The organism is Micromonospora sp. NPDC023956 (genome assembly GCF_040639195.1).
Lineage (GTDB): Bacteria > Actinomycetota > Actinomycetes > Mycobacteriales > Micromonosporaceae > Micromonospora.
This window is the reverse complement of the sequence record NZ_JBEZZN010000001.1, coordinates 576716-692058: the sequence shown is the minus strand read 5'-3', so window position 1 is coordinate 692058 and position 115343 is coordinate 576716. Positions and strand designations below refer to the sequence as shown.

78 protein-coding genes, 1 tRNA gene and 2 pseudogenes (2 of these 81 running past the window's edge) are annotated in these 115343 nt (G+C 70.3%); 51 read left to right on the top strand and 30 right to left on the bottom strand.

The features are described 5' to 3' along the window. From AB0F58_RS01895 to AB0F58_RS01875, 5 genes are all read left to right on the top strand, one after another. A protein-coding gene (locus tag AB0F58_RS01895; RefSeq protein ID WP_357136518.1) for an electron transfer flavoprotein subunit alpha/FixB family protein crosses the window boundary here: on the top strand, positions 1 to 542 show its 3' portion. The gene continues 418 nt to the left of window position 1, outside the view; the window shows 542 of its 960 coding nt (coding positions 419-960); its start codon lies beyond the left edge, outside the window; it ends in the stop codon at positions 540 to 542. Between the two features lie 857 nt (positions 543 to 1399). Then, on the top strand, positions 1400 to 4135 hold the full coding sequence (locus AB0F58_RS01890; protein ID WP_357136514.1) for a beta-L-arabinofuranosidase domain-containing protein: 2736 nt from the start codon (positions 1400 to 1402) through the stop codon (positions 4133 to 4135). A gap of 228 nt (positions 4136 to 4363) precedes the next feature. Then, positions 4364 to 4867 carry a hypothetical protein gene (locus AB0F58_RS01885; protein WP_357136511.1) on the top strand — a complete coding sequence of 168 codons (504 nt, stop codon included), beginning with the start codon at positions 4364 to 4366 and terminating at the stop codon, positions 4865 to 4867. Between the two features lie 298 nt (positions 4868 to 5165). Next, positions 5166 to 6602: a hypothetical protein gene (locus AB0F58_RS01880; RefSeq protein ID WP_357136509.1), complete on the top strand. Its 1437-nt coding sequence runs from the start codon at positions 5166 to 5168 to the stop codon at positions 6600 to 6602. Next, positions 6599 to 7807: a hypothetical protein gene (locus AB0F58_RS01875; RefSeq protein ID WP_357136506.1), complete on the top strand. Its 1209-nt coding sequence runs from the start codon at positions 6599 to 6601 to the stop codon at positions 7805 to 7807. Before AB0F58_RS01880 ends, AB0F58_RS01875 begins: the two co-directional genes overlap by 4 nt. Here AB0F58_RS01875 and AB0F58_RS01870 read toward each other — a convergent pair. From AB0F58_RS01870 to AB0F58_RS01860, 3 genes are all read right to left on the bottom strand, one after another. Further along, entirely contained in the window at positions 7758 to 8648 is an 891-nt protein-coding gene (locus AB0F58_RS01870) for a bile acid:sodium symporter family protein (RefSeq protein ID WP_357136503.1), read from the bottom strand. The genes AB0F58_RS01875 and AB0F58_RS01870 overlap by 50 nt on opposite strands. A 267-nt stretch (positions 8649 to 8915) precedes the next feature. Then, positions 8916 to 9992, bottom strand: coding sequence for a glycoside hydrolase family 19 protein (locus tag AB0F58_RS01865; protein ID WP_357136500.1), 1077 nt, complete (start codon positions 9990 to 9992; stop codon positions 8916 to 8918). A 125-nt stretch (positions 9993 to 10117) separates the two neighbouring features. Further along, on the bottom strand, positions 10118 to 12130 hold the full coding sequence (locus AB0F58_RS01860) for an acyl-CoA dehydrogenase (RefSeq protein ID WP_357136805.1): 2013 nt from the start codon (positions 12128 to 12130) through the stop codon (positions 10118 to 10120). Positions 12131 to 12818: 688 nt separating this feature from the next. Between AB0F58_RS01860 and rph the strand changes: the two genes are divergently transcribed. Further along, entirely contained in the window at positions 12819 to 15416 is a 2598-nt protein-coding gene (rph, locus tag AB0F58_RS01855) for a rifamycin-inactivating phosphotransferase (RefSeq protein WP_357136802.1), read from the top strand. A gap of 101 nt (positions 15417 to 15517) precedes the next feature. On the opposite strand, the gene AB0F58_RS01850 is transcribed toward rph, so the two are convergent. From AB0F58_RS01850 to AB0F58_RS01820, 7 genes are all read right to left on the bottom strand, one after another. After that, on the bottom strand, positions 15518 to 16999 hold the full coding sequence (locus AB0F58_RS01850) for a family 43 glycosylhydrolase (protein WP_357136497.1): 1482 nt from the start codon (positions 16997 to 16999) through the stop codon (positions 15518 to 15520). A gap of 139 nt (positions 17000 to 17138) precedes the next feature. Then, positions 17139 to 18536: a glycoside hydrolase family 43 protein gene (locus tag AB0F58_RS01845; RefSeq protein WP_357136495.1), complete on the bottom strand. Its 1398-nt coding sequence runs from the start codon at positions 18534 to 18536 to the stop codon at positions 17139 to 17141. A gap of 79 nt (positions 18537 to 18615) precedes the next feature. Next, complete coding sequence (locus AB0F58_RS01840) at positions 18616 to 20040, bottom strand: family 43 glycosylhydrolase (RefSeq protein ID WP_357136799.1); 1425 nt, start codon at positions 20038 to 20040, stop codon at positions 18616 to 18618. A 550-nt stretch (positions 20041 to 20590) separates the two neighbouring features. Next, positions 20591 to 22111 (bottom strand): alpha-L-arabinofuranosidase C-terminal domain-containing protein, encoded by a 1521-nt coding sequence (locus AB0F58_RS01835; protein ID WP_357136493.1) that lies wholly within the window; start codon positions 22109 to 22111, stop codon positions 20591 to 20593. A gap of 57 nt (positions 22112 to 22168) precedes the next feature. Next, positions 22169 to 23047 carry a carbohydrate ABC transporter permease gene (locus AB0F58_RS01830; RefSeq protein WP_357136491.1) on the bottom strand — a complete coding sequence of 293 codons (879 nt, stop codon included), beginning with the start codon at positions 23045 to 23047 and terminating at the stop codon, positions 22169 to 22171. Then, positions 23044 to 23994 carry a sugar ABC transporter permease gene (locus tag AB0F58_RS01825; RefSeq protein ID WP_357136488.1) on the bottom strand — a complete coding sequence of 317 codons (951 nt, stop codon included), beginning with the start codon at positions 23992 to 23994 and terminating at the stop codon, positions 23044 to 23046. Before AB0F58_RS01825 ends, AB0F58_RS01830 begins: the two co-directional genes overlap by 4 nt. Then, on the bottom strand, positions 23991 to 25316 hold the full coding sequence (locus tag AB0F58_RS01820) for an extracellular solute-binding protein (protein ID WP_357136486.1): 1326 nt from the start codon (positions 25314 to 25316) through the stop codon (positions 23991 to 23993). The genes AB0F58_RS01825 and AB0F58_RS01820 overlap by 4 nt, the downstream gene beginning before the upstream one ends. A gap of 252 nt (positions 25317 to 25568) precedes the next feature. On the opposite strand from AB0F58_RS01820, the gene AB0F58_RS01815 reads away from it, so the two are divergent. From AB0F58_RS01815 to AB0F58_RS01805, 3 genes are all read left to right on the top strand, one after another. Further along, positions 25569 to 26609 (top strand): LacI family DNA-binding transcriptional regulator, encoded by a 1041-nt coding sequence (locus tag AB0F58_RS01815; protein ID WP_357136483.1) that lies wholly within the window; start codon positions 25569 to 25571, stop codon positions 26607 to 26609. A gap of 207 nt (positions 26610 to 26816) precedes the next feature. Next, positions 26817 to 28169, top strand: coding sequence for a hemolysin family protein (locus AB0F58_RS01810; RefSeq protein WP_357136481.1), 1353 nt, complete (start codon positions 26817 to 26819; stop codon positions 28167 to 28169). Beyond that, positions 28166 to 29200, top strand: a complete 1035-nt coding sequence (locus AB0F58_RS01805; protein ID WP_357136479.1) for a hemolysin family protein — start codon at positions 28166 to 28168, stop codon at positions 29198 to 29200. The genes AB0F58_RS01810 and AB0F58_RS01805 overlap by 4 nt, the downstream gene beginning before the upstream one ends. 113 nt (positions 29201 to 29313) lie before the next feature. Here the strand turns inward: AB0F58_RS01805 and AB0F58_RS01800 are convergent, their stop codons facing one another. Continuing rightward, positions 29314 to 30831, bottom strand: coding sequence for a cellulase family glycosylhydrolase (locus AB0F58_RS01800; protein WP_357136477.1), 1518 nt, complete (start codon positions 30829 to 30831; stop codon positions 29314 to 29316). A gap of 291 nt (positions 30832 to 31122) precedes the next feature. On the opposite strand from AB0F58_RS01800, the gene AB0F58_RS01795 reads away from it, so the two are divergent. From AB0F58_RS01795 to AB0F58_RS01775, 5 genes are all read left to right on the top strand, one after another. Continuing rightward, the gene (locus tag AB0F58_RS01795; RefSeq protein WP_357136474.1) at positions 31123 to 32397 is read left to right on the top strand and encodes an ROK family transcriptional regulator; all 1275 of its coding nucleotides are present in this window, start codon (positions 31123 to 31125) and stop codon (positions 32395 to 32397) included. A 145-nt stretch (positions 32398 to 32542) separates the two neighbouring features. Beyond that, complete coding sequence (locus AB0F58_RS01790) at positions 32543 to 33268, top strand: GNAT family N-acetyltransferase (RefSeq protein ID WP_357136471.1); 726 nt, start codon at positions 32543 to 32545, stop codon at positions 33266 to 33268. A 567-nt stretch (positions 33269 to 33835) separates the two neighbouring features. Further along, a complete protein-coding gene (locus tag AB0F58_RS01785; protein WP_357136468.1) occupies positions 33836 to 34735 on the top strand; it encodes an iron-containing redox enzyme family protein in 900 nt (299 codons plus the stop codon). Further along, positions 34735 to 35799 carry an iron-containing redox enzyme family protein gene (locus AB0F58_RS01780; RefSeq protein ID WP_357136465.1) on the top strand — a complete coding sequence of 355 codons (1065 nt, stop codon included), beginning with the start codon at positions 34735 to 34737 and terminating at the stop codon, positions 35797 to 35799. The genes AB0F58_RS01785 and AB0F58_RS01780 overlap by 1 nt, the downstream gene beginning before the upstream one ends. After that, positions 35772 to 36755 carry a DMT family transporter gene (locus tag AB0F58_RS01775; RefSeq protein ID WP_357136462.1) on the top strand — a complete coding sequence of 328 codons (984 nt, stop codon included), beginning with the start codon at positions 35772 to 35774 and terminating at the stop codon, positions 36753 to 36755. The genes AB0F58_RS01780 and AB0F58_RS01775 overlap by 28 nt, the downstream gene beginning before the upstream one ends. A gap of 124 nt (positions 36756 to 36879) precedes the next feature. Here AB0F58_RS01775 and AB0F58_RS01770 read toward each other — a convergent pair whose 3' ends face one another. Further along, positions 36880 to 38076 (bottom strand): GNAT family N-acetyltransferase, encoded by a 1197-nt coding sequence (locus tag AB0F58_RS01770; RefSeq protein WP_357136459.1) that lies wholly within the window; start codon positions 38074 to 38076, stop codon positions 36880 to 36882. A 188-nt stretch (positions 38077 to 38264) separates the two neighbouring features. After that, complete coding sequence (locus tag AB0F58_RS01765) at positions 38265 to 40076, bottom strand: family 43 glycosylhydrolase (RefSeq protein ID WP_357136456.1); 1812 nt, start codon at positions 40074 to 40076, stop codon at positions 38265 to 38267. A 780-nt stretch (positions 40077 to 40856) separates the two neighbouring features. On the opposite strand from AB0F58_RS01765, the gene chvE reads away from it, so the two are divergent. The 3 genes from chvE to mmsB all read left to right on the top strand — a co-directional run bounded on the left by chvE (position 40857) and on the right by mmsB (position 44903). Then, the gene (gene chvE / locus AB0F58_RS01760; RefSeq protein ID WP_357136453.1) at positions 40857 to 42032 is read left to right on the top strand and encodes a multiple monosaccharide ABC transporter substrate-binding protein; all 1176 of its coding nucleotides are present in this window, start codon (positions 40857 to 40859) and stop codon (positions 42030 to 42032) included. 85 nt (positions 42033 to 42117) lie between these two features. Beyond that, positions 42118 to 43656, top strand: coding sequence for a multiple monosaccharide ABC transporter ATP-binding protein (gene mmsA, locus AB0F58_RS01755; RefSeq protein ID WP_357136450.1), 1539 nt, complete (start codon positions 42118 to 42120; stop codon positions 43654 to 43656). Further along, the gene (gene mmsB, locus AB0F58_RS01750) at positions 43653 to 44903 is read left to right on the top strand and encodes a multiple monosaccharide ABC transporter permease (protein WP_357136448.1); all 1251 of its coding nucleotides are present in this window, start codon (positions 43653 to 43655) and stop codon (positions 44901 to 44903) included. Before mmsA ends, mmsB begins: the two co-directional genes overlap by 4 nt. Positions 44904 to 44971: 68 nt before the next feature. Here the strand turns inward: mmsB and AB0F58_RS01745 are convergent, their stop codons facing one another. Then, on the bottom strand, positions 44972 to 46489 hold the full coding sequence (locus tag AB0F58_RS01745; RefSeq protein ID WP_357136797.1) for a ricin-type beta-trefoil lectin domain protein: 1518 nt from the start codon (positions 46487 to 46489) through the stop codon (positions 44972 to 44974). Positions 46490 to 47328: 839 nt separating this feature from the next. On the opposite strand from AB0F58_RS01745, the gene araB reads away from it, so the two are divergent. The 10 genes from araB (at position 47329) to AB0F58_RS01695 (ending at position 60907) form a co-directional block, all read left to right on the top strand. Further along, complete coding sequence (araB, locus tag AB0F58_RS01740) at positions 47329 to 49014, top strand: ribulokinase (protein WP_357136445.1); 1686 nt, start codon at positions 47329 to 47331, stop codon at positions 49012 to 49014. Then, positions 49011 to 49715: an L-ribulose-5-phosphate 4-epimerase gene (locus tag AB0F58_RS01735; protein ID WP_357136442.1), complete on the top strand. Its 705-nt coding sequence runs from the start codon at positions 49011 to 49013 to the stop codon at positions 49713 to 49715. The genes araB and AB0F58_RS01735 overlap by 4 nt, the downstream gene beginning before the upstream one ends. Before the next feature lie 110 nt (positions 49716 to 49825). Further along, positions 49826 to 50824, top strand: coding sequence for an ABC transporter substrate-binding protein (locus AB0F58_RS01730; protein WP_357136439.1), 999 nt, complete (start codon positions 49826 to 49828; stop codon positions 50822 to 50824). An 87-nt stretch (positions 50825 to 50911) separates the two neighbouring features. Next, a complete protein-coding gene (locus tag AB0F58_RS01725; protein WP_357136437.1) occupies positions 50912 to 52450 on the top strand; it encodes a sugar ABC transporter ATP-binding protein in 1539 nt (512 codons plus the stop codon). Beyond that, positions 52447 to 53517 carry an ABC transporter permease gene (locus tag AB0F58_RS01720; protein WP_357136434.1) on the top strand — a complete coding sequence of 357 codons (1071 nt, stop codon included), beginning with the start codon at positions 52447 to 52449 and terminating at the stop codon, positions 53515 to 53517. Before AB0F58_RS01725 ends, AB0F58_RS01720 begins: the two co-directional genes overlap by 4 nt. Next, positions 53514 to 54506: a galactofuranose ABC transporter, permease protein YjfF gene (yjfF, locus tag AB0F58_RS01715; protein ID WP_357136431.1), complete on the top strand. Its 993-nt coding sequence runs from the start codon at positions 53514 to 53516 to the stop codon at positions 54504 to 54506. The genes AB0F58_RS01720 and yjfF overlap by 4 nt, the downstream gene beginning before the upstream one ends. A 26-nt stretch (positions 54507 to 54532) precedes the next feature. After that, entirely contained in the window at positions 54533 to 56035 is a 1503-nt protein-coding gene (gene araA / locus AB0F58_RS01710; protein ID WP_357136428.1) for an L-arabinose isomerase, read from the top strand. A 311-nt stretch (positions 56036 to 56346) separates the two neighbouring features. Then, complete coding sequence (locus AB0F58_RS01705; RefSeq protein WP_357136425.1) at positions 56347 to 58431, top strand: RICIN domain-containing protein; 2085 nt, start codon at positions 56347 to 56349, stop codon at positions 58429 to 58431. A gap of 450 nt (positions 58432 to 58881) precedes the next feature. Beyond that, a complete protein-coding gene (locus AB0F58_RS01700; RefSeq protein ID WP_357136422.1) occupies positions 58882 to 59871 on the top strand; it encodes a LacI family DNA-binding transcriptional regulator in 990 nt (329 codons plus the stop codon). A 166-nt stretch (positions 59872 to 60037) separates the two neighbouring features. Then, positions 60038 to 60907 carry an AraC family transcriptional regulator gene (locus tag AB0F58_RS01695; RefSeq protein ID WP_357136419.1) on the top strand — a complete coding sequence of 290 codons (870 nt, stop codon included), beginning with the start codon at positions 60038 to 60040 and terminating at the stop codon, positions 60905 to 60907. A 166-nt stretch (positions 60908 to 61073) separates the two neighbouring features. Here the strand turns inward: AB0F58_RS01695 and AB0F58_RS01690 are convergent, their stop codons facing one another. Next, positions 61074 to 61487: a VOC family protein gene (locus AB0F58_RS01690; RefSeq protein ID WP_357136416.1), complete on the bottom strand. Its 414-nt coding sequence runs from the start codon at positions 61485 to 61487 to the stop codon at positions 61074 to 61076. Between the two features lie 234 nt (positions 61488 to 61721). Here AB0F58_RS01690 and AB0F58_RS01685 point away from each other — a divergent pair, with 234 nt between their 5' ends. From AB0F58_RS01685 to AB0F58_RS01670, 4 genes are all read left to right on the top strand, one after another. Beyond that, entirely contained in the window at positions 61722 to 62150 is a 429-nt protein-coding gene (locus tag AB0F58_RS01685; protein WP_357136414.1) for a Fur family transcriptional regulator, read from the top strand. Positions 62151 to 62172: 22 nt separating this feature from the next. Further along, a complete protein-coding gene (katG, locus tag AB0F58_RS01680; protein WP_357136411.1) occupies positions 62173 to 64449 on the top strand; it encodes a catalase/peroxidase HPI in 2277 nt (758 codons plus the stop codon). A gap of 75 nt (positions 64450 to 64524) precedes the next feature. Further along, entirely contained in the window at positions 64525 to 65514 is a 990-nt protein-coding gene (locus AB0F58_RS01675; protein WP_357136409.1) for a BtrH N-terminal domain-containing protein, read from the top strand. A 256-nt stretch (positions 65515 to 65770) separates the two neighbouring features. Continuing rightward, positions 65771 to 66520: a PP2C family serine/threonine-protein phosphatase gene (locus AB0F58_RS01670; protein ID WP_357136406.1), complete on the top strand. Its 750-nt coding sequence runs from the start codon at positions 65771 to 65773 to the stop codon at positions 66518 to 66520. Between the two features lie 109 nt (positions 66521 to 66629). On the opposite strand, the gene AB0F58_RS01665 is transcribed toward AB0F58_RS01670, so the two are convergent. From AB0F58_RS01665 to AB0F58_RS01645, 5 genes are all read right to left on the bottom strand, one after another. Next, on the bottom strand, positions 66630 to 68252 hold the full coding sequence (locus tag AB0F58_RS01665) for an amidohydrolase (RefSeq protein ID WP_357136404.1): 1623 nt from the start codon (positions 68250 to 68252) through the stop codon (positions 66630 to 66632). A 77-nt stretch (positions 68253 to 68329) separates the two neighbouring features. Then, positions 68330 to 69772 (bottom strand): aldehyde dehydrogenase family protein, encoded by a 1443-nt coding sequence (locus AB0F58_RS01660; RefSeq protein ID WP_357136401.1) that lies wholly within the window; start codon positions 69770 to 69772, stop codon positions 68330 to 68332. 32 nt (positions 69773 to 69804) lie between these two features. Beyond that, complete coding sequence (locus tag AB0F58_RS01655; RefSeq protein WP_357136398.1) at positions 69805 to 70203, bottom strand: cupin domain-containing protein; 399 nt, start codon at positions 70201 to 70203, stop codon at positions 69805 to 69807. Between the two features lie 27 nt (positions 70204 to 70230). Continuing rightward, positions 70231 to 71832, bottom strand: coding sequence for an NAD(P)/FAD-dependent oxidoreductase (locus AB0F58_RS01650; protein WP_357136396.1), 1602 nt, complete (start codon positions 71830 to 71832; stop codon positions 70231 to 70233). A gap of 32 nt (positions 71833 to 71864) precedes the next feature. After that, the gene (locus AB0F58_RS01645) at positions 71865 to 72236 is read right to left on the bottom strand and encodes a nuclear transport factor 2 family protein (RefSeq protein ID WP_357136394.1); all 372 of its coding nucleotides are present in this window, start codon (positions 72234 to 72236) and stop codon (positions 71865 to 71867) included. Positions 72237 to 72385: 149 nt separating this feature from the next. Here AB0F58_RS01645 and AB0F58_RS01640 point away from each other — a divergent pair, with 149 nt between their 5' ends. The 7 genes from AB0F58_RS01640 (at position 72386) to AB0F58_RS01610 (ending at position 80133) form a co-directional block, all read left to right on the top strand. Then, entirely contained in the window at positions 72386 to 73504 is a 1119-nt protein-coding gene (locus AB0F58_RS01640; RefSeq protein ID WP_357136392.1) for a PLP-dependent cysteine synthase family protein, read from the top strand. Between the two features lie 117 nt (positions 73505 to 73621). Then, positions 73622 to 74680, top strand: coding sequence for an extracellular solute-binding protein (locus AB0F58_RS01635; protein WP_357136389.1), 1059 nt, complete (start codon positions 73622 to 73624; stop codon positions 74678 to 74680). Beyond that, the gene (locus AB0F58_RS01630) at positions 74677 to 76455 is read left to right on the top strand and encodes an ABC transporter permease subunit (RefSeq protein ID WP_357136386.1); all 1779 of its coding nucleotides are present in this window, start codon (positions 74677 to 74679) and stop codon (positions 76453 to 76455) included. The genes AB0F58_RS01635 and AB0F58_RS01630 overlap by 4 nt, the downstream gene beginning before the upstream one ends. Further along, positions 76452 to 77543, top strand: a complete 1092-nt coding sequence (locus AB0F58_RS01625) for an ABC transporter ATP-binding protein (protein ID WP_357136383.1) — start codon at positions 76452 to 76454, stop codon at positions 77541 to 77543. Before AB0F58_RS01630 ends, AB0F58_RS01625 begins: the two co-directional genes overlap by 4 nt. Before the next feature lie 11 nt (positions 77544 to 77554). Next, complete coding sequence (locus AB0F58_RS01620; protein WP_357136382.1) at positions 77555 to 78316, top strand: IclR family transcriptional regulator C-terminal domain-containing protein; 762 nt, start codon at positions 77555 to 77557, stop codon at positions 78314 to 78316. Positions 78317 to 78426: 110 nt separating this feature from the next. Next, complete coding sequence (locus AB0F58_RS01615) at positions 78427 to 79899, top strand: NAD-dependent succinate-semialdehyde dehydrogenase (RefSeq protein ID WP_357136380.1); 1473 nt, start codon at positions 78427 to 78429, stop codon at positions 79897 to 79899. Positions 79900 to 80073: 174 nt separating this feature from the next. After that, positions 80074 to 80133: transfer RNA gene (locus AB0F58_RS01610), tRNA-Ser, on the top strand. 257 nt (positions 80134 to 80390) lie between these two features. On the opposite strand, the pseudogene AB0F58_RS01605 reads toward AB0F58_RS01610, so the two are convergent. Beyond that, positions 80391 to 80585 (bottom strand): annotated as a pseudogene (locus AB0F58_RS01605) (transposase family protein); the annotation flags it as partial. Between the two features lie 102 nt (positions 80586 to 80687). Between AB0F58_RS01605 and AB0F58_RS01600 the strand changes: the two are divergent. Next, a complete protein-coding gene (locus AB0F58_RS01600) occupies positions 80688 to 81236 on the top strand; it encodes a GNAT family protein (protein WP_357136378.1) in 549 nt (182 codons plus the stop codon). Positions 81237 to 81284: 48 nt separating this feature from the next. Here the strand turns inward: AB0F58_RS01600 and AB0F58_RS01595 are convergent. Next, positions 81285 to 81587 (bottom strand): annotated as a pseudogene (locus AB0F58_RS01595) (transposase family protein); the annotation flags it as partial. 406 nt (positions 81588 to 81993) lie between these two features. Here AB0F58_RS01595 and AB0F58_RS01590 point away from each other — a divergent pair. Beyond that, the gene (locus AB0F58_RS01590; RefSeq protein ID WP_357136375.1) at positions 81994 to 83532 is read left to right on the top strand and encodes a TROVE domain-containing protein; all 1539 of its coding nucleotides are present in this window, start codon (positions 81994 to 81996) and stop codon (positions 83530 to 83532) included. A 100-nt stretch (positions 83533 to 83632) separates the two neighbouring features. Here the strand turns inward: AB0F58_RS01590 and AB0F58_RS01585 are convergent, their stop codons facing one another. Both AB0F58_RS01585 and AB0F58_RS01580 read right to left on the bottom strand, forming a co-directional pair. Continuing rightward, complete coding sequence (locus AB0F58_RS01585; RefSeq protein ID WP_357136373.1) at positions 83633 to 88033, bottom strand: S8 family serine peptidase; 4401 nt, start codon at positions 88031 to 88033, stop codon at positions 83633 to 83635. Between the two features lie 354 nt (positions 88034 to 88387). Beyond that, a complete protein-coding gene (locus AB0F58_RS01580; RefSeq protein WP_357136371.1) occupies positions 88388 to 89629 on the bottom strand; it encodes an aminotransferase class I/II-fold pyridoxal phosphate-dependent enzyme in 1242 nt (413 codons plus the stop codon). Positions 89630 to 90042: 413 nt separating this feature from the next. Here AB0F58_RS01580 and AB0F58_RS01575 point away from each other — a divergent pair, with 413 nt between their 5' ends. After that, complete coding sequence (locus AB0F58_RS01575) at positions 90043 to 93402, top strand: LamG-like jellyroll fold domain-containing protein (protein WP_357136368.1); 3360 nt, start codon at positions 90043 to 90045, stop codon at positions 93400 to 93402. A gap of 125 nt (positions 93403 to 93527) precedes the next feature. Here AB0F58_RS01575 and AB0F58_RS01570 read toward each other — a convergent pair whose 3' ends face one another. Next, positions 93528 to 93665 carry a hypothetical protein gene (locus tag AB0F58_RS01570; RefSeq protein ID WP_357136827.1) on the bottom strand — a complete coding sequence of 46 codons (138 nt, stop codon included), beginning with the start codon at positions 93663 to 93665 and terminating at the stop codon, positions 93528 to 93530. Between the two features lie 21 nt (positions 93666 to 93686). Beyond that, a complete protein-coding gene (locus AB0F58_RS01565) occupies positions 93687 to 96794 on the bottom strand; it encodes a hypothetical protein (RefSeq protein ID WP_357136366.1) in 3108 nt (1035 codons plus the stop codon). A 261-nt stretch (positions 96795 to 97055) separates the two neighbouring features. Here AB0F58_RS01565 and AB0F58_RS01560 point away from each other — a divergent pair, with 261 nt between their 5' ends. Beyond that, complete coding sequence (locus tag AB0F58_RS01560; RefSeq protein ID WP_357136363.1) at positions 97056 to 99881, top strand: AbfB domain-containing protein; 2826 nt, start codon at positions 97056 to 97058, stop codon at positions 99879 to 99881. A gap of 98 nt (positions 99882 to 99979) precedes the next feature. Here the strand turns inward: AB0F58_RS01560 and AB0F58_RS01555 are convergent, their stop codons facing one another. Next, positions 99980 to 101707 (bottom strand): trypsin-like serine protease, encoded by a 1728-nt coding sequence (locus AB0F58_RS01555; RefSeq protein WP_357136360.1) that lies wholly within the window; start codon positions 101705 to 101707, stop codon positions 99980 to 99982. A 307-nt stretch (positions 101708 to 102014) separates the two neighbouring features. On the opposite strand from AB0F58_RS01555, the gene AB0F58_RS01550 reads away from it, so the two are divergent. The 5 genes from AB0F58_RS01550 (at position 102015) to AB0F58_RS01530 (ending at position 109155) form a co-directional block, all read left to right on the top strand. Beyond that, complete coding sequence (locus tag AB0F58_RS01550; protein ID WP_357136357.1) at positions 102015 to 102794, top strand: peptidoglycan DD-metalloendopeptidase family protein; 780 nt, start codon at positions 102015 to 102017, stop codon at positions 102792 to 102794. A gap of 31 nt (positions 102795 to 102825) precedes the next feature. Next, positions 102826 to 103653: a peptidoglycan-binding domain-containing protein gene (locus AB0F58_RS01545; protein WP_357136354.1), complete on the top strand. Its 828-nt coding sequence runs from the start codon at positions 102826 to 102828 to the stop codon at positions 103651 to 103653. A gap of 73 nt (positions 103654 to 103726) precedes the next feature. Continuing rightward, entirely contained in the window at positions 103727 to 104689 is a 963-nt protein-coding gene (locus AB0F58_RS01540; RefSeq protein ID WP_357136351.1) for a hypothetical protein, read from the top strand. A gap of 312 nt (positions 104690 to 105001) precedes the next feature. Then, positions 105002 to 107785: a tetratricopeptide repeat protein gene (locus AB0F58_RS01535; protein ID WP_357136348.1), complete on the top strand. Its 2784-nt coding sequence runs from the start codon at positions 105002 to 105004 to the stop codon at positions 107783 to 107785. 137 nt (positions 107786 to 107922) lie between these two features. Continuing rightward, a complete protein-coding gene (locus AB0F58_RS01530; protein WP_357136345.1) occupies positions 107923 to 109155 on the top strand; it encodes a serine protease in 1233 nt (410 codons plus the stop codon). A gap of 69 nt (positions 109156 to 109224) precedes the next feature. Here AB0F58_RS01530 and AB0F58_RS01525 read toward each other — a convergent pair whose 3' ends face one another. Then, the gene (locus AB0F58_RS01525; RefSeq protein WP_357136343.1) at positions 109225 to 109419 is read right to left on the bottom strand and encodes a DUF397 domain-containing protein; all 195 of its coding nucleotides are present in this window, start codon (positions 109417 to 109419) and stop codon (positions 109225 to 109227) included. Further along, positions 109412 to 110293: a helix-turn-helix transcriptional regulator gene (locus AB0F58_RS01520; protein ID WP_357136340.1), complete on the bottom strand. Its 882-nt coding sequence runs from the start codon at positions 110291 to 110293 to the stop codon at positions 109412 to 109414. Before AB0F58_RS01520 ends, AB0F58_RS01525 begins: the two co-directional genes overlap by 8 nt. A gap of 524 nt (positions 110294 to 110817) precedes the next feature. On the opposite strand from AB0F58_RS01520, the gene AB0F58_RS01515 reads away from it, so the two are divergent. Further along, positions 110818 to 111480, top strand: a complete 663-nt coding sequence (locus AB0F58_RS01515) for a maleylpyruvate isomerase family mycothiol-dependent enzyme (protein WP_357136337.1) — start codon at positions 110818 to 110820, stop codon at positions 111478 to 111480. Positions 111481 to 111521: 41 nt separating this feature from the next. Here the strand turns inward: AB0F58_RS01515 and AB0F58_RS01510 are convergent, their stop codons facing one another. Further along, positions 111522 to 111947, bottom strand: coding sequence for a MarR family transcriptional regulator (locus AB0F58_RS01510; protein WP_357136334.1), 426 nt, complete (start codon positions 111945 to 111947; stop codon positions 111522 to 111524). An 80-nt stretch (positions 111948 to 112027) separates the two neighbouring features. On the opposite strand from AB0F58_RS01510, the gene AB0F58_RS01505 reads away from it, so the two are divergent. The 3 genes from AB0F58_RS01505 to AB0F58_RS01495 form a co-directional block, all read left to right on the top strand. Further along, positions 112028 to 113821, top strand: a complete 1794-nt coding sequence (locus AB0F58_RS01505) for an ABC transporter ATP-binding protein (protein WP_357136332.1) — start codon at positions 112028 to 112030, stop codon at positions 113819 to 113821. Between the two features lie 123 nt (positions 113822 to 113944). Beyond that, positions 113945 to 115129: an FAD-dependent oxidoreductase gene (locus tag AB0F58_RS01500; RefSeq protein ID WP_357136329.1), complete on the top strand. Its 1185-nt coding sequence runs from the start codon at positions 113945 to 113947 to the stop codon at positions 115127 to 115129. Positions 115130 to 115188: 59 nt separating this feature from the next. Further along, on the top strand, positions 115189 to 115343 hold the 5' end (the start) of the coding sequence (locus tag AB0F58_RS01495; protein ID WP_357136794.1) for an RNA polymerase sigma-70 factor. 742 nt of this gene lie beyond the right edge of the window; the window shows 155 of its 897 coding nt (coding positions 1-155); its start codon is at positions 115189 to 115191; its stop codon lies off the right edge, out of view.

Genomic DNA, 115343 nt, shown 5'->3' with positions numbered 1-115343 from the left:
CGAAGGTGACGCGGGGTCTGCCGTTGGTGACTGTCCGGCCGAACTCGGTCAATCCGGTTCCGGCGTCGGCGAGCCCGGTGGTGGAGCAGCTGACGGTGACGGTGGCCGACAGTGACAAGTTGGCGAGGGTGGTCGAGCGGGTCGCCGAGCAGAAGGGTTCCCGGCCGGAGCTGACGGAGGCGTCGGTTGTCGTCTCCGGTGGTCGTGGGGTCGGTAACGCCGACAACTTCACGCTGGTCGAGGAGTTGGCCGACCTGCTCGGCGGCGCGGTCGGGGCGTCCCGGGCCGCCGTCGACTCCGGCTACTACCCGCACCAGTTCCAGGTGGGCCAGACCGGCAAGACGGTCTCCCCGCAGCTGTACGTGGCGCTGGGTATCTCGGGTGCGATTCAGCACCGGGCCGGTATGCAGACCTCGAAGACCATCGTCGCGGTGAACAAGGACGGCGAGGCGCCGATCTTCGAGCTGGCCGATTTCGGCGTGGTCGGCGATCTGTTCACGATCGTCCCGCAGGCCGCCGAGGAGATCCGCGAACGCAGATGACACGGTAGTGTCGATCATGCCCACCTCCACCCGCCCGGCGGTGTGGAGCAGGCGTTGCCTGCCGGTCAGAAGGGGTGTCTGGCGGAGGAGACCCCGCCCGTCGTCGACGGGATTGGCTGCTGTCTGTCCGCTCGACGGTCTGGTCGCCGGGCTCGTCCTCGGCCCGTTCGCCGGCGTGGGGGTCGCGACCGTGCCAGGTCCGGTAGTCGTCCAAGGACGAGGACGTCGCCCTCGGCGAGCGCGAACCGGGGCAGGGCCGCCTGGGCTCTGCCCACCTCTTCGTCGAATCGCGTGAGCGCGGCGGTGACGTGCTCGGCGCGGGGGTCACGGTGGAGCGGGACCGCCCCGTCGGTCAGATACTCGACCCCGTAGCGATCGACGGCGGGCAGCCTGCTCGATGCCCGCAGCGCATGGCCACCGTGATCGTCGCTACGGTCCCGACCCCGGCTGGCGGGCGGGGTCGAACGGTCGGAGTCGGGCGGTTCACCGCCGCCGGGTATCCATCCGGCGGTGGGACGCGAGGCTTGCGGGCCTGTGACGAGGGCGCTATGTTATCGCTAACATCGACCGAATCGTATGAAGTTCGATCTCTGTCCCGCATGGTTCGCCCCGTCGGGTGGGACCTTGGCCCGGAACAGCACCACCACCTGATGTACCTCCGGGTCGGGGCTTCGTCCGTGCGGCTGGCCGTCCCGACGCGCTGGCGCCCCGTGGAGCCCGGAGCGTCGGCCCATCCGTGACCGACGGCCGAACGGTTCCCCCCGGCCCCACCCGCAGGTGACCACCTTCCGCCCTACCCGACAGCGGTGCGGCCCCTGGCCCGACCCGCTCCCGTCCCGTACCTGATGGAGAACCTCATGCCCTTCCCCGGTATGAACCGCCGCCAAGTGCTCCAAGTCGCCGGTGCCGCCACTGTCGCCTCAGCGGTCGGTCCCGTGGTCGGTACCTCCGCGGCTTCTGCCGCAGTCGCCCCGGTCAGGCCCGACATCGGGGTGTCCGCGTATCCGTTCGAGATGGGTCAGGTGCGGCTGACCGCGAGCCGCTGGCTGGACAACCAGAACCGCACCCTCAACTATCTGCGCTTCGTCGACGTGGACCGGATGCTCTACAACTTCCGGGCCAACCACCGACTCTCCACCAACGGAGCCGCGTCGAACGGCGGCTGGGACGCCCCGAACTTCCCCTTCCGCACCCACATGCAGGGGCATCTCCTCACCGCCTGGGCCTACGCCTACGCCGTACTCGGCGACACCACGTGCCGGGACAAAGCCAACTACATGGTCGCTGAGCTGGCCAAGTGTCAGGCGAACAACGGCGCCGCCGGGTTCAACACCGGTTACCTGTCCGGCTTCCCCGAGTCCGACATCAGCGCCATCGAAGCGGGCACGCCCGTCGCCGTGTCGTACTACTGCATCGACAAGACCCTGACCGGGCTGCTCGACGTCTGGCGGTACATCGGCAACACCCAGGCCCGAGACGTCCTGCTGCGTCTCGCCGGCTGGGTCGACTGGCGCACCGGCCGGTTGAGCTACAGCCAGATGCAGACGGTCCTGAGGACCGAGTTCGGCGGCATGAACGCCGTGCTGACCGACCTCTACCAGCAGACCGGCGATGCTCGCTGGCTCACCACCGCGCAACGGTTCGACCACGCCGCGATCTTCGACCCGCTGGCCGCGAACCAGGACCAGCTTAACGGGAAGCACGCGAACACCCAGATCCCGAAGTGGGTGGGTGCCGCACGGGAGTACAAGGCCACCGGCACCACCCGCTACCGCGACATCGCCAGCAACGCCTGGAACATGACCGTCGACACCCACACCTACGTGATCGGCGGCAACAGTCAGGCGGAGCACTTCCGGGCTCCGAACGCCATCGCCGGGTACCTCGCCAACGACACGGCCGAGGCGTGCAACACGTACAACATGCTCAAGCTGACCCGGGAGCTGTGGCTACTGGACCCGAACCGGGTGGCGTACTTCGACTACTACGAGCGGGCTCTGCTCAACCACCTCGTCGGCCAGCAGAACCCGGCCGACAGCCACGGACACGTCACCTACTTCACCCCGCTCACGCCGGGTGGCCGCCGGGGAGTGGGACCGGCCTGGGGCGGCGGTACCTGGAGCACCGACTACAACTCCTTCTGGTGCTGCCAGGGCACCGGGATCGAAACGAACACGAAGCTGATGGACTCCATCTACTTCCACAACGGCACCACACTGACCGTGAACCTGTTCCTGCCGTCGGTGCTCACCTGGTCGCAACGCGGGATCACCGTCACCCAGACCACGAGCTACCCGGTCAGCGACACCACCACCCTCACCGTCACCGGCACCGCCGGCGGCTCCTGGACCATGCGCATCCGGATCCCCGCCTGGACCAGCAACGCGACCATCAGCGTCAACGGTGTCGCGCAGGGCATCGCCACCACGCCGGGCACGTACGCCGCGCTCACCCGCTCCTGGACCTCCGGTGACACCGTCACGGTACGGCTGCCGATGCGGGTCGCGGTGGAGCCCGCCAACGACAACCAGAACGTGGTGGCGCTCGCCTACGGCCCGGTCGTGCTGTCGGGGAACTACGGCAACACGGCCCTCGGTGCTCTCCCCTCGTTGAACACCAGCTCGGTGAGCCGGACCAGCACCAGTTCGCTGGCCTTCACCGCCACCGCCAACGGCGCCTCGGTCAACCTCGGCCCCTTCTACGACGCCCACGGGCACAACTACACGGTGTACTGGAACCGCGGCGGCGGGGGCAGCGGTTCGAACGCCAGCTTCCGCCTGGCCAACGCGGCCAGTGGACTGGTGCTCGGCATCCAGAACATGTCGACCGCCGACGGTGGTCTGGCCCTGCAGTGGGCCGACAGCGGCACCGCCGACCACGAGTGGGAGTTGATCACCGACGGAACCGCCCTCCGGTTCCGCAACGTCAACAGTGGCAAGGTGCTCGGCATCCAGAACGAGTCCACTGCGGACAACGCTCCCGTCCTGCAGTGGAGCGACAACGGCACGGCCGACCACCGGTGGACCATCGTCGATGCCGGGGACGGGTCACACAAGATCCGCAACGTGCACAGCGGGAAGCTGCTGGCCATCCTGAACGGCTCCACCGCACAGGGCGCCCAGGCGGTGCAGGATCCGGACAACGGGACGGTGGACAACCAGTGGCGGTTCCTACCCACCGGCGCCCGCCGGATCCAGAACCTCGGCAGCGGCCTCGTGCTCGGGGTACAGGACATGTCCACCGCCGACGGCGGCCTGGTGATCCAGTGGGGCGACACCGGCACCGCCGACCACCTCTGGACCGCCGTGGTCGACAGCGGTGGCTACCTGCGACTGCGCAACTCGCACAGCGGCAAGGTGCTCGGCGTGGAGAACGCCGGCACGGCCAACGGCGCCCGGGTGCTCCAGTGGGCCGACAACGGCACCAACGACCACCGGTGGCGGCTGCGGTACGGACGTAGCGGCTACTTCCGGATCCAGTGCGCGAACGGTGGCCGGGTCCTCGGCGTCAGCGGCGCGTCCACCACCCAGGGCGCCCAGGTCGTCATCTGGGACGACAACGGCACCGACGACCACCTCTGGCGGTTCATCTAGCAGCCCGCCCGGCCGGCAACCGGCCCTGCCGGCGCCTCGCCGCCGCCGCACCGGATCGCGGTGCGGCGGTGTCGGGGCGCGGGTACGGGCCGTCACCTGTCGGCGGTCGTGGACCTGGTGGGGGAGATGCCCTGGCCTGGTCGGACTGCTCCTCCAGCCCGGCAGCCGCAGCACCGGCACCGTCCCGACTGGACGACGACCGGCACACTGGTGACATGAGCAGCACCAGTGAATCTGGGGGCGACATTGGACCACGCTGACCTTCCGCCCGACGTACTGCCGCTCCGCCAAGCCGCACTTGACCTGGCGAAGAACAGTCCGGAAGGGCGCTCTCTCAGGAGAAAACTCGAAGCCTTCGACCAACTCGACGAGACGGCGAAGCAGAAGGCCGCCCGGGACATCCGTGAGGACATCGCCGACATCGTCGCTCTCGCGGTCACCGAAGAACACCACCGCACCGAGATGCTGGACGCGCTCGTCAACTACCGGAGTGACCCCGGCATCACCGCGTCCGACCCGTCCGAGACGCAGGACCAGCACCCGCTTGTGGCCGGAATCCTGGACATCGCGCAGGACATACTCGAAGAGCTGGGAAAAGAGGCGCTGATCGAGGTACTGCTCCCTGGCGCCCACATCATCATCCCGCCCAACGACTTCATCGACAGCCTCTTCGCTGCCGCGCAGATGCTCAAGATCGCGGAAGACCCCGTCGACCCGCCGGGGTGGCTCTGACCTCTGCGCCGGGTCCGAAGCCCGACCACCGGATCCGAAGCCCGACCATGACCGCGGTCGGACCGCTCACCGGGCTGGCGGTCGTCGTGCTGGCGTGCGTCGCGGTCGTCGTGCGGCGGCCGCTCCCGGGCGGCGATAGTCCGTGGCGTCGGTGTTGATCGTGACGGTATGGTGGCCGGGCCGGCCGCGGGACTTGCGTGCGACTTCCGGAACCCGCCTTGGAAGCGTTGCTTCGCAGTTCGTGCCTTCATTCCCCGGCCGGCCCCCTACCGTCCGTCCTGGAAGTTGGTTCGCCGTCGTGTCGTTGTCGGAGCGGGTCGCCTGCGAGGACGTGCTCATGTTCGTCAACGCGGCGATCGCGTCCACGGCCCAGCGCGAGTTCCACAGTCGCGCGGACGCGCAGCGGATGTCGCTGGGTTTCCTGCACGAGTACGTGCTGGGCAACTACCGGGATCTCTACGCGGCCACGGCGGCCCTGGAGATCAACCATCTCAACGCCGCGCTGGTCGTGACGAACCTGCTGCGCACCGCGTCGACCGCGAGCCCCGAACAGCGGGCGGTGGAGGGGCGGCTGATCGCCGCGCGACTGCGGCTACTGCCGCCCCAACGGGTCTACTCGGTGTTCCGTGACCTACGCCGGCTGGGCATCAACAACCGGCGCACCAGGGCGATCGTGCGCGACTGGGTGACCGGCCGGCCGGATCCGGCGTTCGACGCGGTCAAGTACCGCCGGTCGCTGTCGGTCGCGGCCCGCCACGCCCACCTGCCGTTGCCCGGCGAGGTGGGTACCGCGCTGTTCGACTGGCGTCGCCCCAAGCGGTACCAGACGCCGATCCTGGAGGCGTGGCGGCGTGCCCACTACGACCAGCGCGCGCTGTACGAGCTGCCCTACACGGTCGCCGAGGGGCTCGCCGCCCGGTACGGCATCGACCGGGCACACTTCCTGAAGGGCATCGCGCCGAAGCTCACCGACGGCGAACGGCTGCGGCTACAGTCGGCCGCCACCCGGCACGACGTCGGCGCGGTCGCCCTGGACCTCGCCACCGCGCCACTGACCCGCCTCGCCGTCTACGCGCTGTCGCTGTCCCGGCCGGAGCGGCAACGGCGCCGCGAGGAGTTGACCGGCGCGCTGCGGGCGGCCGCCCGGCGCGCCACGCGTCGACAGGCGGGCACCTGGGGCCGGGTCGTGGCGGTCCTCGACGACAGCTACTCCGCCTCCGGTTCCGGGGTGAAACGCCGCCGGCCCCTCGCCGTCGCCCTCGCCACGCACTACCTGCTGGAGGCGCTCGCCGCCGAGTACACCGGGCTGTGGCTGGCCCACCGCGGCGACCCGCTGCTGGTGCACCCCGTCGGCGCGACCGGGCTCGGTGAGCGCATCCTCGACGGCCTGGAACAGCGACCCGAGCGGCTCGTCATCGTCTCCGACGGCTGGGACAACGCCCCGCCCGGACAGGCCGCCGAGGTGCTGCGGGTGTGGCGTACCCGGCTGGACCCCCACCAGCACACGAGCATCGTGCACCTCAACCCGGTCTACGACGCCGACACCTTCGACGTACGGCGGCTCGGCCCCGGTGTGGCCACCGTCGGCGTGCGTGACGCCGAGGACGTCGCGGCCCTCGTCGAGTTGGCCCGCTTCGCCACCGGCGGCGCCGGCTTCGACGAACTGCGCCGCCACCTCGCCGACCGGGTGGACCGGTTCCTCACCCACGACTCCGGCGGGCAGGACTCACCGTGACCCCCACCGCACCCGTGCACCGGATCGATCTGGCCGGGCTGACCGTCGCCCCCGGCCAGACGTGGGGCGCGGTCCGCCTGGTGCCGCTGCTGCGGAGCGTTCCCATCACGGATCTGCGCCTGCACGCCCGCCTCTACGAACCCGACGAACTGTCGATCGTCCATACAGGGCCGCGCAGCGCGTACGTCTCCTACGTGCCCCACGCGTACGTGGCGAGCTGGACCACCGACGACACCCCTGCCGCTGCCTACGGCACCCAGCTCCGCGACCCCGCCGCGTCCGGCGCCCCCACCGGTATCCGGTTGGCGTTCCGGCGACGGATGGCCCGCCGTGACGGCAGGCAGCGGCTCCGTTTCCTGCCGCTGCACCTGGCGATGGAGGGTTACCTCGCCCTACAGTTCGGCGGGCCGGTCATCGCCTGGCAGGAATGGACCCGCCACGCCGTCACCCGCGGCCTGTCCCCGCGCGTCGAGGCCAGCTACACCGGCACCGCCATTCCCGGCCTCGACGATGCGCTGCGCGTCTTCGAAATCCACCCTGACCAGTGCGGCATGGTGCTCTACGTCGCCGACACCCTCGCTGCGGCATTCGTCGTCAGCCACCCCGACGACTACCGCGCCCTGCACCCGACCCTGCTCCAGGACTTCTACGGTGAGCTGATCTTCCAGTACGCCCACCTGTACCCGGCAGTGCCCGCCTTCACCGCCCGCCTCGACGACACCGCCGTCGCCAGCGTCGCCGATCTGCGCGCACAGCTCGCGCGGGCCCGCGCCGACTGGGCGGCCTTCCACACCGTCATGGCCGGCGGGCTCCTCGCGGCAGAGCGCCGCACGGTCACGCCGGTGTACCGGATGGGGCGCTTCACCCTGTCCCGCTTCCTGCCCGCCCTCGACCTCGGCACCGAGAACCACATCGGCGAGATGATCACCGACGACGCCGGCCGGCTCGCCTACCTCAAGACGTTCCGGCTGTCGGCCGCCCAGAGCCGCCGTGGGCACCTGCTGTCCCACCTCGCCGCGCACGGCTGGGACCTCGACGCCACCGCCACCGCCCTCGGCACCGATCGTCGAGGAATCACGCTACGCCTGGACAACGCCGGTTTCGGCTACCTGCTCCGCCCCGACATCCTGCACGCCTGCCGCGCCCACGCCCGGCTCACGCGGTCCGGCCCCGACCGGGCTCGACCGGGGCGCGTCGCCGGCTGACCCAGTAGCCGAAGACAGCGGCGGTGAAGAACATGACGATGCCGTAGACGGCGGCCGGGATCGCGATCTCGGTACTGTCCAGCAGTGCCGGGCTGATCGCGATGGTGATGGCCAACGTGCTGTTGTGAATGCCGATCTCCATGCCGGCGGCGATCGACTCGCGCCGCCCGACGCCGGCCAGCCTCGGCACGCCGTACCCGATCAGCAGGCTGACCACGTTGAAGGCCAGCACCACCGCGCCGACCGCGAGGAAGTAGTCGGCGAGGTTGGCCCGTTCCTTGAGCACCGCCCCGAGGATCACCGCGACCAGCACGACCACCGAGAGGATCTTCACCGGCCGGCCGAGTCGGTCGGCGGTCCGGGGGAACCGCGACCGTAGGGCCATCCCGACGGCGACCGGCACCAGCACGATCGCGAAGACCTGGAGCACCTTGTCGAACTGGAGCCCGATCGGTGCCGCGTCACCGAGGAAGTGGTCCGCCGAGAGGTTCACCACCACGGGCAGGGTGACCACGGCAAGCACCGAGTTGACCGCGGTGAGCGTGACGTTGACGGCGACGTGGCCGCCGAAGAGGTGGCTGTAGAGGTTGGCCGTGGTCCCGCCGGGCGAGGCCGCGAGCAGCATCATGCCGACGGCCAGCTCGGGCCGGAGCCCGAAGAGCAGGACCAGACCGAAGCAGAGCGCCGGCAGCAGCAGCACCTGGCAGCCGAGGGCGATCAGCACCAGCCTCGGATACTCCGCCACCCGCCGGAAGTCACCGACGGTGAGGCCCAACCCGAGGCCGAGCATGACGATGCCGAGCGCGACCGGCAACCCGACCGTCGTCAACCAGGAGTCCATTCGCGGATTGTGCTGGTCCGCGGGGCCGGGCGACATCGTCCGTATCGCTGGTTCTCGATCCGGCCCGATCGGTGCGCCGCACCCGGGCGGCGACCCGGGGTCCGCGACCTGCGAGCCGGGCGGGCTCCCCGCGTCGGTCAGTCGGCGAGTCGGTTGCCGCGCAGGTGAGGTAGGGGCACGTCCCAGCCGGTCGACGCCGCTGCGTACCGCGCGGCTGGGCCTCGTCGCCCGGGGAAACGAGCGAGGGGCGACGAGGCCCGCGGTGGATCAGCAGTACAGGTTGGCGCCGGCCGGTACGCCGAGCACGCCGACGAACTGCTGGTACTTGGTGACGCGGCTCTGCACCTGACCGGGGTTCCCGCCGTTGCACTCGATCGAGCCGTTGATGCTGCGGATGGTCTCGCCGAACCCGGCGCCGGTGACCATCGCGTTGTGGGCGGTCATGGTGCCGGGCCCGTTCTGGGTCATCCAGTACCAGATGGCGGTCTTCCAGGCCACCGCGGCGTCGTTCTGCACCAGCCAGGGGTTGGTCAGCAGAGGCAGCCCGAGGGCGTTGCCGGCGGCGTTGTAGTTGAAGTTCCAGCTCAGCTGGATCGGCCCGCGCCCGTAGTAGGCGGCCTGCCCGGCGGGGCAGCCGTAGGGTTGGCCGGCGTCGCAGTAGTGCGGGTAGTTCCCGGTGTTCTGCTCCACGATGTGGACGAGTCCGCCGGTCTCGTGGTGCACGTTCGCCAGGAAGGCCGCCGCCTCCTGCCGCTGGACCGTGGCGCTGCCGGTCCTGGTGAACGCCGGGTAGGCGCTGAGGGCGGCGACGAGGCCGGAGTACGTGTAGAAGGAGTTCCGGCTCGGGAACATCTGGTTGAACTGCGCCTCGGTGACCACGAAGCCGCCGGGGTTGGGGGGCGGGGTGGTGGGCGGCTGGCCGCTACAGGTGTACGGCTCCCAGTACCAGGTGCTGATGACGGGGTCGTAGCCGGGATTGTCGTGCTCGGCGATGTAGTACTGGCCGTTGGTGTACCGCACGATGCTGCCGGCGACGTACCAGGTCCCGGCGACCCAGTTCGGGTGGTTGCAGGTCCCGCCCGGTGGCGGCGTGGTGCCGCCGTCGCAGGCGCCGAGGTCCTGCCAGACGCCGGTGGTGCCGGGCGGCGCCTCGTTCTGGGTCCACCACTGCGCCCGATAGTTGCGCCGGTTGTGGGAGACCTGGTCGCCCTGCCAGTAGACGGCCGACGACTGCCACGACGCGGCGCAGGCGGCTGCTGACGCAGGGGTCGACGGGATGATCGCCACGAGCCCACCGGCGACGACCAGCGCCGCGAGCGCGACCAGGGCGCGCAGTCTAGACATGTGGTCACTCCTTCCTGGATGCGGCGGGCCGACAGCAGGCCGCACATCGATGGGAGTGACTGTAACATGTTCTGTATATAAACTTTACTATTCTTCGGCGCGGGACGCGCGGACCTGCTCCGGCCTCAGGTCGACGACATCGCGGTCGCGCGACTGCTCGGTGGCGGATCGCCGGCGGCGTCCTGGGCGGCCATGATCTCCTGCCGGCGGGGCTCCTCGCGCAGGACGGCGCAGTGCAGCCACGTGTCCGGGATGGCGAACCCGTCCACGAGCGTGCGCATCTGCGGGCGCAGCTCCTTGAGCAGGCCGTTCACGACGCCGGTGATCGCCTTGGCCCGAGCCGGCGTGAGACGGCCGTGCTCGAGGAACCATCCTTTGTGGGTCTCGATGACGCTGAGCGCGTAGAGGTCACAGACCCGGGAGAGCAGCGCCCGGACCGCCGGGTCCGCCGTGTCCTCGATGCCGGCGACGAACGCCTCCAGGGTGACCCGGTCGATGTGCGCGGCGGCCACGGCGAGGACATGGTCCTGCACGTCGTTGAAGATGTCGAAGGGACGGTCCTTCTTCGTGGTCGCGCCGTTGCGGAGGCGGCGGACCGCGCCGTCGAGGAGGTGCCGCTCGCGGTCCTCGAAGACTCTGAGCTGCCAGCCGCGGTCGGTAACGGCGACCTCCTCGTCGCGGCCGGGCACGGCGCTGATCAACTGCTCGATGAGCGACCGCGCGGCGGTACGCTCCAGCACCATCTCGCGGACCTGTTCGGCGACGAAGGAGGCGCGCCCCCAGCCGTCCAGCGAGCCGAACGCGTCCCGGTAGCCGGTGAGCAGCCCCTTGGCGACCATCTGCAGCAGCACCGTGTTGTCGCCCTCGAACGTGGTGAAGACGTCGGTGTCGGCCTTCAGGCTGGGTAGCCGGTTCTCGGCCAGGTAGCCGGCACCGCCGCATGCCTCGCGGCACATCTGGATGGTGCGCGTGGCGTGCCAGGTCTGCGCGGCCTTGAGGCCGGCGGCCCGGGACTCCAACTCCCGTTGCCGGTGCTCGGCGACCTGCGCGTCGCCGCCCGGGGCCTCGCTGAGCGCGGCGACCAGCTCGCCCTGGGCGAAGTGCAGCGCATACGTCGTGGCCAGGGCGGGCAGCAGCTTGCGTTGGTGGGCCAGGTAGTCGTTGAGCAGCACCTCCCGGTCCGCGTCGGGCGTGCCGAACTGGCGGCGGATGTCGCCGTAGCGCACCGCGATGGTCAGCGCCGACTTGGTGGCCGCGGACGCGGCGCCGCCCACGCTCACCCGGCCGCGGACCAGGGTGCCGAGCATGGTGAAGAAGCGCCGGGAGTCGTTCTCGATCGGGCTGGAGTACGTCCCGTCCTCGGTGACCTGACCGTACCGGTCCAGCAGCATGTCCCGCGGCACCCGCACGTGGTCGAAGCTGAGCCGTCCGTTGTCGACACCGAGCAGGCCGGCCTTGGGCCCGGCGTCGCCGATCGTCACGCCGGGCAGCGGGTTGCCGTGCGCGTCGCGGATCGGGACCAGCCACGCGTGTACGCCGTGCCGTCGCCCGTTGGTGATCAGCTGCGCGAAGACCACCGCCATCCGCCCGTCCCGGGCCGCGTTGCCGATGTAGTCCTTCCGGGCCGCCTCGTGCGGGGTGTGCAGATCGAAGGTCTGCGTCTGCGGGTCGTAAGTGCAGGTGGTACGTAGCTGCTGGACGTCGGAGCCGTGGCCGGTCTCGGTCATCGCGAAGCAGCCGAGGATCTCGCCCGAGACGATCTCCCGCAGGTAGGCGTCGTGGTGCCGCCGGGTGCCGAGGGCGGCGACCGCGCCGCCGAACAGGCCCCACTGCACGCCGGCCTTGACCATCAGCGACAGGTCGACCTGCGCCAGCATCTCGCTGGCGACGATCGTGCCGCCGACGTCGGATCTGCCGCCGTACTCGACGGGGAAGGCCGAGGCGATACCCAGCTCGACGGGGAGTTCGGTGAGCAGCCGCGTGATCCGCTCACGGGCCTGGTCACCGGTTTCGCCGTACACCGGGAGGAAGCGCTCGTCGAGGTGATCCCGGTGCGCCCTGCGCACCTCGGCCCACGGTCCGTCGAGCACGTCGCGCAGGCGGGCGAGGTCGATGCGGTCGGACGCGTGATCGGGCATGGTCACCCCTCGGATGGCGGACATATGGGTACAGTCTGTACGCGATCAAGGGTACCGGCCCGCTCCGGTGATCCGGCGCGGGAAACCGCGGTGAGCCGGGACACCATCGCCGCGTGTCGTACCGCTGGCGTCCCGGACGACCGGGCCCCGGATCGGCCCGCGCTCCCGGGCCTGGCGTACGGCGGTCGCCGGGCTGGCGGGTGCTGCCTCACCGCCGGTAGCGGCACTTCCGAGTTCAGCCTGGCGTCGTGGCGAACCCATTCGCGCCCTGCCCGCCCTGCAGTTTTCGCGCGGCAAAGAGAAAGGCAGGGAAGTGAAACTCCCTGCCACTCTTAATGTATATCGCACCGGGGGGCTTGCGGCAAGGCCGGGGTCCTGCCACAGAATCGTCGCCGGACCGAGTCCCGGCGGAGGAATCGGGGGCGCTGCGTGCGCGTGTGGCTGTCCACGTACGGGGGACGCGGCGACGTCGAACCGCTGGTGGGATCGGCGTGCAGTGGTGGGCGATTGGCGCGACGGTGCGGGTGTGCGCGCCGTCCGACTGGCCGAAGGCACCGGCGGACTCGGCAGAGGGAAGGGAACGAGCGATGAGGACGTGCCCGACGAGAGGTTCGACGGAGCCTGGGACGCCGGTGGTTCGGCGGTCTGGTGCAGTGCGCCGGCGCGCGGCTACCGTGGCGGTGTCGCCGTGACCGGGCAGTACGTGCTGGGTCTGCAAGAGATCGACGAGACGAAGGTCGCGGTCGTCGGCGGCAAGGGCGCGCACCTGGGGGCGTTGTCGCGGATCGACGGCATCCGCGTACCGGCCGGTTTTTGCGTGACGACGGACGCCTTCCGGCGAATCATGGCGGAAACGCCGACGATCGACGAACGGATCGATCAGCTCTCGCGCCTGAGTCCGGGTGATCGGAAGGCGGTCCGCACGCTCAGCGCGGACATTCGCCGGACCGTCGAAGGAATCACCATTCCCGACGATCTCGCGGCGACGATCACCCGCGCTCTGGCCCAGATCGGCGAGCAGGCCGCCTACGCCGTCCGATCGAGCGCGACAGCAGAGGACATGCCGACGGCCTCTTTCGCGGGCCAGCAGGACACCTACCTGAACGTCGTGGGGCCGGCCGCGATCCTCCAACACGTCAACCGGTGCTGGGCCTCGCTGTTCACCGAGCGGGCCGTGGTCTACCGCCAACACCACGGGATCGACCACCGTACGGTCCACATGGCCGTGGTCGTGCAGCAGATGGTGTTCCCGGATGCGGCCGGCATCCTGTTCACGGCCGACCCCGTCACGGGCGACCGGAAGGTCGCCTCGGTGGAGGCCGGCTTCGGCCTCGGTGAGGCCCTGGTTTCCGGCCTGGTGAACGCGGACGTGTTCACGGTGCGCGACGGCGAGGTGGTGGCCAAGGCGGTCGCCACCAAGCAGCGGGCCATCCACGCCCGGCCGGCAGGCGGAACACAGGAACAGGCGATCGAGCCGGCGCGACAGGAGCAGCCGGCGTTGACGGATGCGCAGGTCGTGCGGCTCGCGCAACGTGGCCGGCGGATCGAAGCGCACTTCGGCTGTCCCCAGGACATCGAATGGTGCCTGGTCGACGATGACTTCCAGATCGTCCAGAGCCGGCCGATCACGACGCTGTTCCCCGTCCCGGCGGTCGGCGACCGGGAGAACCACGTCTACGTCTCCGTCGGTCACCAGCAGATGATGACCGATCCGATGAAGCCGTTGGGGCTCTCGGTGTGGCGGCTGACGGCCCTGGCGCCGATGCACGAGGCCGGCGGGCGGCTGTTCGTCGACGTCACCCGGCGCCTGGCCTCGCCGACGAGCCGCGCCGGCCTTCTGGAGGCTATGGGGAGATCCGATCCCCTGCTCAGGGACGCGCTGGAGACCGTCCTCGACCGTGGTGACTTCGTCCCGTCGTTCCCGGACGAGGGGCCCGGCGGGCCACCGACCGGTGGCGTACCCGCCCCGATCGAAACCGATCCGGCCATCGTCACGGAGCTGGTCGAGCGCACCCGGGCATCCGTCGCCGCCCTGCGGCGCGACGTCCGGGCGAAGCACGGACCGGCGCTGTTCGACTTCCTGCTGGAAGCGTTCGAGGAACACCGGCGGGTGCTCAGTGATCCCCTGAGCATGCAGGCGATCATGGCGGGGATGGAGGCCACCTGGTGGCTCAACGACAAGCTGCGGGAGTGGCTGGGCGAGAAGAACGCGGCCGACACCCTCACGCTGTCCGCCCCGGGCAACGTCACGTCGGAGATGGGGCTGGCGCTCCTCGACGTCGCCGACGTGATTCGTCCGCATCCGGACGTGGTGGCGTTCCTGCACGACGTCGAGGACGAGGGCTTTCTGGACGAACTGCCGAGGCTCGCGGGTGGGGTCGAAGCGCGCGACGCCATCGAGGATTACCTCGACCGGTACGGCATGCGCTGCGTCGGCGAGATCGACATCACCCGGCCGCGTTGGCGCGAGCGCCCCACCACGCTCGTGCCCGTGATCCTGGACAACGTCCGGAACTTCGAGCCGGGCGCCGCCAGGCGGCGATTCGCGCAGGGACGGCAGAAGGCGGAGCAGAAGGCGCAGGAGGTGCTCGCTCGCCTGCGGGCGCTGCCGGACGGGGAGCACAAGGCCAACGAGGTCGAGCGGATGATCGACCGGGTCCGGACCTTCATCGGGTACCGGGAGTACCCGAAGTACGGCATCGTGACCCGCTACTTCGTCTACAAGCAGGCCCTGCTGAAAGAGGCCGAGCGCCTCGTGCGCGCCCACGTGCTCCCCGAGAGGGAGGACGTCTTCTTCCTCACGTTCCACGAGTTCCACGACGTCGTGCGCACGAACCAGGTGGACGACCGGCTCATCCGCCAGCGTAAGGAAGCGTTCCGGTCGTACCGGGCGCTCACGCCGCCCCGGGTCCTCACGTCGGACGGCGAGACCGTCGCCGGGGCGTACCGCCGCGACGACGTGCCGGCCGGTGCCCTGACCGGTTTGGCGGTCTCCGCCGGGACCGTCGAGGGGAGGGCCCGCGTCGTCCTGGACCTGGCGGAGGCCGACCTCGAGGCGGGCGACATCCTGGTCACGGCGTACACGGACCCCAGCTGGACGCCGCTGTTCGTCGCCATCGCGGGCCTGGTGACGGAGGTGGGCGGCCTGATGACCCACGGCGCGGTGATCGCCCGGGAGTACGGCCTGCCGGCCGTGGTGGGCGTGGAGCAGGCCACCCGTCTGATCCGGGACGGACAGCGGATCCGCGTGCACGGAACCGACGGGTACGTCGAGATCCTGCCTTGACTGATCACTCACCGAGAAGGTCACCCGCGTCTCTCCACGCCGTGAAGGCGGTGGGGAGGATCCCGGTGGGCACGCGCACGTACCCACCGGGACTCTGCGGGTCAGTACACGTAGGGCCAGCCGGCGGCGTCGTAGCCGATGCGGTTGATGCCGAGCAGCGACGCGCCGTTGTCGGCGTAGTAGTGGTAGAACAGGTGGTCGCCGTCACTGTCGGCGAGGAACGCCTGGTGGCCGGGGCCGTGGATGCTGCCGTGCGAGGCGAGGACCTGGGTGCCCCCGCCGGAGAGCATGTCCCGGCCGGCGCGGTCGACGAACGGGCCGGTCGGGCTCGCCGACCTGCCGACCATGACGCGGTACGTGCTGCTGGCACCCTGGCAGCAACGGTCGAACGAGACGTACAGGTAGTACCAGGCGCCGCGCTTGACCATGACGGGCGCCTCGATACCCGGGCCGTAGTTGGCGAGGCTGTGCATCGAGGTGCCGAGCCGGCGGCCGGTGACCGGGTCGATCTGGATCATCTTGATTCCGGACCAGAACGAGCCGAAGCTGAGCCACCACCGGCCCTGGTCGTCGACCGTGAGGTTCGGGTCGATCGCGTTGAAGTTGTCCGACGTCCGCGACTCGACGACGAGACCCTCGTTGGTCCAGCTTCCGGACGCGCCGGTGGCGCTGGTGGCCAGGAAGATCGCCGAGCGGTTGGAGCCGAAGGTCGACGCCGAGTAGTACAGGTAGTAACGACCGTTGCGGTACGACAGGTCGGGCGCCCACAGGTTGCGCGCCCCGCCGGTGTACGTGGTGGTCCACGGAGCGCCGTTGGGGAAGACGGCACCGGCGTTGCGGTAGGTGACCCGGTCGGTGGAGGTCTTCAGCGCGACGTTGTCACCGGTGTGCGCGACGAGGTAGGTACCGTCCGGCCGCTTGACCACGGTCGGGTCGTGGACGCCGATGTCCCCGGAGACCCTGACGGGCTGCGGGTAGGCCGGCGGCGGGGTGCCCGTCGGCGGGGGCGGTGTGGTGGGTGTTCCGCCGTTCAGGCGTACCAACTGCCACTGTTGGTTGGTGCCGTCGGCGTCGGAGTAGCCGGCCAGTCGGCCGCCGTCGGCCGTGGACCACTCCCACACGTCGATGACTTTGCTGGACTGGCGGTTGACGAAGCGTACGTACCCGCCGGCGGAGTCCTGTAGCCGGAACTGTTGGGTGGCCGCTCCCCGGTCGGTGGTCTGCACCAGCTGGGTGCCGTCGGTGGCGTTCGGCAGTTCCAGTACCTTGCCGCTGTGTCGTGACCGGACTTTGTAGTACCCGCCGCCGGCGTCGACGAACTGCCACTGCTGGACCGCGAGGTCGTTGCGGGTCCACTGGTTGACCGGGGCGTTCTCTGCCGTGGACCAGTCGTAGAGATCCATGGCCTTGCCGCTGTGCCGGTTGACGAACACGTACGACGCCGAGGTGTCCACGGTCGCGGCGGAGGCCGACGGCATCCCGTAGACCACCCCCGCGCCCGCCACCAGCACCATCGCCGTACCCGCGACCAAGCCTGCCCGCCAGCGCGAACGCGCCCCTGGCACCTGAACCACCGTCGTCACCGAGAACCTCCCTGGGAAACGGGTGCCGCAACGGTTGCCGCACCATCGTGGAGCGAAGACAAGAATTGCTTCGGTACGAGTTGACATGCGTTTGGCGTAAGCCGTCGCCGCCGCTCTGCCACCGGCCGGGACACCGTGCTCAGTACCCGATCCGGAACGTGGCGTCCGCACGGTCCGTCGCGCTCGAGGAGGTGCTCAGCGGATCGATGCGCAGGGCGTAGTTGGCATGGCGGATGTAGTGGTCGGCGATGTTGTGCGAGCGGAACGAGGTCCATCCACCGTCGGCGAGACCCGCGGTCCGGTGGAAGGTGGCGTCGCCGGCGAACCCGGAGGAGCCGTCGTCGGCGGCCAGGCCCAGGACGTAGCCGCTGTGCCGCAGGTACCGGCCGGGGTAGTTGACCGACTCGAACGACACGCCCGACGAACTCGCCAGGCCGGGCCGCAGACGCCACTGGGCGTCGGCGTAGGGGTCGAACGGGTAGGGGTCGATCCGCGCCGCGTTGCTGGCGTGGCGGATCAGGTGGTCGGGGAAGTTGTACGACTTGATCCGGTTCCAGGTCGGAGCGCCCCACCGGGAGAGCAGTGCCGCGTGCTCGGCGGCGGTGATCGGTGCGATGGTGGGATGCTTGGCGTTGAGCGGCTGGGTGTAGCGTTCCTTGCCGAGAGGCGTCCAGCCGTTGCTGTCGATGTCGCCGCTGCGCCACACGTAGAGTTCGCCGTTGTTCGGGGAGAACGAGTCGCCCCACAGGAACCATTCGTCACGGTCGTTGGCCTTGACCACGATGGGCGCCTCGATGCCGCCATTGATCACGCCGCTGGTGTAGGTGCCGCGGTCGAAGCTGCGCGGGGCGAGACTGCTGGACCGGGCGCCGTAGAGTCGCCCGTCGGCGAAGCTCTTGTAGTACAGGTAGTTCGTTCCGGTCCCGACGTGCATCGTGGCGTCCAGCACGTCGGTGCCCGGGTCGAAGTACAGCTGGTGGGCGCTGACCGTGCGGAAGTCGGTGGTGTAGTTGACGTAGAAGGCGTCCCGGCCACCGTTCCTGGCGGAGTACAGGATGCCGTACTGGCCCCGTGAGGCGTCCCAGAACGCCTCCGGCGCCCAGGTGTGGGTCGGCATCGTGTGCATCCGTATCCGGCGGTAGCCGGTGAAACTGCGCAGGTCAGGGGAGTCCCAGAGGTGGATGTACTGGTTCTGCCGGGTGAAGTCCTTGCCCTTCAGGTCGGTGGCGAGCACGACGAAGGTGTTGTCCTGCTTGCGCATGATGAACGGGTCGCGCAGGCCACCGGTGCCGGCGGTCGGGGTGACGACCGGACTGTTCTGGTTGAGCGGGGTCCAGTTGAGGCCGTCGGTGCTGATGGCCAGGTGGAGGCCGTAGTTGTCGGCCAGCGAGGACGGGGACTCGGTGAAGTAGCCCATCACGTAGCCGCCGTACGTCGGAGCGGCCCAGGCCGGTGCCGTGCCGTGGAACAGGAGGCCGGTGCCGGCGACCACCGCCGCGGATGCTCCGGTGGTCAGCAGGGTGCGTCGAGAGACCATCGCGTTTCTCATTTCCGGCCCGGTGGGCGGGCCAGGTGCGGGGTTCGAGGAATGCGCGTGCTGCGGGGACCGGGTCGGTTCACTCGCCCGAGGGGGCGGTGAGGGTGACCCCGAGTCGGGCAGGGGTGCCGAAGTTCGGAGTGCCGTCGGCGTTCCAGGTGAACTTCTGGGCCCGGGTGGACCGGTTCATGTCACAGCCGCCACCGGCGGAGTCGTTGGCGTGGTAGACGATCCAGCTCTCGGTGCCGTCGGGTGAGGTGAAGAAGCCGTTGTGCCCCGGCGCGTAGACGCCGTTGGTGTCGCTGCGCTGGAAGACCGGGTTCGGCGCCTTGGTCCAGTGCGCGGGGTTGAGTGGGTCGCTGCCGGTCAGGGTGAGCAGGCCGAGCTTGTAGTCCGGTCCCCAGCAGGCGCTCGCCGAGTACACGATCATGGTGCGCCCGTTGCGGTACAGCGGCTCCGGTCCCTCGTTGACCGGGTGGGTCTGACGCTCCCAGGACAGCGTCGGGGAACTCAGCCGCACCCGGCTGCCGCCGAGCGTCCACGGGTTGCTCATGGGCGTGATGAACAGGCTCTGCCCGTAGCTGCCGCCGGGGTTGTACGTGCCCATCAGGTAGAGCCGGTTGTTGACCGTCAGGATGCTCGCGTCCAACTGCCAGTCGTTGCCGAGGTCGGCCTTGAACGTGTACGGGCCCATCGGGTCGGTGCCGGCGCTCTCCAACACGTGCAGCCGCTGCGTGGGGTTGAAGTCGGGCACGTTCTGTCCGGCGGTGTAGTAGAAGTACCACCGGGGTCCGTTCGGTCCGTTGATCAGGTGGAACTCAGGAGCCCACATGTTGCAGCAGCCGTTGGGACGTCCGGCCAGGTTGAAGATCACCTGATCCTGGGCGGTCGCCAGCCCGGCGAGGGTGGTGGACCGGCGCATGGTGATCGTCGAGTTCCACGTCGTCGTGGCGAGGTAGTACGTCCCGTTGTGCACCTGGAGCCACGGGTCCGGACCGTTGCGCTTGATCGGGTTGGTGAACGTCCGGGTGGGCGGTGTGGTGGGTGTTCCGCCGTTCAGGCGTACCAACTGCCACTGTTGGTTGGTGCCGTCGGCGTCGGAGTAGCCGGCCAGTCGGCCGCCGTCGGCCGTGGACCACTCCCACACGTCGATGACTTTGCTGGACTGGCGGTTGACGAAGCGTACGTACCCGCCGGCGGAGTCCTGTAGCCGGAACTGTTGGGTGGCCGCTCCCCGGTCGGTGGTCTGCACCAGCTGGGTGCCGTCGGTGGCGTTCGGCAGTTCCAGTACCTTGCCGCTGTGTCGTGACCGGACTTTGTAGTACCCGCCGCCGGCGTCGACGAACTGCCACTGCTGGACCGCGAGGTCGTTGCGGGTCCACTGGTTGACCGGGGCGTTCTCTGCCGTGGACCAGTCGTAGAGATCCATGGCCTTGCCGCTGTGCCGGTTGACGAACACGTACGACGCCGAGGTGTCCACGGTCGCGGCGGAGGCCGACGGCATCCCGTAGACCACCCCCGCGCCCGCCAACACCACTACCGCCGTACCCGCGACCAGGCCCGCCCGCCAGCCACGCCGGCGCGAACCCACCCCCGACACCTGAACCACCGTCGTCACCGAGAACCTCCTTCGATTGGTCGGACCGGTCCGGGACGCCGAGTCCCGTGGTTCCGACGGAACGATGTCGCCACGGTGAAGTGCGAACGGCTGCCCACGTTCGGTGACCGGACGTGCCGTGGCGACCGCGTTCAACGCGGCGGCGAACGCACGCCCACACAATCGTGGCAGCGGCGTTACGCATGCGTTACAGGAAAAATGTTCGCGCTAACATCGAAGGCTGTCAAGTGGATGAGGCATCGGGCCGCGTCGAGTTATTCTCGGGGGCGCGGAGTTCCGCGACGGGATGCGACCCGGTCATTCCAGAGAGCGTTTTCTGAGTGCTGCGCGCGAATGGTGCACACAGCGGGAAACGCGTCCGACACCCTCGGTGCGTGCCGGACGTCGCTTCCGCTGCGGCCGGCGCAACCGCCGACCGCGTTCTGCGCCGGGCTGGTCAGCGGGTCGGTGCCACGGAGAGCCGCACGGCCGTCCAGGACACCGGTGGCAGCACGACCCGTGCGCCGCCGGCGTGGGTCGAGAGCTCCCGGTTGGGTCGCAACCCGACCCGGTCCGGGTGGTCCGCGGTGTTGGTGGCGCGCACGTCGTCGTCGGAGAGCGTCGACGCCGCCGCGGTCCACGCCACGGCACCGAAGCGGCTCAGATCGATGCTGACCTCCACCGGCCGGGCCTGGTCGCGGTTGACGACGAAGACCGCCACCTCGCCCGTCGCCGCGTCGTGGGTGGCGACGGCGTCGACCACCGACGTCTCGCCGTGGCGGGCCGTCTGGTAGGCCGGGCCGTCGACCACCGTGCGAAGGACGTCGCCGCGGGCCAGCGCCGCCGTGCGGGCGAACGGATGGAAGATGGTCTGCCGCCAGGCGGGCCCGCCCGGCTCGGTGCGGATCGGGGCGATCACGTTGACCAGCTGAGCCTGGCAGGCCGCGGTGACCCGGTCGCTGTGCCGCAGCAGGGAGATGAGCAGGTTGCCGACGACGACGGCGTCGGCGACGGTGTACTCGTCCTCGATGACCCGTGGGGCGACCCTCCAGTCGTCGGCGGGCGGCTGGTTCTGGAAGCGGGAGAGGTACCAGACGTTCCACTCGTCGAAGGACAGCTGGATCTTCTTCTTGCTGCGCAGCCGGGCACCGATGCTGTCGGCGGTGGCGACGATGCTGTCGACGAAGTGGTCCATGTCCGTGGCGGAGGCGAGGAACGAACCGAGGTCACCGTCGTGTTCCTCGTAGTAGGCGTGACACGAGACGTAGTCCACCAGGTCGTAGGTGTGTGTGAGGACAGTGGCTTCCCAGGCGCCGAACGTCGGCATGCTGGAGCTGGAGCTGCCACAGACGATCAGTTCCAGGTCCGGTTCGGCCGCCCGCAGCGCCCGGGCGGTGGCGGCGGCGAGCTGCCCGTACGCCTCGGCGTTCTGGTGCCCGAGCTGCCACGGGCCGTCGAGCTCGTTGCCCAGGCACCACATCCGGATGCCGTAGGGCTTGTCGGCGCCGTTGGCCCGTCGCAGATCGGCCAGGTGGGTGCCGGCGGGCTGGTTGACGTACTCGTGGACGTCGAGGGCCTCCTGCACGCCACGGGTGCCCAGGTTCACCGCGTACATGATCTCGACGTCGGCCTTGGCGGCCCACCGCGCGAACTCGTCGATGCCGACCTCGTTGGTCTCGATGCTGCGCCAGGCGAGGTCACGACGGCGCGGACGCCGGTCCCTCGGGCCGACACCGTCCTCCCAGCGGTACCCGGAGACGAAGTTGCCACCCGGGTAGCGGACGGTGGTGACACCGAGTTCGCGGGTCAGGGCGAGGACGTCGGCGCGGAACCCGTCCTCGTCCGCGGACGGGTGGCCGGGCTCGTAGAGGCCGGTGTAGACGCAGCGGCCCAGGTGTTCGACGAACGTGCCGAAGGTGCGCCGGTTGACCGGTGCCACGACGGCGGCAGGATCGAGTGTGACGTGCGCGAGCTGCACGGCTGTCCCTCCCGGAGATGCTGTCGTGCCGCCGGCACGCACAGTCGGACGGTTCGGTCACTTCAGGGCGCCGATGGTCAGGCCGCCGCGCCAGTACCGCTGGAGCAGCAGGAACGCGACGATCAGCGGCACGATGGCCACCAGTGAGCCGACCACGATCACGTTGAACAGGGCGGGGCCACCGTTGCCGATGGTCGCCGACAGGTACCAGGACCGTAGGCCGACGGTGAGCGGGTAGAGGTTCTGGTCGCTGAGCATGACCAGCGGCAGGAAGAAGTTGTTCCAGGTCGCCACCATGCTGAACAGCAGGACGGTGACCAGCGCCGGTCGCATGGCGGGCAGGGCGACGCTGCGGAAGACCCGGAGTTCCCCCGCGCCGTCGATCCGGGCGGCCTCGAGCATCTCGTCGGGCACCGAGTCGTGGGCGTAGACCCGGAGCAGGTACACCCCGAACGGGTTGAGCAACGAGGGCAGGATGACCGCCCAGACCGAGTTGATGAGCCCGGCCTCGGCCATCAGCAGGTACGTCGGCAGGACCAGGGCCGTCGCCGGCACCATGATGAGACCGAGCAGCAGCGCGAACAGCGCGTTGCGGCCGGGAAAGCGTAGTTTGGCGAAGGCGTAGCCGGCCAGGGCGGCGATCGCGGTGGCCCCGACGCCGCTGGTGACGGCGTAGAGGGCCGAGTTGCCCAGCCACCGCAGGTAGAGGCCGTCGTCCTGGGTGAACAGCAGCCGGAGATTGTCGAACAGGTGCAGGTCGGCGAACCAGAGTGGATGAGAGCCGAACAGCCCGTCGTTGTCCTTGGTCGCCGCGACGAGCAGCCACCAGAACGGCAGCAGGAAGTAGACGACGAACAGCGCCATCACCGCGTGTGCGGCGATGGTGCCGCTGCGGCGCCGCGCCGGCTCGGTGCTCCTGGCCGCCGGGGTGATCATCGCAGCGCGCTCCTCTTCCGCGTGACGAACAGGAAGATGTACGAACCGGCGAAGACCACTGCGCCGAGCAGGAAGGAGATCGCCGCCGAGTAGTTGTACTGCTGGTACGAGAACGCCTGGTTGTAGGCGTAGACGTTGGGTGTGTAGCCGTTGGTGATCGCCCCTGGGTTGAGCGGCTGCAGGATGAGGGGCTCGGTGAAGAACTGGAGGGTGCCGACGATCGTGAAGACGGTGCAGAGCACCAGGGCCGCCGAGATCATCGGTGTCTTGATCCGTAGCGCGATCTGCACCGACCCGGCACCGTCGAGCCGGGCGGACTCGTAGACCTCGCGCGGTACCCCCTGGAGCGCGGCGTACAGCACGATCATGTTGTAGCCGGCCCACTGCCAGGTGACGAGGTTTCCCAGGGAGGCCAGGACGGTGTCACCGGTCAGGAAGTCGATGCCGGTGAACCGGAACGGGCCGGTGTTCCGGCTGTACAGGAAACCCCACATCAGCGTGCCGATGACCACCGGCACGGCGTACGGGACGAACGCCGCCAACCGCAGCGTCCGCGCGAAGCGCGAGCTGACGCCGTCGACCAGCAGGGCCAGCACGAGTGCGACAGCGATCATCACCGGCGTCTGGACGAGCCCGAAGACGAGCACCCGCAGCGTGCCCGACCGGAACTCGGGGTCACCCAGGGCCTGCCGGTAGTTGTCCAGCGCGGCGAACACCTCGCCCTCCACCAGGGTGGAGCGGTACAGACTGAGCTTGAACGCGTACCCCATCGGCAGCAGCAGGAACACGACGAGCAGGACGGCGAACGGCGCGACGAACAGCCATCCGGCAGCGGCCTGCCGGTCGAACCGACGCCGACGGGCCGTGGACAGCCGGCCCCGGTCGGGCACGACGGGTCCGGTGACCGCCGGAGCGGCGGCCACGGGGACAGGTCGGTTCGGGGTCATCGCGAGACCTTGAAGCCCTGTTTCGACGCGTACGTCGTGACGTTCTGCTGGACGGTGCCCAGCGCGTCCGGCCACGACGTCTTCTTCTCCACCGCCTGTCCCAGCGCGGTGGTCAGTTGGTTGAAGCTGTAGCTGTTGAACGGGCTCCACGCGAATTCCTCGATGCCGTTGTACGCCGGCACGAAGACCTCGTTGACCTTCTGACCCCCGAAGAACGCGTACTCCTTGGTGCGGAAGTAGTCCCACTCCAGGATCGGTGTGGCCGTCGGGAACAGGAACGCCTCGTCGATGCCGATCTTCCAGGCGTCCCGGTTCGCTCCGAAGATCTCCATGGCGACCCTGGTGGCCTGCTCGGGGTGCTTCGTCTGGTCGGTCACCGCGAACGACGAGCCACCCCAGTCGCCCTGGGCGTCCTCTCCGGCGGTCCACTGGGGCAGCGGTGCCGCCCGCCACTTGCCGGCCGTCGTCTTCGCCACGCTCGCCAGGTAGCCGGGACCCCACCCCGCGGCCAGATAGGTCGCGTACTTCCCGCTGCCGAGCCCGTTGTAGAAGTCCGTCGTGCCGTAGGCGGTGGTGTCGGCCAGGCCGTTGTCCACCAGGTCCTCCCAGTACGACATCACCTTTGTGGCCGGTTCGCTGTTAACGTTAACACCGATGTTCTGCGGCTTTGCCACGTCGTACGTGAACGGACGCGCGCCGGCCTGCCACATCAGCCCCGTCATGAAGCCACCGTCGTTCGCCCCGAAGTCCGTCATGAACCTGTCGGGCGCGGCGGCCTTCAGTTTCTGCGCCTGTTCCTTGAACTCCGCCCAGGTCTTCGGCACCGTGAGCCCGTACTGCTCGAAGATGTCCTGCCGGTACAGCATGGCCATCGGTCCGGCGTCGACCGGGATCGCGTAGACGGCGTCGCCGTTGCTGACCTGTTTCCACGCCCAGTCGACGTAGTTGCCCCTGAGGTCGTTGGCCCCGTACCTGCCCAGGTCGACGAGATGCTTGGTGAGCTGGAAGGTCGGCAGTTCCTGGAACTCGAGCATCACCACGTCGGGCGCGCCCTTGCCGGCCTTCAGCGCGGTCTGCAGCTTCGTGTACTGGTCCTGGCCGGTCCCCGCGTTGGTCCACTCGATCCTGATGTCGGTGTGCGTACGGTTGAACAGGTCGACCACGCCCTGGAAGGCCGGGTACCACGCCCACACCGTGATCGTGACCGGGCCGTCCTGCTTCTCGCCACCGTCCGAACTGCACGCCACCAACAGCAGAGCGGCGAGGACCGCCACCGCCGCGGTCAGCGGCCTGCGACCTGGACTGGAAATCCTGACACTCACGGGACTCCTCCACCGGGGATCGACTGCCTCTGCAGCCGATGTACCTGTCAATGAGGCCGGTCGTGGTGCACGCCGACGGCCGGCCGCCGGGAAACGGCATGACTCGCCTGGTCCGCGCCGCACCCTGCGCTCGTCGCACGTCCTGGTTTCGTCTTTGCAGCGCTGCAAACAGCATGCCCGGACCATCGATGGACGGCAAGAGGTAACGTGCCGGAAACTCGCGCCGGCCTTCGGCATCGGAAGGGGGCTGACATGCGGCGGGATGTCACCCTACGTGAGGTCGCCGACCTGGCCGGCGTCTCCAGCCGGACGGTCTCCAACGTCGTCAACGGTTACGCGAACGTCACCGAGCACACCCGCGCCCGGGTCATGCAAGCTGTCGAGCAGCTCGGCTACCGGCCCAACGTCCTGGCCCGTAACCTCGCCCAGGGCCGTTCCGGGCAGATCGCCGTCGTGGTGCCGTACCTCGACACGCCGTACTTCTCGGAGCTGCTGCAGGGCATCATCCGCGCCGCCCGCGCGCAGGGGTACAACGTGCTCATCGACCAGACCGACGGCGATCCCGACCACGAGCGGATGCTCATCAACCACGGGCGCAGCCGGCTGCTCTTCGACGGCATCATCTTCAGCCCGCTCGGCCTCGACCAGCAGGCCCTGGCCGACCACGATCCCAGCCTGCCACTGGTGATCCTCGGCGAGCGGGTCAGCCAGGGGACGTTCGACCACGTCGGTATCGACGACGTCACGGCGTCCCGGCAGGCCACCGAGCACCTGCTGGACCTCGGCCGCACGCGGCTCGCCGCGATCGGGGACCAGCCCTACCCCACCGGTGAGGCCGCGCAGTTGCGCACGCGCGGGTTCCGTGAGGCGCACGAGCGCCGTGGCGTGGCCGTGCACGACGAACTCGTCATCGCGACCCCGCGTTTCAACCGGGCCGACGGGGCGGGCGCGATGCGCCATCTGCTCGACCTGCCGGAGCCGCCGGACGCCGTGTTCTGCTACAGCGACCTGGTGGCGCTGGGCGCGATGCACGTACTCGCCTCGCGCGGTCTGCGGGTCCCCGAGGACGTCGCCGTGATCGGCTACGACGACATCGAGGACGGTGCCTACGCGAACCCGCCGGTGAGCACGATCTCGCCCGACAAGGAGCTGATCGCGACGACCGCCGTCGAGCGTGTGCTGCTGCGTATCGCCAGCCGAACGTCGCTGCCCGGGATGGAACTGCGTGCGCCGCACCGGCTCGTCGTACGCGAGAGCACCGTCGGACGGGCCGCGGCGAGCCGGACACCCTGACCCCGGTCCGGTGCCGTCGCCGTCCTGCTCCGTCGCCCCGGGCGGAGCGGGCTAACCTGCGGCGGCACCGCCAGTGACCAGGCACAGCTTGTTCTCAGCGGGGCTGGCTACCCTCGGTCGTCTTATGAGCGATCTTCCTTCTCACAGTCCGTGGCCCCTGGCCGTCGAGGCCGCCACCGTGGCGGCGCAAGCGGCAGGGGCTGACCGATGAACGAGTGGATCCTGCTGGGCACCGGGCTGTTGCTCACCGTCGGCACCGGTCTCTTCGTCGCCGCCGAGTTCGCGCTGGTCAACCTCGACCGGGGTGACCTCGAGGCACGCCAGGCCCGTGGTGAACGGCGGCTGGGCCCGACCATCGCGGCGTTGAAGATCACGTCGACGCACCTGTCGAGCGCCCAGCTCGGTATCTCCCTGACCACCCTGTTGACCGGGTACACCTTCGAGCCGGCGGTCAGCGCGCTGCTCGCTGATCCGCTCGAGGCCGCCGGCGTGCCGGGGAGCGCGGTCCCCGCGGTCGGAGCGGTCGTCGGCATCCTCCTGGCGACCCTCTTCTCGATGGTGATCGGCGAACTCGTACCGAAGAACTTCGCGCTCGCGGTGCCCCGGCAGACCGCGAAGGTCGTGGTGCCGTTCCAGGCCCTGTTCACCACCGTCCTGAAGCCCATGATCGTGTTCTTCAACAACACGGCCAACGCGGTGATCCGCGCCTTCGGCATCGAACCGAAGGAGGAGTTGTCCGCCGCGCGCACCGCCGAGGAGCTCAGCTCACTGCTGCGGCATTCGGCCCGTGCCGGCGTGCTCGATCCGGAACACGCGACGCTGCTGGACCGTACGCTGCGCTTTTCCGACCGGGACGCCTCCGACGTGATGACCCCACGGGTCCGGATGGCGGCGGTCGCTTCCACCGCGACCGCCAGCGAGATCATCACCAGGTCCGTGGCCACCGGCCTGTCGCGGTTCCCGGTCGTCGGCCGGGACCTCGACGACCTCATCGGGGTGCTGCACGTCAAGCACGCCTTCGCGGTGCCCCCGGCCGAGCGTGGCGACGTCGACGCCCGCGACCTGATGGTCGAGCCGTTACGGGTACCCGAGACGATGGGCCTCGACGCGCTGCTGCCCGCGCTGCGCAGTGGGGGACTGCAGTTCGCGGTCGTCTACGACGAGCACGGTGGCGCCGCCGGCATCGTCACCCTCGAGGACCTGGTCGAGGAGATCATCGGTGAGCTGGAGGACGAACACGACCGGGTCCGTGCCGTCGTGCTGCGACGCGGCACGTCGATCGTGTTCGACGCCACGCTCCGGCCGGACGAGCTGCTCGACCGGGCCAGGATCAGGGTGCCGGAGCACGACGACTACGACACGGTCGCCGGCTTCGTCACCGCCGGTCTGAACCGGTTCCCCCAGGTCGGGGACGAGGTCACGATCGAGGGCGGGATCCTCCGCGTGGAGCGCCTCAACGGCGTCCAAGCCGATCGGCTGCGGTTCGTCCCCGCCGAGACCACCGGTGACACCGCACCCGGGCGCACCCCCTCCGGCCGTACGGAAGAGAGGACCCGTTGAGCGAGTACCTGCCCGGCATCGTCTGGCTCGTCGTGCTGCTGGTCGTCAACGCGTTCTTCGTGGGCGCGGAGTTCGCGGTGATCTCCGCACGGCGGTCCCAGATCGAACCCAGGGCCCAGGCCGGAAGCCGGTCCGCCAGGACCACGCTCTGGGCGATGGAGAACGCCACCCTGATGCTGGCGACCAGCCAGCTCGGCATCACCGTCTGTTCGCTGCTGATCCTGAACGTCTCCGAGCCGGCCATCCACCATTTGTTGGAGGTTCCGCTCGCGCACACTCCGCTCTCACCCGAGGCGGTCACCGTGCTCGCGTTCGCCGTCGCACTCGCCCTGGTGACCTTCCTGCACGTGGTCTTCGGCGAGATGGTTCCCAAGAACATCTCGTTCTCCGTACCGACCCGAGCGGCACTGGTCCTCGCCCCGCCGCTGGTGATCGTCGCCCGGATCCTCAAGCCGATCATCTGGAGCCTGAACGGAGTCGCGAACGGCATCCTCCGTCTGTTCCGGGTGACGCCCAAGGACGAGGCGACCAGCACCTACAACCTGGACGAGGTGGCGACCATCGTGCGGCAGTCCACCCGTGAGGGCGTGCTCGTCGACGGTTCGGGGACCCTGACCGCAGCCTTCGAGTTCACCGCGAAGACGGTCGGCGACGTGGAGGTTCCGCTCGCGGACCTGGTCGTCCTGACGACGACCGTCACACCGGCGGAGATCCAGCGGGCGGTGGCCACCCACGGCTACTCCCGCTACCTGCTCACCGAGAACGGCGGACCCAGCGGGTACGTGCACATCAAGGACGTCATGGACCTGGCCGGTGACGCCTACACCGCCGCCGTTCCGACCGAGCGCATCCGCCGGCTCGCCGTCGTCGACCGCGACAGCGAACTCGAAGACGCCCTGGCAGCGCTCCGGAGGAACGGCGCCCACGTCGCCCAGGTCCTCGACGGCCGGGCAGGGATCACCGGCGTCATCTTCCTCGAGGACATCGTCGAGGAACTCGTCGGTGAGGTCCAGGACGCCACCTCCCGGTGACCAGGGGCCCCACCCGTCCCGGCCACCCGCGGCGGCCCGCCCGGACCCCGGGGAGATCCCGGGGTACTGGGGGGGCCGCCGGGCTCAGGACCGGGTGACCCGAGGGCCCGCGTCTACCGGGTCGCGTAGGGGTCCTGAGCGAGCAGGTGGGCCTTGTAACCTTCGCCGACGCCAGGTTCGGGGGTGCCCTGCCAGTCCTTGATGAGGACGGCGCCGGTGGTGCACCCCCACGGGTTCCACGTCCACGCCAGGTGGGACAGGCCGTGCGCGGTGGCCCAGTCCATCAGCGTGTCCATGTAGTCGTAACTACAGTTGTCCTGTCCGAACTCGCCGAGCACCACGGGCACCTTCTCGGCCAGCGGAGCGATCTTGCTGTCCCAGCAGGTCGTGCTCGCACAGGCGTTGAAGCTGTACGCGTGCCAGGACGCGGCGATGTTGTCGAGCGGGTCGTTCGGCTGGTACGTCAGCCACTCGCCCATGTCGTTAGTCCACTCCAGGCCGCCGACCATCAGGATGTTGGTCGCGCCGGTCGCGCGGACCGCGTCGACCAGGTCCTGCATGCCGGCCACCTCGTAGGGGATGCCGGTGCAGGTGCCGCCGTCGCGCAGACACTGCCATCCCAGGGTCTTGTTCCAGTCCGCGGCGATCTCCGGGTAGGGCTCGTTGAACAGGTCGAACACGACGGCGTCGTTGCCCTTGAAGGTGTTCGCCACGCTGGTCCAGAACTGTGGGGCGTACCGGGCGTCCGGCATCGGCTTCTGGCACGTGGCGGTGGTGTCCTTGCAGTGCCAGTCCGGCCCGTTGCTGTAGGCGCCCCAGGTCCAGTGCAGGTCGAGGATGGGGTTGATGCCGTTGGCGACCAGCAGGTCGACGTAGTCCTTGATGCCCTGTTGGTAGGTGGCACCACTCGGGGTGCCGTTGACGCCGAGCCAGCACTCCTCGTTGAGCGGGATCCGGACAGCGTGGATGTTCCAGGTCTTCATGGCATCGACCGACGCCTGGTCGACCGGGCCGCCGTCCCACTGGCCCTTGCCCTGGACGCAGGCGTACTCCCCGCTCGACCGGCTGACACCGAGGAGGCGGTAGGGCCGTCCGCTCGCTGTCACGATCTTGTTCCCGGACACCCGCAGCTCCGGTGCGGGTCCGCCGGGGCCGGGAGGGTTGCTCGCGGTGGGGGACGGGTCCGCGGTGGTGGGGCTGGCCGTCGGCGTGATCACCGCGCCGGTGCAGGTGGTGCCGTTGAGCGCGAACGAATCAGGTACCGGGTTGGTGCCGCGCCATGTTCCGGAGAACCCGATGGAGGTCGACGAGCCCGTGTCCAGTGAGCCGTTCCAACCCATGCTGGTGGCGGTGACCTCGGCGCCGGACTGGGTCCAGTTGGCGCTCCAGCCCTGACCGACCTTCTGGGCCGTGTTCGGGAAGGTGAACCCCAGCGTCCATCCGGTGACGGCGGAGCCGAGGTTGGTGATCGTGACGTTGGCGGTGAAGCCGTCGGGCCACTGGCTCGCCACGGTGTAGGTGACCGAGCATCCGGTGGTCGCCGCCGACGCCGGCAACGTGACCGCTGCCATGCTGCCGAGTGCCAGAACTCCGGCGGCACTGGCGGCCAGCAGGGCATGACGATGTCTCATCTGGTTCCTCTCCTTCGGTTCTGGTTCGTGGGCTGTGCCCGGTGGCGGGTCGGGGCTGCTGGTCAGCCCGGCCCGCGCCGGGCCCGGCAGCCGGCGTCACCGAGCGGCAGCCACCCAATAGCCTTTAAGATCATCGATGGAAGCGCTCCCACGGACGTTAGTTAATTAACGTAGGTAAGTCAACGGACCGGATTCGAGCCGGGTGACCGGCCGGTGGCTGCCCGTGCGGTACGTTGGCGGCGTGTTGCCCTGCCGGCCCGTTGCCGAGGGCCCCTAGCGAGGGAGTGCGGCATGCCGCTCCGTCACTCCGGCGGCGGTGCTGCCACCACGCGCGGGCTGGCCCTGGACATGATCCGGGCCGCGCGCACCATCAGCCGGGTGGAACTGGCGGCCGGCCTGGGCCTGACGTCGCCAGCGGTCACCCGTATCGTCCGGGACCTGCTGGTCGAGGGTCTCGTCCGGGAAACCGGACGGGGACCGTCGACCGGCGGTAAGCCGCGTACTCTCCTGCAGATCGACCCCCGATCCCGCTACGGCGTCGGAGTCCACCTGGAGCGCAACACCTGCGTCATCACTGTGGTCGATCTGGCCGGTGAACCGGTCTGTCGCACGGTGCTGCCCGGTGCCGCGGAAGTGCCACCGGAGCGCATGCTGCCCCGGCTCGCCGACGAGATCCACGCCCTCCTCGCCGCGACCGGTGTGGACAAGGCGGCCGTGGTGGGGCTGGGCCTGGTGACCTACGGCCCGCAGGACTGGCGCTCCGGGGTGTTGTTGACTCCACAGCCGAACCCCCAGTGGCTCGACTATCCTGTCGCGCGCCGGATGGCCGACCTCGTGCAGCTGCCCGTGCTGCTGGACAATGACGCCAACGCCGCCGCGATCGGTGAGTACTGGCTGGGCACGGTCGACCTGACGAGCACGTACGGCTGCATCTACCTGGGCACCGGCATCGGTGGTGGTGTGGTGGTCGCCGGAGAGGTCTACCGGGGTAGCTCCGCCAACGCTGTGGAGATCGGCCACATCTCCGTCGACGTCGACGGCGCACCGTGTACCTGCGGCAACAACGGATGCCTGGAACGTTCGGCCGGTCCCGAGGCGGTGGTGCGCCAGGCCTGGACGACGTCGAACCTGGCCCGGCGGCTGGGCCTCGACCCGAAAGGACGTGACCCCCAGGGCGGCGACTTCCTCGTCGACTTCTCGCGGATCACGACCGCGGCCAGTTCCGGCGACCCGATGGCGCGAAGCCTGGTCGAACGGTCCGCCCGTCACCTCGGCGGCGCGGCCGTCACGCTGACCAACCTGTTCGACCTCGACTTCATCGTGCTGGCCGGGCCGGGCTTCGGCTCGGCCGCCAGCATCTACCGGAGCATCATCCAGAACGAGGTCGACCGACGTTGGTTCTCCCGCCGCGCCCACCCGGTACGGGTCGTGACGTCAGCCAATGGATCCGACGCGGCCGCCATCGGCGGTGCGGCGCTGATCCTGCAACGCGAACTCGTCCGACCCCGGGCAGGCTCGTCAGGCGACCGCACTGTCCGGGCCGGGCGGATGCCGTCGCAGTCGTAGTCGGTCCCCGAGCTGACGAGAGTGCGGGCACCAGGCGGCGATCGAGAAGGTCACCGCGACAGGTACCCGTGCGGACGCCCGGGAGCCGGGTACGCGGGTGCACGCTCCACCGAGCATGCCGACCCCCGGCGTTACACTCCTGCGGGTGATCGGATCGGGCGCCTACGTCGAGAACGCGTCGGCGATGTGGCGGGCGGTAGCCCGCGACGCGCAGCAGGACGACGTGTCCTTCCGGGCGGACCTGCCCCGGGTGACGCGGCTCATCCTGCGCGCGCCGGTGCCGGTGGCGGACGTGGCGCGCCTCCTCGACAGCGTCCCTGCCGCGAAGAGCGTCGTCCTGGAGGACACGTTCGGCGGCCGCGACGCCCTGCTGCCCGCCTCGACGGCACGGGTCCTGCACATGCCGGTGATGGTGCGCCCGGCGACGGAGCTGCCGACGGTCGCCGGCGAGACCGCACGGGTCGTCCGGGTTTCCGGTCCCGACGAGCTGGCCGTGGCGGAGCGCCTGATCGTGGAGGGTTTCCCGGTGTCCGCGCTGTTGCCGTGGCGCCGGGGCGAGGCCCTTCCGGCGCACCTGCTCGGGGTTCGGGGCTGGACCGCCTGGCTGGCGTACCGGCGGGGCGAGGCGGCCGCCGCGGGTTACACCTACGACGACGGTCGCGTGGTGGGCCTCTACTGGCTGGTCACGTCGCCTGAGCACCGATCGGCCGGGCTGGCGCGGGCAGTGCTGACCCGGGCCGTCCGGGCGCATCCGGGGCGGCCGTTCACGCTGGTCGCCACCGACGCCGGGCTGCCCCTGTACGAGTCGCTGGACTTCCGCCGGGTCGCCACGACCACCTGGTACTTTCGCCCGCCCGTCGGCGACCGGTAGCGGCAACCGGACCTCCGCGCGACCCCATGTGCCGCCGGTGTTTCTCCGGCAGGTACGGGTGCCCGCCCACCATTCGGGACGAGATCAGATGGGATTCGCGCGCTATCACCCTCGGTAGTCGGGCGGTGATCGCCGATCACGTTGTTTTTCTGCCCCTGTGGAAATTGCGGTTTCGACGGTATCACTCTCTGCGATATCAATTGATCGTCGCCACTGTCGGGGGTGTCACTGGCGAATTCGGCTGGTAGGGTCCCGGGCAGGTGGGCCTGCCTGGAAGATCGGCTTCTGACTGCTGACGGGGAGGTGTCTCATGAAGATCAAGCGTCGCAAGAAGGTCATCGCACTCTCGGCCGTGCACCTCTGATCCACCTAGTGTGAACCGGGCGGAGACCGGCCGGACCGGAGTGCCGGCCGGTCTCCGTTTCACTCCTCAGCCATGGGGGAAATGTGGGTAACAACATCCTGCCCGGCATGCCGATTCTCCGCGCTCGACCTGAGATCAACGAAACCGGAGCGATCGAACTCCATACCCGAAACGGAATCTTCGACGTCGACCCGGTGGACGGCGTGAGCCGGGAGCAGCTTCTCCGCGTCCTGCGACATCTCGACGGCCGTACCAAGATTTCCGATCTCTCCCACCTGGTGGATCTCGACGCCGATCGGCTCCACGCGATCATCGAGCCGGCGGTCACCATGGGCCTGGTCGACGACCTGAGCACACCCGACGCGAGGTCCGGGCTCGCCGCCCTGTCCCGGTTGGAGGACCTGCTGAACCGGCTGGTGGACGAGCTGGTCTTCCGGGGACCGTTCTGGCGTGCCGTGACCGAGCGGCCCGAGTCGCTGCACCACAACGTGTACTACGGCTTCGGCCTGGAGAACTGGTTCTTCCTGTACCAGGAGACCTTCTTCGACGGGCCGCTCGTCTCCCACCCCACCAGCGCCGCGCTGCGCGCCATGCTCCAGGAGTTCTACTACGAGGAGCATCGGCACGACGACATCGTCCTCCGGGCCTTCGTCCCGTTGGGTATCGGCAAGAACGACCTCCAGCGGGCGCGACCCCTGCCGACCACCACCGCTCTGATCAACCTGCTGTCCTGGTGGTCGCGCACCGACCCGCTGTTCTTCATGGCCACCATCGGAATCCTGGAGGGTCGCCTCGACGTCGACGGCGCCGGGGAGGACGAACCGGTGTACGACTCCTTCCTGGAGGCGTGCGGCCGGGCCGGGGTCCGGGAGGACTTCGTCCAGCCCATCCGGGCGCATGCCAAGGTGAACGCGAGCCACGACCACGGCGCGGTCAGCCGGGAGTTGTTCGCCGAGGTGCCCGGGGTCGACCGGGAGACCGAGCAACGCTGGCACGGCAAGGCGCATCTGTTCGTCGAGACGTACGCGGCCTTCTTCAACGGTGTCCTCGACTACTACAGCCGGCCCGACCGGCCCTTGCTGCGGCCGGTGGGGATCGAGTGATGGCGGAGACGGTGATGATCCAGAATCAGGGCTTCCGGCGACCCGTGCTGCGGTCCAGCGCCACCTGGCGGAAGACCTCCGACGGGGCCGAGCTGAGCTATCTCGACGGCCGACGGTTCATCGAGTTCGAGTTCGACGCCGACCGGCGGGAGGGGTTCCACCGGTTCCTGGAACTGCTGGCGCGCAGCGAGGCGCCGACGGGCGAGCTGCGGGCCGCGTTCCCCGGTGACGACAGCGAGTGGCAGGAGATGCTGGGTGCCCTCGACGAGCAGGGCATGCTCGCCGAGGGGCAGGAGGCACCCGCCGGTGGCTTCACCGGTGTCGGCGCCTACCCGCCCCTGCGCCGGCTGGCCGACGAGGTGCGGGAGACCGTCCGGAGTCCGCTCTACGCCGCCCTCGAGGACGGTTCGGTCACCCGGGAACAGATCATCGGGTACGCGGTCGAGTACTGGCACATCACGCACCTGTGTCCGCGGGCCGTGGCACCGGTACTCGCTCGGGACGACTTCGGCGTCGGTACCTGGCACAAGCTGATGTCCTTCTACCTGACCGAGCGCAACCACGACCGGATGCTGGAGAAGTCCCTCAAGGCCGTGGGCGTGACCCGGGAACAACTCCTGCGTGCGCAGCCGTTGCCGGCCACCATGGCGATCATGGCAGCCATCGGCGTGCATGCGTACCAGTTCCCGCTCGCCCTCATCACCGTCCTGTTCCCGATGGAGGAGCCGGAGCTGGACTTCCTGGAGCTGCTGGTGCGGCGGGCCCGGGAGTTGGGACTGCCGGAGGCCTTCATCAAGCCCATCGTGGACCACTCCGAGGTGAACGACGACGAGGCACACGATGCCGTCACGCTCGACATCCTGGCGGACTTCCCGTTCGTCAGCGAGGAGGAGTTGCGGGAGTGCGGCAAGGCGGTCGCCGACATCGTCGAGCAGCGCGCGCGACTGGACGCCGAGATCCTCCAGTGGTACGCCGCCGGCGACATTCGTGACTTCGGGTCACGCGACTATCCGTTGGAGTCCGGGAAGGCCCTGTCGTGCGCCCCGCTGACCTCGCTGGTCTGATCTCCCTGGCGGTCATCTGGGGGACCAACTTCCTCTTCGTCGAGCTGGCACTGGAGGGCACCGGTCCGAGCGGGCTGGTGCTCGGCCGGATGATCCTCGGCTCCGCCGTGCTGCTGCTCCTCGCCCGGATCCGTCGGGTGTCGTTGCCCGAGGGGCGCCGGGCCTGGCTGCTGATCGCCGGGATGAGCCTGTTCGCGCAGGCCGTGCCGCTGGTGCTCTTCGCCACTGGCCAGCAGCAGGTGACCGCTGCCCTCGCCGGGGTGTACAGCGGAGCGACCCCACTGCTGACCATTCCGATCGTCTGGTTGTTCCTGGGCTCACGGCCCTCCGCCGGGGAGATCCTGGCGAGCGTCGTCGGCTTCGCCGGCCTCGCCGTCGTGCTGTCCCCCTGGGACACCGCCGGCGGCTCGTACGTGGGTCAGCTCTTCTGCCTGGCGGGAGCGGTGTGTTTCGGCCTGGCCTACGCGTACACCGCCAAGGTGCTGGTGCTGGTCAAGGGCGACAAGCTCGCACTCGCGGCCGCGCAGGCGGTGTCCGGAGTGGCGCTCCTGCTGCCGGTGACGCTCGTGACGGAGGGCCCCGGGCGGGGGCCGGCGCTGCATCCCACCGTCCTGGTCGTCGCCGCCATCGTCGCGATGGGACTGGGTAGCGCGGCGGCTTTCGTCATCAACTACTGGCTGGTCGACCGGATCGGGCCGGTCCAGGCGTCGCTCGCGTTCTACCTCACACCGATCGTCGCCGTGGCGGCCGGGTTCGCCGTGCGCGGCGAGCGCCTGACCGCGCACGAGGCGGTGGGCAGCGCCATCGTGCTCGCCGCGCTCGGGCTGCTCTATGCCTTCAAACGCTCCCGGATCCCCGCGGGCGGACCGGCCGGGCGGACCGTCCCGCCGGTGTCGCCGGCGGACGCCGAGCCGGCCCGGCCGGCGCCGCTGCCGCCCCGGGCGAACACCAGATGACCACTCTCGACGTGCGGCGACCCCCGCCCACCCGGTCGGCGGCGCCGGCGCGGCGGGTGGCCGTACCGGACGAGAGGCGTGCGGCGGTACCGGCTGTCGTCGCGTCGTGCCTCCGGAGGCCCGGTCAGAAGTAGTCGAGCAGGTGGGCGGGGCCACCGACGGCGAGGAGGTCGAGGGCGCGGGGGTCAGCGCCCGGGTCGTGCCGCAGCCGGCCGGCCTGGACGAGACTCTCGGCGGTGGTGGCGCCGGCGTAGAGCTGGGCGAAGCCGAGCACGCCCAGGTGCAGGGCCGGTTCGCCGGTGGACCGGCTCAGCTCGGCCGCGCCGTCGGCGACGTCCAGCCGCCAGGCGCCGGTGTTCCAGTCGGCGAGGTCGTCCGTGAGGGTGAACTCGACGCTGCCGCGTGCGTACGCCGGCCAGCCGCGCTCCCGCACCGCCCGGGTCACCTCCACGGGCCGGTGCATCCAGGGCTGTTGCCGGTGCTCCCGGAGCGTCTCCAGGGGCAGCTGTGCGGTGACGGCGTCGCCGTCGAGCAGCTGCAACCGCAGTGTGGGGGCGACGCTGCGCCAGCTGGCGAGGACGCCGACGAGTTCCCGGGCCGCGTCGGGGGTGGTGGCGAGGACGTCGGAGACGGTGAGCACGGAATCGGGGCCGTAGCCGTGCCCCCGGTCCCAGCTGACGTAGCCGACCAGGTCACCGTCCTGCTCGACCAGGGTGACGCCGTCGGTGGGGAGGGCGGTGGTGGCGCCGAAATGGTCGAACAGCTCGCCGCAGCGGGTGAGGAGGCCCTGACGGTGGCGGGCGACCCGCTCGTACAGGTCGGCGACGGCGGGCATGTCCTCGGCGGTGGCGGCGCGGAGGCTCAGGTGCGGGGCGGGCCGGTACCGGGGGAGGTCGGCGGTGGCCAGGTCGACGGTGCGCAGGGTGCCCGCCACCTCCCAGCCGCAGGCCCGGTAGGGGCCGATGATGGTGGGAAAGAGCGCGCTGACGGCGGCACCCCGCTCGCGGGCACCGCGCAGCAGGGCGGCCAGCAGGGCGCGGGCGACCCCGCGACCACGCGCCTCGGGAGCGACGGCGACGCCGGCGACGTCGGCGGCGGGCACGGCCCGCCCGGACCACCACTGTTCGTGGTGCAGGTCGACGGCCTTGCCGCACAGCCGGCCCGCCGGATCGAACGCCCCGTAGCGGGTCGTGCCGGGCGTGCCGCGGCTGCCGGTGTCCGGCGGGGGCGGCGGGTCGTAGCCGAAGGCGTGACCCCCCAGGGCCCCGGCGGCGGGGGCGTCGTCGGGGGTGAGTTCGCGGACGGTGAGGGTGGGGTGCACCAGCCGACGATAGCCCCGGCCCGGTCGGCGTCGAACCGGTTTTCCCGAGCCCCGGGGAGACGTCGAACCGGTTCTCGCGAGGCCCGGGGAGACCCGGTACCCGTGCCGAATGATCGGTGCGGGTACCGGTTCCGGTGCGGGTCAGGCCGACGGGTCCGTGCGGACGCCGTCGGTGCCGTCGGGGCCGCTCAGGTGCGGGACCACTGCATACTCGTCGCGGAGCTGCACGTCCGCTGCTCCAGGGCGGCGCCGGCAGCGGTGGAGGCGCCGACCACGTGCAGGCACTTGTCGCTGTGGACGTTCACCAGGTGGTAGTAGCCGTCGCCGACCGATCGCCAGCTGAACGCCTGGTTCAGGCCGTCGTGGCAGGTGTACTGGATGATCTGCGCGCCGTCCGCCACCGAGGAGTTCGCGACGTCGACGCACTTGCCGCTGTTGACGCTCTGCAACCGTACGGTCCCGTTACCGGCGTCGAGGAAGCGCCACTGTTGCCAGGCCGCGCCGTTGTCGGTCCACTGGCCGATCACGGCGGAGTCGTTCAGGTTGGGTTGCTGGACGTCGACGACCTGTCCACTGTTGCGGTTGGTGATCCGGTATGCGGTCGGGGCACTGCCGCCGCCGAACTGCCACCAGTTGACGTTGAACAGGTTGCCGCTGCCGCCGGCGAAGCGCAGGTACAGGTCCCGAGTGCCGGTGGCTCCGCTCACCCCGCAGGTGGTGGTCGTCCAGTTCTGCCAGCCGCCGGTGCCGCCGACGGTGCAGGTGCCGACGATCGGGCCGCTCGCGCTGTCCAGCCGTACCTCGATCCGGCCGCCGCTGGTGGCGGAGGCGACCCGCGCGGAGAAGGAGGTGGCGCCGGTGCCGAACGCGACACCCTTGACCTTGATGTGGTCCCCGTTCTCGATCCAGCCGACGTTCATGCCGCCCTCGCTGGACGGCTCCGTCTCGATGCCGGAGCCCCAGGCGATGGTCTCCGCCTCCTGCCGGACGTACGGGTTCAGGGTGCCGACCTGGGGAGCGCCCCCGGTGGTCATGGTGATGGTGGGGAAGGTGCCGTTGGCGTTGTAGGTGAACCGTTCCACCGCCACCGAGCGGGTGTAACCGCCGCCGCCGGGCAGCGCGCCGTTGTGGTAGAAGAAGTACGACCCGCCGTTGTAGTCGATGATGCCGGCGTGGTTGGTGAAGCTGCTGCCCTGCCGGGGCATGAGTGTCCCTCGGTACGTCCAGGGCCCGGTGGGGCCGGGCGCGGTCGAGTAGCCGATGAACTCGGAGCAGCACTCCGCCGCGAAGACGTTGTAGTAGAGCCCGCCGCGCTTGTAGACCCAGGGGCCCTCCTCGTAGAGGGTGGGACGGCTGGGGTTGCCGGTGCGGGTGCCGAACCCCGCGGTGGTGAGCGGGATCTGGGTCGGGCTGCCGGAGAACGAGATCATGTCGGGGTTGAGCCGCACGTACCACAGGTTCGGGTTGCCCCAGTACAGGTATGCCTGGCCGTCGTCGTCGACGAAGGCGTGCGGGTCGATCTCGCCGTTGCCGACCAGGGGGCGGCCGAGCGCGTCCCGGAACGGACCGGTCGGGCTGTCCGCCACTCCGACCCCGATGACCATCTGTCCGTTCGAGCGTTGCCGGACGGGCACGTACCAGTAGAACTTCCCGTTGCGGGCGATGACGTGCCCGGCCCACGCGTTGGCGTCCGCCCAGGCGAAGGTGGCCAGGTTCATGGGCGTGCCGTGGTCGGTCCAGTTCACCATGTCGGCGGACGAGAACACCCGCCACTCCCGCATGGTGAAGTAGGTCGAGCCGTCCTCGTCGTGTCCGGTGTAGAGGTACACCCGACCGTTGTGCACCATCGGTGCCGGGTCGGCGGTGTAGATGTGCTGGACGATCGGGTTGTCGGCGTGTGCCGTGCCGGGCAGCAGGGCGACCGCGCAGGCCAGACTCGCGATCGTGGCGATGACGCGCCGGAGTGCCGCTCCGGCCCGGAGTGGAGCGCGTAGCTTCACGACGTACCCCCAAGGTGTCGAGCGATGGTGTCCACACACGGCGATCCGCCGCGCTGCCGGCACCCGCTCCGTCCGTCGGACGACCGGCAGCGCCGGGAGCTTTGTTATCGATAACATCATGAGCCGCGCGCTTCCGCACCCGATCAGCATCGATCTGACCTGCGCCTACCTGGTGGGGCGATTCGGCGCTGGGTCGGGCAGTAAGCCTGTTCCATTAACGCTGACATCGACTGTTCACGATGCACCGTACTGGCCGTGGCGGTGACCGTCAACGAGCGGTCCGGCCTCCCCGGAAAGTCCGGGGGCGCGTGGGGGTGGACCCGCCGGCCCGGAAGGGGCTAGCGTCGAAGCTATTGACGTTTGACGCTGTTAGCGCTAACATGCTGCATCACGAGTTGGTCGGACCCCGGAGACAGGCACCACGGCTTGCGGGAGCGGCACCGATCGCGGCTGCGGCCGGGGCCTACCGAGGCACACCCCTGATCTCCACAGGCCCGCCGCCAACCGTGCTGACGCGACCCCCGGTCGGCACCCGTGGCGAGGACGCGCTCGTGCTGCTTCCGCGCGTCCGGACAGGAGCGAGTCATGACGTCCGGTGCGGTCCGCCCCTGCTTCCCACCGGGTGCCCGGGGAGACCTGGCGGTTCCGCACCCGGTTGCAGTGACGGCGCCCGAGGGCCGATCCCCGGACGGGACCGGCGCCGGCGCCGCACGGGCGGGACGGCGGTGGCGGCGACGCTCACCACGCACGCGGCTCCCGCCCACGAGTACGGAGGGTCCTATGTCCAGCAGTACGGAGGGGGAGAGCATGCTCGTGCGCAGACGAATCCTGGCCACTCTCGGTGGGGCGGCGCTCGTCATCGGCCTGGCCGCCTGTAGTGGTGAGGGAGCCGGTGGCGGCGGCGACACCGGCGGGGACCGGCCCGCCGAACTGACCATCGGCGTCTCGATGCCGACGCAGACCTCGGAGCGGTGGATCGCCGACGGCAAATCGGTCAAGGAGAAACTGGAGGCGAAGGGGTACCGGGTCGACCTCCAGTACGCCGGGGACGACATCCCGACGCAGTCGCAGCAGGTCGACCAGATGATCACCCAGGGCGCGGACGTGCTGGTCGTCGCGGCGATCGACGGGACCGCCCTCAGCGGCCAACTCCAGGCGGCGGCGGACGCGAAGATCCCCGTCGTCGCGTACGACCGGCTCATCCGGGACAGCCCCAACGTCGACTTCTACGTCAGTTTCGACAACTACAAGGTCGGGGTCGCCCAGGCCGACGCACTGTTGGTCGGCCTCGGCCTGAAGAACAAGGACGGTGCGAAGGGCACCGCGACCGGTCCCTTCAACGTGGAGCTGTTCGCCGGCTCGCTGGACGACAACAACGCCCACTTCTTCTTCGACGGCGCGATGGACACGCTCAAGCCGTTCATCGACGCCGGCACGCTGAAGGTGAAGTCCGGCCAGACGAAGATCGAGCAGGTGGCCATCCTGCGGTGGCAGCAGGAGACCGCGCAGAAGCGCATGGAGGACCTGCTCACCTCCAGCTACAACGACGGCACCACGGTCAGCGGGGTGCTGTCGCCGTACGACGGCCTGTCGCGGGGCATCATCACCGCCCTGCAGAACGCCGGCTACGGCGCGGCGGCCAGGAAGATGCCCGTGGTGACCGGTCAGGACGCCGAGATCGCGTCCACCAAGCTCATCAACGACGGCGTCCAGGGGTCCACCATCTTCAAGGACACCCGCCTGCTGGCCGAGCAGGCCGTGGTCACGGCCGAGGCGTTCCTCCAGAAGAAGGAGCCGCAGGCCAACGACACCAAGACGTACGACAACGGGGTCAAGGTCGTCCCGGCGTTCCTGCTGCCGGTCCAGACCGTCTACAAGGACGACATCAAGCCGGTCCTGATCGACTCCGGTTACTGGACGGCCGAGGAGGTCGCCGCCGGGCAGGCGAAGGGCTGACCCGGCCCGGTGCGCCCGGTGGTGGCACGACCGCCGCCGGGCCTGCCGGCGTTGACCCCGACGGCTTTCGAGCAGGACGGTTCCCATGCGCGAGCACATCCTCGAAATGCGCGACATCACGAAGACCTTCCCCGGAGTGACGGCGCTCCGGGACGTGTCGCTGGCCGTGCGGCACGGCGAGATCCACGCGATCTGCGGCGAGAACGGTGCCGGAAAGTCCACCCTGATGAAGGTGCTGTCCGGGGTGTACCCCGCTGGCGACTACGACGGTGAGATCGTCTTCGACGGTAGGCCGGTCCACTTCCGGGGCATCCGGGACAGCGAGTCGCGCGGCATCGTCATCATCCATCAGGAACTGGCGCTGGTGCCGCACCTGTCGATCGCGGAGAACATCTTCCTCGGCAACGAGCGCCGGGGGACGGGCGGCCTGATCGACTGGAACCGGACCAACGCCGAGGCCGCGCGCCTGCTCGCGGCGGTCGGGCTGGCCGAGAACCCGGTGACCCCGGTCGTCGGGCTCGGCGTGGGCAAGCAGCAACTGGTGGAGATCGCCAAGGCGCTGTCGAAGAAGGTACGACTGCTGATCCTGGACGAGCCGACCGCCGCGCTCAACGATGTCGACTCGGCACACCTGCTGGGCCTGATGCGCCGGCTGCGGGACCAGGGCATCACCTGCATCATGATCTCCCACAAGCTCGGCGAGATCGTCTCGGTCGCCGACTCGACCACCGTGATCCGGGACGGCCGGACGGTCGAGACGCTGGACATGAGCGACGCCACGGCCACCCAGGAGCGGATCATCCGGGGCATGGTCGGCCGGGACCTCGCCGCCTTCTATCCCGAGCGGGTGTCGTCCCCCGGCCGGGAGGTGCTGCGGATCGAGAACTGGTCGGTGCGGCACCCGACCCAGGACCGGTTGGTCGTCCAGGGCGCCTCGCTGACCGTCCGCGCCGGTGAGGTCGTCGGCATCGCCGGGCTGATGGGCGCCGGACGCACCGAGTTGGCGATGAGCGTGTTCGGCCGCGCGTACGGCCGGGACGTCACCGGACGGCTGTTCGTGCACGGCCGGGAGGTCCGGGCCCGTACGGTGGCCGAGGCGATCGGGAACGGCATCGCGTACGCGACCGAGGACCGGAAGCGCTACGGCCTGAACCTGATCGACGACATCCGGCGCAACATCTCGGCCGCGGCCCTCGGCAGGCTCGCCAGGTTCGGCTGGGTCGACGGCAACCGGGAGATCAAGGTCGCCGAACAGGGCCGGCGCGACATGAACATCAAGGCGCCGACGGTGATGGCGGTGGTCGGCAAGCTCTCCGGCGGCAACCAGCAGAAGGTCGTCCTGTCGAAGTGGCTGTTCACCGACCCGGACGTGCTGATCCTGGACGAGCCGACCCGGGGCATCGACGTCGGCGCGAAGTTCGAGATCTACACGATCGTCAACCGGCTGGTCGCCCAGGGGAAGGCGGTCGTCATCATCTCCTCGGAGCTGCCCGAACTGCTCGGCATGTGCGACCGCATCTACACCCTCGCGGGCGGCCGGATCACCGGCGAGCTGCCGGTGGGCGCGGCCACCCAGGAGAACCTGATGGAACTCATGACGAAGGACAGGGATCGCGTCGCATGACCAGCACGAAGCCCCCCACCACACCGAAGAGCGGATCGCCCTCCGCGACCCCCGCCGCCGCCCTGCACACCGGAACCAGCGATCCGCGGACGCTGTTCCTGGGCAACCTGCGGCAGAGCGGCATCTACGTCGCCCTCGTGGTGATCGTCGCGCTGTTCGCGGTGCTCACCGACGGCGTCTCGCTGAGCCCCGGCAACATCACCAACATCGTCCTCCAGTACTCCTACATCCTGGTGCTCGCCATCGGCATGGTCATCGTGATCATCGGTGGGCACATCGACCTCTCCGTCGGGTCGGTGGTGGCGCTCACCGGCGCGGTCTCCGCCGTGCTCGTCATCCGGGAGGGCCTGCCCTGGTGGGTCGGCATCCTCGCCGCGCTCGCCGTGGGCGTCGCGGTCGGTGCCTGGCACGGTTTCTGGGTCGCGTACGCCGGGATCCCGGCCTTCATCGTCACCCTGGCCGGCATGCTCCTGTTCCGCGGTCTGACCCTGCGGGTGCTGGACAACATCTCGCTGTCGCCGTTCCCGGGGGAGTACCAGCGGGTCGCCGCCGGGTTTCTGAACGGGCTGTTCGGCGGGCAGGGTTTCGACGCGTTCACGCTCTTCATCGGCGCCTTCGCGGTGGCCGGGTACGCGGTGAGCGGCTTCCGGACCCGGCTGGCGCGCATCCGCTACGAGCAGCCGGTGGAGTCCTTCCCGCTGTTCGTCGCCCGGGTGGCCCTGGTCGGCGCCGTCGTCATGTACTTCGCCTGGCAGTTGGCCCACGCGCGGGGCCTGCCGATCGTGCTGATCGTCCTGGCCGTGCTGGTGCTGGTCTACGGCCTGGTCACCCGGCGTACCGTCTTCGGCCGTCAGGTCTACGCGATCGGCGGCAACCTCCCGGCGGCGATGCTCTCCGGGGTCCGGGTGAAGACGGTCAACTTCTGGGTCTTCGTCAACATGGGCTTCCTGTCCGCCGTGGCGGGCGTGATCTACTCGTCGCGCTCCAACGGGGCCCAGCCCGCCGCCGGCAACATGTTCGAGCTGGACGCGATCGCGGCGGCGTTCATCGGCGGCGCGGCGGTCACCGGCGGCGTCGGCACGGTGGTCGGTGCCATGGTGGGTGGCCTGATCATGGCGGTGATGAGCAACGGCATGCAGCTCATGGGGGTCGACCAGTCGGTCCAGTCGGTGGTGAAGGGCCTGGTGCTCCTGGTCGCCGTGGCGTTCGACGTCTACAACAAGCGGCGCGCCGCCGGCAGCCGCTGACCGGTTGGCCGGCCGGGTGGCTCACCCCCCCCCACCCGGTCGGCCGGTCCGCGGTCAGTGTGCGGGGCTCACACCCGGCTCCACCGCTGGTTGGCGTTGCCGTGGCAGGACCAGACGAGCACGGCCGTCCCGTTGGCCGAGCCGCCGTTGTCGACGTCCAGGCAGAGGGACGGGAAGCGGACGTTGCCGACCGTGCCGTTGCCGTTGAACGTCCACTGCTGGTTGCTGCCACCGTTGCAGTCCCAGATCTGTACCCGGGTCCCGTTGGTCGCGTTGGTGGGGACGTCCAGGCACTTGCCGAGGATCCGCAGGGTCTGGCCGTTCTGGCTGATCTGCTGGTTGGGGTTGCCGTGGCAGTCCCAGATCAGCGTCCCGGTGCCGTTGGCGGTGTTGGCGTTGTCGAGGTCGAGACACCGCCCGGCCGACTCGCTGCGCAGCCGGAACGTGGTGGGCGGCGGCGGGTCGGTCGTGCCGCCGCCGCTGACCCGGAACACCACCGTGCCGTGTGCCGGCACACTCGCCGAGATGGTCCCGGTCGTGGTGGAGGTGGCGTTGGTCCACGCGTCCCGCAGGGTGAAGGAACTGCCGGTCTTGCCGATCGCCGCCGCGGTGGTGGAGACCGTCGTGGTGGCGCTGCCCTGGTTGAACAGGGCGACGGCGACGTCGCCGTTGGCGAGCCGCTTGGCCAGGACCCGCCGGGTGCCGTCGTGGGAGACCTGGACGGCCTGGCGCCCGAGCGGATCCTGGTTGATGGCGACGAGGTTCTGGTTCCTCAGGATGGTCAGCGTCGCCGCGTTCGCCGAGCGCAGGTCGTTGCCCATCATGAGCGGTGCCGCCATGATCGACCACAGCGCGAAGTGGCTGCGCATCTCGGTGTCGTTCATCCCGCCGTTGCCGATCTCCAGCATGTCCGGGTCGGTGAACCCGCCCGGTGCGGCGTAGCCGGCCAGCGGCACGTTGACGTTGACGATGTTCTGGATTCCCATCGGGTACCCGTTGGTCTGGCCGGTGTCCCACGCGTTGGTGATGTCCTCGGTGGTCCGCCACAGGTTCGCCACGTCGCTCCAGTTGCGCTGTGGCCCGGTCTTCTCGTGGATGCTGTTCGGATTGATGCTGTAGACGATCGGGCGGCCGGTGGCGGCCAGCGCGTCGCGCATGATGCCGAACCTCGCCACCTGGTCGTTGATCGTTCCGGTGGGGGAGCACCAGTCGTACTTCAGGTAGTCCACGCCCCAGGCGGCGAACTGCCGGGCGTCCTGGTACTCGTGCCCGAGGCTGCCGGTGGAACCGGGGAAGGAGTCGAAGTACTGGGCGCAGGTCTGGTCCAGCGGTGCCTGGTAGATGCCGAACAGCAGGCCCCGGGCGTGCAGGTAGTCGCCGAGCGCCTTCATCCCGCTCGGGAACCGTTCCGGGTGGCCCTGGAGGTTGCCCTGCGCGTCCCGGTTCGGGTTGAACCAGCAGTCGTCGACCACGACGTACTTGTACCCGAGGTCCCGCAGGCCGGTGTTCACGATCGAGTCGGCCATCTGGCGGATGAGCGTCTCGTTGATGTTGCAGCCGAACGTGTTCCAGGTGTTCCAGCCCATCGGCGGGGTACGGGCGACCCCGTTGTTCAGCGCCTGTGCCGGTTGTGGCGCGACGACAGCGCCGGCGACGGTGGTCGCGACCGTCACCGCCAGGACGCTGAGGACAGCTGTCAGCCATCTTCTCGGTCTACGCACGTGTGCCTCCCTGTCGGAGCGTCGGCGTCGGCAGCCGGTGGCCGACGCCGTGGGTGGTGGGAACGGTGGGCTGCTGACGGGGTGGCCGGGTGCCGGTGCGCGTTCGCGGCCGTCGGCCGCGGGGTGGCCACCCGGTTACTCCCGGCAGCCGGGTGGCGACGCTGCGGATCGCGCCGGTCGCCCTGTGGTCACGTCGTCACGTGCCCGGTCGGCTCCCACCGCGCTGGCTGCCGGGCGGTGCCGCGACGATGGCAGGCATGTTATCGCTGACATCCAGAGATGTAAATTTGTTCCGGTAATGGCCTCCTCCCGGTGCTGCCGCCGCGGGCCCGCGCCGGCCGTTCCTGGCGGCGTCCAGGCAGCTCGGAGCCGATGGAGGGGAGGTTGTCCGGATCGGCGGGCGGAAGTCCGGCGGGCGGGACGGTGGGTGTCCTGGTGGCGGGATCGGTCGCATGTTGTCGTTAACAACGATGTTCCGGCGGTGGGGCGGGTGCCCGGTCCGGCACCACCCCGCCGGGGGTGGCGGCCCGTGCCCCGTCCGCGTCCCGCCGGTGCGCTCCGGAGTGGGCGGTGACCGGGCGTGACGTTCCGGTCCGGTCCGCCCGGCCGGTCGGTGCGTCCGTTACGGAGCTGTTGTCGCCGGGTGGCTTGACGGCAATCAATGTGAGCGTTAACACTAGGCGGGTCGTCGTACGGAGGTGGTCATGGGCAGGGTGGACGGTGCGGACGAGCGGTACGTGATCGGGGTCGACTACGGCACGCTCTCCGGACGGGCCCTGGTGGTCCGGGTCCGCGACGGCGCGGAGGTCGGTACCGCGGTGCACGAGTACCGCCACGGCGTGATCGAGGCCGCGCTCCCCGACGGCGGCCCGGCGCTGGCCCCGGACTGGGCGTTACAGGACCCGGAGGACTACCGGGACGTCCTGCGGCACGCCGTTCCCGCCGCCCTGGCCGACGCGGGCGTGGATCCGGCGCAGGTCGTCGGCATCGGCACCGACTTCACCGCCTGCACGGTCCTGCCGACGCTCGCCGACGGCACCCCGCTGTGCGAGGTGCCGGAACTGCGGCACCGGCCGCACGCCTGGGTGAAGCTGTGGAAGCACCACGCGGCCCAGCCGCACGCCGACCGGATCAACGCGTTGGCCCACGAGCGACGCGAGCCGTGGATCGGCCGCTACGGCGGCAAGATCTCCGCCGAATGGCAGTTCGCGAAGGGGTTGCAGATCCTGGCGGAGGACCCGGAGACCTACCGGCGGGCCGAGCGGTTCATCGAGGCCGCCGACTGGATCGTGTGGCAGCTCTGCGACACCGAGACCCGCAACGTCTGCACCGCCGGCTACAAGGGCATCCGGCAGGACGACCGGTACCCGTCGGCGGAGTACCTGGCCGCGCTCGACCCCGGCTTCGCGGACTTCGTCACCAAGCTGGACGGCCCACTGCTGCCGCAGGGTGCCCGGGCCGGCACCCTCGGCGCGCGGGCCGCCGCCTGGACCGGGCTGCCGGTGGGCATCGCGGTGGCGGTCGGCAACGTCGACGCACACGTCACCGCCGCCTCCGCCCGAGCCCTGACTCCCGGCCGGTTGGTGGCCATCATGGGCACCTCGACCTGCCACGTCGTCAACGGCACCCACCCCGCCGAGGTGCCCGGCATGTGCGGGGTCGTCGACGGCGGCATCAGCCCCGGTGCCTGGGGCTACGAGGCCGGGCAGAGCGGTGTCGGCGACATCTTCGGCTGGTTCGTCCGGCACGCCGCGCCGGCCGGTACGGACGGCCACGAGCAGCTGACCGAGCTGGCCGCCGCCCAGCCGGTCGGAGCTCACGGCCTGGTCGCGCTGGACTGGTGGAACGGCAACCGGTCCCTGCTGGTCAACCACGACCTCAGCGGCCTGATCGTCGGCCTGACCCTGGCCACCCGGCCGCAGGACATCTACCGGGCGCTGCTGGAGTCCACGGCGTTCGGCACCCGAATGATCATCGAGGCGTTCGTCGCGGCCGGGGTGCCGGTCAACGACCTGGTCGTCGCCGGTGGTCTCACCTCGAACCGGCTGCTGATGCAGATCTACGCCGACGTCACGAACCGCCCCCTGGGCATCATCGGCTCCGCCCAGGGACCGGCGCTGGGATCGGCGATCCACGCGGCCGTCGCCGCCGGGGCGTACCCGACGATCCACGAGGCCTCGGCGGCGATGGGCCGGGTGCACGAGGGCGTCTACCAGCCGGACCCGGAGAACGTCCGCGCCTACGACGCCCTCTACGCCGAGTACCGCGCGCTGCACGACCACTTCGGCCGCGGCGCCAACGACGTCATGCTCCGCCTGCGGGCGATCCGGAACGCGGCCGTCGACACGGCCAGGGCACGGACCGACTCGGTCCTGGAGGTGGTCGGATGAACAGCGACGTGACCCGACAGGTGCGCGCGCTGCGGGAGAGCGTGGCCCGCCTGCACGGTGAGCTGACCCGCTACGGGTTGGTGGCGTGGACCGCCGGCAACGTCTCGGCGCGGGTCCCCGGTCGGGACCTCCTGGTGATCAAGCCCAGTGGTGTCGACTACGACGACCTGACGGCCGACACGATGGTCGTCTGCGACCTGGACGGCACCGTCGTCGACGGCGACGCCTCGCCGTCCAGCGACACCGCGGCGCACGCCTACGTCTACCGGGCCATGCCCGAGGTCGGCGGCGTCGTCCACACGCACAGCGGTTACGCCACCGCCTGGGCGGCCCGGGGCGAGGCGATCCCCTGCTGGCTGACCGCCCAGGCCGACGAGTTCGGCGGGGAGATCCCGGTCGGACCGTTCGCGCTGATCGGCGGGGACGACATCGGCAAGGGGATCGTCAGCACCCTGTCCCGGCACCGCTCCCCGGCGGTGCTGATGCGCAACCACGGGGTCTTCACGATCGGCAGGGACGCCCGTGCGGCGGTCAAGGCCGCGGTGATGTGCGAGGACGTCGCCCGCACCGCGCACCTGGCCCGCGCGCTCGGTCAGCCGCTGCCGATCGCGCAGGCCGACGTTGACGCGCTGTACGACCGGTACCAGAACGTCTACGGCCAACGCCCCACACCGGCCGACCGGGCCGCGGGAACCCCCTGACCGGCCCCGCTCGACCGGCACGAACCCTTCTCGCGCCACCTCCACCACCACACCCGGCTCGTCGACCCGTAGGGCGGCGCGTCGGGATCACCTGATCCGAGGAGAAACCGATGAGTACCAGGAGAACGGCACGCACCATCGTCGCGGCCCTCGCCACCGTGCTGCTCGCCGGCAGCATGGCGGCCTGCGGCAACAGTGACACCGGCGGGGACGGCGGGGACGGCGGCGACGGGAAGATCGTCCTGGGCTTCTCCCAGGTCGGCGCGGAGAGCGGCTGGCGCACGGCGAACACCACCTCGATCAAGGAGGCCGCCGCCGAGGCCGGGATCGAGCTGAAGTTCGACGACGCCCAGCAGAAGCAGGAGAACCAGATCAAGGCGATCCGGAACTTCGTCCAGCAGAAGGTCGACGTGATCGCCTTCTCCCCGGTGGTGGAGTCCGGCTGGGACACGGTGCTCAAGGAGGCGAAGGACGCCGGGATCCCGGTGATCCTGACCGACCGCTCCGTCGACTCGGCCGACAAGACGCTCTACAAGACCTTCCTCGGCTCGGACTTCGTCAAGGAGGGCCGCCTCGCCGGCGAGTGGCTGGTGGAGCAGACGAAGAGCGCCACCGGCCCGGTGAACATCGTCGAGTTGCAGGGCACGACCGGCTCGGCGCCGGCCAACGACCGCAAGGAGGGCTTCGCCGCGGCGATCGCCGCCAACCCGAACCTGAAGATCATCGCGTCCCAGTCGGGTGACTTCAAGCGGGCCGACGGCAAGCAGGTCATGGAGCAGTTCCTCAAGGCCAACCCGGACATCGACGTGCTCTTCGCGCACAACGACGACATGGGCCTGGGCGCGCTGGAGGCGATCACCGCCGCCGGCAAGGTGCCCGGCAAGGACATCACCATCATCACCATCGACGCGGTGAAGGACGGGATGCAGGCCCTCGCGGACGGCAAGTTCAACTTCATCGCGGAGTGCAGCCCGCTGCTCGGCCCGCAGCTGATGGAGCTGGTGAAGAAGGTCGAGAGCGGCCAGCAGGTGCCGGCCCGGATCGAGACCGAGGAAACCACCTTCACCCAGGAGCAGGCCAAGGAGGCGCTGCCCAACCGCAAGTACTGACCGACGTCGGGGTCGCCGTCTCCGGACGACGACCCCGACCCGTCGCTCGCTCGTCCGTACCGACACCAACCAGAAGAGGCCGATGGGATGACGGGTAGCCGTCCGGTCCTGACCATGAACGGGATCAGCAAGACCTTTCCCGGGGTCCGCGCACTCCACAACGTCGATTTCCGGCTCTTCCCGGGCGAGGTGCACGCCCTGATGGGCGAGAACGGCGCCGGCAAGTCGACCCTGATCAAGGTGCTGACCGGGGTCTACGGCATCGACGAGGGCACGGTCACCCTCGACGGTGCGCAGGTCGCCTTCACCGGGCCGATGCAGGCCGCCGCCTCCGGCGTGAGCACCGTGTACCAGGAGGTCAACCTCTGCACCAACCTGTCCGTGGCGGAGAACGTCTTCATCGGCCGGGAACCCCGCCGGTTCGGCGCCGTCCGCTGGGGCGAGGTGCGCCGGCGGGCCCGGGAACTCCTGACCCGACTGGACCTCGACATCGACGTCACCGCGCCGCTCGGGACGTACTCGCTGGCCGTGCAGCAGATGGTCGCCATCGCTCGGGCGATCGACGTACGGGCCCGGGTGCTGATCCTCGACGAGCCGACCTCCAGCCTGGACGCCGGCGAGGTCGCCCAGTTGTTCCGGATCATGCGGCAGCTGCGGGACGAGGGCATCGCCATCCTCTTCGTGACGCACTTCCTCGACCAGGTCTACGGCATCGCCGACCGCATCACGGTGCTGCGCAACGGTGCCCTGGTCGGCGAGTACCGGACCGGGGAGCTGCCGCAGTTCGGCCTCGTCGAGAAGATGATCGGCAAGGAACTCGACGTGCTGGAGCGGCTCGACGAGCAGCAGAAGCGGGTCGTCACCACCCGGGCCGACGCCACCCCGCTGCTGGACGCGGTGGACGTCGGGCGCAGGGGCGCGGTAGCGCCGTTCACCCTGCGCATCCACGCCGGTGAGGTGGTCGGCCTGGCCGGTCTGCTCGGCTCCGGCCGGACCGAGGTGGCCCGGTTGCTGTTCGGCGCCGACCGCGCCGACCACGGCCGGGTCCGGGTCGACGGCGACCCGACGCCGCTGCGCAACCCGGTCCAGGCCATCGACCGCGGCATCGGGTTCTGCTCGGAGAACCGCCGTACCGAGGGCATCGTCCCCGACCTGTCGGTGCGCGAGAACATGATCCTGGCGATGCAGGCCGCCCGGGGTTGGCTGCGGCCCATTCCCCGACGCCGGCAGGACGAGCTGGTGGAGAAGTACACGAAGGCGCTCAGCATCCGGCCGGCGAATCCGGACCTGCCGGTCCGCAACCTCTCCGGCGGCAACCAGCAGAAGGTGCTCCTGGCCCGGTGGCTGATCACCGAGCCACGCCTGCTGATCCTCGACGAACCCACCCGCGGCATCGACATCGGCGCCAAGGCGGAGATCCAGAAGTTGGTGGTGGAACTCTCCGACGGGGGCACGGCGGTGCTGTTCATCTCCGCCGAGCTGGAAGAGGTGCTGCGGCTGAGCCACCGCGTCGCGGTCATGCGCGACCGGACGATGGTCGCCCAGCTCACCAACGACGACACCGTGGACGCCGGCCGCATCATGCAGGCCATCGCCAGTGGCACGATCCGGAAGGCCGACCGATGAGGACCATCCCGGACCGCCTCCGCCCACTGACCGGTCACCGGTTGTTCTGGCCCGCGCTCGTCCTCGTGGTCATGATCCTCGCGAACACGGTCTACCGGCCCGGTTTCCTCTCCATCGAGGTCAAGAACGGGCACCTCTACGGAACGCTTGTCGACATCCTCCGGCTGAGCGCGCCGCTGATCCTCGTCGCGCTCGGCATGACCCTGGTCATCGCCACCGGCGGCATCGACCTCTCCGTCGGCTCGCTCTGTGCCATCAGCGGTGCCATCGCCTGTCTGTACGTGAGCGAGGCCCCCGACCAGAACAGCATGTCCACCCTGCTGACCGCGCTCGCGCTGGCCTTCGGCGCCGCACTCGTGCTCGGCATGTGGAACGGCGTGCTGGTCGCCGTGATCGGCATCCAGCCCATCATCGCCACGCTCATCCTGATGGTGGCCGGTCGCGGGCTCGCCCAGCTGGTCACCGAGGGGCAGATCATCACGATCAACTCGGATTCCTACCGGGCGATCGGGCTCGGACACTTCCTGACCCTGCCGCTGGCCGTCTTCGTCGCCCTCGCCGTGACCCTGCTCGTCGCCGCGTTCACCCGCCGTACCGCCCTCGGCCTGATCGTCGAGTCGGTGGGCGGCAACGCCGGGGCCAGCCGGCTGGCCGGCATCCGCTCGGGTCGCGTCATCTTCCTGGTCTACGTGGTCAGCGCCGCCTGCGCGGCCGTCGCCGGGTTCATGATGACGGCCAACGTCTCCAGCGCCGACGGCAGCGCCGTCGGCCTCTGGGTCGAGCTCGACGCGATCCTCGCGGTCGTCATCGGTGGCACGTCCCTCGCCGGCGGCCGGTTCTCCCTCGGCGGCACCATCCTCGGCGCCCTGATCATCCAGACCCTCACCACCACGGTGTACGCCATGAACATCTCGCCGCAGACGTCCCTGCTGTTCAAGGCGGTCGTCGTCATCGCCGTCTGCCTCATCCAGTCGCCGAAGTTCCGCGCGACGGTCAGCCGTCGCCGGCGCGGGCGAACGCCCGGCCCGGCGACCCCGCAACGGGAGAAGGAGCAGGTGCCGGCATGAGCAGCACGTCGCTGGCCAACGGCCGGTTCCGGCGTTCGACGCTGCCGCGACGGCACGTCCCGGTCCTGGCCACCCTCGCTCTGCTACTGGTCATGTACGGCATCGGGGTCTCTCAATACCGGGCGTTCTCCAACGTCCAGGTCGTCTTCAACATCTTCATCGACAACGGCTTCCTGCTGGTGGTCGCGGTCGGCATGACCCTGGTGATCCTCACCGGCGGCATCGACCTGTCGGTCGGCTCGGTGGTCGCCATGACCGCGATGGTGTCCGCCGCGCTGCTCCAGGACGGGGTGCCGTCGTTCCTCGTGCTCGTCATCGCCCTGCTGATCGGCCCGACGCTCGGGTTCCTGATGGGCTGCGCGATCCACTTCTTCGAGATCCAGCCGTTCATCGTCACCCTCGCGGGGATGTTCTTCGCCCGGGGCATGTGCACGTTCATCAGCGACTCCTCCATCCGCATCACCGACGGCTTCTGGACCACCATGTCCCAGGAGCGCATCGGTGACCCGCGGGGGAACTTCGTGTCGATCAGCGTGCTGATCGCGTTCGCGGTCGTCCTGGTCGCCGCGTACGTGCTCGCGTACACCCGGTTCGGCCGCACCGTGTACGCGATCGGCGGTAACCCCCAGTCCGCGCTGCTGATGGGCCTGCCGGTCGGGCGTACCCGGATCGCCGTCTACACGGTCAGCGGGCTGTGCTCGGCCATCGGCGGCATCCTGCTGTCGTTCTACACGCTCTCCGGCGCGCCGCTGATCGGCATCGGCATGGAACTGGACGTGATCGCCGCCGTCGTCATCGGCGGGACGGTGCTCACCGGCGGGTCCGGCTACGTGTTCGGAACCGTGCTCGGGGTGCTGGTCCTGGGCGTCATCCAGACCCTGATCACGTTCGACGGCAGCCTCAACTCCTGGTGGATCAAGATCGTGATCGGCGGGCTGCTGTTCGCGTTCATCCTCCTCCAGCGCCTCATCGGCATCCGCCTCAAGTGACAGCCCCTCTCGCGGAAGGCACTCCCATGGCAACGCACGCGCAACCCGAGGTCTGGTTCCTCACCGGAAGCCAGGGTCTCTACGGCGAGGACACCCTCCGGCAGGTCGCCGACCAGTCCCGGCAGATCGCCGCGCAGCTCGACGACGCGCCGGGTGTTCCCGTCCGGGTGGTCTGGAAGCCGGTCCTGACCACCAGCACCGACATCCTCCAGGCCTGCCGGGACGCCGCCGTGCAGGGCGCGGTCGGGGTGATCGCCTGGATGCACACCTTCTCGCCGGCGAAGATGTGGATCGCCGGCCTGGACGCCCTCCAGACGCCGCTGCTGCACCTGCACACCCAGGCGAACGTCCTGCTGCCATGGGACGAGATCGACATGGACTTCATGAACCTGAACCAGGCCGCCCACGGCGACCGCGAGTTCGGCTACATCCAGACCCGCCTCGGCGTGGCACGCAAGACCGTCGCCGGGCACGTCAGCGACCCCCGGGTGATCTCCCGGGTCGGCGCGTGGGCACGCGCGGCGCTCGGGTACGCGGCGATGCGGTCGCTGCGGCTGGCCCGCTTCGGCGACAACATGCGGGACGTCGCCGTGACCGAGGGCGACAAGGTCGAGGCGGAGCTGCGGTTCGGTGTCTCGGTCAACACCTACGGGGTCAACGATCTCGTCGCGGTCGTCGACCAGGTGACCGAGGCGCAGGTCGACGACCTGGTCAAGGAGTACGACGACACGTACCGGGTCGATCAGGGGCTGCGGTCCGGCGGGGCGCGGCACGACTCGCTGCGCTACGCCGCACGCCTGGAACTGGGCCTGCGCTCGTTCCTCGACGAGGGCGGCTTCCGGGCCTTCACCACGAACTTCGAGGACCTCGGCGGTCTGCGCCAGCTGCCCGGCATCGCCGTGCAGCGGCTGATGGCCGACGGGTACGGCTTCGGCGGCGAGGGTGACTGGAAGACCTCCGTGCTGGTCCGCACGCTCAAGGCGATGGCGGTGGGTGTTCCGGGTGGCACCTCCTTCATGGAGGACTACACCTACGACCTCACCCCCGGTGCCGAACTGGTGCTCGGCGCCCACATGCTCGAGGTCTGCCCGACGATCGCCGGTGACACGCCGACCGTCGAGGTCCACCCGCTGGGCATCGGCGGCCGGGAGGACCCGGTACGCCTGGTGTTCGACGCCACCCCGGGTCCGGCGGTGGTGCTCGGCATGGCGGACATGGGGGAGCGGTTCCGCCTGGTGGCCAACGAGGTGGACGTGGTGGCGCCGCCCCACCCGCTGCGCAGGCTCCCGGTGGCCCGCGCGGTCTGGCGGCCCCGCCCGCACCTGGCCGGCTCGGCGGAGGCGTGGATCACCGCCGGTGCGCCCCACCACACCGTGCTGTCGCAGGCCGTCGGTGTCGAGGAGTTGCACGACCTGGCCGAGATGACCCGTACCGAGCTGGTGGTCATCGACGCCGACACCGAACCGCGCCGCTTCGCCGCCGAGATCCGGTGGAACCAGGCGTACTACCGGCTCGCCCGGGGGTTCTGAGCCGCGGCCGATCGCCGGACTGTCGCCGGTCCTCCCTCCTCGGGGAGGGCCACCCGTTCGCGTTCCGGGCCTCGCCCCCGCGCGCGTGCCACGCCTTGACTGATCCGATGTTATCGCTCACAGTCGATGGATAGGGCGGCCACCTCTCGGCCAGCCGGGTCGACGGTCGCCCATCGCGACTCGTCGAGGGTCGCGCGCCCTCTGGGCAGGGGCGCTGATGTTAGCGATCACATTCCCGGCTGGATGTCTGGTGCCCGGGAGGACGACCCGGCCGACCCGTTCCGGTTCCTGACCTTTCTCGAAGGAGGATCATGGTTGCCATCGGTGGGTCCGTCTGGGGAGTACCCGGGCGGCGTGGGTGGTTGTCCCGGCTCGCCGCCGTCATGGTGGCGGTGGTGGTGAGCGGCATGCTGGTGGGGGTGTCCCCGATCCCGGCGTCGGCGGCGGTGGTGGACACGAACGCCTGGTACGTACTGGTCAACCGCAACAGCGGCAAGGCGTTGGACGTGTACAACCGGGCCACGAACGACGGGGCGCGGATCGTGCAGTGGCCGCGTAACGACGGGGCGTGGCAGCAGTGGCAGTTCGTGGATTCCGGTGGTGGTTTCTTCCGGTTGCGGTCGCGGCACTCGGGCAAGGTGCTGGATGTCCAGAACTCGTCAACGGCCAACGGCGCGGCGGTGGTGCAGTGGGCTGACGTCAACGGGGCCAATCAGCAGTTCCGGTTGGCGGACTCGGCGGACGGGTTCGTGCGGTTGGTGAACCGGAACTCGAACCGGGTGGTGGAGGTGCAGAACGCCTCGACCGCCGACGGTGGGAACGTCGTGCAGTACGACGACTTCAACGGTGGTCACCAGCAGTGGCAGTTGGTGCGGGTGGGCGACGCCGGCAATCCCGGCGGCACCTTCACGAACCCGGTCGTCTGGCAGGACTTCGCCGACGTCGACATCATCCGGGTCGGCGACGTCTACTACATGTCCGCCTCCACCATGCACTACTCGCCGGGCGCCCCGGTGCTGCGCTCGTGGGACCTGGTCAACTGGGAGTTCGCCGGGCACTCGGTACCCCGGCTCGACTTCGGCACGAAGTACGACCTGGCCAACGGCAGCCATGCGTACGTGGACGGCATCTGGGCCTCCACGCTGAACTACCGGCCGAGCAACCGGACCTTCTACTGGGCCGGCTGCATCGACTTCGCCCAGACGCACATCTACACGGCCTCCACGGTGGACGGCGCGTGGAGCCGGCACACCACCATCCCCAACTGCTACTACGACGCCGGGATGCTGATCGACGACAACGACACCATGTACGTCGCGTACGGCAACGGCACGATCAGCGTGGCGCAGTTGTCCGCCGACGGGCGCACCCAGGTCCGCGCCCAGCAGGTCTACCAGACGCCGTCGAGCATCGGCACCCTGGAGGGGGCCCGCTTCTACAAGCGCAACGGCGCCTACTACATCTGGCTGACCCGCCCGGCGAACGGCCAGTACGTCCTCAAGTCGACCAACGGCCCGTTCGGTCCGTACGAGCAGCGGCAGGTCCTGCTCAACATGCCGGGCCCGATCTCCGGCGGCGGGGTGCCCCACCAGGGCGGTCTGGTGCAGACCCAGAACGGCGCCTGGTACTACATGGCGTTCACCGACGCGTACCCGGGCGGGCGGATGCCGACGCTGGCGCCGATCACCTGGACCAGCGACGGCTGGCCACAGGTGCAGACGGTCAACGGGAACTGGGGCGTCAGCTACCCCAACCCGCTGCCGCTGCGGCCGGTCAAGCCGCTGACCGGCACCGACACCTTCGCCGGCACCACCCTCGGTCCGCAGTACGAGTGGAACCACAACCCGGACAACAGCCGGTGGTCGGTGAACAACGGGCTGCGTCTGCAGACCGCGACGGTGACCAACGACCTCTACCGGGCCCGGAACACGGTGACCCACCGCATCCAGGGACCGACCTCGACCGGCACCATCGAGCTGGACTACTCGACGATGCGCGACGGCGACCGGGCCGGACTCGCGATGCTCCGCGACACCTCCGCCTGGATCGGCGTCAAACGGGACAACGGCACCACGCGGGTGGTGATGACCAACGGCCTGACCATGGGCACCGACAACTGGAACACCACCGGAACCGGGACCGAGATCGCCAGCGCCGGGATCTCCGGCGGGCGGATCTGGTTGCGGGCGAACGCCGACATCCGACCCGGGACGGGGCGGCAGGCGAGGTTCTCGTACAGCACCGACGGCGTCACCTTCGTGCCGTTGGGCAACGCCCTGACCCTCAACAACGCCTGGCAGTTCTTCATGGGCTACCGGTTCGGCGTCTTCAACTACGCCACTCAGGCGCTGGGCGGCTCGGTCACGGTTCGCCAGTTCTCCCTGACCACGCCATGACGTCGGTCACGTCCCGGGGCCGTACGGCCCCATGAGGAGTGGGGCGGCAGTCGTCCGGGGCCGGTGGCAGGAACCAGCCGGTCGGCCCCGAGCGCTCCGCCCCTCCACCGGAAGCCCTGTTCCGTCGATCGTGGGAGGTCGCGGAACAGGGCTTTCGCGCGGCAGGCCGGATACGACCGCTCGGCCCCGCCGGCCCGGCCGGTGGGAGAACGCGTTCCGCCAGTTCCGGGGCGTGCCGACACGCGACCCGATCGGTGGCTCAGCCACACCGTTGGCCGAGGCAGGGCTGGCGTAGACTGGCGGCGGTCCAGCCCTGGCCACCCGGCAGCGACCGACGTGGCGGCTGCGGGAGCGAGTCCGGGCCTCCGGGCCGCTCCAAGTCGACGTCGACGGGCCGGGGTCGCCGATGGGCAGGCGGGGGAGAGTGAGGTGGCCGTGCGCGGTCCTGCGATGACGGACGTGGCTCGCCTCGCCGGCGTCTCCCACCAGACGGTGTCCCGGGTGCTCAACGGGCATCCCAACGTGCGTGAGCAGACCCGGCTGCGGGTCCAGGCCGCGATCGTCGAGTTGGGTTACCGGCCCAACCGGGCGGCGCGGGCACTGGTCACCGGCCGCTCCCAGGTGATCGGCGTGGTCGCCCAGAACACCACCCTCTACGGTCCGGCGTCGCTGCTGGCCGCCCTCGAACAGGCTGCGGCCGAGGCGGGCTTCGCGGTCAGCGTCGGCAGCGTGAGCGACCTCGACCACAGGTCGATCTCGGCGGCGGTGGAGCGGCATCTCACCCATCGGGTCGCCGGCATCGTGGTGATCGCGCCGGTGGAGTCGGCCGGTGAGGCCCTCGAGCGGCTGCCCCAGGACGTTCCGCTGGTGACCGTCGACGGCGATCCGCGTCGACCGGTTCCCCTGGTGACGGTCGACCAGGTCGCCGGTGCGCGGGCCGCCACCCAGCATCTCCTCGACGCCGGGCACCGTACGGTCTGGCACGTGTCCGGCCCGCCGGACTGGTTCGACAGCGCGGGCCGGATCGAAGGATGGCGGGAGGCGTTGCAGTCGGCAGGCGTGGAGCTGCCGCCGCTGGTTCCGGCGGACTGGTCCGCGGCGGCCGGGTACCGCTGCGGGCAGATGCTGGCCCGGATGCCGGAGGTCACCGCGGTCTTCACCGCCAACGACCACCTGGCACTCGGCGTGCTGCGGGCACTGTACGAGCACGGTCGGCGGGTGCCGGACGACATCAGCGTGGTCGGCTTCGACGACGTGCCGGAGGCGGCGTACTTCATCCCGCCGTTGACCACCGTGCGCCCCGACTTCGCCGCGGTCGCGCGGGCGAGCCTCGACATGCTGCTGGCCCAGATCGAGACCGACGTCGCCGGCCCGCTGCGGCAGACCATCGCGCCGGCCCTGGTCGCCCGGAACAGCGTCGGGCCACCACCGCGTCGCTGAACCGTCCACCGGGCCGCCGACCCGGGTCTGGCCAGAGCCGCCGGGTACGGACGGCGCCCGACCGGGGTCCGGCGGAACCGGCCGGAGCACCCGACCGGACCGGGCCGCAGCGATCGGGCGCCGGCCCGGGTCCCTCGGGCAGGCTCGACGGTGAAAGGAGGCCTTCGTGATCTCAGCACTCAACCGGCTCGTCGACCTCGTCGAGCAGCACCTCACCGAGGAACTCGACGTCGACGGGCTGGCCCGGAACGTCGGCACGACCGAATACCACCTGCGCCGGATGTTCTCGTCGTTGGCGGGCATGCCGCTGTCGGAGTACGTGCGTCGACGTCGCATGACCGTGGCCGCCGCCGACGTCGTCCGGGGCGAGGGCGACCTGCTGGGCATCGCCGTCCGGCACGGGTACGGCTCCACCGAGGCGTTCGGACGTGCGTTCCGGGCGGTCCATGGTGCCGGTCCCGGTGACGTCCGCCGCAACGGAGGCCCCCTTCGCACACAACCGCAGCTCAGGTTCCGCCTGACCGTCGAAGGGAGCAACCCCATGGACACCCGTATCGTCGAGCGCCCCGCGTTCCGGCTCGTCGGACACGCCGCCCGCGTCCCGCTGATCCACCACGGCATCAACCCGCACATCCAGCGGCACGTCACCGGACTGCCGATGGAGGAGCACCTCCGGCTCAAGGCCCTCAGCAGCACCGAGCCGGCGGGCCTGCTACAGGTCAGCGACGATGTCGATCCCGACGGCACCGAGGGCAGTGAACTGACCTACCTGCACGGCGTCGCCGTCTCCCGGGACACGTCGGTGCCCGACGACCTCGACGCCATCGAGGTGCCGGCCGGCACGTGGGCGGTCTTCCGTACCGCCGGACCCCACCCCGCGACCCTCCAGGCGACCTGGGCCGCGACCGCGACCGAGTGGTTCCCCGCGAACCCGTGGCGACTGCGGCCGGGCCCCGCGATCGTCGCGGTCCTGGATCGGGCGGAGGACTTCAGCACCGCCACCTGCGAGCTGTGGCTGCCGGTCGAACCGGTCTGACCGACCCCCAAGGGTCCCGTGCGCGTCGAGATCCGGCCCGGCCGTCCTTTCCTGCCCCGGCCGCGCCGGTCCGGATCCCGGCACCGACGATGCTCCGACGATCGGTGGGTCGTCGGTGCCGGGATCCGCGCGGACGGTCGGGCCCGGCGAAGCGGGGCAGCGGGTGTCACTGCGGCTGGGCCACGTTGACCATCCACGGGATGCCGAACCGGTCGACGCACATGCCGTACAGGTCGCCCCACATCTGCTTCTCGAACGGCATGGTGACGGTCCCGCCGTCGGACAGATGCTCCCAGACCTCCTCGAGGCCCTCGCCCGGGTCACCGCTGAGGCTGCACGTGATGGCGTCGCCCGGCTTGTGGTACGGCATGCCGGGCGGAGTGTCGGAGGCCATCAGGACGTAGCCCCGGTCGGTGGTGAGCATCGCGTGCATCACCTTGTCGGCGGAGTCCGGGCCGGGTGAACCGTACTCGCCGAAGGTGCTGATCTGTAGCTGGCCGCCGAACACCGACCGGTAGAACTCCATGGCCTCGCGGGCGTTGCCGTCGAACGTGAGGTACGGGTTGAGACGAGACGCCATCGAGGGCTCCCTGGGTTGAGTGACCGGGTCACCTCAGAACCTAGGCCCACCCACCGACACGCAGCGCTGTCTCGGCGACGGACACCCGACAAGGGGAACGGTCCGGCGAACCTCCCGCAGGCACGTCAGCCGGCGTCGACCTGCCGGCGGGACGACCGGGCCCGCGCCGGTGATGGGCGGATGACGTCGACGTAAAACTTGATTGATTCCAGAAGAGTGGGCTATGTTCTTTGCATGACGGCCGACTTCGAGACCCAGCTGCGAGCGGTCTCGTTGCGGGTGACCCGGCCCCGGCTGGCGGTGCTCGCCGCGCTGCGCGACCACCCGCACGTCGACACCGACACGGTCATCGCCCTGGTCCGGGCGGACCAACCCACGGTCTCCCACCAGGCGGTGTACGACGTGCTGCGGGCGCTCACCGACGCCGGTCTGGTGCGGCGCATCCAGCCTGCCGGTGCGACCGCCCGGTACGAGTCCCGGGTGGGGGACAACCACCACCATGTCGTGTGCCGCTCCTGCGGCGCGATCGCCGACGTCGACTGCTCGGTCGGCCATGCTCCCTGTCTCACCGCCTCCGACGACCACGGCTTCGTGGTCGACGAGGCGGAGGTCGTGTACTGGGGTACCTGCCCCGACTGCGCGACCGACCGCATCTCCCAGTGATTCGCCAGCCGGAAGGAACTAGATGAGCGACACCCAGGGCAACACCCCGTCCAGCGCGCAGGGCGTGGACAAGAAGGAGGCGGCCGGCTGCCCGGTCGCACACGACTCCGTGACCGCGCACGGCAGCGAGAGCGAGAACCCGGCGATCGACTCGCCGACCCCGAAGACCGGAGGTCGTCCGCGTACCAACCGGGACTGGTGGCCCAACCAGCTCGACCTCTCGGTGTTGCACGCCCACTCGTCGAAGAGCAACCCGCTGGGGGAGAGCTTCAGCTACGCCAGGGAGTTCGCCAAGCTCGACGTCGAGGCCCTCAAGCAGGACATCGTCACGGTCCTCACCACCTCGCAGGACTGGTGGCCGGCCGACTTCGGCCACTACGGCGGCCTCATGATCCGGATGAGCTGGCACGCCGCGGGCACCTACCGCATCGAGGACGGCCGCGGTGGCGCCGGCGACGGTGGCCAGCGGTTCGCCCCGCTCAACAGCTGGCCGGACAACGCCAACCTGGACAAGGCACGCCGGCTGCTCTGGCCGGTCAAGCAGAAGTACGGCCAGCAGATCTCCTGGGCCGACCTGCTGGTGCTCGCCGGCAACGTCGCCCTGGAGTCGATGGGCTTCAAGACCTTCGGCTTCGCCTTCGGCCGCGAGGACGTCTGGGAGCCCGAGGAGATCTTCTGGGGTCCGGAGGACACCTGGCTCGGTGACGAGCGCTACGCCTCCGAGAAGGAGATGGCGCCCGGCGTCGGGGCGACCGAGATGGGTCTCATCTACGTCAACCCGGAGGGCCCGCGCGGCAACGCGGACCCGGCCGCCGCGGCGCACTTCATCCGCGAGACCTTCGCCCGGATGGCGATGAACGACGAGGAGACCGTCGCCCTCATCGCCGGTGGCCACACCTTCGGCAAGACCCACGGCGCCGGCGTCGCCGACGACCACGTGGGCCCCGAGCCCGAGGCCGCCCCGCTGGAGGCGCAGGGCCTGGGCTGGCTGAGCACCCACGGCAGCGGCAAGGGCGCGGACACGATCACCAGCGGTCTCGAGGTGACCTGGACCGACAAGCCGACGCAGTGGAGCAACCGCTTCTTCGAGATCCTCTTCGGCTACGAGTGGGAGCTCACCACGAGCCCCGGCGGCGCGAAGCAGTGGGTCGCCAAGGACGCCGAGGCGATCATCCCGGACGCGCACGACCCGTCGAAGAAGCACAAGCCGACGATGCTCACGACCGACCTGTCGCTGCGGGTCGACCCGGCGTACGAGAAGATCTCCCGTCGCTTCCTGGAGAACCCGGACGAGTTCGCGCTGGCCTTCGCCAAGGCCTGGTACAAGCTGCTGCACCGCGACATGGGCCCGGTCAGCCGCTTCCTCGGCCCCTGGGTGCCCGAGGCGCAGCTGTGGCAGGACCCGGTGCCGGCCGTCGACCACGAACTCGTGGGTGACGCCGACGTCGCGGCCCTCAAGGCGAAGGTCCTGGAGTCCGGCCTCACCACCGCTCAGCTGGTCTCCACCGCCTGGGCCTCGGCCGCCAGCTACCGGTCCACCGACAAGCGCGGCGGCGCCAACGGCGCGCGGATCCGTCTCGAGCCGCAGCGCAGCTGGGAGGTCAACCAGCCCGAGCAGCTCGCGACGGTCCTGGAGACCCTCGAGGGCATCCGGGGTGAGTTCAACGCCGCCGGCGGCGCGAAGATCTCCCTCGCCGACCTGATCGTGCTGGCCGGCTCGGCCGCCGTCGAGAAGGCGGCGCGGGACGCCGGGGTCGAGGTGACCGTGCCGTTCCGGCCGGGCCGCACCGACGCCAGCCAGGAGCAGACCGACGTCGAGTCCTTCCGGGTTCTCGAGCCGCGCGCCGACGGGTTCCGCAACTACCTGCGTGCCGGCGAGAAGACCCAGCCGGAGGTGCTGCTCCTCGACCGCGCCTACATGCTCAACCTGTCGGCGCCCGAGATGACCGTCCTCGTCGGCGGCCTGCGCTCCCTCGGGGCGAACGTCGGCGGCACGCGGCACGGCGTCCTCACCGACCGGCCCGGCGTGCTCACCAACGACTTCTTCGCCAACCTGCTCTCCCCGGGCACCCGGTGGAAGGCGTCGGAGTCCGACGAGCACGTGTACGAGATCCGGGACCTGGCCACCGACGAGGTCAGGTGGACCGCCACCGTGGTCGACCTCGTCTTCGGCTCCAACTCCCAGCTGCGGGCCCTGGCGGAGGTCTACGCCAGCCAGGACGCGCGTGACAAGTTCGTCACCGACTTCGTCGCGGCCTGGACCAAGGTCATGGAGCTCGACCGGTTCGACCTCGCCTGATCCGGCGCCAACCGACGCGCCCCGGTCGATCCACCAGCGATCGACCGGGGCGCGCCCGCCAGATCAGGAGGCTTGATGATCATCGAGAACGTGGCGTTCCCCGCCGGTCGGCACTGCGAGACCACCACGCTCGGAGCCCTGCTGCGGCACGAGGGCGTCGACCTGTCCGAACCCATGCTGTTCGGCCTCGGTCAGGGTCTGGGCTTCGTCTACTGGGACGCCCGGAACATGGATTTTCCGTTCCTCGGCGGTCGCAGCAAGCCGACCACGATCACCCGGACGGTGGCCGAACGGCTGGGCCTGGCACTGCACATCCGGGAGACCGCCTCGCCGCGTAAGGCCTGGCAGAACGTCGCCGACGCGCTGGCCGCGGGACGCCCGGTCGGCCTGCAACTGGACTCCTACCACCTGGACTACTTCACCACGAAGGTCCACTTCGGGTCGCACTTCGTCGCGATGTACGGCTACGACGACACCCACGCGCACCTGGTCGACACCGCCCAGCAGGGCGGCACCGTGACGACCACGCTGACGAGCCTGGCACGGGCCCGCAGCGAACGCGGACCGATGACCGCCCGCAATCTCTCCTACACCGTCGCCAGCCCTGCCGGCCGGCCCGATCTGGGCGACGCCATCCGGACGGCCATCCGCAACAACGCACAGGCCTTCCTCGACCCGCCCATCGCCAACCTCGGCCACCGCGGCATCGACAGGGCGGCCCGACAGGTGACGCGGTGGCTCGACCGATCGAGCGACCCGTCCCGCGACCTCCCGCTGGCCGCGGCGCTGATGGAACGTGGGGGGACCGGCGGCGCCCTGTTTCGCGCCATGTACCGCGATTTCCTCGCCGAGTGCGCCACGATCGTCGACGACGACACCGTCCGCCTCGGTCAGCAGATGTACGCCGAGATCGCCCCGTTGTGGACCGAGGTCTCCCACCACATCACGACCGCCGGGCAGACCAGCGACCCGGACGAACTGTCCCGTGCCTCGGCGATCCTCACCGAACTCGCGGCCAGGGAACGCCACGCCATGCAGGTCCTGACCGGCGTGCGCACCGACTGACCCGAGAACCGCTTCCGCTGCTGTCGAAAGGCCCTGACGACCACCTCCACGACGCCTGGGTCCGGGACGGACGCGGTCGAGCCTTCCTGGTCACCGGCACGGTTCGTACGAACTCAACGGCGGGTCCGTCGGCTGGAACGCCATGCTCGACAGCCGCGAGACCTGTTCCACCTGTCATGACCGGTACCGCCTGTCGGTCGAGCGACCACTCGTCGGTCGTCCAGCACGCTGCCGCCATCGGTCACCGGTGATTGTTATGATCGCCGGCATCGAAAGGGTGGAGATCCGTCGCCGCGAGCTGATGCTCGCCGGTCGCCGTCTGGTGGTGGCCGGGGGCAGCGTCGTCGGCAGCCGTTACCCGGCCAACTTCGACGTACTGCACGTCGACGACGTCCGGCCGCTGGTCGTCGTCGCCGACGGCATGGGCGGCGGCGAGGGCAGCCGGGTCGCCGGCCGGACCGCCGTCGACTCTTTCGTCGACCTGGCCGGGCCGGCCCCGCAGGCACTGCACGCCGCCGTCGCCGAGGCGCAGCGTCGGGTCCACGATGCCGGCCGCCGGCTCGGTGAGCTGACCGGCTGCACGCTCACCGCGTTTGTCGCCGACATCGACACCGACACCGCCTGGCTTGTCCAGATCGGCGACTCCCGGGTGTACCGGCTGCGGGGCGGCCAGCTCGAACTGCTCACCGTCGACCATACGATGGCCTGGCTCGGCGCGGTCAACGGCTGGTATCCGTTCGACTCTCGCGAGGCGCATGCCGCCCGGTACCGGCTGATGCGGTTCGTCGGGCACCCCGAGCTGCCCGAGGCCGACGTACTCAACGTGACCCTGCGCCCCGGCGACGTGTATCTACTCTGTACGGACGGCCTGGCCGAACAGGTGCCCTACGAGCGGCTCGCCGAAGTGTTGACGTGGCGCGCGGACGGCGTCGAGACGCTGCTCGCCGACTCGCTACTCGCCGGCGGCCACGACAACGCCACGGCCGCCGTGGTCAGCGTGCACTGAACCGGGGCCGGACGTCCCCAGGCGGCCCACCACGAGTGGCCTCTGACGCTGCGCTGGGCCCGGTCCCCACCGGGAGCCGGACCCAGCGGATCGAACTGCTCGTCCACGCTCAGGCCCTCGCGAAGACCAGCGTTCCGCCGATCCAGGTCTGCACGACGGCCAGGGCGGCCAGGTCCGTCGGCTCGGTCTCCAACGGGTCCGCGGACAGGACGACGAAATCGGCGAACTTGCCCGCCTCGAGCGAGCCGATCCGGTCCTCCCAGCCGATCGAGAACGCCGACCACTCGGTGTACATCCGCAGCGCCTCCTCGACCGTGACCGCCTCCTGGGGAGCCAGCACGTCGCCGTCGTTGGTCCGCCGGGTGACCGCGGCCCGCATCGCCGGGAACGGGTGGTGCTGGTCCTCGGTGATGCCGATCGCGTCGGAGTTGCCCGGGACCGGCAGGCCGTGGTCGATCAGCGTACGGAACGGCATCACGGTCCCGATCCGGTCGGTGCCCAGGTGCGCGACGTATCCGGCCGCGGTGGTCATGATGAAGGCCGGCTGCGGAACGGGGACGACTCCGGAGGCGGCCAGCCGCTTGATCCGTTCGTCGGTCATGAACATGTTGCCCGCGTGCTCGATGCGGTGCCGGGCGACGCCGTGCCGCTCGACCGGCAGCGCCAACGCGCCGTCGAGAGCCTGGTCCAGGGCGCGGTCGCCGATCGCGTGCATGGCGATCTGGAGGCCCGCCTCGTCGGCGGTGGCGACCAGAGCGGCAACCTCCGTGTCGGTGAACGCGAGCTCGCCGCGGTAGCCGGGCTGGCCGGGGTAGTCCTCGTGGAGGGCGGCCGCCCCTGCGGTGAGCCCGCCGTCGAGGAAGACCTTGAAACCGGCCATCGCGAGATGGTCCGGGTCGAGGGCGTCGATGCGGTCCCTGGTACGGCCGGTGCGTACGTCCTCGGCCGACACCACAGCTCCCAGCTTCGGGTACACCGCGGCGCGCAGCACCAGGTCACCGTCGGCAGCGACCGAGGCGATCGCTTCCAGCCCCGCGCGGTGCAGCGGGATGTCGCCGAGGGTGGTGACGCCGACGGCGAGATACCGGTCCTGCACTCGCTTGATCGCCGCCGCGAGCTCCTCAATCGGTGGCTGCGGGCCGCCGAGAGGCTCGAACATGTCGTAGGTGCGGCCGGTGGCGACGCCGGTGGTCGGGTCACGTTCGATCCGGCCGCCGGGCGCGTTCGGGGTGTCGTCGTCGACACCCAGCAGCTCCAGGCCCCGCGAGTTGAAGACGTTGAGGTGGTAGCTCGCCCGGTACATCACCGGGTGGGTGGTGCTGACCCGGTCCAGGTCGTGTCGATCGGGATAGCGTCCCTCGGCGAGCTTGAGATTCTGGTAGTGCTCCCCCTGACCGAGGATCCACTCGCCGGCGGGCGTGGAGCCGGCGCGCTCCGCGAGCACGGAGACGATCTCGTCGATGTTCGACACCCGGGAGGAACGGCAGTCGACGGCGAGTTCCCAGGAATAGGCGAGCAGCTCCAGGTGGGAGTGGCAGTCGATCAGTCCGGGGATCACCACCGCACCGGCCAGGTCGACGACCCGTGCCTCTCCGGCCCCCGCGAGAATCTCCTCCGTCGTCCCGATCGCCGCGATCCGGCCGTCCTCGGCGCGAAACGCCTCCGCGACGGTTCCGGCCCGGTCCATCGTGCGGACCCGACCACCGACGAAGCACACTGTCTCTGTTGGCACTGCTCTACCTCTTTCCGGGGCTGGTGGTGAAACCGCCGCCGTGGGGTGCGGCCGACGGTGGCGGGTCGGGACGTGCTTCAGCGGACGGCCGGCATCTGCACGGTCTTGGTCTCCAGGTACTCCTCGACGCCGAGCCGCCCCCGCTCCCGTCCGAGGCCACTGCTGCGCATGCCACCGAACGGCAGGGCCGGCTCGCTGACCAGCGGAGCGTTGACGCCGACCGAACCTGCCTTGAGCTTCCGGGCGACCGCGGTCGCGGCGGTCTGGTCACCGCCGAACACGTACGCCGCAAGGCCGTACTCGGTCGCGTTGGCCAACCGGACAGCCTCGTCGACGTCGGCGCAGCGGACGACGCTGAGCACCGGGCCGAAGAACTCCTCGCCGAGTACGGCGGGCTGGGTCCTCCCCTCGGCGGTCAGCAGCGTCGGTGCCAGGAACGCGCTCGCCTCGTTCTCGGCAGTCCTGCCACCGCCCGCGACGACGGTCGCGCCGCCCGCCACGGCCTCGGCCACCTGCGCCTCGATCCGTCCCACGGCCGCGTGGTCGATGAGCGGGCCCATCGTGGTCGCCGGGTCGCGCGGATCGCCGAGGACGATCTGGTCGACCGCCGCGGTGAGCTCGGCGACCAGATCGCCGGCCTTCGACTCGACGACGTACACCCGGTTGGCGGCCACGCACGCCTGCCCGGAGTTGAGGAACCGGGCCCGGACCAGGTCACGCGCGGTCCGGACGACGTCCGCGTCGGGCAGCACCACCGCGGCTGCGTTGCCACCCAGCTCGAGCAGGACCCGCTTGATCGACGACGCCGCCTTGCGCATGACGAGTTCGCCCACCTTGCGTGATCCGGTGAGGCTGACGCACGCGACCTCGGGGGAGTCCAGCAAGGCGTCGCTGACCCGCTGCGGATCGCCGGCCACGACGACGTTCAGGACACCGGAGGGGAGACCCGCCTCCTCGAAGCAGCGTGCGATGGCCAGTGCGGTGAGCGGCGTCTGCGGGGCCGGTTTCAGCACGACCGTGCAGCCGGCCGCGAGCGCGGCGCCGACCTTGCAGGCCACCATGAATGCCGGGAAGTTCCACGGTGTGATCGCCAGGACCACCCCGATCGGCTCGTGCAGCACGAGGGCGTCGCGTCCGGGCGCGACGTCGGCCCAGGCCTCGCCGGGGAGACGCAGCGTCTCGTGACTGAACCACTCGAAGAAACGGACCGTGTTGCGGGCCTCGCCGACCGCCTCGGCCAGCGGCTTGCCGGTCTCCGCGCTGATCAGCTCAGCGACCGCCTCGACCCGCTCCCCGAGCAGGTCGGTCGCTCGGCTGAGGACCTCGAAACGCTGCCAGCCGGTCGCGGACGACCACCCCTCGAGGGCGGCCGCCGCCGAAGCGACCGCCGCGGTGGCCTGGTCGGCGTCGGCGTCGCCGACCGCGCAGATCGTGGCCCCGGTGGCCGGGTCGTGGACCTCGAACGTGTCCGGGGAGGTCACCCAGGTGCCGTCGATCCACGAGCCCGGACTGTCGCCCACGAGCCGTGCGACCAGATCGGCCGGCCGGCTGCTCACTGCGCGCACTCGGCAGCGCAGGCGGCGTACTCGGCCTCGCCGACCTCACCGGTCCACTCGACGTCGCCGAAGTGGAGCACCAACTGGACCAGCTGGGCGGTCGCGGTGGCGCCGTGCCAGTGCTCGACTCCGGGCTCGGTCCAGACGACGTCACCCGGACGCATCACCACCACCTCGCCGCCGCGCTCCTGGATCCAGCCCTCCCCGGAGACGGTGTAGAGCATCTGGCCGCCCGGGTGCCGGTGCCAGTGCGTGCGCGAACCGGGCGCGAAGAACATGTTGTTGGCGCGGGTCCCACCGTCGGCCAGGAGGATGTCCGACCAGACCTGTCCGGTCGTGGTCGCCGACCGCATGGCCGACACCCGGTCCGCGGGGATGCCTCGTCCGATGATCATCGTGCTCCTCTGGTTCGTGGGGTCGGGTCAGTCGGTGGCACGGCGCAGGTCGGCCAGCACGCGGTTGCTCGCGTTGTAGCCGGTGACGCCGCTCATGAAGTTGCCCGGCCAGTTGCCGACGCCGGTCAGGTAGAGCCCGTCGACCGGGGTCCGGTAGTCGGCGCAGCCCGGGATCGGGCGCGAGTCGAAGATGTGTCCGGGCACGATGTCGCCGTGGGCACCGTTGCCTTCGACGAGGGCGAACTCGCGCTCGAGGTCCAGCGGCGAGTAGACGTGGACGCCGGCCAGGATCTCGGACAGGTTCGGGATGTGCTGCTCCAACGTGCTGACCACGGCCTTGCCCAGGTCGTCGCGCTGCTCGTCCCAGGTGCCCTCGGCCAGGTGGTACGGAACTCCTCGGACGCTGATGCTCACGAAGTGGCATCCCGGTGGGGTCAGCGAGGGGTCGTGCGCCGAGTCGATCATCGCGGTGACGGTGGGTCGCTTGCTCCAGCGCCCGAGCACCGCCTCGTTGTAGGCGTTCTGGAGCACGTCGATGCTGGCCGCGATCCGGAAGTTGGTGCCGAGGAAGAGACGGTTCTCCTCCTCGTCCCGCGCGGCGGCGAACCGTGGGGTGCCGTCGAGCGCGAGGTGGACCTTGGCGGAGGTGCCCTTCATGCTGACGGTCTTGGCGAGGTCGTACAGCTCGTCCCCGATGTCCTCGGGTCCGACCAGCTCGGTCAGGGTCAGCTTCGGGTTCGCGTTGGAGACGACCCGGAGGGCGCGGAACTCGCGCCCGTCCCGCAGGGCGACCCCGACGACCCGCTGATCCTTGCAGAGGATGCGCTCGACCTCCGCCCCGGTGAGGATCGTGGCTCCGTGGGCGCGGGCCGATTGCGCCATCGCGGCGGTGACAGCACCGATGCCGCCCAGCGGCGCGGCGTTGCGCATCATCAGCTCGTTGTCGTCGTGGCTGCCGACGCCGCGGAGCGACTCCTCCCACAGCGGTCGCTGGAGCAGCAGGTAGCCGCTGCCCGGGGTACGCGGGCCGACGAAGTTGGTGGCGACCGCGGTGCCGGCGAAGAACGCCTGCAGTTGCGGCGACGAGAGCCGCTCCTCGAGGATGTCCGCGACCGGACCGAACATGATCGACTCGAAGTCGCGGCGCTGGCGCGGGGTGGTGAAGCGCGCGGCCACCTCGGCGAACGACGGCGCCGGGTCGTAGAAGGAGACCTTCATCTGCCGGGCCACCGAGGCGTACAACCCGATGACCGAGGCGTAGCCTTCGAGGTCGGCGTCCCCGTGCGCGAACTGCTCCATGACCGCCCGGCGCTTGGCCCGGTCCGGCCAGGCCGGCAGGGCCCGGCCGTCCTCGAAGAGGGTCAGGGATCCGAGCGGCGGGTGGGTGAAGCGGAGTCCGTGCTTCTCCAGCTCGAGTTCCTGGACGATACGCGGATCGAGGCTGTGGCTGGCGTTGGCCACGCTGCTCCCGCGGTAACCCGGGAAGATCTCCTCGGTGACGCAGGTGCCACCCACGATGTCGCGGCGCTCCAGGGCAAGCACCCTCAAGCCCGCCCGAGCCAGGTACCCGGTGGTCACCAGGCCGCTGTGCCCGGTCCCGACGACGATCACGTCGTACGCCTGCTCCATCCGCTTCCTCTCGTTCCGTCGCCGTTGCGGGGTCAGCCCAGCGGACTGATACGTCGAGCCGAGATGCGCCAGCCCGCGTCGGTGCGGGTTACGGTGTCGCGGTAGATCGCGGCGGTGACCTTTCCTTCCGCCCGTAGGGCGAGCGCCTTGCTGTCGCATTCAGCGGTGTCGTCGTCGACGCCAGTCACCACCACGTTCGTGATGTGGTGACTGACCGCGGGCGACGCGATCGCCTTGAAGGCCGCGATCACCTCGTCGAGCCCGCTGGCCGTGAGACGGCCGGGGTTGTCGAAGGAGACCTCGGGCGCGAAGACCTCTCCGAGCCGGTCGTACTCGTGGGCGTCGAGGAGGTAGGCGACCCGGTTGAGGAGGTCCTCGATCGTTCGGGCGTCGGCCGGGTTCACGGGTTGCTTGGTCACTGGACTCCTTCGCAGGTTCCGTACAGTGGAAGTCTGACTTCCGTACCATAGGATGCCCCCGAATCCGAACACGGTCAAGCACCACCAGGGCATCCGTGAGAGCGGTCGGAAGCAGACCCCGAAGGAGACCTCGAATGACGATGTGCGAGCCGGCCCGTGTCGACCGGACCTGGGTCGACGAGGCGATCCGCCGCGTCGAGGCCGATGCCAACCGCAGTTCCGACACCCACCTGCTGACGTTCGACCTGCCCGGTCGGCACGGTGTCGACCTGTACCTGAAGGACGAGTCCTCACACCCGACCGGGAGCCTCAAGCACCGGCTCGCCCGCTCGCTCTTCCTCTACGCGCTGTGCAACGGCTGGATCGGCCCGACCACGACGGTGGTCGAGGCCTCCAGCGGCTCGACCGCGGTCTCCGAGGCGTACTTCGCCCGCCTGCTGGACCTTCCGTTCATCGCGGTCGTCCCGGCCGCGACCAGCCCGGCCAAGATCGAGCTCATCGAGTGGCACGGCGGGCGCTGTCAGGTGGTGGATCATCCGGGACAGGTGTACGACGAGGCGCGGCGGCTCGCTGCCGAACTCGACGGCCACTACCTCGACCAGTTCACCTACGCCGAGCGGGCCACCGACTGGCGCGGCAACAACAACATCGCCGAGTCGATCTTCGAGCAGCTGTCCGGCGAGGCGCAACCGGTGCCGGCCTGGATCGTCGCCAGCGCCGGGACCGGCGGAACGGCGGCGACCATCGGCCGTTACCTGCGCTACCGGCGGCACCCCACCCGGCTGCTGGTGTCGGATCCCGAGAACTCGGTCTTCCTCGACGCCTGGCGCCTCGGCGATCGCGGCCTGCGGTCGGCCAGAGGCTCCCGAATCGAGGGGATCGGCCGTCCGCGGGTCGAGCCGTCCTTCGTGCCCGAGGTGATCGACGAGATGGTCCGCGTGCCGGACGCGGCGTCGGTCGCGACGATGCTGTGGACCTCGCGCCGCCTGGGCCGCCGGGTCGGACCCTCGACCGGCACGAGCATGTGGGCGACCCTCCAGCTCATCGCCCGACTGGAGCGCAGCGGCGAGCGGGGCAGCGTGGTGAGCCTGATCTGCGACGGCGGTGAACGGTATGCCTCGACGTACTACGACGCGTCCTGGCGCGCGGACCAGGGTGTCGACGTGGCGCCGTACGTCGCCTTACTGGATGAATACGAACGTTCGGGGTCACTTCTCGGCGTGATCGCCGGAGAGGCCGGCCACAGCTCTTGACAGCCCACCGCCCAGGCCACCAGCATCTGCAATGGAAGTCACACTTCCACTGCGCGGAAGCTTACTCCGAGGTGGTTTGCTCGCTCAACCGGCCGCGATGACCAAGAAGGAACCGTTATGCGAACATATCTCGACGTGACCAGGGGGCGGCGTCTCGTCGGCGCCGTGCTGGCCACGGTCGTCCTGGCCCTCACGGCCTGCTCGGGCGGCGGCGACGACAAGGGGTCCATCACGTACGCCGGCTTCGGCGGCACCTACGAGGAGGCCGTCAAGGCGGCCCTCTTCGACCCGTACTCGAGCGACACCGACGTCAAGGTGCTCTACGACAGCAGCGGCTCCGACGTCGCCAAGCTGGTGCAGATGTCCAAGTCCGGCTCGATGACCCTCGACCTGATCGACGCCGAGGACTCCTCACTCGCTCAGTTCATGGCCGCCGACATACTCCAGCCGATCGACACCAAGGGCCTCGAGGGCTTCGCCGACCCGAGCGCGGTCACCGAATACTCGGTGCCGTGGTACACGTTCTCGCGCAACCTGTTCTGGAACAAGGACGAGGTACCGGGTGGCCTCGACTCCTGGGCCGACCTGTTCGACACGAAGCAGATCCCGGGCAAGCGCGGCATGGTGGGGCTGCCCTGGGGGATCCTCGAGGGCGCCCTGATCGCCGACGGCGTCCCGGTCGACCAGCTCTACCCGCTCGACCTGAACCGCGCCTTCGCCAAACTCGACACCATCCGCAACGACACCGTCTTCTTCCCGTCCAACGGTGACCTGCAGAACGCCATCTCCCAGGGCGAAATCGCCCTGGGCTACGGGAACCTCGCGCGGATCAAGAGCATCGCCGCGAGCGGCGCGGTGCCGCTGGACTACACCTGGGAGGGCGCCGTCCTCTCCGTTCAGCAGCTCGTCATCCCCAAGGGGGCGCCGGACCAGCCGGACGCCTTCGAGGCGATCAAGTACTCGCTGAAGCCCGAGGTCCAGAAGGCGATCACGGACAAGCTCGGTTACACGCCGTCGCTGAAGTCGGTGCTCGACGGCCTCGACGCCAAGACCCGCGCAGACCTTCCCGGCACCCAGGAGACCGCCAGCGACGAGACCTTCCGCATCGACGTGGACTGGTGGGCCAAGAACGGCGCGGACGTGCTCAAGCGCTGGCAGGACTGGCAGAACGCGTGACCGCCACCCGCACCTCACCGGACCTGGCGGAGCCGGCCTCCCGCACCACGGGAGGCCGGCGCCGCCGGGGCGGCTGGGACCTGAGCGGGGTGCCCGCGGCCGTGGTGGTGGCCCTGGTCTTCGTGCTTCCCGTCGCGATCCTCTGCCTGCGCAGCGTGACGGAACCGACCTTCGGTCTGGAGAACTTCACCCGGCTCCTCGGACACTCCGGCTACCGCGACAGCATCGTGCGGACGATCCTGATCTCCGCGACCTCGACGCTCCTGGCGCTGGTCTTCGGCTACCCGATCGCATACCAGATGGTGCACGGCGGAAAGTGGCTGCGCACCTTCCTGACCGTGGCGATCATGGCGCCGTACCTGACCTCGATCCTGCTGCGGTCGTTCTCCTGGCTGGTGATCCTCGGCCGTCAGGGCCCGGTCAACAAGCTGCTCGCGCAGTTCGGGCTGGAGCCGATCGGGATGGTCTTCACGCCGATCGCGGTCGTCGTCAGCCTCTCCCACTACCTGCTGCCGCTGATGATCCTGCCCCTGGCCGCCACCATGCGCTCGCTCGGCGACTCGCGGACGCGCGCCGCGACCAGTCTGGGCGCCGGGCCGGCCCAGGCGTTCGTCCGGATCTATCTGCCATTGACCAAGCCGGGCATCCAGGCGGGAGCGGTCCTGTGCTTCGTCTACGGCATCGGGGCGTTCGTGATCCCCGCGCTCCTCGGCGGCTCCGAGGGCAGCATGCTCGGCTCGCTGATCCACAGCGCGATCAAGCAGAGCGGCGACTACGGCCTTGCCTCGGCCGCGGCTCTGGTGCTCGGCGCCCTGGTCCTGGTCATCGTCCTCGCCTTCCAGCGGCTGACCGGGATGTCGACGACCGAGCTCGCCGGACGATCCGGCACCACGGCCCTTCGCTCCGCCCGCGCGAAGCGCGGCGGCGGACGCGTCCTCAAGCTCGCGGGACGCGCGGCCGGCGGACTCGACCGCCTCGGCGTCACCCGCAGCCGCAGACTGCCGAAGGTCCTGGCCGCCGCCCTCGGCGCCCTCGTGCTGGCGCCGCAGTTCATCGTCATCCCGATCTCGTTCGCCGCCACCAAGGCGCTGGTCTTCCCGCCGGTCGGCTACTCGACCCAGTGGTACTCGGAGTTCTTCACCGCGAGCTGGCTCGATCCGCTCGCGGTCAGCGTCCGGATCGCGCTCTTCGTGACCGTCATCGCCGGAGTGCTGGGGACACTTGCCGCGATGGGCGTCGTCCGGGGAACGGTCCACAGGTGGGGAACGCTGACCTCGACCCTGATGATGCTGCCGCTGCTGTTCCCGACGGTGGTCGCCGCTGCCGGCTTCTACGTGGAGTTCGAGCGGATCGGGCTCGTCGACACCGAGCTGGGGATCGTCCTGGCCCACGTGACGCTGGCGCTGCCGTTCGTGTTCAGCGTGGTCAGTGCGGGGCTCCGCTCGCTCAACCCGATCTACGAGCGCGCCGCTTCCAGCCTGGGTGCGAGCCGGACGGTCCAGCTGCGCCGGATCGTGCTACCGCTGATCGCTCCGTCGATCGCGACTGCCGGCCTCTTCGCGTTCCTGACCTCGTTCGACGAGTCGACGGTCGCGATCTTCCTCTCCGGCGTTCACGTCAAGACACTCCCCAAGCGGATCTTCGAAGCGCTCTCCCTGGAGACCAACCCGACCGTGGCGGTGATCTCCGTCTTCGTCATGGCATGCGCCGCTGTCATCTGGCTCGGCTATGCGCTGTTCCGTCGCCTCACCCAGATCTCGAGGAGCAAACCATGACCCGAAGCCAGGGCGCGATCCACTTCGACAACGTCCGCAAGGAGTACGGCGACCACGTCGCCGTCGACGACCTCACCCTCACGATCGAGCCCGGTGAGTTCTTCACCGTGCTCGGCCCGTCAGGTTCGGGGAAGACCACGACCCTGATGATGCTCGCCGGTTTCACCGAACCGACCTCGGGGAGCATCCGCGTCGACGGCATCGACATCGCGCACGTGCCGAGTGACAAGCGGAACATCGGTGTCGTCTTCCAGGACTACGCGCTCTTCCCGCACATGTCGGTCCGCGACAACCTCGCGTTCCCGCTGGAGATGCGGAGGGAACCGCGCGAGGTCATCGCCGAGCGGGTGGACCGGGCGCTCGCACTCGTCGACATGACCGCTGCGGCCGACCGGCTGCCCGACCAGCTCTCCGGCGGACAGAAACAGCGGATCGCAGTGGCACGGGCAGTCGTGTTCGACCCGGCGTTCCTGCTCATGGACGAGCCGCTGGGCGCCCTCGACCGCAAGTTGCGACAGCGTCTCCAGGTCGAGCTCCGGCAGCTCCAGCAGGCGTTGAAGGTGACGATGGTCTACGTCACCCACGACCAGGAGGAGGCGATGTCGATGTCTGATCGCGTCGCCCTGATGAACCACGGCCGGATCGAGCAGATGGGGACGCCACGGGAGCTCTACGAGCACCCCCGGTCCGCCTTCGTCGCGGACTTCCTCGGCACCAACAACATGCTCACGGTCCGTCCCGAGGCCCCGGGGCGGCTGAGTGTCGAGAACGGCGGACTGCTGTCACTCGACGACGGCAGGAGCGTGCCCGCCGACGCGTCCGTGGCCGCGGTGCGCCCGGAGCGGATCGCGTTGACGGACCTTGCCGCTGCCCCACCTCCTGGGTTCAGCCACTGCACCGGGAAGGTCACGCATCGTCTGTACCTCGGCTCGCACACGATGTACACCGTCCACTCTGAGACACTCGGTCCGGTGCGGGTGCAGATGCAGCACGATGACGGCGAACATCCCTACCGCACCGGCGAGACGGTCGGCATGATCTGGCGGACGGGCGATGTGAACGTCTTCGGCTCGACGGCCGAACGATGAAGGAGGACACGGTGACCGAGCTGGAAATCGAGCCCACGGAGCAGCGTGGCGTCAGGTCGGTGATCCGTGCCCTCAACCTGCTCTCCGCGGCCGCTCGCGGGAGCCGGACCCTCACCGAGCTCGCCGGCGAGGCCGGGGTCAGCCTGAGCACCGCGTCGCGGCTCCTGGCGACTCTGAAGATGGTTGATTTCCTGCAACAGGACGGGGACGGTCAGTTCGTCCCCGGGCCCGAGCTGACCGCGCTCCTGTACGCCAGCGACCAGTGGTCGGGAATCCGCAAGCTCGCCGGAGAAGCCGCCTCCCGCCTCCGGGACGAGCTCGACGAGACCGTGGCGTTCTTCGTCCGCGCCGGGAACGACCGTGTCTGCATCGAGTCGGCGGAGTCCGGCAGGCTCGTGCGGCGGGTCTGTCACCCCGGTGAGCGCGGGCCGGTGTACCTGGGCGCCGCCGGCAAGGCCCTCATCGCCTTCAGCAACGCCGAGCACGGCTACCTCGGTCTGCCGCCAGGCACCGACGAGTTCAGGACCGAGTCCGGGGCCGTACGCACCTTGGCCGATCTGCGGGCCGAATGCGCCGCCATCCGAGAACGCGGCATGGGCTACAGCGGTCGCGAGTCGACCGAGGAATCGTGGGCGGTTGCCGCGCCGGTCTTCCGGGGCGATCTCCTTCTCGGCGTCCTGGCCGTGGTCGTCCCGATGACCCGGTCGGACGAGCGGTACGTCGCGAAGGTCCAGGCGGCTCTGCGGCAGGCGGCGGCGACCGCCAGCCGCTGAGTGCCTGACCGCCGGCCCGAGTTGCCTGGCCGCCGGCCGCCGAGTTGCCGTCGATCGAGTCGCCGGTGCGATTCGTCCATACCCGACAACCCCGAGGAGTGCAGTCGCTCATGCCCGGACGCATTCTGCCTGGACCCGATCGGCGCGGCCTCTTCATCGGCGGTGGTTGGCGCGAGGCGGAGGAGGGCGCCACCTTCACGGTGCTCGACCCGGCCGACGGGTCCGTTCTCGCCTCGGTCGCGGACGGCTCGGTCAAGGACGCCGTCGAGGCCCTCGATGCCGCCGTGGCCGCCCAGAAAGACTGGGGGGCGAGTGCGCCACGTGACCGCGGGGAGATCCTGCGCAGGGCGTTCGACCTGATCCGGGGCAGGACGGACGAGCTGGCCGAACTGATGAGCCTGGAGATGGGCAAGACGATCACCGAGGCCAGGGGGGAGGTCGCCTACGGCAACGAGTTCCTCCGGTGGTTCTCCGAGGAGGCGGTCCGCATCCACGGCCGGTGGATGCACGCGCCCGACGGAGCCAGCCGCCTGCTGACCGTCCGCAAGCCCATCGGCCCCTGCCTCCTCATCACGCCGTGGAACTTCCCGATGGCAATGGGGACGCGCAAGATCGGTCCGGCGATCGCCGCCGGCTGCACGATGGTGGTCAAGCCGGCCGAGCTCACGCCACTGACGATGCTGGCGTTGGCGGACATCTTCCAGGAGGCCGGGCTGCCACCAGGTGTCCTGAACGTCGTGCCGACCTCCCGTGCCGCGGCGATGAGCGAGGCGCTGATGGCGGACCCGCGACTGCGCAAGGTGTCCTTCACCGGATCCACCCCGGTCGGACGGCAACTCGTCCGTCAGTCGGCCGACCAGTTGCAGCGGTTGAGCATGGAGCTCGGCGGCAACGCTCCGTTCCTCGTCTTCGAGGACGCCGACGTCGATGCCGCGGTCGACGGCGCGATGCTCGCCAAGATGCGCAACATGGGCGAGACCTGCACGGCCGCGAACCGCTTCCTGGTCCATGTGGACGTAGCTCAGGAGTTCGCCGAGAAACTGGCCGACCGGATGGGCCGGCTGGTCGTCGGCCGCGGTCAGGACCCGGGTGTCGATGTCGGTCCGCTGATCGACGAGCGCGCCGTCGAATCCGTCCACCGACTCGTCACCGACGCCGTTCGGGACGGGGCCCGGCTCGTGGTCGGTGGCTCCGCTCCGGAGCGGCCGGGCTGTTTCTACCGTCCCACCGTGCTGCTCGACGTTCACCAGGACTCGGAGATCAACGGCCAGGAGATCTTCGGACCCGTCGCCCCGGTCAGCGTCTTCACCACCGAGGAGGAGGCGGTGCGCCGCGCCAACACGACCGAGTACGGCCTCGCCGCCTATGTCTTCACCCGTGACCTCGCCCGTACGGTGCGGCTGGCGGAACTGCTCGAGTACGGCATGATCGGCGTCAACACCGGGCTGGTTTCGAACCCGGCCGCACCGTTCGGCGGCATGAAAGCCTCGGGATTCGGCCGGGAGGGTGGCTTCGAGGGAATCGAGGAGTACCTCGAGACCACCTATGTGGCGCTGCCCGCCACGGTGCGAAACGCTGGTTGATCGTCGTCCCGTGGCCGCGATTCCGCCGGCCGGGTCGAGGCCGTTGACCCTTCCCAGCGGTGGGGAGTGGATGGTCGGCAAGACGCCCGATCAGCCTGCGTCGAACCCGGTCCGTATTCTGACTTGCCACTGTGGCGTGAGGTCCCTTACCGTGCTTTCGGCACCTCCCGGTGCGCAGGCAACGGTTACTTCCGCTCTCAACGGGGAGCCGCGGGTTCGAATCCCGCCGCCGCTTCGGCGGTGTCGACCAGAGGCCCAGGTCACCTTGGCCCGCAAGGGCCAGTCGCCGTCGCCGCTTCGGTCTCGGGAGATGCCTCCACGCCGCATACCCGGTGCGCAGACGACGGATACTTCTAATCTATGGGTCGGGGGTTCGAATCCCCTCCAGCCTGTGAGGCTGGTAGCTCAGTGGCAGAGCAATAGGCACTTCCGTCGTCGACTCTCGATCTCGGGTATGCGGCGTGATCGTCGTCTTCGCCCATGAGTTCTTTTCATCGTGGGTTTCGGCTGGTCCGGGCGTGTAGGACGAGGATGGCCTGGACGATCTTGGTGGCGCGTCGGGGGCAGCAGTGGAGTTTGGCCAGGATTTTCCAGCCCTTGAGGGTAGCGACGGCGCGTTCGCCGACGGCGCGGATCGTGGTGTGGTGACGGTTGACGGTCTGCTGCCGGCGGGACAGTCCAGGGCGCCTGGCGACCGTCCGGGGTGCCGGCTACTGGCACGTAGTTGACACGAATCCGTATGGTGGCCGTCGATCACTCCCGTGAGTAGAGGAAGGTGCTGAGGCAACATGTCTGAGCTGGCACTGCCGATACGTACCGAGCGACTGCTTCTTCGGCAGTACCGGCTGAATGATGTGGATGCCTTGCTTGCCTACTACGGGGACCCGCTCGTTGCGCGCTACGTTCCGTGGGAACCGTGGTCGCGTGAGCACGCGGCTGAGCAGGTGGCCAAGCGCATTCATGGCTTGGGTGTTACCGGGATGGACTCCGTGCTGGCGCTGGTGGTTGAGCACAAGGGCGAGGTCGTCGGCGATGTTGTTCTGTGGCCGGCCGACGAAACGCTGTCCCGAGGTGAGATGGGCTGGATCTTCCATCCGTCCGTGTCGGGACGCGGGTTTGCCACAGAGGCAGTCCGAGCCCTTGTCGACGTGGCCTTCGAGCACTGCGGCATGCACCGAGTCATTGCTCGACTCGATGCACGGAACGAGGCATCGGCGCGACTGTGCCAACGTGTGGGCATGGTCAAGGAAGCACACCTGCGCCAGGACTACTGGATCAAAGGCGAGTGGGCTGACACTCTGATTTACGGACTGCTCGCGGAGCAATGGCACGGCTAGTGCTGTGTCCACTAGCGTTCACCGGGTTTCCGGTGAAGCGAGTTCTCTTCATCGTGGGTTTCGGCTGGTCCGGGCGTGGTGTAGGACGAGGATGGTCTGGACGATCTTGGTGGCGCGTCGGGGGCAGCAGTGGAGTTTGGCCAGGATTTTCCAGCCCTTCAGGGTAGCGACGGCGCGTTCGCCGACGGCACGGATCTTGGCGTGGTGACGGTTGACGGTCTTCTGCCGGCGGGACAGTCCAGGCCGGTACCTGCGGTGCTTGAACGGCGTGCGGATGCCGCCGCCGGCGCCTTGGTATGCCTTGTCAGCGAAGGTCGTCACGTTGGCGCTGGCCAGGGCGTCGATCAGGCCGTGCGTGGGCCAGGGCGAGCAGGGCCTGCCGGCCGGCGTCGAGCCGCCGCCACGGGCATGATCACAGGATGACAAACTCTGTTGCCCGGCCATCGTCGCCGCAGCTAGCGTCGTACCCGCACTTCCCGGTGCGCAGGTGACGGTTACATCTTGGAGGGGCCCCACGGCCCCGGTGAAGAGCCTTCCGTCGCCGGACTCCGATCTCGGGAGGCGCGACCACGCCGCATATCCGGTGCGCAGGCAACGGTTACTTCAGGGATCCGCGGGTTGGGGGTTCGAGTCCCTCGAATGCCTTCGGGCTGATAGCTCAAGCGGATAGAGCAGCGGACATAGTCCGTCGCCGACTTCTGAACTCGGGTATGCGGTGTGGTGGCGCCTCCCCGTCTACGACCGACATGGGGGCGTGATGGGCAGGTTCAACCTCAAGCTACGCCGGAACCGGCACGAGACCGCCGAGGTCGTGACCGCCGAGGGCGCGCCGGGGTTCACCCGCGAGCCGCGCGCCGAACTCTTCCTGCTGGCCGTGTCGAACATGGTCGGTGAGGGCACCTTCTACGAGGGTGCCGCCGACCGCGACACCCGGTTCCGTGACCTGGTCGCCGCCGTCGCGGTCGCCGACCCCGACTGGTTCGCCCGGTTCGTGCCGTGGCTGCGTACCGGTGCGATGCTGCGTTCGGCCTCGGTGGTGGCGGCCCTGGAGGGGGCCCGTGCACAGGTCGCGGCGGGCATCCCGGGTTCCCGGGCCGTCGTGGAGGCGGCGTTGCAGCGGGCCGACGAGCCGGGTGAGGCGCTGGCGTACTGGCTGGGGCGTCACGGCCGGGCGCTGCCGAAGCCGGTCAAGCGGGGCGTCGCCGATGCCGTCGTGCGGCTGTACCACGAGCGCAGCCTGCTCAAGTACGACTCCGACAGCAGTGCGGTGCGGTTCGGTGACGTCATCGACCTGACCCACCCGACGGCGAAGGACGAGCGGCAGGGTGACCTGTTCCGGCACGCACTGGACCGGCGGCACCAGCGCGACAACCCGCTACCGGCGTCGCTCACGGTGCTGGCGGCTCGGGCCGAGCTGATGGCGTTGCCGGTCGAGCGGCGTCGGGAGATCACCGACCCGACCGTGCTGGGCGCGGCCGGGATGACCTGGGAGGCCCTCGCGGGCTGGCGGCAGACCGCGATGGACGCCGCGGCGTGGGAGGCGGTCATCCCGACCATGGGCTACCTGGCGTTGCTGCGCAACCTGCGCAACTTCGACCGGGCCGGGGTCAGCGACGCGGTCGCCGGGACGATCGCGGCGAAGCTGTCCGACCCGGGGGAGGTGGCGAGATCCCGGGTCCTGCCGATGCGCTTCCTGTCGGCGTACAACGCGGCACCGAGCCTGCGCTGGGCGTACCCGCTGGAGAAGGCGTTGCAGCACGCGCTGGCGAACGTGCCCGCCCTGGACGGACGGACCCTGATCCTGATCGACACGTCGGGCTCGATGAACAGCGCGTTCAGCAAGGACGGCACGCTGCGTTGCTGGGACGCGGCCACCGTGTTCGGCCTCGCGCTGGCCGAGCGTGCGCAGGACCCGACGGTGGTGTCGTTCTCCACCGCCACCACGGTGTTCCCGGCGGTGGCGGGGGAGTCGGTGCTGGCGGCCGTGCGCCGGTTCAAGGAGGGTGGCTACTTCTACGGCGGCGGCACCCAGACCGAGAAGGCGGTCCGGACGCACTACGACCGGCACGACCGGGTGGTCATCCTCACCGACGAGCAGGCGCACTGGCACGGCGCGACGGATGTGGCGGCCGCGGTGCCCGCCCGGGTTCCGGTGTACACCTGGAACCTCGCCGGCTACCGGGTCGGGCACACGCCGACGGTCGGCAACCGGCACACGTTCGGCGGTCTGTCCGACGCCGCGTTCGCGATGATCCCGCTGATCGAGGCCGGGGCCCGCGACCGGTGGCCGTTCTGACCTCCGCCACCAGCTGAGCACCCGGGCGGAGCCGGAGACGGGTCCGGCCCCGCCCGGTCGGAACCAGGCGGGGCCGGACGTCGTCAGCCGACGCTACGCGTCAGCAACCGGTGGCGGAGAGCGTGAAGTCCTCCACCGTCGGTGCGCTGGTGTTGAGCTTCGTCTGGCGGGTCTGCGGCTTCCACCCGTCCTTGGCGACGATCAACGTCAGCGGGTTGTTCCGCCGGTCCATCCAGTAGGCGTACTTGCCGGCACCGTCGGTCTGGAACGTGTACGACGACGCCCACGAGTCCACCTGCACGGTCGCTCCCGCGAGCGGGGCGGTCGTGCCCTGGCAGCTCGTGCCGGTGATCGTGCCGGTCAGCTTGGCCCAGGTGGTCGGCGGCTGCGCCACCATGGTCACACCGACCGCCGGCACGTCGTAGGGGGTGTTCTCCCCGATCGTGACCGCCGCGGAGTAGGTCCCCGGCTGGTCGACGTTCGCGGCCAGCCCCACGGTGACCGTGACCGCCTGGCCGGGGGCCAGGGTCACCGCCGACTTGTCGATCGTCATCCAGCTGACGTCGGCGGCAGCCACCGTGCAGCCCTCGAAGCCGGGCAGCGCCTCGCTGTCCGGGGTGGCCGTGAAGCCGCCCGAGGAGCCGCCGACCTTGTAGAACCCGCACGCCGCGCCACCCCGGTACCGGGCGTTGTTGGCGTTCGGCAGGGCCGACCAGGCGTTGCCGGCCGGGTCGTAGCTGAACCCGGCGTTGGTGATCGCCCCGTCCTGCGAGCCGCCCACGACGAGCAGCTTGCCGTTCGCGGTCGCGTACGCGCTGGCCCAGCTCGTGACGGGCGCGTCGGCGATCGCGGTCCAGTTGGCGCCGCCCGCGTTCAGGGCGTAGCTGGCCTTCTGCGGGTTCGTGCCGTCGTTACCGCCGGTGCAGTACACCACCGTGTCGATGCCACCGCAGGAGGCGAAGGCGACCGACTTCGGGTAGTCGGGCAGGGCCTGCCAGCTGTTGCTGGCCGGGTCGTAGGCGACGACGTCGTTCGACATCGGCGTGCAGCTGGCGGTGGTGCAGCCACCGATCGCCAGCAGCTTGCCACCGACCACCGCCTGCCCGGCGGCGGACCGCGGCGCCGGGTTGTCGGCCAGCTCCGACCAGGTGTTCGCCGCCGGGTCGTACGACCAGGTGGCGGCGTCCGGGCCGGCGGGGCCCCAGCCGCCGGTGGCGATGATCTTCCCGCCGACAGCGCCCACGGTCATCGCGTTGCGCGCCTCGGGCAGGTCGGCGATCGCCGTCCAGGCCTGGCTGGCCGGGTCGTAGACGTAGTTCTTCTTCGACGACGCCGATCCGTTGCCGCCGCCGATCGAGTAGACCTTGCCGCCGAGGGTGACCACCGCGTTGTCCATGACGACGCTCGGCAGGTCGGCGATGTCCGTCCACGGCGCGGCCTGCGGGCCGGTCGCCGACGGCAGCACGCCGGTGCCCATCGTCGAGCGCGCCGCGAAGGACGTCGGGGTGGTGAGCCGCACCCGCTGCGCGCCGGTCGATCCGAGGATCTGCTGCTGGGTGATTCGCGAGCCGTCGGCCCGCAGCAGCTCGAAGCCCTTGTCCTGCTCACCGAAGGTGACGTCGACCGGCGCTCCGCCGGTGTTGGTCACGGTGAAGGACTTGGTGGTCTTGCCGGTGGGCATCCGCAACGTGGCGGAGACCGTGGCCGGCTTCACCGACAGCCGGCCGGCGGCGAGCTGGAAGTTCGCGGCGGTCGCCCAGTCGGCCTCGACGTCGATCGACTTGACCTGGTTGACGTAGCCGGCGGCCTTCGCGGTGAACGGGTGGGCGCCGGTCAGCGACGAGAACATCCAGTAGAAGCCGTCCGCCAGCTCGGTGTCGTCCGGCGTCGCCACGGTGGTGGCGGTCTCCGCCGGCCGGTCGTTGCTGGTGACGGTCGCACCGTTGACGTAGCCGTTGGTGTTCTTGTCCCGGACGTGGCCGAGCACCAGGCCACCGTTGACCGGCTGGCAGACGATCTGGCTGCCGATCAGGACGTTGTCGACCTGCCACCACCAGTCGTAGGAGCCGACGTGGTAGTGGAACCGGACCTGGACCTGCGCCTTGCCGGCGGCCTGCGGGATCGCCACCTCGGTCAGCTTCGGTCCCCGGACGTCCGCCGCCTGCTTCAGCACGTTCGTCCAGGTGGCACCGCCGTCGATGCTGAGATCGACGTCGGCGAACTCACCGCCGAGGTGGTTGAAGTCCTGGTTGAACCGGACCACCGGGGCGGTGACGTTGGTCAGGTCGACGATCGGGCTGACCAGCGAGGTGTTCTGCTGCTTGCCGCTGCCGTACTCGTCGCTGTCGATGATGGCGAAGCCACCCGCGCCACCGGTCAGGTTGCGGCGGGCACCCGGGTCGTTGAACTGCCAGACGAACCCGCTGTTGATGTGGTCGACCACCGTCCAGCCGGCCGGCGTCGTGGTGCCGTCGAAGGTCTCGTACACGCCGTCGGAACCGTTGCGGTAGCCGGGCGCGAGCGAGCAGGAGTCGGCCTTCACCGGTACGTCGACGTTCGCGACCACGTTGCCCGAGCCGACCACGACGTCCTTGGTCACGGTCTGGTACCCGGGGTACTGGGCCTCGACCGTGAGCTTGTACGTCGCCCCGGCCGGCAGGGTGAGGCTGTAGCGGCCGTTCGCGGGCGTGGTGTAGTCGGAGACGCCACCGGTGCCGGCCACGGTCACCTTCGCGTAGAGCGGCCAGCCGTGTCCGGAACCGTCGCTGACCCGGCCGCTCACCGTGACACTGGGCACCGCGGTGAGCGCCACGTTGGTCGTGGTGGTCGCACCGGTGGTGATCGTCGCGGAGACGGTCTTGCTCTGGTAGCCGTATGCCGTCACGGCGACCTGGTACTCGCCGCTCGGGAGCAGCGAGGAGTACGTGCCGTCGGCGCCGGTGACCAGCGTGCGGTCGGCCGGACCGGTCAGGGCGACGGTGGCGCCGGCGATCGGCGCACCGGTGGCCGCGTCGGTCACGGTGCCGGCGAGGGTGCCGGTGTCGCCGATCGGTGCGGCGTCGAGCAGCGCGAGCGCGTCCAGCCGACCCTCACCGAAGACGTTGTTGTCGTCGGTGGTGCCACCGCACTGGGCGTTGGCGGTGTCGGTCGCCGACCCGTCGAGCAGCGCGCGGGTCGCCGGGATGTCGCCGACCAGCGCCGGTGCCGCCGACCAGAGCAGCGCGATCACGCCGGCCAGGTGCGGTGCGGCCATCGAGGTGCCGTTGTAGCTGGCGTAGCTGTTGCCCGGGATGCTCGACCGGACGTTGACGCCGGGGGCGGCGATGTTCGGCTTGATCTCGCCGTCCTGTCCGGCGCCCCGGCTGGAGAAGCTGGCGATGTTGTTGTTCACGTCGTACGCGCCGACGGAGTAGTTGGCGGTCCGGCTACCCGGCGAGCCGCTGGTCTGGCACGCCGAACCCTTGTTCCCGTTGGACCAGGTGCCGAAGATCCCGGACGCCGTCCAGGCCAGCGTCACGTCCTCCATGAACGGGTCGTTGGAGGGCTGCGTGGTTCCCCAGGAGTTGTTGATGATGTTCGGCCGCTTGCTCGCGTCCGGGTTCGCGCCGTTCAGGTCGGTCGGCTCGAGCATCCACTCGCCGGACGTGATGAGCGCCGCGTCGCTGGGGCAGCAGCCGTTCGCCGCGATCCAGGTGACCTCGGGCGCGACGCCGATCTGGTTGGCGCCGGCCTGGCCGGCCATGGTGCCCATGGTGTGCGTGCCGTGGCCGTCGGTGTCGCAGGGGGCCGTGGCGCACTCCCCGGCGGCGTCGAACCAGTTGTAGTTGTGGTCGAACGTGCCGTCACCGTTGTTGCCCCGGTAGGAGCCCACCAGCGCGGGGTGGTCGAACTGCACGCCGGTGTCGATATTGGCGACCGTGATGCCCGCGCCCTTGACCCCGTACTGGTCCCAGACGTCGTCGGCATTGATGTTGGCGATGCCCCACTCGACCGCGTCGACCGTCTTCTGGTCGGCGCCGTCGGTCCGCTTGGGCACCTCGTAGGAAACCGGCGCGTACAGCCCCTCGACCTCGCCGTGCGCGGCGATGTCCTGCGCCATGCTCGACGAGCCGCTGCTCACCTTGATCGCGTTGCTCGCCCAGAAGGTCTCGTACTTCACGCCGGCCTTGTCGAGCTTGGCGCGGACCTTCGCCTGGCTCTCCGCAGCCGTCTTCCTGAGCGCCGCCGCCACCGCGGTGCCGCGCTCGTCCCAGTCCTTGATCGCGCTGGCCTTGCTCAGGTCCGCGCGCGGGCCGAAGCGAATCCAGAAGTCGGTTTCTGCCTTGGCCTCGAACCGCTTGGTGAGCTCGGAGCGGACCTTCGCCTCCACTGAGGACGAATCGCCGGGCGCAGCCGTCGCGCCGACGCCGGTCGCGGCCAGCCCCGAGACGGTGAGGACCAGCGCCGCACCGGCGCTGACCAGCGATCGCGCGAGGCGTCGCGGGCTTATTCGTTGTGACATGCGTGCTTCTTCCTGGAAGAGCGATCCTGGATTGATCGAACCATGGTGGAGAAGCAAAGAGGATCTTCCCTGGGTATGAGCAGGGGTGGACGGTCCTCAGTGCCCAGGGCGCCCTGCGGATCTACGCCAGCGGCCCCGGACTGACCCTAGGATCAAGATGATCGCCGATCAATATGATGCGTGACAAAACCTTAAGAGTTCCTGAAGAACATCGGCCGCTGTCTGGCGCAAATGCCCCAAGTCCGGTATCGGACAGCTCACCCCTCCCGGCTCCGCGCACCCCGGCTCCGACACTCGCCACACGATCGTTGTCAATCGGGGACCCGATCGCCGGGAAGCGGAGCCGGAACGATTTCAGGCCCGGGGCGGGTCGAATGCCTCGACCGCCCGCCCCATCCGGGTGACCGCGTCGGTGAGGACGGTGGGTGAGGTGGCGAAGTTGAGTCGCACGAAGCCCGCGCCGCCGGTGCCGAAGACGTGCCCGGAGCTGAGGGCGACCCGCGCGCGGTCGAGGAACATCTTCGCCGGCCCGGCGAGATCACTGGCCACGCCCGGTGCGCCGGCCGGGTGCGCGGTGGCGATGCCCAGGCGGGTGCAGTCCAGCCAGGCGAGGTAGGTGCCCTCGGGGCGGTGGTAGGTGACGGTCGGGAGATGCTGCGCCACCAGCGTCTCCAGCAGGCTGCGGTTGGCGTCGAGGCCGTCGAGGAGCAGGTCGAGCCACTGCCCACCGGTGTGGAACGCGGCGGTGTGCGCGATGACGCCCAGGTGGCTGGGCCCGTGGCTGACCTCTTCCGGAATGCGGTGCAGGTCGGCGGCGGCCCACGGCCCGGCGACCGCGAGCGCGGCCTTGAGGCCGGCGAGGTTCCAGGCCTTGGAGGCGGAGATCAGGGCGAACGCGTACTCGGCGCCGGTCACCGTGAGGTACGGGGTGAAGTGCGCTCCGGGGAGCACCAAGGGAGCGTGGATCTCGTCGGAGATCACTCGTACCCCGTGCCGGTTGGCCAGCTCGGCGAGCGCCTCGAGTTCGTCGCGACGGTGGACGACGCCGGTCGGGTTGTGCGGGTTGCACAGCAGGAACGCCGGTCGGCGGCTGCGGGCGCGGGCCCGGTGGAAGGCGTCGTCGAGCGCGGCGTGGTCCATCCGCAGGTCCGGCCCGAGCGGCGCCTCGATCACCTGCCGGCCGGCGTGCCCGACGAAGGCGTAGAACGGCGGGTAGACGGGGGAGCAGACCACCACCGCGTCCCCGGGGTCGGTGACGAGCCGGAGCACCTCGACGATGCCCATCATCACGTCGGGCACGATCGTGGTGCGGTCGACGCGGAAGTCGTGCCAGCCCCAGCGTGCGGCGGCGAACTCGCCGAGCGCCTCGGCGTAGGCCGTCCCGTGCGGGTAGCCGGTGTCCCCGAGGTCGATCGCGCGGTGGAGCGCGTCGGCCACCGGCGCGGCGAGGGGCACGTCCTGCTCCGCGACCCAGAGGGGGAGCACGTCCGGTGGGTGCATGCGCCACTTCACGCTGGTGCGCTGCCGCAGCTCGTCGAGCGTGAGCCGGGTGAGCGGGTTCCCGTCAGCGGTGCTGTCGGCGGAAGGCCGGGCCATGCGAGCCACCCTAGTACGACAGTGGCACCTGGTGATCCCGACCTGGCCGCCCCCGCCGGGCGGTCCCGGCGGCCGGCACCGCGAGGCTTCGGGGTTCGGCAATCGAACGGCGGCCTGTCGTCGCAGCCAGGACAGTCCTTGACCATTGGTCTATACCAGTATTAGCCTACGCCGCATCTGCCCGAACGCGCGGGCGGCCTGGGCCCCGAGCGCACGCCCGCCAGCCTGCGTCGCGGTCACCGACTCGATGAGGAGAAGGGCTGATGGCTACTAGACGACGTACGAACCGATGGGCGCGCGTGGCTGCGCTCCTGGTGCTCTGTCTCGCGGCCGGGGGAGCCGTCCAAGCGCCGGTGACGGCAGCGGCGCCGGCTTCACCTGCGGCTGCGCCTGGGCCGTCAGGTGGAGGCACGATGCCGGACGGGCCGACCGGCGGCCGACCGGACCAGCCGGCGTTCCCGGAGGGATACGTCCAGCGCGTCCAGGCGGCCCTGCGACAGGGGACCGACACCTGGGGCGAGCAGCTCATGGCGCTGCCCGGCGGCCCGACGATGGCGAACATGCAGGACCTTCTCGTGCCGGCCAGCCACGGCGACGACTTCTGGCACGACACCCGGTGGAACAACCTCCCACTGACCTACCCGATGCCGGACCTCAAGAACTTCAGCGCGCAGCGGGACTTCAGCTTCCACTTCACCGACGGTAGCCAGATCAACTCGGACTTCGCCGACGGGCGGACCCGGCAGTGGGTCAAGTTCTACGTCGGCGACGGGGCCGAACTCTACGGATCGGCCGAGACCAGGCTCGACGAGCCGACGCTCGCCAACGGCTACCAGCCCGTGCTGCAGAACCGCTACACCGACCGCCAGGGGCGGGTCTACGAACGAGAGTCCTTCGTCACCCGGTTCTCCGACTCCGCTCGGCTCATGAGCCTGATCCGCTTCACCGTCCGGCCGGGGAACTCCGGCCAGACGTCGGCCACACTCCGCGTCAACCTGAACGGCATGAACGTCGCCGGGGCCGTGGCCACCGGAAACAACCTCAAGGTGGGCGACAAGCTTGCCCTCGCCCACAGCGGCCAGGCGGCGTGGAGCGCACCGGATCTGACCTACACGCTCGACCTCAGTCAGGGCCCGGCGGAGGTCCACCTGCTCCTGATGAACCAGCCCCAGTCGCTCGGGACGGTCGTCATGGACAAGAGCGGATACGACGCCAGGCGGGCCCAGACGATCGCCTACTGGAAGGGCCAGCTCGACACCGGCAGCGGGGTGCAGATCCCGGAGAAGTACGCCGCCGACGCCATGCGGTCCATGCTGCTGGCCAACCTCGTCATGGGCTACAACCTCACGATCGGCAACGGCTACGAGCTGCCCGACGACCCGAAGTTCGCGTGGATCCCCGAGGTGGTGGCCACGGTGGGGTCGCTCGGCGACTTCGGCTACACGGCGCGCACCCGGCAGACGATGGACGAGTTCCTCGTCCGGGGCCAGTACCTCGACGGGTTCACGACCTGGGAGCGGGGCATCAAGCTCCAGGCGGCCGCACGGTACGTCCTCCAGACCGGCGACTCCTCGCTCATCACCACTCATCTTGCCGACTTCAAGGCCTGGCTGGCCGACATCGCCAAGCAGCGGACCAACGACCCCAACGGACTGCTCGCCAAGACGAGCCTCTACTCCGACAACAGCACCAAGGCCCATGGCATCCACCACCAGGCCGACGTGTGGCGGGGTCTGCGTGACATGGGCGTCGCGCTACGCCTCACCGGCCGCTCCGGCGACGCGGCCGCCTTCACCGCACAGGCCGACGGGCTGCGCGCCGCGACCCTCGACGCGATCAACCGGAGCAAGACCCAGCTGCCCGACGGCTCGATCTTCGTGCCCATCGCGCTGCTCGATCCCAACGACTTCGACCCGGCCGGGATGATCACGGACTCGCAGCATGGCAGCTACTGGAACCTCATCATGCCGTACGCGCTGGGCAGCGGCCTGATCGATCCCGACAGCCCGCTCGGGCAGGGCCTGACGACCTTCCTCAACAACCACGGCGGCCTGTTCCTCGGGCTCACCCGGTTCAACCTCAGCGGTGAGCCGGTCGAGGCGTGCCAGACCCGCCCTGCGGGCCCGTGGCCCGCTGCGGACGGTTACCGTTCGAGCGGCGTCGACCAGCAGTACGGCTGGTCCTACCTGAAGTACCTCGACCAGATCGGGGACGCCGATCGGATCGGGTTGACGTTCTACGGCATGCTCGCCCAGGGTTTCACCCGCAACACCTTCATCGGGGGCGAGGGCGAGACCGTCGCGCCGTGCCCGATGGAGTACTACCGCTCCCAGTTCCGGGCACCCCTGTCACCGAACAACGCCACGTATCTGAAGGCGCTGCGGGGGATGCTCGTCAACGAGACCGTCGACGCCGCGGGTGTGCCGACCGAGCTCGACCTGGCGCCGGCGACGCCCAAGCCGTGGTTGTCCGACGGCCAGACGGTCGGGGTCACCAAGCTGCCGACCCTGTTCGGCCCGGTGACGTACGCCATCACCTCGAAGGTTGCCCGGGGCACGATCGAAGCCACGGTCACGCCGCCGCCCGCCGCGGCGGGGCGGCCCGCGCTCCAGCGGGTCAAGCTGAACCTCCGACTGCCCGCGGGCTACCGGCTGGACGGCGCGACGGCCAACGGCCGGGCGGTGGCCATCCAGGAGGACGGCGCCGTGACCATCCCGGGCACGGGGACGACGACCGTTCGCGCCACCGTGAAGCCGGTTCCGGTGGCTGCGGTGTCCAGGGCACAGATCGTCTCGGCAGACCTGGCGACCATGGTGGCACCAGGGGCGACGGCCGACCTCGGGATGCTCGTCGAGATGTCCGGGACCGGTGTCGTCAAGGGCCGGATCTCGCTGGACCTTCCGAACGGATGGACGTCAGGGTCCGGGCAGACCCCGTTCGCCCAGCATGCCAAGAACGGGCTCACCTGGCAGAAGGTCCGCGCCCGCGTGTCGGTCCCGGCGGATGCGGCGCCGGGTGACTACCGGATCACCATGACCGCCCGTCCAGATGGCGGGAAGCCGAGGGCGTTCACCACGACCGTGACGGTGGCCCGGCCGGCGACCGGGACCTACGCGGACCTGGTGCGAGCCGACGGCGCGGTCGGTTACTGGCGGCTCGACGACAGCGGGGCGACGGTGCTCGACCGGTCCGGGCGGGGCAACAACGGGGTCGTCCGGGGAACCGTGGTCCCGGGCCAGCCGGGACCGCTGGCCGGTGAGAACAGCCGGTCGATGAGCCTTGAGGGCGGCTACATCGAGGTGCCCGACTCGGCGAGCCTGAGCCTGACCGGCCCCTATGCCCTGGAAGCGTGGGTCTATGTCCGGGAGGGCGGCGACCAGGGGGTGCTGGAGAAGTACGACTCGCCCGCCCGTAACGGGTACCTCCTGCGTCTGGGTGCGAAGAACCGGCCGGCGGCGATGAACCTCTCGGACACCCTGTCCACCACCGGTCCGGCCGGCGTCCCGGTGCTGCAGTGGGGCTGGCACCACCTGGTGTCCGTCTTCGACGGCTCGACGCTCAAGATCTATCTCGACGGCACCGAGCGCGCGTCCGTGCCGATGAGCCGGATGCCGACCGACGGGGCTGCCTCGTTGAAGATCGGAGCACGCGGGGACGACGCGGGGAACCCCTTCGGCGGATGGATGTCCGAGGTCGCCGTCTATGACCGCGCGCTCACCGCGGACAAGGTGAAGGCCCACTACGTCAAGGGCGTGACGGTCGTGACCCGGTGAACTCCGGCGGCCAGCCGACTTCGGGCGTGCGCTCGTAGCGGCGGATCTGGCCGCCACCGGTGTCCTTGATCGCCGGGCGCCACCGCTCGGCCGTCGCAGGAGCAGGGTCCATGACCGAGGTGCGGTCATGGACCCTGCGCCGTCTCGTCGGCGTCCCACGACGAGCGGTTGAGCAGCCGCTGCATCCGGTCCGGTGCCGGGTCACCGGCGTGCTCGGCCAGAGGCGAGCCGTTCTCCGCCGCCAGCGGCGACCACGATCCCACCGGGCAACGCAGGGCAGGCGGTCAGGCGACCGGCCGGCGGCGGCCCGGTGACAGGAGCAGGCCGACGGCGGCCAGGGCGGCTCCGGCGACGGCGGCGTACCCGGGCAGGCCGGTGGGGATGCCCAGGTGGACGGTGATGCCGAGGATGCGGGACAGGCCCCAGGGCAGCAGCGCCATCTGGTCGTTCCACACCGTCAGCGCGCGCTCCGGGCCGACCACCGCGACCAGGCCGGACAGCACGCCGAGCGGAACGCCGGCGGCGGTCAGGGTCAGCCCGACGGCGCTTCGGCGCCACAGCCCGTACCGGTCCCGCAGGACCACGGCGGTGGCTACGAAGAGCCAGCAGAACGCCGCGACCGCGACGGTGACGTACACGGTGCGCAGGGCCGGTGCGGTCCAGAAGGCGAACCAGTACCACCCCGGTCCCCGCCCGGCGAGCACCGCCAGCAGCAACACGCTGCGCAACAGCGCGACGCCGCCGACCACGGCCCACAGGTGGAACGGGTCCCGCCGGCCGACGACGAGCCGGACGACGAGGGCGAACAGCGCCCAGCCGCCGAGGGTGACCAGCAGGTGCGCCGGGGCGGCGAACCAGGTGAAGACGAGCCGGCTCGCCACCAGCAGCACGGCCGGGACCAGCCACACCAGCACCCGGTCCGCCCGGGACGCCGGCGCCGGCAGCGTGGCGACCCGCCAGGGCCGGACCGCGCCGAGCAGCAGCCCCCGCGCGGCGGCACCGCCGAACCCGCGCCCGCGCAGGCCGAGCAGCACCAGCACCAGGACCGACCCGAGCAGCGTCCGGGCCGCCCAGGCCATCGCCGGGTCGCGGTCCGCGCGCCGCGCGCCGAGGTCGGCGGCGGTGAAGTTGTACGCGGGCCGGTCCAGGTCGGTGCCGTAGCGCTGCCGGTGCAGGTCGCGCGCAGTGTGGTACGCCCGCTGGGCCGACCGCCAGTCGGCCCGCGCGGCCGGGGAGCCGGTGTCCAGCCACTGCGCATGCCGCAGCACCATGGTCCGGTAGGCGCCCAGGGTCTCGAACAGGTTCACCTGGTAGTCGAGCGTCCGGGTGAAGTGTGCGCGCAGTCCCGCGTCCCGCCAGGTCGCCGGGTCGGTCGCGGCGACCAGGTCGCGCATCCGGCGGGCCAGCGTGACGGCCTGCGCGCCCTCGTCGACGGCCGCGTCGACGCGATCGCCGGTCACCGCGTAGATGCTGGTCAGCGCGGCGGAGTCGCCGGTCGGGATGTCCCACTCGAAGATCCACATCATCGGCGGCGGCTCCAGCCCGAGCGCCCGCACCGACCGGTCCGCGTACGGCCCGATGTAGAGACCCCGGGTGACCGCCGCCCGGGACAGCGCCATGGCCTGCCCGATCGCGGCGACGGTGGCCGGGTCGGCGGAGAACGTCCGGTACGCCCAGTCCGCCGTGACCTGCGCCGGGTCGGTGTCCGGGTCCCAGGCCAGCCGGCCGACGGCGTACGTGTTCAGGTCGTACAGCTGCCAGAACCCGGTGCGCAGGTGGAGCGACATCGGCCCGGCGCGCAGCGGGCCGCCGTCCTGGGTCCAGTTCCAGACGCCCTCGACCCTCGGGTTGGCGGCGAGGAACTCGTGCAGCGCCCGGCGGTGCAGCGGGCCGAGGTCGTTGGGGAGCGAGCCGAACCCCTCGAACTCGCGCCGGGCCTGGAACTCCACGATTCGGCGGTGCCCACCGGTCAGCAGGGTGGTGTTCAGCGGCAGGTGACTGTAGAAGTCGCCGAGGGTGTACTTGGTGGACACGATCAGGTGCGGGTCGTCGAACCCGCCCAGCACCTGCGCGTACGACTCCGGGTTCGTGTGCAGGTCACCGACGGCGCCGACGCCCACCGTCCAGGTGCGGAAGACGATCTCCCGCCCGGCCCGGCCCGCGGTGTCGAGCAGTGCCCGCAGCATCGCGCGTACGGCCGCCTCCGTGGTGACCACGAGTGCGGACGAGTAGTCCCAGCCCTGCTCGGCGTACACCTCGCCGCCCTCGCCGACGCGGACCATCAGGCCGTCGACGAACGGCATGCTCTCGAACAGCTCGGCCAGCCCGGCCTGGTAGACCGCCCACAGCCGGGGGTCGGTCACGTCGAGGCCGCCGACGGTCCTGGTCAGGTACGCCTGAAGCGGCGGCGACACCGCGAGCATGTCGGTGAGCAGGAAGACCCGCATCCCCATCTCCTCGGCGTACCGGAAGACCGGGCCGAACGCCGCGACCATCGCCCTGGCCCGGTCGACGTGCGGGTCGCCGGGCGGGTGGACCGCGTGCCCGTCGCCGACCTTGGCGAAGGTGACGTACTCCAGGAAGCCGGGCACGACGATGCCGTTGTAGCCCTGCGCCACCGAGTGGTCGACGAACTGCCGGAACTGTGCGGCGATGCGGGCCACCGCGCCGGCGTCCACCCACGGCGCGTGCGGCAGCAACGCCGGTGCGACCACGTCGGTGTTCAGTCGGTAGTCGTCGCCTGCGGCGAAGGCGGCCGGGTCGGGCTCGCGGCCCACCGAGCCGGCGTCGGTCAACCGCAGGCCGAGCCGGGGCGTGACCAGCCGTCCGGCGTCGGCGGCGGACAGCGCCTCGGCACCGGAGCGGATCCGGTCGGCGAGCCGGTACAACCCGGCCGTGGTTCCCGCGACGTCGGCCCCCTCGACGGTCAGCTCGGTCCCACGGACGTCGATCCGGTACGACTCCGGCGGCCCGGTCGGGGTGGTGGGTGGGGCCGCCCGCAGGGTGGTCACCGCCGACAGCACCGGGGCGCCGGCCGCATCGACCTGCCGGGGGCCGGTGGCCGGCGGACCCGTCGTGGTCGCGGCCGGGTGCGCTCCGGCCGGGTCGACCACCGGGCGGGGCAGACCGCGGGAGACGAGCGCGTCGGCGACGGCGGTCGCGGCCTTCCGGATGCGCGGCTCGTCGGGTACGGCGAGGGAGGCCAGCGGCGGCGCCGGCGCGGCCACCCTGGGCGGCGCGGCGGTGACCTCCTCGCGCGGCACGGCGGCGGGGGTGTGGCTCAGCCCGAGGGTGTCGCCGACGCCCCGGGCGACGGTCGCGCCGAGCACCAGCAGGACGGCCACGGCGACGAGCAGCAGGTACGGCCGGCGGACCCGGGCAACGTGAGTCACCTTCGGATCGTAGTGCCACTCCGGGCGAAGTGGATCGATGGATTCGCGGGAGAGCGGCTTTCCTGATCCAATTGATCTATGTGAATTCGCGCGCCCTGTCCGCTGGCCGGGGAAAGCCTTGACAGCAATTGTTTCGAAGTGCGTGAATATGGTTTATCTCGGGCGGTGGCGAACCCGACGCGACATGTCCGCGTCGTGGTGTACCGCTGCGTCTCGCACCAGGCGTCCAGGTCATGACCCCTTGTTCAGGTAAGGAGTCCGATGCGCCACGTCGTCCTTCGCACGGTGGCCGCGCTCGCGCTGGTCGCCGGCGGGCTCGCCGCCCCCGCTCCGCCGGCCGCCGCCGCCGTCGTCCCCGAGCCCCCGCCACTCACCACGCCGTGGACCAGCCAGGTGTCCACGACCAACCCGCTGCCGGAGTATCCGCGTCCGCAGCTGACCCGCCCCGACTGGCAGTCACTCAACGGCGAGTGGGAGTTCCTCAACCCCGCCACCGACGCCACCGGCAACGTCAACCGGTACGCGCCGCCGCCGCTCGGCCAGACGCTGCCGGAGCGGATCCTCGTGCCGTACCCGGTGGAGTCGGCGCTGTCCGGCATCATGCGCAACGACAACCGCGACCTGATGTTCTACCGCCGTACCTTCACCGTCCCCGCCGGCTGGACCGGTCGTCGGGTGCAACTGCACTTCGGCGCGGTCGACTACGAGGCGACCGTCTGGGTCAACGGTGTGCAGGTCACCACGCACCGGGGCGGCTACGACCGGTTCGAGGTCGACATCACCCCGCAGCTCACCGGCGGCGTCAACGAACTGGTCGTGCGGGTCTACGACCCGACCGACGGACGGGGCGAGAAGCAGCCGGTCGGCAAGCAGGTGAACAGCCCGAGCGGCATCTTCTACACCCCGACCTCCGGCATCTGGCAGACGGTCTGGCTGGAACCGACGCCGGTGTCGTCGATCCTCTCGGTCGACATCCACCCGAACCTGACGAACAACACCGCCCGGGTCCGCGTCTTCACCCGCGGCGACGTCAGCGGACACCGCGCGTTCGCCGAGGCGATGGCCGGCTCGACCGTGGTCGGCAGCGCCACCGGCGGGTTCACCGAGTTCACCGTGCCGGTGCCCGCGGCGCGGCGGTGGTCGCCCGACGACCCGTACCTCTACGACCTGCGGGTGTCGCTGCGCAACGCCAGCGGCGCGACCGTCGACCAGGTGGTGAGCTACTTCGGTATGCGCGAGGTCGGCACCAAGCTGGTCAACGGCGTGCTGCGGCCGGTCCTCAACGGGGAGTTCGTCTTCCAGGCCGGCACCCTGGACCAGGGCTTCTGGCCCGACGGCCTGTACACCGCGCCGACCGACGCGGCACTCGCCTCCGACCTCCAGAAGCACAAGGGCCTCGGGTTCAACATGGTGCGCAAGCACATCAAGGTCGAGCCCGCCCGCTGGTACCACCACGCCGACCGGCTCGGTCTGCTGGTGTGGCAGGACGTCCCGTCCACCCCGACCTCCGACGCCAACCGCACCCCGGCGCAGATCGCCCAGTTCGAGACCGAAGCGCGTGAGATCGTCGACGAGCACCGGTTCTCCCCGGCGGTGGTCGCCTACGTGCCGTTCAACGAGGGGTGGGGCGAGTGGAACCTCGCCGACACCCAGCGCATCACCCGGGCGCTGGAGGCGTACGACCCGACCCGGCTGATGAACCCGCACAGCGGCTACAACTGCTGTGCCGCCAAGGGCGACCCCGGCACCGGCGACATCATCGACTGGCACGTCTACACCGGCCCCGACGCGCCGCTGCCGTCGGCCACCCGGGTGTCGACGCTCGGTGAGTTCGGCGGTCTGGGACTGCGCACCCCGGGCCACGAGTACAGCCCGGACGGCAGGTTCTTCGCGTACGAGCAGATGTCCAGCGCCGCACAGCTCAACGACCGGTTCACCGGCATGATCCGCGACGTACGGCAGCTGATGACCGGCAAGGGTCTCTCCGCGTACGTCTACACGGAGATCACGGACGTGGAGGGGGAGTACAACGGCCTGTTCACCTACGACCGCCGGGTGCAGAAGGTCGACCCGCACCTGGTCCGGTCCGCCAACACCGACCTGATCAACGCGTCGAGGAACCTGAACGCGCCGGTGCCGCTCACCCTCGGGCACGCCCGGTCGTTCCGGGTCACCACGACCGGCCACACCGACCGTTACCTGCGGCACGCCAACTCCCTGGCCCGCACCGACGTGATCAGCGCCGGCAGCCCGGACATCGCCCGCCAGGACGCCTCCTTCCGGACCGTGACCGGCCTCGCCGACCCGCGCTGCTACTCGTTCGAGTCGGTCACCAGCCCGGGACGCTACCTGCGCCACGCCGACAGCCGGGTACGGCTGGACGCCGCGACCGGCGGCACCTTCGCCGCCGACGCCACCTGGTGCAGCCGCCCCGGGCTGGCCACCGGCGGAACGTCGTTCGAGTCGCTCAACCATCCGGGCGCCCACCTGCGCCACTACGCCGACAACGTGTACCTGGCCCGTAGCGGCGGCCCGAACGCCTGGGACACCGCGACCGGGTTCGCCGCCGACGCCACCTGGGACCTGTCGGCCCCGGCGCTGTGGCGCAGCTCCGTGCTGCTCCCCACCGACGTACGCCGCTCGCTCCAGGTGACCACCTGGGGGTACACCGACCGGTACCTGCGGCACAGCGGCGGTCTCGGCTACACCGAGGTCGTGAACGGCGGCAGCGGCAGCCCGCTCCGCAACGACGCCACCTTCGTCCTCCGGCGCGGCCTGGCCGACTCGTCCTGCTACTCGCTGGAGTCGGTGAACTATCCGGACCAGTTCCTGCGGCACGCCGACAGCCGGATCCGGCTGGCCGCGCGGGACGGCTCGACGCTGTTCCTCGCGGACGCGACGTTCTGTGCCCGGCCGGGCATCGACGGCAAAGGAGTCACCCTCGAATCGATCAACATCCCGGGCGCGTACCTGCGACACCACGCCGCGCAGGTCCACATCGCCTCGGGCACCGGGACGGGTCGGGACCGTCCCCAGACGTTGACCGCCGACAGCAGCTGGCACCTCGCCGCCGCCTGGGCTCCCTGACCGGAGCGCTCGGGGACGGCCGGCGGGGCCGTCGGCCACGGGTCCGCTCGCCGTGCCCGGGACACGGCGAGCGGACCCGGCGGCCGGGCCCCGCGGCGTCAGGCCCGCCCGGTGTTGACGTAGACCTTGTTGTCCAGCCCGCGGACGAACAGGTGCAGGTCGCCGTCGTAGACGTTGGCGGCCGGGCCGCTCGGGGTCGGGCGGTTGCCGGACAGCTCGGTCCAGCGGTTGAAGGTGGTGCCGTGGGAGGCGATGGTGAAGAGCTGGTCGTTGCCGCCCCGGGCGAACAGGCGCAGCAGGCCGTCGTAACTGGCCAGGCCGAGCGGGCTGGCGGTCCAGCCGTTACCGGGCACCGGGATCCAGCCGGTCCAGACCCCGCCCGTGTACGTGTTGAGGTAGATCAGGTTGTTGACGGCGCGTACGGCCAGGCGCAGCGTGCCGTTGTACTCGGTCACCGCGGGCGCGTCGGGGGTGCTGCCGTTGCCGGGCAGCACGTTCCAGCCGGACCAGCCGGTGACAGTGTGGACGTTCTCGACGAGCTTGTCGTTGCCGGCCCGCACGATCAGGTGCAGCGCGCCGCCGACGACCGCCACGGCGGGGGCGCTCGGGGTGGTGCCGCCGCCGGGCACCTCGACCCAGCCGGACCACGCCGTGCCGGTGGACGTGTTCACGTAGATGCGGCCGGCGGAGTCCCGCACGAAGAGGTACAGCATGTTGTGGTGGACGGTGACCGTCGGCGCGCTGGGGGTGGTGCGGCCGCCCGGCACCGGTGACCAGCCCGACCACTGGGTGCCCGTGCGCACGGTGGAGATGATCTGGCCGTCGGCGCGGCGGGCGAAGACGTGCTCGCTGCCGGCGAAGGTCGTCACCGCCGGGCCCGAGGCGACGAGCTGCCCGCCGGGCACCTCGTTCCAGCCCTGCCAGTAGCGGGTCAGGCTGAGACCGAAGGTGTGCAGGATCGGCCGGATCGGCTGGAAGTACGACCGGTCGTCCTCGTCGCCGCACGACAGTTCGGTGCCGCCGGAGTGGATGCCCTGGGCCTGGTCGCCGGCGACGTACGGGGCGCCGGAGTCGCCCGGCTCGGAGCAGGCGTCGGTCATCGTCAGGCCGGTCATCACCTTGTCCGGCTCGCCGTTGCGGCCGTGGTAGATGACGGTGACGTTCGTGGCCAGGATGGTCCCGCACTGCACGCCGGTCGTGATGCCGCTACGGCAGACCGTGGTGCCCTCGGAGACGGGCTCGTCGCCGTTGACCGGGCCGAGGCCGAGCACCTCGGCGGTGGGGCGCCAGTCGGCGTAGGTGCGTACCCAGGCCATGTCGACGTACGGGTAGGAGTAGCCGCCCCAGACACCCAGCGGTCGGCCGTCCGCGGTGAGCGCCCCGGGGGGCGTCTCGAGCGCGCAGTGCCCGGCGGTGAGGAACCCGGCGTCGCCGGTGAGGTTCTCCGTCACCGCGAACCCGGTCGTGCAACCGGCGGTCCCGCCGATCACGTAGCCGTGGCCGGCGCCCAGCCGGTCCGACTCCGGCTGCGGACGCCCGGCGGCCTCGACGACGCGCACCGCGCTCGTCGGCGTCCCGTTCTTCTCGGCGAACCGCCGGGCCGGGCCGGCTCCACCGGGCAGCGCCTGCACCACCAGGGTTCGCCCGTCCACGTCGGCGTACCAGCCGGTCACCTCGGCCGGCACGCTGGCGGCACGGTCCAGCCGGACCTTCATCCCCTCCAGCGCCGTGCCGTCCGGCACCGGCTGTGCCGCCGCCGGCGCGCCCACCAGCATCGTGCCCGCGACGCTCAACGCCGCCAGCCACCCCACCACGGTCCTTCGCACCCAGGCCTCCTCGCCACGCTCGCCGGGCGGTGGCCCGGCGCATGGCAATGAGAACCTTCCGACCACGGTGCTGGGTAGATCTTGTCGGGTTCCCGTCCCGCCCCGGCCGGGCACCGCCCGCCCGGGTGGCGGAGCGTGCCGCCGGCCCCCGCCGGGGGCGAGGAAGACCCGGGTACATTCCCGGTACATTCCGCGCCCATTATCGATGGACGTCTTGACGTCCTTTCTTTGCTCGCCGATAGTCGGGCGAGATCGACTCAGTTTTTTCCGACAGACAATTAGTCATTGTTATTGACAGGAGGTTCAGATGAAGGGACGTTTCGCGCGGGTGCTCGCGGTCGCGCTTCTCGCCGCGGTCGGCGGCCTTGTCGCCCCGAGTACGCCGGCCCTCGCGGCGCCGACGTTCAAGGTGCCGTTCCCCTGTGGGCAGGCCTGGTCCGGGCAGACCCGCACGAACCACAGCCCCGCCTACTCGGTCGACTTCAACCGCACCGACGACCTCGGTGACCCGGTCGTCGCGAGCGCGCCCGGCACGGTCGACGTCGTGACCAACCTCGGCGACACCAGCTACGGGCGCTATGTCCGGATCAACCACGGCGGCGGCTACACCACGTACTACGCCCACCTGAACGGGTTCAACGTCTCCGTCGGACAGAGCGTCGGGTACGGGAAGGTCATCGGCTACGTCGGCACCACCGGTGGGTCGACCGGCCCGCACCTGCACTACGAGCAGCGGCTCAACGGCAACGACATCCAGGTCCGCTTCAACGGGTCGCTCGCCCTCTACTGGGGCACCCGCACCTACACCAGCGACAACGGCTGCTCGTCGGGCTCGGGTTCGGGCACGGTCAACACCGCCGGCTCGCCGCTGACCGTACGGTCCGGGCCGGGCACCGGCTACAGCGCGGTCGGCACCGTCGCCGACGGCACCCGGGTCACCATCCAGTGCCAGACCACCGGCACCACCGTCACCGGCACCTACGGCACCAGCAACATCTGGGACCGGATCGGCAGCGGCCGGTTCATCTCCGACGCGTACGTCTACACCGGCTCCGACGGGTTCATTCCCGGCGTCCCGCGCTGCTGACCCTCCACCTCGCCCAACCCACGGAGCTTCTGTGATCACGAGAAGAAACCTGCTCGTCGCGGCCGGCGCCACCGCCGTGGCCACCGCCGGGCCGATGGCCCGTCCGGTCTCCGCCGCACTGCCCGAGGTCAACATGGAGGCGCTGATCAAGGCGGCGCAGATCGATCCTCGCCGGCCGGACACCGCCCTCACCGACGGCGCCAAGAACAGCGTCCTGCTGGTCGAGCGTGCCCTCCAGGCCAGGGGACTGCTCTCCGCCACCTACGTGGACGGGCACTTCGGCACCAGTACGGTCGCCGCCTACGCCGCCTACCAGCGGTCCCTCGGCTACACCGGCCTCGACGCGACCGGGCTGCCCGGTCCGTCGTCACTGCGGTCGCTCGGCGAGGGGCGTTACACCGTCGTGCGGGCCATCTCGCCCGGCACGATCGTGAGCCTGCGCGGGGTGCGCGTCAACACCCGGACCAGGGCCATGCTGTTCGAGGCCGAACGCCTGCTCGGACGCCAGCTCAGCATCACGCAGGGGTCGTACAACAGCGGGGTCGGCGCGTCGGCGGGCACGCACGACGGCGGTGGCGCCCTCGACCTGTCGGTCAGCGGCCTCTCCTCGGCCACCCGGACCGACGTCCTGCGCCGACTGCGCACGGTGGGCTTCGCTGCCTGGCTGCGTACCCCGAGCCAGGGGGACTGGGGCTACCACATCCACGCCATCGCGCTCGCCGACACCGACCAGTCGACCGGTGCGCAGAACCAGGCCGGCGACTACTACCTCGGCCGCAACGGGCTGGCGAACCGGGGTCCCGACGACGGTCCGGCGGTCAGCCCCAAGCGGACCTGGGAGGAATACCAGCGGCTCTGACGGCCGGTGATGGGTTCGTCGGCGTATCGCCGAACGTGGGATTCGATACCGGCAATTCAGCTCAGGAGGAAAGTTGTCCACTCGTACCAGCCGCGTCGTGCGCGGTGCGGTCGCCGTGCTCGCCACGGTCCTCACGACCGCAGCGGTCGGCCTCACCGGCGCCACCGCCGCACAGGCCGCCGTCAACTCCTCGCCGAACTACCTGGTGGTCTACAACAACAACATCGAGAACTGGCTGCCGGCCTCCTGCGCCGACGGCTCCATCTGGGATCGGCTGATCACCTACATCAAGGGCCGGCCGCTGAGCCCGGACATCTTCACCGTGCAGCAGGTGTCGAACCAGACGCAGCTCAACGCCCTGACCCAGCGTCTCTCCGACGAGCTGCCGGGAACCTACGCCGGCCAGATCGCGATCGCGGACCCCGGCTCGATGGGCTACACCAGCACCTGCGGCAAGATGAAGAACCAGCAGACCAACGCGGTCATCTACCGCTCCGACCGGTTCACCTACGAGGCCGCGACCCGCTGGCGGTCCGACGCCCCCGAGAACTACGACGCGGGCACCGGCCCGTGCCAGAACCTGGAACCCACCAGGAGCAGCCAGGACCGGGTCCACAACATCGCCGTCCGGTTGCACGACAGGGTCGCCAACCAGGACGTCTCGGTGGCCTCGATCCACTGGCCCACCAACACCTGGCACGCGCCCAAGTGCGCGGACGAGAACATCAAGGAGGCCGACGAGGCGATGGGCCGCCTCGGCGGCGATCTGAAGATCGTCGCGGGTGACGCCAACGCCGAGCCCGACGACGCCGGTTGGTGGAACGACGGCAAGGCCTACGGCTACCGCGACCCGATCGCCGAGAAGTGCGGCAGCCGCAACTGCTCCTCCGCCTACGACACCCTCAACAGCCGGCGGATCGACTTCCTGCTGGTCAAGAGCGGCAACGGGTTCAGCAACGTGGCCACCATCACCGAGTCGATGACCGGCGGCGCGTACTCCGACCACCGCGCCGTCACCGCCTACGTCAACTACTGACAACCGCATCAACTACTGAGAACCGCATCGCGGATTCTCCGCGTCCGCCGGCCGAGCCCGACACCGATCGGTAGGCCGACAGTCGCCCGCCCGACTCCCGCCGGCACGTACCCGCCGGCGGGAGTCGTGGCTTTCCCGGTCCCACCACGCCCGGCCGGTGCGCACCGTCACCTTCCGGCCACCTGGTTGTAGCTTTCGGGCACGTCCCCGGATGTGGACCCGGCACCTCCCGATACGTTCATCGAACGTCTAGGCTCACCACACCATGAACGGGTGGCGATCGGATCTCCAGATCGTGGGAGGTTCGCAGGTATGACGATCGAGTTCGGCCTGCTGGGACCGGTAACTCTACGTGTCGACGGTGACCACGTCGCACTGCCGGGCGGTCGGCCCCGACTCCTGCTGGCCGCGTTGCTCCTCGGCCGAGGGCGGCGGGTGTCCGCCGACCGGCTCCTGGGCGGCCTGTGGGACGAGGCCCCACCGTCGGCCCAGGCCAACCTGCGGACCTACGTGACGCGGCTGAGGCTGGCGCTGGGCCCCTACCGTGACCGGCTGACCTGGGTGAACCACGGTTATGTCCTGGCGGTCGAACCGGACGAGCTGGACCTCGACCGGTTCGAGACCGACGTGCAGGACGCCCTCGGGGCGGGCGCTGAGGAACGCCGGGAGCGGTGCGCGGACCTGCTCGCCACCGCGCTGCGCCGGTGGCGCGGCGAGGCCGCCGAAGGGCTGCCCCGACACGGCACGCTCGGCCGTAGCCTCGACGCGCTCGACGAGAGCCGGTGGATGGCTGTCGAGCGGTACGCCGCCGCCTGCGTCGAAGCCGGTCGGCACCAGAGCGCGGTCACCGCACTACGGTCGTTGCTCGCCGACCAGCCGGCACGCGAGTCCGCCTGGGAGGGGCTGGTGCAGGCGCTGGTCCGGTCGGGCGACCGGGTCGAGGCCATGGCGGCCCTGGCCGCGGCGGACGCCGCGCTGCTCGGGGCGGTCGGCCGGGGGACCGGGCGGGTTCTCCGGGAGGTCGAGCGGGAGTTGCGCAACGGGACGTCCGGCCCGGCCCGCCGCCCGACGCCCGTGTCCCGTGACGGCTCGTCGGAGGACGCGCCCTCCACCCCTCCGCCGCCGTCCACCCTCCCGCCGCCGGTCGCCCTCGTCGGCCGGGAAGCCCTGATGACCCGGATCGAGGCCGAGCTCAGCAGGACGAACATGATCGTGCTGCACGGACCGGCGGGGGTGGGCAAGTCGGCACTGGCCGGCAACCTCGCCACCCGGCTGGCCCCGTCGTGTCCCGGTGGACAGCTCTACCTCGACCTGTGCGGCAGCAGTCCCGGCCTGGCCCCGATGACGGTCGAGGAGGCGATCGGCAGCCTGCTCCGCACGCTCGGTGGTGACCGCTCCGGCGGTACGTCCGGCGCGGAGGCGGCGGAGCTGCGGGTACGCGCCACCGAACGCCGGGTGCTGGTGGTGCTGGACAACGTCGTGGACGCCGGTCAGGTGCGACGGTTGTTGTCGATCCTGGGCAACGCCACGGTGATCGTGACGAGCCGGACGACGTTGCCGACGCTGGACGTCACCCATCTCGCCATCGGCGAACTCGGTTCCGAGGAGGCGGTGACGCTGCTCGCCCGGCACGCCGGCCCGCACCGGTTCGCCGAGTCCCCACGGGAGGCGGAGGCGCTGGCCGGGCTGTGCGGTCACCTTCCGCTCGCGCTGCGGATCGTCGGTGCCCGGCTCGCCAGTCATCCGGAGTGGACCCTCGCGGCCATGGTCGCCCGGCTCTCCGACGAGCAGTACCGACTGGACGAGTTGAGCTGTGACGACCTGGCGGTCAGGGCGAGCCTCGCGGTCACCTGCGACGTGCTCGCCGAACGGCCGGGCGGGCTCGACTCCCTGGACCTGTTCGACCGCTGGGGCATGATCGGCTCGCCGGCGCTCGGCCTCGAACTGGCCCGGGTGCTGACCGGGGCGACGGCGCGCGAGGCGCGCACGGCACTGGACCGGCTCGCGGACGCCGGGCTCATCGAGGCGTGCGGGATGGACCGTTACCGTCTGCACGACCTCGTCCGGATCTTCGCGATGGAACGCGGACGTCGTGATCCGGCGGCCCGGGTGGCCGCCCTGCACGCGGCACGCTGCTACCTCCTCGACACCGCGCGGCGCGCCCGGGACCAGATCCGGCCCGTCGCCGGGCGGCTGCCCGACGCTTTCGTCGAGGCGTCCGCCACCGTGACCTTCGCCCACCAGCGGGAGGCCCTGGAGTGGCTGGAGACGGAGCGGGACAATCTCGTCGCCGCGGCACGGGTGGCGGCGCAGGACGACACGCCCGAGGGGGACCTGTTCGCGGTCCGGCTGTGCGCGGAGCTCTATCCGTTCCTGCCGATGCGGGGTTACTACCGCGAACTCCGCGAGGTGGCCGGGGGCGCGCTGCGGTGTGCCCGGCGACTGCGGAGCCGTCCGGACGAGGCAGCCTCGCTGACCTATGTCGCGGTGGCACAGTCCCGGCTCGGCGAGACCGGCCAGGCGGTCGACAGCCTGCTGGAGGCCCTCGCCCTGCGCGAGGCCGACGGGGACTCGCACGAGGTGGCGGTGACCCTGGACCACCTCGGGGTCCTGCTGGCTGCCGCCGGCCGCCTCGACGAGGCCCGGGTCGGCTTCCTGCGCGCGCTGGAGATGCACCGCCGCAGCGGTGACCGGGGACGGGTGGGCCTCACCCTGAACAACCTGGCCGACCTCCTGCTGCAACTCGGTCAGACCGACAGCGCGCTCGTCCACCTCGAGGAGAGCCTGCGGTTGCGACGGGAACTCGGCGACCAGCTCGGCGTCGGCATCACCATGGTGACCATGGGTCAGGTCTACGCCCGCAGGGGCCAGTGCCGGCAGGCGTACGGGTGGCTCGGTCGGGCCATCACCGCCGCACGGGACACCGGCAACCGGGAGGCGGAGTGGCGGGCGCTCACCGTGCGGGCGGAGGTCCACCGCGCCAACGGCCAGCCGCTGGCGGCTCGCGACGACCTGCACCTGGCGCTGGCCCTCTCCGAGCAGATCGGCGACGTGAACGGCAGCCGCGAGGTGCGCCGGGCCCTGGTGCGCTGTTAGCCGCCGGGGCGGCGACCGACCCGGTCGGTCCGGTGCTCGACACCATCTGTTAGGCATCGACGTATTTACATGTATGTTTCCTCTCGTGTATGAAGGCTGAAAGCACGCTGGGTGCTGGTTCCCGTGGAGGAGCGACGATGAAGAACACCCTGCGCCGCCTGCGAACGGCGGCGGTCGCGCTCAGTGCCTGCACACTCGGGCTGAGCCTGCTGTCGATGCCCGCCGCCGAGGCGTCCTCGGTGCAGCCGCTCGCACCTCGATCCGAGCGGGCTCCCGAATCGGAGCAGTTCTCGGCCGAGGGCGTCACCACGGTCGGCGAACTCCGCACCGTCGACGGCGCGCTGTCCCACGCCCGCGACGGCCGCACGCAGGTCATCCGGCACCCCGGCGCGGCGTACGTCAAGGTGCACTTCAGCTCGCTGCGGCTGGCCCCGGGCGAGTACGTGACCGTGGCGAGCGCCGACGGCCGGGAGAGCTACCGGTACGACCGCGACCTGAACCGGGCGACCGGCTCGGACTACACCACCGACGGGCAGCCCGGCTTCTGGGCGATGTCGGTGGAGGGCGACACCGCGGTGGTGACCCTGCACAGCAACCGGCCCACCCGGGGCAACGCCGCGACCATCGACCGGTTCTGGCGTGGTTACGACCCCGCCGAGCTCAAGCAGTACAACTTCTCCACCCAGTCGGTGTGCAGCACCGACGCCCGCCGCGACGTGGTCTGCTACCAGAACAGCCACCCCACCGAGTTCGCCCGTGGCCGGGCGGTGGCACGGCTGCTGATGGGCGGCGGTGGGATGTGCACCGCCTGGCGGGTCGGCAACACGAACCGGCTGCTGACCAACAAGCACTGCTTCTCGACGCAGTCCGCCGTCACCGGCAGCGAGACGCAGTTCAACTACCAGTGCGCCACCTGCGGCGGCGGGAACCCGGGCGCCGGCACCAAGGTCAGCGGCGCCACCCTCTACAAGGTGAGCAGCGGAGGCTCCGGTGAGCTGGACTACGCCCTGTACTCGGTGAACAACTTCGCCAGCATCCAGGGGTTCGGCACGCTGTACCTGGCGACGACCGCCACCACCAACGGCACCCGGATGTACATCCCCGGGCACGGCGACGGCAGCCCGAAGCGTCTGTCGATCTTCGAGGACACCCAGAACGGTACGAACTGCACCGTCAAGAACGCCAACTACAACAGCTGGAACATCAGCTACAGCTGTGACACCTCGGGCGGCAACTCCGGCTCGCCGGTGCTCAACGGCAGTCACCGGGTGATCGCCCTGCACCACCTCGGCGGCTGCCCGTCGAACCAGGGTGCCAAGGCGCACCTGATCTACAACGAGATCGCCAGCCTGATCGACAACAACGGCTGACCGCGACGGAACCACGGGCCGCCGGGGCGCGACGCGCACCCCGGCGGCCCGTCGGCGTCACGGTCGCCGTCAGCGTCCGGTGCCGTGGGCCCGGACGAAGGCGGCCCAGGCGGCAGGGGAGAAGGTGAGAGCGGGTCCGGCCGGGTCCTTGCTGTCGCGTACGGCGACGACGCCGGGCAGATTGTCGGCAACCTCCACGCAGTCACCTCCGTTGTCGCCGCTGCGGGTGCTTGTGCGCCACTGGGCGCCGGTCAGCTCAGCCATGGTGGACCTCCCCGATGATCTTGCTGATCAGTTGCCTTGATTGTGCCTCATCGAGCGTCAGGTCATCGAGGCTTGCCCATGCTTCTTCGTAGAGGGCGAGTTCTTCCTTGCGGTCGAGGTAGAGCGCTCCGGTCAACGACTCGTTGTAGATGACCGACGGCTCCGGCTCGATTCGGTTAAGGATCGGGAAGTCCAGCATGACGAACGAGCCAGCGACTGCGCCGAAATGCAAGCCGGCGCTCAACGGGAACACCCGGATGGAGACGGTGGGCAGTTCCGCGACTTCCAGCAGGTGACGAAGCTGGTCGGCCATGGTCGCCGCGTTGCCCACCGTGCGGAGCAGCGCCGCCTCGGCCAGGATCACCTCCAGCCTCGGTGCCCGGGGCAGCCTCCGGTGCAGCAGGGCCTGCCGCTGTAGCCGCACCTCGACCAGGCGTTCGCGCTCCTCCTCCGTCACCTCGTGTCGGTGCTGGTAGACCGCGAAGGCGTAGGCGCGCGACTGCAACATTCCGGGGATCAGTGCCTCGTCGAAGCGGCGGATGGCGGACGCGGCGGATTCCAGGCCGACGTAGAGTTCGAACCACTCGGGGATGGCGTCGACGTACGAGTGCCACCAGCCCTTGGCCTTGGTCTCGTGGGCCAGGGCGGTGAGCGCGCCGGCCAGCTCGGGTGTCGCGCCGTACAGCTCGCACAGCGCCCGGACGTCCAGGGCGCGGGCCGGGCCGAGGCCGTTCTCGATGCGCCACATCTTCTGCCGGCTACAGTGCAGCGCCTCCGCCGCGCCGTCGAGGGTCACCTGCGCCTCGGTGCGTAGCTCCCGCAGCGCCCGCCCGAGCTGCCGTCTCGGGACGGTCGACCCCATGTCGTCGGCCATCCGCCACCCCTCTCCGTGTTGCGTTTTGTTACATCGGTACGCCACCGGTGAAACGCAGATCTGTTGCCTCGAAAATGGCATGTTCCGGTGCCGTTCACGCAATGACTATTTCGTATCGGACCTTACGGGAATTCGCCGACGATGGCCATTATCGCGCAATTCCCATGCGCGCGGATTCGCGCGCTTCTCCGGTGTGCCTGCCGAGGGCGAGGTGGGCCGCCGACGAGGGCCCCGGGCGTCCCGGCGTGACGTCGGGCAGCGCCCGGAGGAGGGGCACGTCGTCCTGACCGGTCCCGAGGGCTACGAGTGGTGGCAAGAACCTACCGACCGCCTCCGCGCTCATGCCGGCGTTGTGCCGGCCCGCAGCCTGGTCCCCGCTGCGGCGCGAGCCTTCCGGGTGTGACGTAGAGCGGTCCTCGGCGAATGTCGACGCGAATGAGCGACGATTGCGGCGCGTGGCGACAGTCTGCACTCGTGACAGCCGGATCAGCACATGTCCGGTCACCGACAGAGAGACCCTCGACATGACCGACCAGCAGCCCGGAAACACCCGCGCCGACCGCAGGAGCGACGCCTGGGCGCGCATCCACGCCGAGCGCGCCGCCCTGGCGGCCGACCTCACCGACCTGCCGGCGCACCGGTACACGACGCCGTCGCTCTGCGCCGGGCTCACCGTACGTGAGGTGCTCGCCCACCTCACCGCGGCCGCGAGCCTCAACGGCTGGCGGTGGTTCGCCGGCGTCGTCCGGTGCCGGTTCGATTTCGACAGGCAGGTGACGATGCGCCTCAACGAGCAGTTGGGCGCCGACCCAGCCGAGACGCTGGAGCGGTTCCGTGCCGTCGTCACGAGCCGGACCAAGCCGCCGCTGCCGCTGCCGGCGATGCTCGGCGAGACGGTCGTGCATGGTGAGGACATCCGCCGGCCGCTGGGGCTGCGCCACGCGTACCCGGTCGCAACGGTCACCCGGGTCGCCGAGTACTACCGGGGGACCGACCAGGTCGTCCTGGCGAAAGGAAGGATCGGTGGGTTGCGGCTCGTCGCCACCGACGGCCCGTTCGCCTGCGGCACCGGCCCTCTGGTGTCGGGTACCACCCTCGCGCTGACGATGGCGATGACCGGTCGTGGCGCGTACTGCGACGAACTCTCCGGAGCCGGCGTCCCGATCCTGCGTGCGCGTATGGAGTGAGGTCGCGGGCCGCGTGCGGCCGGAGGGCAATGGTCGGGCGGTCAGTCGCGCAGCGTGCGCAGGATGCGGGCGAGCTGTGCCCGGTCGGCCGGTGGGAGGCCCCCGAAGAGGTCCTCGGCGGCGGCCCGGCGGGCAGCGCGGATGGCGGCGCTGAGGCGCGTGCCCTCCTCGGTCGGCGCGACCAGCGTGGCGCGGCGGTCCGCCGGATCGGCCCGGCGGGCCACGAGCCCGCGTGCCTCCAGATCGTCGACCACCTCGGTCGCCGAGCGCGGGGCGATCCGCAGGTGTTCGGCGAGCGTGCTGAGTCGTAGCGTGCCGTGCCGGATCAGCACGCCGAGCGCCCGGGACTGGGCGGGCGTGACGTCCCACGGCGCGAGCGCCTCCCGGGTGCGGTGGCGCAGTCGCCGCGTCACCGCCCAGAACGCCTCGGCGAGGCCGTCCTCGGGCTCGTCCGGGTCTGCGGTCACGGGGAATACGGTAGCAGGAGAAGCTGTTGCTCCCTCATGTTGAGGTAACCTCAGCATTGTCCGACGAGAGGAAGCATCCCTTGGAACCCACTCCCTCCGGCCGCGACCGCGGCCCCCGCAAGGTCAGCGCCGCCGAGAAGGCGCAGGCCCGCCAGGTGTCACTCCGGCGCATCGGCCGGCTGTTCAGCCGGCACCGAGGCGCGCTCGCCACCGTCACCGCGATCATCGTGGTTTCCTCGGTGCTCGCCATGGCCTCGCCCTTCCTGCTCCGCGCCGTGATCGACCGGGCCCTGCCGGAGCGCGACCTGACGCTGCTGGTCTGGCTGGTGGCCGGCATGGTCGCGGTCGCCGCCGTGACCTCCGTCCTGGGTGTGGCGCAGACCTGGATCTCCACCCGGGTCGGTCAGCGGGTCATGCACCGGCTGCGCACCGACGTCTTCACCCACCTGCAACGGCAGTCGCTGGCCTTCTTCACCCGCACCCGCACCGGCGAGGTGCAGTCCCGGATCACCAACGACATCGGCGGCATGCAGAGCGTGGTCACCTCGACCGCCACCTCCATCGCCTCCAACCTGACCACCGTGATCGCCACCGGGGCGGCCATGGTGGCGCTCTCCTGGCGGCTCTCCCTGGTCTCCCTCGTCGTGCTGCCGCCGGCCATCTGGCTGACCCGCCGGGTCGCCCACCTGCGCCGCGAGATCACCGCCCAGCGCCAGCGCGAACTCGCCGACCTCAACGTCACCGTCGACGAGGGGCTGTCGGTCAGCGGCGTACACCTGGCCAAGACCCTCGGCACCGGCCCCACCCTGGCGGCGCGCTTCGCCGCCTCGTCGGCCCGCCTGGTCGACCTGGAGCTGCGCTCCGAGCTGGCCGGACGCTGGCGGATGGCCACCATGAGCGTCGTGTTCGCCGCCATCCCGGCGGTCATCTACCTCAGCGCCGGCCTGCCCGGCGCCGCCGGCACCCTCAGCATCGGCACCCTGGTCGCCTTCACCGCGTTGCAGGGTGGCCTGTTCCGCCCGTTGATGGGCCTGCTCAACGTGGGCGTCTCGGTGACCGCCTCGCTGGCGCTGTTCGCCCGGATCTTCGAGTACCTGGACCTGCCGGTCGAGGTGGACGACCCCGCCGAGCCGGTCCGGGTCGACCCCCGCCGGGTCCGCGGCGACCTGCGCCTGACCGACGTCACCTTCCGGTACCCGGGCAGCGACACCGCCGCCGTCGCCGGAATCACCCTCGACGTGCCGGCCGGCACCGGTCTGGCCCTGGTCGGTGAGACCGGGTCCGGCAAGAGCACCCTGGCCGCGCTGGTGAGCCGGCTGTACGACCCGACGAGCGGCCGGATCACCGTCGACGGCATCGACCTGCGCCAGCTGCGACTGGCCGACCTGTCCGCGATCGTCGGCGTGGTCAGCCAGGAAACCTACCTGCTGCACACCACGGTGCGGGAGAACCTGCGTTACGCCCGCCCGGACGCCACCGACGCCGAGATCGAGGCCGCCGCCCGCGCCGCCCAGATCCACGACCTGATCGCCGGGCTGCCCGACGGGTACGACACGGTCGTCGGCTCCCGGGGCCACCGCTTCTCGGGCGGCGAGAAGCAGCGCCTCGCCATCGCCCGTACGCTGCTGCGCGATCCGCGCATCCTGATCCTCGACGAGGCCACCAGCGCCTTGGACACCGAGACCGAGCGCGCCGTGCAGCGGGCGTTCGACGAGGTGGCGCGGGGCCGGACCACGATCACCATCGCGCACCGGCTCTCCACCGTGCGCGACGCGGACCAGATCGCCGTGCTCGACCACGGGCGGATCGTCGAGTCCGGCAGCCACGACGGCCTGCTCGCGCGCGCCGGCCGCTACGCCGCCCTCGCCGCCTGACGACTCCGACGGAGGGAGCCCGCGCCGGCTCCCGAACCCGGTGGCGTGATCTGGCTCACGCGCTGTCACAACGGTCGAACCCCCGGTGTCTTGAGGTCGGAACCCTCGGACGAAGGAGACACCATGACGGGGAACACCCGGGTGATCGTGGTCGGCGGCGGATACGCCGGCGTCATGGCGGCCAACCGCCTCACCCGACGCGACGACGTGACAGTGACTCTGGTCAACCCGCGCCCGACCTTCGTCGACCGGATCCGCCTGCACCAACTGGTGGGCGGGTCGCACGACGCGGTCGTCGACTACGGCGAGGTCCTGGGCGCGCGCATCCGGCTGGTGGTCGACGCCGTTACCCGGATCGACGCGGCCGAACGCCTCGTGAGGTTGGCGAGCGGCGGCACGCTCGACTACGACTACCTGGTCTACGCGGTGGGCAGCGGCAGCGCCGACCGGCAGGTGCCCGGAGCAGCCGAGTTCGCCTACCCGATCGCCAGCCTGGAGGAGGCGCGGCGGCTCCGGTCGGTCGTCGAGGCCGCGCCGGCGACGGCCGCACTGACCGTTGTCGGAGGCGGCCCGACCGGCATCGAGGTCGCCGCCGAGCTGGCGGAGCTGGGCCGTGCCGTGACCCTGGTCTGCGGCGGGCCGCTCGGCCCGTACCTGCACCCTCGGGGCCGGCGCTCGGTCGCCCGGCAGCTCGCCCGGCTCGGCGTGACCGTGGTCGAGGGCCCGGCCACGACGGTGACGGCGGTGACCCGCGACCTCGTCCGACTCGGTGACGGCCGTGAGTTGCCGAGCGGGGTGACCATCTGGGCCGCCGGCTTCGGTGTGCCCGAGCTGGCCGACCGCAGCGGACTGCGCACCGACGCCCAGGGCCGCCTGCTCACCGACGAGACGCTGACCAGCCTGGACGACGCGCGCATCGTCGCGGCCGGGGATTCGGCGGCACCGTCGGGCCTGCCGGTGCGGATGAGTTGTCAGGCTGCGGTCCAGCTCGGCCCGCAGGCCGCCGAGACGGTGCTGCGCCGGATCGCGGGGGAGCAGCCCGCCCCCGTCGCCGTGGGCTTCGCCGGCCAGTGCGTCAGCCTGGGGCGTCGCGCCGGCATCTTCCAGTTCGCCCACCGCGACGACTCCGCGACCGGGCTGCACCTCGGCGGTCGCCTCGGCGCGAAACTCAAGGACCTCGTGGTCCGGAGCATCGTCCGGCAGTTGGCGTACGAGGCGCACAGGCCCGGTGCGCGCAACCTGTGGATCAAGGACCCGACGCGCCAGCGGTTGCTCCGGGCCGAGCGCGGCGGGGCGCCGGTGCGGTGAGCCACAGGTCGGAGAGTCGCCGGCAGCCCGGGGGCGGCGACGAGGGAGAGGGGCGGAACATGGGCGACCCGGCCACCGACCCGGCGACCGGGGTCTTCCTCGCCCACCGCAACCTGCTCTTCACCGTCGCGTACGAGCTGCTCGGCTCGGCGGCCGACGCCGAGGACGTCCTCCAGGAGACCTGGCTGCGGTGGGTCGGGGTCGACGTGGCACA

Bases quoted from the DNA above. Each gene is read 5' to 3' on its own strand.
- AB0F58_RS01890 (WP_357136514.1), top strand. From the start codon at position 1,400: ATGCCCTTCCCCGGTATGAACCGCCGCCAAGTGCTCCAAGTCGCCGGT.
- AB0F58_RS01870 (WP_357136503.1), bottom strand. From the start codon at position 8,648: ATGGACTCCTGGTTGACGACGGTCGGGTTGCCGGTCGCGCTCGGCATC.
- AB0F58_RS01865 (WP_357136500.1), bottom strand. From the start codon at position 9,992: ATGTCTAGACTGCGCGCCCTGGTCGCGCTCGCGGCGCTGGTCGTCGCC.
- AB0F58_RS01860 (WP_357136805.1), bottom strand. From the start codon at position 12,130: ATGCCCGATCACGCGTCCGACCGCATCGACCTCGCCCGCCTGCGCGAC.
- AB0F58_RS01845 (WP_357136495.1), bottom strand. From the start codon at position 18,536: ATGGTCTCTCGACGCACCCTGCTGACCACCGGAGCATCCGCGGCGGTG.
- AB0F58_RS01840 (WP_357136799.1), bottom strand. From the start codon at position 20,040: ATGCCGTCGGCCTCCGCCGCGACCGTGGACACCTCGGCGTCGTACGTG.
- AB0F58_RS01830 (WP_357136491.1), bottom strand. From the start codon at position 23,047: ATGATCACCCCGGCGGCCAGGAGCACCGAGCCGGCGCGGCGCCGCAGC.
- AB0F58_RS01825 (WP_357136488.1), bottom strand. From the start codon at position 23,994: ATGACCCCGAACCGACCTGTCCCCGTGGCCGCCGCTCCGGCGGTCACC.
- AB0F58_RS01815 (WP_357136483.1), top strand. From the start codon at position 25,569: ATGCGGCGGGATGTCACCCTACGTGAGGTCGCCGACCTGGCCGGCGTC.
- AB0F58_RS01810 (WP_357136481.1), top strand. From the start codon at position 26,817: ATGAACGAGTGGATCCTGCTGGGCACCGGGCTGTTGCTCACCGTCGGC.
- AB0F58_RS01800 (WP_357136477.1), bottom strand. From the start codon at position 30,831: ATGAGACATCGTCATGCCCTGCTGGCCGCCAGTGCCGCCGGAGTTCTG.
- AB0F58_RS01795 (WP_357136474.1), top strand. From the start codon at position 31,123: ATGCCGCTCCGTCACTCCGGCGGCGGTGCTGCCACCACGCGCGGGCTG.
- AB0F58_RS01780 (WP_357136465.1), top strand. From the start codon at position 34,735: ATGGCGGAGACGGTGATGATCCAGAATCAGGGCTTCCGGCGACCCGTG.
- chvE (WP_357136453.1), top strand. From the start codon at position 40,857: ATGTCCAGCAGTACGGAGGGGGAGAGCATGCTCGTGCGCAGACGAATC.
- mmsA (WP_357136450.1), top strand. From the start codon at position 42,118: ATGCGCGAGCACATCCTCGAAATGCGCGACATCACGAAGACCTTCCCC.
- mmsB (WP_357136448.1), top strand. From the start codon at position 43,653: ATGACCAGCACGAAGCCCCCCACCACACCGAAGAGCGGATCGCCCTCC.
- AB0F58_RS01745 (WP_357136797.1), bottom strand. From the start codon at position 46,489: ATGGGCTGGAACACCTGGAACACGTTCGGCTGCAACATCAACGAGACG.
- araB (WP_357136445.1), top strand. From the start codon at position 47,329: ATGGGCAGGGTGGACGGTGCGGACGAGCGGTACGTGATCGGGGTCGAC.
- AB0F58_RS01735 (WP_357136442.1), top strand. From the start codon at position 49,011: ATGAACAGCGACGTGACCCGACAGGTGCGCGCGCTGCGGGAGAGCGTG.
- AB0F58_RS01730 (WP_357136439.1), top strand. From the start codon at position 49,826: ATGAGTACCAGGAGAACGGCACGCACCATCGTCGCGGCCCTCGCCACC.
- AB0F58_RS01725 (WP_357136437.1), top strand. From the start codon at position 50,912: ATGACGGGTAGCCGTCCGGTCCTGACCATGAACGGGATCAGCAAGACC.
- AB0F58_RS01720 (WP_357136434.1), top strand. From the start codon at position 52,447: ATGAGGACCATCCCGGACCGCCTCCGCCCACTGACCGGTCACCGGTTG.
- yjfF (WP_357136431.1), top strand. From the start codon at position 53,514: ATGAGCAGCACGTCGCTGGCCAACGGCCGGTTCCGGCGTTCGACGCTG.
- araA (WP_357136428.1), top strand. From the start codon at position 54,533: ATGGCAACGCACGCGCAACCCGAGGTCTGGTTCCTCACCGGAAGCCAG.
- AB0F58_RS01705 (WP_357136425.1), top strand. From the start codon at position 56,347: ATGGTTGCCATCGGTGGGTCCGTCTGGGGAGTACCCGGGCGGCGTGGG.
- AB0F58_RS01700 (WP_357136422.1), top strand. From the start codon at position 58,882: ATGACGGACGTGGCTCGCCTCGCCGGCGTCTCCCACCAGACGGTGTCC.
- AB0F58_RS01690 (WP_357136416.1), bottom strand. From the start codon at position 61,487: ATGGCGTCTCGTCTCAACCCGTACCTCACGTTCGACGGCAACGCCCGC.
- AB0F58_RS01685 (WP_357136414.1), top strand. From the start codon at position 61,722: ATGACGGCCGACTTCGAGACCCAGCTGCGAGCGGTCTCGTTGCGGGTG.
- katG (WP_357136411.1), top strand. From the start codon at position 62,173: ATGAGCGACACCCAGGGCAACACCCCGTCCAGCGCGCAGGGCGTGGAC.
- AB0F58_RS01675 (WP_357136409.1), top strand. From the start codon at position 64,525: ATGATCATCGAGAACGTGGCGTTCCCCGCCGGTCGGCACTGCGAGACC.
- AB0F58_RS01670 (WP_357136406.1), top strand. From the start codon at position 65,771: ATGATCGCCGGCATCGAAAGGGTGGAGATCCGTCGCCGCGAGCTGATG.
- AB0F58_RS01655 (WP_357136398.1), bottom strand. From the start codon at position 70,203: ATGATCATCGGACGAGGCATCCCCGCGGACCGGGTGTCGGCCATGCGG.
- AB0F58_RS01650 (WP_357136396.1), bottom strand. From the start codon at position 71,832: ATGGAGCAGGCGTACGACGTGATCGTCGTCGGGACCGGGCACAGCGGC.
- AB0F58_RS01640 (WP_357136392.1), top strand. From the start codon at position 72,386: ATGACGATGTGCGAGCCGGCCCGTGTCGACCGGACCTGGGTCGACGAG.
- AB0F58_RS01635 (WP_357136389.1), top strand. From the start codon at position 73,622: ATGCGAACATATCTCGACGTGACCAGGGGGCGGCGTCTCGTCGGCGCC.
- AB0F58_RS01625 (WP_357136383.1), top strand. From the start codon at position 76,452: ATGACCCGAAGCCAGGGCGCGATCCACTTCGACAACGTCCGCAAGGAG.
- AB0F58_RS01615 (WP_357136380.1), top strand. From the start codon at position 78,427: ATGCCCGGACGCATTCTGCCTGGACCCGATCGGCGCGGCCTCTTCATC.
- AB0F58_RS01600 (WP_357136378.1), top strand. From the start codon at position 80,688: ATGTCTGAGCTGGCACTGCCGATACGTACCGAGCGACTGCTTCTTCGG.
- AB0F58_RS01590 (WP_357136375.1), top strand. From the start codon at position 81,994: ATGGGCAGGTTCAACCTCAAGCTACGCCGGAACCGGCACGAGACCGCC.
- AB0F58_RS01585 (WP_357136373.1), bottom strand. From the start codon at position 88,033: ATGTCACAACGAATAAGCCCGCGACGCCTCGCGCGATCGCTGGTCAGC.
- AB0F58_RS01580 (WP_357136371.1), bottom strand. From the start codon at position 89,629: ATGGCCCGGCCTTCCGCCGACAGCACCGCTGACGGGAACCCGCTCACC.
- AB0F58_RS01575 (WP_357136368.1), top strand. From the start codon at position 90,043: ATGCCGGACGGGCCGACCGGCGGCCGACCGGACCAGCCGGCGTTCCCG.
- AB0F58_RS01560 (WP_357136363.1), top strand. From the start codon at position 97,056: ATGCGCCACGTCGTCCTTCGCACGGTGGCCGCGCTCGCGCTGGTCGCC.
- AB0F58_RS01550 (WP_357136357.1), top strand. From the start codon at position 102,015: ATGAAGGGACGTTTCGCGCGGGTGCTCGCGGTCGCGCTTCTCGCCGCG.
- AB0F58_RS01535 (WP_357136348.1), top strand. From the start codon at position 105,002: ATGACGATCGAGTTCGGCCTGCTGGGACCGGTAACTCTACGTGTCGAC.
- AB0F58_RS01530 (WP_357136345.1), top strand. From the start codon at position 107,923: ATGAAGAACACCCTGCGCCGCCTGCGAACGGCGGCGGTCGCGCTCAGT.
- AB0F58_RS01525 (WP_357136343.1), bottom strand. From the start codon at position 109,419: ATGGCTGAGCTGACCGGCGCCCAGTGGCGCACAAGCACCCGCAGCGGC.
- AB0F58_RS01520 (WP_357136340.1), bottom strand. From the start codon at position 110,293: ATGGCCGACGACATGGGGTCGACCGTCCCGAGACGGCAGCTCGGGCGG.
- AB0F58_RS01515 (WP_357136337.1), top strand. From the start codon at position 110,818: ATGACCGACCAGCAGCCCGGAAACACCCGCGCCGACCGCAGGAGCGAC.
- AB0F58_RS01500 (WP_357136329.1), top strand. From the start codon at position 113,945: ATGACGGGGAACACCCGGGTGATCGTGGTCGGCGGCGGATACGCCGGC.